Source organism: Lachnospira hominis (ex Hitch et al. 2025) (genome assembly GCF_040096395.1).
Taxonomy (GTDB): domain Bacteria; phylum Bacillota; class Clostridia; order Lachnospirales; family Lachnospiraceae; genus Lachnospira; species Lachnospira hominis.
The window spans coordinates 1-87,856 of the sequence record NZ_JBBMES010000013.1 but is presented as its reverse complement, the minus strand read 5'-3'; the positions used below and the strand labels follow the sequence as shown (position 1 = coordinate 87,856).

Below are 87,856 nucleotides of genomic sequence, written 5' to 3'. Positions count from 1 at the left end.
ACCAAGCAGGAAGTTAATGCCTCTAAACAGGAAGTTAATGCCGCCAAGCAGGAAGTGGATGCTGCTAAACAGGAAGTTAATGCCGCTAAACAGGAAGTGGATGCTGCTAAACAGGAAGCAACAGCTGCCAATGAAAGAGCTGAAAACGAATCTAAGGCCAGAATTGCAGCTGATGCCAAAGTTGCCGAGCTTCAAGCTCAAATCAAAGAGCTTAAAGAAAAGTATGAATTGACGAATTGAACATGTTCTGTCGTCAACATATAATATTTCATGAATTGTCATATAAGCAATAGCTATAGTCTGGCAATATACAATACCACCCCGGACATACCACAATGATATATCCGGGGTGTTGCAGTCCTTTTAATTTGGACTGCATTTCACATTATATTCTGATTATTTCCATACAATACCCAACTTTCCTTATACATCTAATCTGTAAATTCACCCCCGCTGCTTTTAATTTATTTCTCAGTGAACGCACATAAGTACAATTTCCCTTCCTTTATAAAATACTTTTCTTTGTGCATAATTGATTTCAAGTCCCTCAATTAAAATTCTTTTCATGTGGAAGCTCATATTTTTCAAATTCTGGATATTCCCGCAAAACCTCAATGATTTTTTCAAATATTTCTTCCTCATGCTACTCAAAATCAATCACCAACAGACGTCCGATAGAATTCACTTCCCCTCTGAATATAAAAAACGGAGACGAAATCTTTCAAATCTCGCCCCCGCTTTCATTCATGCATTAGTGCACATCTGATACGCTATTATTTATTTGTTCTTTTTCTTCTTGAAGCAAGTAATCCAAGAATCACTGCAAATGCTCCAACTAATGCGATGAGATAACCAAATACATTCGTTGTATCTCCGGTTTATACGGATTTTGTTGTCTTTACCGCATTGTTAGTTCCGGTTGCATCTTCTTTCTTCGCATCGTTGTAGGCAATTGCATAATCAGAGAATTTGTCAGTCTCAAATGTAAAAGTCTGTGTCTTCTCATCATACGTGCCTTCGATGATCTCAGCTTTTCCGTCATGGTATCTGATAATATAATAGGTACGCTTTACCTTGCTGTCTTTATTAATCAGATTTTCCGGAATCTGTACGAAAATCTTAACCTTATCGGCTGTGCTGTGAAGCTGTACACCATCATCGGTTACACCATTCACTGTCATATATTTATACAAGCTGATATCAATGTACTGACCAATTGTGCAGCCTGCCTTAGATGCGGTATCTGTCATTGCGGTCTTTGATTCATTAGATACTGTAGCAGAAGCATCTTTTACAGTTAATACAACATCTACACCTCATCAGTACGTCTAAATGTAATACCGTCATGTGTATAATCATGGAACGTAAAACTTGGTTCTGTGGCATTACCACCATTTCTCGCATTGACTCCGTCCTGACCATAGACTGTCAGTGTCCTTCCTTTCGGGATATAAATATATGCGGTTGCATTTTCCGCAATTTTAAGTCCATTATAATGTGATTTGTCCTCATTTAATGTCAAATCACTGTTCATATAATAGATACCATTACTTAACTGTGCCCCTACATCTGATGATGTCAGTTCATACATCTTAAGCCCTGTACTGCCTGCCAGTGATGACAGTGCTGTGGTGGTATCATTATAGGTTGTTGCCACCTGAACACTTGTCAAAGTGTTTGGAATAACACCAGATGTAAAAATCATTGCAGTTGATAATATACCTGCCAATGCTTTCTTCATATTCGTTTTGAATTTATTCAAACTCTGTCTCGCCGCATACAGTACATGTTCTTTCAAGATTCTGTTACTGCTGTATATTTTCCTATTGCTGCACCATCTTTAATTTTAAATTCTACTGTATACAATTCTCCGCTCTTTTTGTTCTCTTTTGCCATTGCAACTGCATAAGATACAAAATTTGTCATTTTTTCATTAGCATTTTTATCTCCCAATATAACTACATCTTCGATAAATACATCTTCCGATAATGTTATCTTTACTAATTCCAATACATCCGGATCATAATACATTCTGAATTCAAATCCCGATGTTCCCTGATTATTGTTATATGATACCATTACTTTTACTGTATCCCCTTCACAGCCCTGTGCTGAAGTTACAGTAAGCTCTCCTACGTTTGCATCGCCTGCAAATGCATTGCCTGCAAATGCATTGCCTATTGACACTATAACAGTTGTTGCAATAAGGCATAAGCTTAAAAATGCAGCTATAACAATTACTATATTCGTTGATTTAACCGTATCTGATGAATTTACCTCTATTAAAGAAACACTATTTTCTTCTGTACCGTTTATATCTTTACTGATACTCTCATGTTTGCCGCTATTGGAATTCATATCTTTTAAAGTTTCATTGTTTTTACTGTCCGATTTATCCATGCTGTCTGATTTATTTATACTGTCTGATTGACCTTTAACTCCAGCCTGTTCTTCCGGCGTATTCTGTAAATTCTGTTTATTTTGTATATTCTGTGCGTTCTTATCTGAAAACTGTACTTTTATGTCTGTATTGACATCTTCAAGATTAGAATCGCAAGTGTCAAACTCATCAATATAAACCGACTCATAAGTTAATTCTTTCTCATTCTCACGATTTATTTTAAATGTTATAGAAAACACAGTTCCCGCGTCTTTACAATCCTTTGCCTGTGCATATGCGTATCCCACAATTCCGGGATTTGATACCATCTCAAACTTTACATTAACAGTATCCCCTTCATGTTTTTTTGCTGTTCTTATTATATATTAAACAAAAACTAAAATGGTGTAATTCAACGTAGAACGCTGTTTTCACGACGCAGAATGTTTGTTTTTGCATAAAAAAAAGACAATTATCCTTTTTTATTGATAATTGTCTTTTTTTTATTTTTTTATTTATTTTTATAACTTATACCATCATTCTTCTTAAGCTGCTATATCCGTAACATCTCATGCTCATGAATTTCTCACTATATTTTTCAAAATTAGTATATGAATGTTCAAATTGTCTTGAATAAAGATGTGCAATATCAACCTGCTCGGTCTTTGAAAGTTTTTTGCCATTAACCGCCCACGCTGCAACATCAAGATGTCGTAATGCTGCATATCCGATTATCGCATTTTTTACTTTAAGCACAATATTAATATCATAAACTGCATCCAGAAAATACCGGTAAATATAGTACATAAGAAGCTGCCTGTACTCAAACTGTCTGTCATTATAATATTCCTCAAAATCAATTACATATTTTTCATATGATGAACCATCATGACAAGATTTCATAAACTTTTCCTGAATATCACAATACTTCAGCCAATCCGGGTTAATCACTTCCATTCCGTCAAACTTTTCAAAAAATCTGCCTATATCTTTAAAGCCTCTGAATGAATCATATGTTTTCTTTTTCTTTGCATCAGCTATAATCTTATCAAGTATTTTTTCATCTTTAAAAGATTTTACAACATTGGCAATCAAATCGTCCCTTTCATCATCCATATGCTTCTGTATGCGTATAGCATATTCAATAAGTATAAGACAGACTTCATCAGGTGTATATTTCTTATTCTGAATAATATCATATGCACATTTCCTTGCATTACGAAGCTGCATATACAAAAAACCATCTATATCATTATAACCTGTTAGCGGCTTACCGTCCTCTTCCTCGTCAAATGTCAGAACTTTATCATAATTAAACATTATCTCGCCAGCCGTCTTGCATGATGGTGCAATTCCTATCTCTTTCACACTTCCGTATTCATTAATAAATCGCGGAAATTCCGCACACGTATCACACAGCTTGTCTTCTCCCAATGCAATATACAAATCACACAGATTATTATCGTTAAGAAACGGACATCTTCCGTTTTGAAGTGTAAATGTGCAGCCTCCTTCTTTTTCGGGAACCATGACACTCTTTAACCTTTTGCCAAAATTTCCATCCACAGTCTTATAATATCTGTAGGATTTATCATCTACATCTACGTCCCATCCCGCACAACATGTATCGGTACACGCACCTGCAATGCACTTAAAATCTTTATAATAATGTGGTGTAACTATTTTCATACTTCTGCCTTTCATACATACCATTTATTTCATAAGATTACGATGCCTGACATCCAAATCTTAACTTGATTTACACTATGCAATAATGTTAATATGTTTAGAAGAATATCGCAATACAAAAGGAGGAGAAAATGCGAAAATATATGCTCGCAGCACTATGCTGCATAATGTCGCTTTTCATTCTTACCGGATGTAAATCATCTGTTCCGGAAAATACTGTTTTTTCCGTTGATGACTTATCCGGCAAGAAAATCGGTGTACAGCTTGGAACTACAGGCGACACATTAGTTTCTGACTATGAAGAAGATGGTTCCGGCACAGTAGTTGAACGTTATAATAAAGGTAACGATGCAATCCTTGCATTAAAACAGGGTAAAATCGATGCCGTTGTTATTGATGTCCAGCCTGCACAATCATTTGTCAAGACAAATTCTGAACTTATGATACTTGATGAAGAATTTGTTACAGAAGATTACGCCATGTGTATCTCAAAAAACAAGCCTGAGCTTAAAGCTTCCATTAACGAGGCATTAAATGTAATTAAAGCAAACGGCACTCTTGATAAAATCATTGACAATTATATCGGTGAAAATGCCGGAAAAACACCTTATATTTCACCTGACGGTGTAAAGCGTAACGGCACTCTCGTAATGGCTACAAATGCTTACTTTAAGCCATACGAATATTATGATAACGGTAAGATAGTCGGTATTGATGCCGATATGGCTCAGGCTGTCGCTGATTATCTTGGAATGAACTTAAAGATTGAAGATATGGAATTTGATTCAATCATTACCGCTGTCCAGTCAGGAAAAGCCGACTTCGGTGCTGCCGGAATGACCGTAACAGCCGAAAGACTTAAAAATATTGATTTCTCTGATACATATACAACTTCAAAACAGGTTGTAATCGTAAGAGATAATAATGCCATTAAGAATTCCGGCAATGTAGTTGAAAAATTCAAAAATGATTTCCTTACAGATAACAGATATCAGTTTGTGCTTACAGGTTTGAAAAATACTGTTTTAATTGCATTCTGTGCTGCTCTTATGGGTATCGTGATAGGTTTTGTAGTTGCTGTTATACGTTCAACACATGATAAGACAGGAACTCTTAAAATAGGTAATTTTATATGTAACCTCTATCTTACAATAATCCGTGGTACACCAACTATGGTTCAGCTCCTGATTATTTATTATGTAATATTTGGTTCAGTAAGTATTAACAAAATACTTGTGGCAATTCTTGCATTTGGTATTAACTCAGGTGCTTACGTTGCCGAAATTTTCCGTTCCGGAATTATGTCAATCGACAACGGACAGTTTGAGGCTGCAAGCAGCCTTGGTCTTTCATACAAAAAGACTTTTATATATGTAATACTTCCTCAGGCATTTAAAAATGTACTTCCTGCACTTGCCAATGAATTTATTGTTCTCTTAAAAGAGACTTCAATCAGTGGTTATATCGGTCTTACAGACCTTACGCGAGGCGGAGATATTATAAGAAGTATCACTTATGATGCAATGCTCCCACTTCTTGTTGTAGCATTAGTTTATCTTGTAATGGTTGTAATTCTTTCGGCACTGGTTAAAAAACTTGAAAGGAGATTAAGAAGCAATGAGCGATAATAACTCAAACGATAATATTATCTTAAAAGTTGAAGGCTTGAAAAAAGTTTTCGGCGACCATGTTGTACTTGAAAATATCAATACAACAGTAAAAAAGGGTGAAGTAATTGCAATTATCGGACCATCAGGCTGCGGTAAATCAACATTTTTACGTTCACTCAATCTCCTTGAAAAACCTACTGAAGGTCATATTTATTTTCACGGAACAGATATAACCGATAAAAATGTTAATATTAACAAACTTAGGGAAAAAATAGGAATGGTATTCCAGCATTTTAACCTTTTCCCTAATATGACAGTAAAGAAAAATATCATGCTTGCTCCTGTCCAGTTAAAACTTATGAACGAAGAAGAAGCTAATAAGAAAGCATTGGAACTTCTTGAACGTGTAGGGCTTTCCGACAAGGCTGACACTTATCCTAACATGCTCTCAGGCGGTCAGAAACAGCGTGTTGCCATTGCCCGTGCCATGGCTATGAATCCTGACGTTATGCTCTTTGACGAACCAACATCGGCACTTGATCCTGAGATGGTCGGCGAAGTTCTCGGAATTATCAAAGAGCTTGCAGAATCAGGCATGACAATGCTTATAGTTACACATGAGATGGGATTTGCAAAAGAAGTAGCTAACCGCTGTATGTTCTTTGCTGACACCAAAATCATGGAAGAAAATACTCCAAAAGAGCTTTTTGAAAATCCTCAGACACCAAGATTACAGGATTTCCTCTCAAAGGTACTTTAATTTTAACTGTCAGTACTAAACTTCAGGCATAAAAAAACTGCTGACCCGGATAAATAACGGTCAGCAGTTTTTTATGTTCAATTATTTACATTCAATTATTTAATATTCTTCTTCATAGCATCGAGTTCATCATCAATGCTCTTTGCATCATTCTTAAATTCATTGACGGACTTGTTGTTTTTCTTTGAATCGCCATTGTTTTTATTTGATGCAAACAACACTTTGGCAACAAATCCTGCCCCACCAAATATAAGAACAAGAATTAAAACCCACTCATATAAAGACATTGTTACAAGACGGATATCTGTATTAAGTATTACTGCTGCAAGTATAAGAATCACAGAAATAGCAGTAAATACTTTCGATGCAAACGAACTTGTCGCAAACATCCATATAATTCCGATAATAAGCGGAACTATCACAAGACCTGAACTGATACGGATTCCTGCTACTGAAAATCCGCCATAACCAAACCAGCTTGAATGTACAATCACTTTCTGTGAAAAAATAAATAATCCCACAGCAAGCATTACAATCCCTCCAACAAATTGTAACAATTCATTCTTTGTTTCCTTCAATTTTTCTACCCCTTTCAATTTTATTTAATCTATTGTATTATTTATACTAAGATTCCTAATAAATACCCTTCTGCGGCATCTACAACAAAACTTTTGACGGAGGATACCGACATTGAAAAATATAGTTAAAAATATCTACAACGATATAATGCACATCAAAACATTCATCATTATATTTATCATTGCATTTATCTCGTTAAATCTATTATTTCATAAAATATGCCTGATTTCAATAATAACCGGATTTCCATGCCCCGGATGTGGTATGACAAGAGCGTTTGTAAACCTTTTGACATTTCATTTCAAAGACGCATTTTACTGGAGTCCATCCATATTTTTATGGGTACCGCTGTTAATTTATGGTATTTTAAACAGATATATTTTCAAGTGCTCAAATAAAATTTTTACAATTCTTTTATGTATAACAGGAATTATTACTATTATTATTTATATTGTAAGAATGATTACACTTTATCCTGACAACGCACCAATGGTTTATTACGAAAATAATATTATGCACTTGCTTTCTTATGGTTTATCACATATAAAATAATACTTCCTGCTACTATAAATAAAGAAATAAACTGTGATGTTGAAAGATTACCAACTGTCCCCCTCACGTCATTTCGTAGAAATTCAACAAGAAATCTTCCTATTCCGTACAAAAACATATAAATGCATCCTATATCTCCTGAAACCATGCCAAATCCCGTTTTTGCCTTCAAACTGCTCTCTTTTGCTTTCTTGAATACAACATCTGCGTGTATAATGAGGATTATCGCTATCGCAAAGTCTCCTACTGCAGATATAAGCTGTGTCGGAATCAGTTTTATTCCTGCCGGTGCAAGACTGTCTTCAGGAAATACCACACCAAACACTGAATCTGTAGGTCTTCCGTAACAACACCCTGCAAGAAAACATCCAATTCTTCCAAAAGCCTGTGCAAGTGCCACTTCCGGCATAACAATATCAAAATAATCCAGGAATTTTAACTTCTTCACTTTGCAATAAAGCATGCAGCAAAGAACACCCGAAATAATTCCTCCATATACTACAAATCCTTCTGAACCGATTACGGCTAGCGGATTTTGCAAAAACTCTTTAAGACTTACAATTATATATAAAATCTTAGCTCCAAGGAATCCTCCGACAGCCGCTATAATCGCAAGATCTATTATCGCTTCTTCTTTCATTCCTTTCTTTTTTGCTCTATATTCTCCCAGAAATAAAGCAAGTATAAATCCAATTCCTATCATAAGCCCGTAGCCGTGAACACTAAATCTACCTATGTAAAATAAATCTTTTTTCATAAATCCTCCATGTGTGACTATATCTTTATTTTTATATAGCCCAGATATTTTATTACTTAAAAATTTTACCGCATTCCCAAATCAGTATATGCTTTCTGAATTCTTTCTCTTACTTCTCTAAAAAATCCATCTGCATCTGATGACATATACGGTGTGACAAAAAATGTTTTTAATGTATACATGCACAAAATTCTTAATTGCTGCTCGTCTAAATTCAATGCAGCACTCTTAATCTGCTTGAGATAAACATGCCATAAAATTATAAATTCCCTGTATGGCTCACCCTCATGCATATCAATCCATTTTTTTACTTTTATCTTAAACAGATTGTCCTTGTTGCACTGTCCTTTTTGAAGAATATATTTAAAATGCGTATCATCTTCCCAATATCTTCCAAGCGGAAACATCCTGCAGACCCCTGGTCTTGCATCATGTATTGCACATCTGTTGTCATTAAGCAGAAATCCACACGCATTAGTATCCGGGTTCATTCTCATATTCGGAAGCATAATCCCGTCAACAATATTTATCTCTATCTTATCATTAATAAGCTCGTTAAATGACTTTCCCGTCTTTTGTGTCAATCTGTATACATCATATGGGTCAAGCACTATTGAAGCTTCCATTCCCTTACAACATACCTGCCTGCACCCGGCACAATTGCCTGTATCTGCCTTTACACAGTCATTTTCCGAATAAAGTTTTCCGTCAGATATTTCTTCAAGACTTTCCTGTCTAATCATATTCTTTTACTCCGTTTCTTTTGCAGATATCGAAAAGACAGCATTTTGTGCAATGCGGCTTTGTTCTTGCCGTACAGACATCACGCCCGTGACAGACCAGCCTGTGGCACAAATCGCTTCCCTCTTCCGGCGGAACTATCTTCCATAATGCCATCTCAACTTTTTTTGGCTCTTTTTCGTCTTTTACAAGACCGATTCTGTTTGACAGCCTTATGCAATGTGTATCCGTTACTATAGCAGGCTTTCCAAACACATCTCCCATTATAAGATTGGCACTCTTTCTTCCTACCCCCGGCAGCTTTAAAAGTAAATCAAAATCATCCGGTACTCTGTCATTAAACTGTTCATGCAGCATTTTCATACATGCACTTATGTCTTTTGCTTTACTTTTGCCGAGCCCGCATGGATGAACTATTTTTTCAATATCATCAACATCTGCCCCGGCAAGTGCTGCCACTGACGGATATTTTTCAAATAATCCGGCAACAACCACGTTGACTCTCGCATCAGTACACTGTGCCGCAAGCCTTACACTTACAAGCAGCTTCCATGCTTCATCATAATCGAGTGTACAGCCTGCATCCGGATATTCTTTTTTTAGTCTATCTATAACTTCAAGTGCTAACTGTTTTTTAGTCATAACAAGTAATACTACTCCTTTATGCGATTACCGCTTTCCTGTCTTTTTAAGTTTATCACGCATATAGATAAAACTCAATAACAAAAGCTGGCAGGTTTTTGATACCTGTACACCGATATCAGAAACCTGCCAGACAATTAAGATAAATAAATTATTTATTCCATTCTATAACTTTTTCTTTAAGCCAGTTACACCATTCGTCTACTCCCTCACCGGTTTTTGCGGAAATAGGGAATATTTTAAGATTCGGATTGCGTTTGTACGCATACTCACGCACTTTTTCCATATCAAAATCAAAATAATCACAGACATCAATTTTGTTAATTATCATTGCATCGCAAATTGTAAACATAAGCGGATATTTAAGCGGCTTATCATCACCCTCAGGCACTGACAATATACATACATTCATTGATGCACCTGTGTCAAATTCAGCTGGACAGACAAGATTTCCTACATTTTCAAGGATTGCAAGGTCAAGGTCTTTTGTATCAAGTTCCTTAACGCCCTGTCTTGTCATATCGGCATCAAGATGACACATTCCGCCTGTATGAAGCTGTATTGACTTTGCATTGGTCTTTTCGGCTATTGTATATGCATCTACATCTGAATCTATATCAGCTTCCATAACTCCGATTTTTAAATCTTTTTCAAGACGGTTTATCGTCTGTACAAGCGTTGTTGTTTTTCCGCTTCCCGGTGCCGACATAAGATTTAAAAGAAATGTCTTTTCACTTTTTAACTCTTTTCTCAGCTTTTCAGCATCCGCATCATTATCTGCAAATACACTCTGCTTAACTTCAATAATCTTCATTTTGTCTGTCATTACATATTGCTCCTGTCTGCTGCTGCTTTATAATATCTGAAATCCGTAAAAATTTCACCCTTATACGGATTTGTCTTAGTCTTTACTGACTTATAAATGATGTATGCAAGTGCAATTACATTAACAATGAGTGCTGTAGCAGATACTATTGTCATTGCTGTAGGGTCAGCATTTACTGATGTTCCCGCTGCAATTCCGTTTAATGTTCCGTCAGCATACTGCTTTGTAAGTGTTGCCCATGGATAAATCTGTGTTCCGTCTGACATTGTTTCCTGGAAAAGAGGGAACACCTGTGCAAACATACACCATACACACAATGTGTTTGCCCTGTTCATAATCCAGCCACCCTTGTTCCAGCAAAGTGCTGCAATTGTAGGTGCAAGTAAAAGTGCTACACCACAGAACCATGAATGTGTTGGGAGACAGTTGTATGTATAAGCAAAATTCCATACATCGTAAACAAGGATATATACCCATATCATATCAGGCCATATCATATCTTTTTTATCTTTTGATGAATATACTGCCCACCAGCCAGTCATACAGAATATGTTAATCAGACCTGCAATACCATTCATTACATTGTGCCATCCACCATAAAGCCATACATCTTCTGATGAAAGCCACCATTTATACCATCCGTTGATTGCTGATTCAAAATCACTTGCAACAGCAATAAGAATATTAATTGCAACTATTACAAACGGATATGCCTTAAACCAATGTGTCTTACCGATTCCCCAGCCATACTTTATCATCATAAAACCAATACAACCTGCAAGTGATGCATAAAGCTTCATATAGTGGAACCAGCCGTTCATATAAACATGTGTCTGGTTTTCAACAGCCCATGTCTGTCCTGCTGCCGCACATGCTGCAATGACAATAAAATATATTGTAAGTACAACCGGTACAGCACCAAATATTATAAGGCCACCAAGCTTTGTACGTCTTGCAACCTCATTTAAAAGTATAAGTCCTACAAGGACTAAAATCATTGCTCCCCATTGATAGAGAGCATTTCCTCCGTAAACATGAAATAACATAGATTTCTCCTCCTTTGTTTATCAGCACGCTTCGATTTCTTTTATATTGCACTCATTTCCTACCGCAAGCCACGTATTATAACCTTTACAGTATGGACATTGTCTTCCATATTGCACTGTAGGATAAGTCTTTTCACAGTCATCGCAATACGTAACCGCCTCTATTTTTTCAATTATCAACTTTGAATCTTCAATAAGTTCATCTTTTTTACGGTAGTATTCCCAACAATCTGTGAGATAACTTTCCACTATGCCTGACACTTCTCCGATTTCAAGTGTGACACTGCCGATTTTACTTACATTTTCCTGCAATGCTACATGTTTTAATGTCTTGGCAACATGGACTATAATTCCCAATTCATGCATAAATTTCTCCAATCCGGCACGCTTATGCGTGGCATGCTATACTTGTGTGCACACAAATCCTGCTTGCTTATTTTTTATCTTTGTTAAACTTAATCTTGATTTCTCTCTTAATCATATAAGGAAGAATCTTTTTAAGTTTATCTTCTGATTTTGTCATTCGGCTTGCATCAGGCAGGTCTCTTGAAAGATGTATAGCATCAAATTCGCACTTTGTTGTACAAAGTCCGCATCCGATACATTTGTTAGGGTCTACAACTGTAGCACCACATCCAAGACATCTTGAAGCCTCTGTTTTAAGCTGTTCTTCTGTGAATATCTCACGTAAGTCCCTGTATGTTGATGCTGCATCGCCTGATTTTCTGCCCGGTCTTTGTCTCTTTGCATTATCATACTCTTCAATGTCAAGATTATTCTTATCAAGCTCAATGAAATGTCTTAAATCTCTTGCAAGTGTGAGACTATGACCCTTATGTACAAATCTGTGAATTGATACACAACCTTCTTTTCCGGCTGCAATTGCATCTATTGCAAATCTAGGTCCTGTATATACATCACCGCCGACAAAAATATCCGGTTCTGCCGTCTGATATGTAACAGGATCCGCTTTTGCAGTACCATTTTTATTAAGTTCAACTTTTGTTCCTGCTAAAAGATTTCCCCAGATAATCTGCTGTCCAATTGAAAGAAGAACATTATCGCACTCTATTGTAATAGTATCATTCTCGTCATATACAGGAGCAAATCTCTTTTCCTCATTAAATACTGAAGTACACTTTTTAAGAACAACTGCTTTGACTCTGCCATTTTCAGTGATAATCTCTTTTGGTCCCCAGCCGTTGTTAATGCTGATATTTTCTTCTAATGCCTCTTCAATCTCATCTTTTGCTGCCGGCATCTCATCACGGCTTTCAAGACAATACATAGAAACATCATCTGAACCTGCACGAAGTGCTGTTCTTGCAACATCCATCGCAACATTGCCGCCGCCGATAACAACTGTTTTGCCACTAAGCTTCATATGTTCCTCATCTTTATTTACTTTGTTAAGGAACTCTATTCCGCTCATGACGCCCTTTGCATCTTCTCCCGGAACTCCTGCCATTCTTCCGCCTCTCGCACCGATAGCTATATAGAATGCTTTGTATCCTTCATCACGAAGCTGCTGTATCGTCACATCACTTCCGACATCAATGCCAAATCTGAATTCAACACCCATAGTCTTAAGCACTTCTATCTCTGCCGCAATAACATCTTTTTCAAGCCTGAATGACGGAATACCATTAAGAAGCATTCCTCCGGCTTTGTCTTCACGCTCGAAAACTGTTACAGGATAGCCTTTACATCTTAAATAATATGCTGCTGACATACCGGCCGGTCCTGCACCAACTATGGCAATCTTTTCTTCAAACTGCTTGCCTTCATGATTTACAGTCTTAGGAATATATCTGTCTTTTTCATTAATCTCTTTTGCTGCAATGAACTTTTTAATCTCATCAATTGCGATAGGCTCATCAATCGTGCCTCTTGTACAGGCATCCTCACATCTTCTGTTACATATTGCACCACATACTGCCGGAAATGGATTTTCATTTTTGATAAGCTTCAACGCATCCATATATCTACCCTGCGATGCCATCTTTATGTAACCCTGTACAGGAAGATGTGCCGGACAGGCGGTCTTACAAGGTGCTGTACCTGTATCATAACAGTTAATCTTTGCATTATCCCTGTAATCAGGATCCCATTTTTCTTTGCTCCACTTAACTGCATCAGGAAGCTCCGCCTGCGGATATTTAACCGGACCATTCTTTGTACAAAGTTTCTGTCCGAGCTTTGCTGCTCCTGTAGGACAAAATTCAACGCATCGTCCGCATGCGACACACTTATCTGATTCTACACTCGCACGATATGCTGAACGCGAAAGGTTCGGTGTGTTAAACAATTGTGAAGTTCTAAGTGCGTTACAGACACCCGGTGCACAGTTACATATTGCAAATATCTTATCTTCACCATCAATGTTAGTAATCTGGTGTACAAAACCATTATCTTCGGCTCTTTGCAATATCTCAAGCACTTCATTGAGGTCTATATAACGTCCCTTTCCGGTCTCAACAAGATAATCAGCCATATCGCCTACACCGATACAAAGCTCACCCTCAATCTCACCGGTACCCTCACCGCGGACTCTCTGCTGTCTTCTGCACGAACATGCTCCGACTGCATATTTATTTTCATATTTCTTTAACCAGTATGAAATATGCTCAACACTTACTGACTGCTGTGTTGCCGGAATAGCCTGTTCAACAGGTATAACGTGCATACCGATTCCTGCACCGCCAAGCGGTACCATCGGTGTGATTTTTTCAAGCGGAAGTCTTGACATATTCTCAAAGAAATCTGCAAGTTCAGGATGTTCTTCAACCTGTTTTTCATTCATCATCATAAACTCAGCACAGCCCGGAACAAACATAGGAAGTATATACTGCTTTACATGATCTTTATTTTCCCAGTTATATTCTATAAGACCTATAACGCTCATTTCCTGTAAAAGTTCTTCTGTGCGTTCCAGACTTTTTCCGCACTTTTTGGCAATCTGTGGTGCCGTTGCAGGTACTCTTACTTTCATAGAAAGTGCAACTTCTGCCATCTCATCGGTTATAACACCGGCAAGGCCCCAGTATTCAGGGTCTTTTGTCGTAACCTTGACACCGATTCTGTCTGTAATCTTCTGACCCAGCTTCAGAATCAGTTCTCTTTCTTCTGCCATATTTATCCTCCGTTCAGATTGTTTTAACTATAGTACAATTATACTACCCGTTTGTTAAAAAAACAACAATTCACAAACAATTTGATTTACAAATTTAGTCTATTTGATTAACTTTTGTGCATATGCTATTATGATTAAATAAAATAAAGAAAGGACAGGATTAATCACCGTGACAATTGCAGACTACACTCTCGAATATATAAATGGCATTCCTTATCTTATGCCTTATGGACAATCTGTTGCAGATTTAAAAAAATGTGTGAAACTCAATGACACTGGCATTTTTATATGGAACAGCCTTTCCGATGGCTTTGGAAGAGATGAAATTTTATCTGAAATGTGTAAAAAATACAATGCCGTTACTCCCGATGATAAAACTATTCTTTCTGACGATCTTGATTCATTTTTAGACATACTTGCAGCCTACAGGGTTTTTGAACGTGAAAATGATATTATAACCCTGCCGGATAATTCTAAACCGCATCATTTAAGAATTAATACAATTTCTATATGCATCAATGCACCGGATGAATATGTTTCAGACAATTTTTCCATTTTCCGCTATGATGACAATGAAGATTTGTCATTTGATACATTTAAGGATACAGTGCATGACGATATTACAATTAATATAACGCATTTTATTCCGTTTTTTCATCGTGGAAAAAAACAGGTTTTAAGAACTGATGAACTCACTCTTCTTGAAGATGATTCATTTTACATATGCAGATATAACAAACCATACGGACTGATTGAATGGCATCTTTCAAAGGACGGACGTACATGTAATATGTACTGTAAACGCACATCTGATACAGATTCAGACAAACCGGACATAAGTGAAGAAATATTTTTTGCCATAAGAACAATCTTTCTTTATAATGCTTCTTTTAAGGGAATGTATGCCATACACTCGGCATCAGTCCTTTATAAAGATAAAGCATGGCTGTTTTCAGGTCATTCAGGTGCCGGGAAATCAACGCATACAAATATGTGGAAAGAACTTTTTAACACGCCTGTCATTAACGGTGACTTAAATCTTATAGATATAAATACCACAGATGGAATTCCTGTAGTTATAGGAATTCCGTGGTGCGGCACTTCCGGCATTTATACCAGCCGCAGTTACCCGCTTGGCGGAATAACTTTTATAAAAAAAGACATTACTGACCAAGTTAGGCGAATTGACGGTGACGACGCTGTTTTAAGTATTGCACAACGCATGATATCACCGTGCTGGAATACCGGACTGCTTGAAAATAATCTTGCAGCATCAGAAAAAATAGCTGCCGGAATTACAGTTTTCAGACTCTGCTGCACCAAAAATCCTTCATCCGCATTTTTAATGAAAGAAGAAATCGACAATGAATATCATTAAACATATTATAAGGCGAATTAAAGAAGGCATGTTAAAAGACATGCTCCGACAGACTGTATGGATTTACGGATATGCACGACATTACTGGAAATCTATGATTTTTTATACACTTTCGGGGCTTATCGGAACTGCTATCGGACTGTTATCAAGTATTATTTCCAAAGATTTAGTAGATATTATAACCGGCCACCAGACAGGTGAACTCTTAAAAACCTTCTGCATGATGATTGGTTTTACAATCGGAAGTCAGGCAATATCACAGTTTACTTCATACCTTTCATCAAAGATAAGCATACGTGTTGACAATGAAATAAAAGCCGATATCTACGAGAAAATGTTATCGACTGACTGGGAGGCAATAACACATTATCACACAGGTGACCTGCTTGTCAGATGGAGTTCGGATGCATCCAATATTTCCAACGGAATATTGAACTTTATCCCGAATCTTATAATTTATCTTTTCAAATTTATTATGGCTCTGGGCATTGTTATTTACCATGATGCAACATTTGCCATATTTGCATTAATCGGCATGCCTGTAAGTGTACTTATGTCAAGAAAACTCATGAACCGCATGGTCAATAATAATAAAAGAAGTGCCGCTCTGAATGCCGAAATGTCTGGCTTCAACCAGGAGTCACTCTCTAACATACAGACAATCAAGGCTTTTGACCTTATAAAATTGTATTGTGAAAGATTAAAAGATTTACAGACTAAATACCTGAAAATGAGACTTGAATTCAACCGCATGTCAGCTGTGACATCATTTATTATGGCTATTGTGGGAATGGCAGTATCTTACAGCTGTTACGGCTGGGGAATTTACCGTGTATGGAGCGGTGCTATAAGTTATGGTACTATGACGCTTTTCCTCTCACTTTCAGGTCAGCTTACAGGAACTTTAAACTCACTTATCTCACTTGTTCCTACAGCAATCAATCTTACTACCTCTGCAGGCCGTCTCATGGACATTCTTAACATGCCACGCGACGATTACTCGCAGACCGAAGAAGTTACACAGCTTTCCGATATGGGAAAAAAATATGGCATACGCCTTGAAATCAGCAATATGTCCTATAAATACAACTCAGGTACAGAAGTTTTTAAAAATGTCTCTTTTGAGGCTGCTCCACATGAAATTGTGGCACTTGTCGGTCCTTCCGGTGAGGGAAAAACCACTATGCTCCGCATTCTTCTCTCTCTTCTTCATCCATACGAAGGAACGTGCCTGCTAAAAAGCGGAGAAAATTACAATAACAGTCTTACACTTTCGCCTGCCGCAAGAGCATTATTTTCATATGTTCCACAGGGAAATACTATGTTTTCCGGCACAATTGCTGACAATATGAGAAGTGTAAAGCCGGATGCAGCAGATGCTGATATAATTGAAGCTTTAAAGCTTTCATGTGCATGGGAATTCGTTTCGGAACTTCCTGACACAATCAACAGTGAAATAAAAGAACGCGGCGGCGGATTTTCCGAAGGTCAGGCACAGCGTCTCTCAATTGCCCGTGCAATCCTTAGGAAATCGCCTATTCTCCTGCTTGATGAGGCCACTTCCGCACTCGATGTTACAACAGAAAGAAATGTTCTTAAAAATATTATGAAAGATGATTACCCTCGTACATGTATTGTAACAACTCATCGTCCTACTGTTCTTACCATGTGTGACCGTGTATATTCAATCCATGACATGCAATGTACTCTTCTTAATGATGATGAGATTGAGGAAATCACAAGAAATTTTTAAATGTGTTATGAGAATCACAAAAAACCGCATCATCGGCAAAATCGGTGATGCGGTTTTTATTATGTTATCTTAATTAATTATGCATTATCTGTCATATAAGCATATGTTACAGATAATCCTGCCTCTGATGTTACAATAACATCACCCATTCCGATGTTATCCTTTGGATTATTCCAATATGAAAATGCAATCTTAATCTCTGGACCCGATGTAAGTACAGGCGTACCATTAGAACTACTGTATTCTACAGGCTGGTTAAATCCAAGCGTTAAAAGCTGCTGGCTGCATGTATGACTTGTATCATGTCTTGCATTAACCTGAATTCTGTAATCGCCCCTGCCAAACTCTGGTCTCTGATGTATATTAGTTGTGACTGTATAACAACCACTCGCTGCATAAACCCCTTCAGCAACATCGTCACAACCTACAACTACAGGTTTCTTGTAATCGGTCATAAAAATCCACCTCCAAAAACTAATACCTTCAGTAACTATTATAGTATATCATATAATGAACATATGTCAATTTGCATATTTTTTTATTTTTTATTTAGTCATTCTTCTAAAATGTAATAATTTAACGCATTACTCTTGCATGAAATCCAAAAAAAGGATATATTTTAAATATCAATTTTTAAAGGAGTTTTATAATGGAACAAAGAGAATCCCTTGGCTCCCGCCTCGGTTTTATTCTGTTATCTGCCGGTTGTGCAATCGGCATCGGTAATGTATGGAAATTTCCATATATAACAGGACAATACGGTGGCGGAGCTTTTGTTGTTATCTATCTTATATTCCTTATTCTTATGGGTGCTCCCATTATGACTATGGAATTTGCTATCGGCCGTGCCAGCCGCAAAAGCCCTTTTCTTGACTGTAAAGTACTTGAAAAGCCGGGTACAAAATGGCACTATCATGGTTATCTTGCCATTGTCGGCAATTACCTTCTGATGATGTTTTATACGACCGTAACAGGCTGGATGCTTTACTATTTTTATAAAAGTCTCACAGGTCATTTTAATAATGCATCAGTTGAAACAGTAAGCACAACTTTTACAAATATGACAGCAAACCCATATATCCTTGTCGGATTTATGATAATTACAGTTGTTACCGGATTTATTGTATGCTCACTTGGTGTACAGAATGGTGTTGAAAAAATTACAAAGGTAATGATGCTTGCACTTCTTGCACTTATTATATTACTTGCAATTCACAGCATGCTTCTCAAAGGTGGTATTGAAGGACTTAAGTTTTATCTTGTTCCTGATTTTAACAAGGTTGCCGAAATCGGGCTGTTTAATGTTATTGTTGCTGCAATGAATCAGGCATTTTTTACATTAAGTCTCGGAATTGGTGCAATGTCAATCTTTGGAAGCTATATTGGAAAAGAGCAATCACTCTTTGGTGAATCAATAAGAGTTTGTATACTTGATACATTTGTTGCTATATTTGCCGGTCTCATAATTTTCCCAGCATGCTCTGCATTCGGTGTCAATGCTGACAGCGGTCCAAGTCTTATATTTGTGACACTGCCTAATATTTTCAGCAATATGGCAGGTGGACAGCTTTGGGGAAGTCTTTTCTTCCTCTTTATGTCATTTGCAGCATTTTCAACCGTAATTGCCGTATTTGAAGGTATTATTGCATGTTTCATGGATATGACAGGTGTTTCACGTAAAAAATCATGTTACATTAATATTATAATTATGATAATACTTTCACTTCCATGTGCGTTGGGCTTCAATATTTTATCAGGAGTTAATCCTCTCGGTGCCGGCTCAACAATCCTTGATCTTGAAGACTTCCTTGTAAGTGATTTAATACTCCCTATAGGTTCACTCATCTATCTTTTATTCTGTGTATGCAAAAATGGATGGGGCTGGGATAACTTTATCAAAGAAGCCAATACAGGAAAAGGCATTAAGTTAAGCAGTAAATTAAAAATATATCTTACATATGTACTTCCTCTTCTTATTATTTTCAAATTCATAATCGGATTAAAAGCCAGATTTTTTTAAATCTGTATTATTCTAAAAAATAATACAAAAGCAGCGGAATCCTGACACATTTCCAAGTGTTAAGTTCCCGCTGCTTTTTTGTTTTTCTTATTTCCATGGCCTGTTTTGTGATTTCTGTGGCTGCCATGAATTTCCGGCCGCCGTAGTCATAAGATTTGCCGTATATGCATCTTCAAGAGCATATCTTAAAGGATAAACTTCTTCTCCTCCGTCAACATATTTTTTCATTCCAGCCAGCACTCTCGCAGCCGCTGTTTCATCTTCACCAAGTCCGCATATACCAAAAGGCGGAATGTACAATTTTCTTCCCCGGAAACTTACTGCCAGTATTTCTCCTGTTTCCTCATCTTTATAAACATCCATTTTTTCTGATGCAGCAACATTATTATCTTTCAGGAAATATACCATATTATCTGTTATCTCGCCTCTTGTTCCACGAACATTTATAAATCTGTTTCTTATATCACTTCTGTACTGGTCTGACATAAAATCATAAAATGCTGTCTTTTCGTTGTCATATTCCATAATAAGGTGCTTTTCTTCTTTACTCACAACATCACCTTTTGTAAGAATTTCGTAACGTGTTTTTGTATCAGTGACTTTCATCTGATATGCTTTTCCTATAACATTTACATCATTTATTCCTGTATCAAGAAACTCACGTATTATGCTGACTGCATGATAATCATGCATACATGATATAGTCATTGAAACAGGTTCACCTATAAGACCGGATTTTACTATCTGTATTCTTGCATCATATGTCGGATAAAATGCATACTGTTCAGCAACCTGCAGCTTATTACACGTATAATTGTTGTTTTTTATATTTTCCCATACCTGAAAAAGTCTGCCGTTATCGAGCGAAACCGGGGTCTCTGAAAGAACCGGAATTCCGATATTCAGCCATTTTTCAACCGTATCACACATAAGTGTTTTCGTAACAGCTGATACAACAAAATCAGGCTTTGAATTTATCATATCTTCATCTTTACATGTCACAGGAAAATCGAATTTTTCTTTTACTCTGCATGCTGATTCCTCACTATGACAAAGAACCATACATATCTCAAACTGTTCAGGAAGTGCTTTTGCTATTCTGAAATACAAAGAAGCTCTGTAGCCTGAACCTAGCACACCAAATCTTATCATATTATGCCTCCTTATTTTCTTCTAATTCTGTGAAACTGCGGCTTAATGGTAATTTCCTGTATCACCGCACCGTCCCTGATATTTATTATATATTCAACCGTCTGTGCAACCTCTTGTGGCTCAAGATGTGCCGCCATATCCTCATCTTCTTTAAAATCCGCATTCCTGTATAAATCAGTGCTTGTCATATCAGGATGAACTGACACGACTTTCACTCCATATTTTCTTGCCTCATCAAACAGACTTCTCGAAAATGCCGTAAGCCCCGCCTTTGACGCACCATACGCACATCCATGCGGACTTGGCTGTAATGCTGTAACTGATGAAATATTAATTATAAATCCTTTACTTTTCTTTAACTGACGCAGCACAAGCTGCGAAAGAATCATCGGTGCTTCAAAATTAGTTCTTACAATTTCCTTTATCTTTGCCGCATTAAGTTCTTCATGTAAACCATAATAACCGACACCGGCATTATTTATAAGAATATACAATTCATTCTCTGACATGATTTTTTTTAAAATCTGCGTTATTTTTTCTGTATCTGTTATATCACATTCTATCATGTTAAATTGTTCTTCTTTATGTACTTTTGAAAAATCTCTCGCAATTCCAAAAACTTCATATCCGTTTTTTACAAGCATTCTGCTTATCGCAAGACCAATTCCTGATGATGCTCCGGTTACAACCGCCGCTTTTTTCATATTTTTGTTTCTCCAGTCACAATCTATAATTTTATTATTTTTCCTGCCGCTCCCATAAAAATATTTTATCTTTTTCAACGTATCTGCTTACCAGCGATACCATATAATCTTCCATATCTCTCATAATTTCATCCGGATAATGATAATATCCATTATCATTTTTATATGGGAACTGAACAGCTGCACTAAATGGTTCTTCTTTACGCATATTTTTCATGTACTCCGCAGAAATCCTAAATGTTCCGACACTTATATCAAGAAGTTTATTTAAGTCTATTCTGCCTGTTATTTTGTCAAACATATCTGTATAAACACTTTTCCAGTTTTTACAATATATCATTGGGTCAAATGCAATCCGCGTTTTTAACCCCTTATCCAATGCAAGTTCAATACAGCTGATTCTTGAATCAAGAAAGGCTGTTTTGTGCTCGAATTTGGAAATAATTTCATCAGGTGACATCGTAAATGCAAATATAATATTGTCTGATGGGGCAATTTCTTTTAAAAATTTTTCACATGAACTTTTTGTTCTTATCTCAATTTTTAAATCAGTATGTCTTTCTGCAAAATCCACCCATCTTTTTGTATATCCGAAAATATTTTCTACTGCAAGCAAATCTGTATCATATGATACGCAAAGATATACAGGATGTTTTTGCAGCAATTTATACACTTCATCAAAAATGTCGTCTAAATTGACAAACAGTACGACATTTCCTGATGGATACATGCCTTTAAGATAACAATACTCACAGTCAAACACACAATTCATCATACATGATGTATAATAAAAATGTTCATTCCCAAAGCTCTGGCATACAGGTGCACCGGCATATACAAGATTATTTTCTTTTTTTGCAATTATAAGATTCTGTGTCCTGTGCTGTAAAACCGATGACTGCCGGCTTCTGCAGAACACATCTTTGTAGTGGTCGATATATATAATGTGTGACTGTGGAAATTTATTCAGGATTCTTACTGTATCGGGCATATCCGCAACCGATTTTTCAACATATATATGCGAAAAAAAACTGTTATAATAATCTGCTTTTAAGTTGTTCAAATCTCTTTTTTCCTTCTCTCTTATCATTACACGGCATCATATTTTCTTCATACATCTTACACACAACACCATTAATATCTATATTTTCAATAAAGCAATATCTTATATACTGCCTTAATTCATATTCCATCGTTTTTGAACAGCACAAATCCCGGCAAAGCTTGTCTGCAAGCTGCTTTTCCTTTGCCGCCTTTTCATCACCGGCACATGAAATATCATTCAGAATATCACGAAGCCTGTTTATATATTCACCAATAATATTAATATGATTTTCCACAAGTGCAGTTATATAATCCGGCGTTATCCCCTCTGTATCACCATTATCAGAGAGAATTTTTACAAAACTCATCTCGTGCGGTGCAAAAAAGTACGCACCTGCCTGCCATACAAATGCTGCTTCCATATCGTATAATACTGTATCTGATGTATTCTGCGGATTTTTGTCGTTTTTATTTTCAAAAAGAACGGCAGATGTTATAATTTCCGCTTCTTTAAAAGGATTTTTATATATCATATCCGGATAAAATGTACGTTCTGATGATTCATCCGTAATTTTGCTGCATATGTATATTTCATCCGAAGCCGATGCTGATGCACAAGTTCCGATATTTACAAGAAAATTTTTGTCTGCTTTCAAATCAAGCTTTGCACATACACCCGCTACCGATGACGCAGCAGCAGCATTACCTGTCCCTGTAATAATTAACAATATTTCTTTTTCTTCATTTGCAAATACTGTAAACGGCATATATGACTCATCTTTTTTTAATCTGTATTTCTCAATCAGCGGTTTTGCCTCGCAGTAAATTGCCATTGCCAAAATTATCATTTTCTGCACTCCGGTCACATTCAATTTTTCATTATTATAGCAAATCTTCCCGTTTTTTTCCTGTTTTTTCTTTAATTTTAATAAATTAATTCACTGTTTAACTTTAAATTCCGTTCTTTATCATATATAATTTTATATAATAACGTATGCAATCTGCCCGCAGATACATATATCCACATAACTATGAGAAACACGCTCCGCGAGTTTCTCAAGTTATCGCGGCAGTCGCCAAGGTCTCGTGCAAGCACGGACTTTGGCTCGTTACACACGTATATAATATGCCACAAAAAATATCTATTGTGGCAGAATGGAGTATTTATGAAAAAATTAGGTTTCGGAACCATGAGACTCCCTCTTATTAATCCAGAGGATAAGACAAGCATTGACCAGAATTATTTTAATCAGCTTGCAGATAAATTTATTGAAAAAGGATTTAATTATTTTGATACAGCATATCCTTATCATGATGAAAAATCTGAAGGGGCAATTAAAAAAGCCCTGACCGAAAGGTATGACCGCAAAGATTACATACTTGCAGACAAGATGCCTACCATTCTTGTAAAATCCGGTGATGAATATCCTATGTACTTTAACAGACAGCTTGAAAGAACCGGTGCCGAATATTTTGACTATTATCTTATGCACAACATGGGAAAAGACAGATATGCAAAGACCACTGAATTCGGTGGATTTGAATTTGCCGAAGAGATGAAAAAAGAAGGAAAAATCAGAAAATTTGGATTTTCATTTCACGATGATGCTGAAACTCTTGACAGAATCCTTACAGAACACCCTGATGTCGATTTTGTACAGCTTCAGATTAATTATTTTGACTGGAATAACAAAATAATACAATCTCGTCTGTGCTACGAAACTGTCGTAAGACACGGCAAACCTATTATTGTAATGGAGCCTGTAAAGGGGGGTACTCTTGCAAATCTTCCAAAAGAAGCTGCTGATTTGTTAAGAGAATTCAATCCAGATGCTTCACCTGCATCATATGCTCTCCGGTTTGCGGCTTCACTTGATAATGTTTTTATGGTTTTAAGCGGCATGAATACAATGGAACAGGTACTTGATAACACTTCTGTTTTTGATAATCTCACACCGCTTAATGAAGATGAAAAAGAAATTCTTGAAAAAGTTATTAAAATAATTGAAAAATCGGTTGAAATTCCTTGTACATCATGTGGCTACTGTATGGAAGTCTGTCCGAAAAACATACCTATACCACAGCTTTTTGGTCTTTACAACAACTATAAAATTAACAATAATTTTTCAAACATGTACCACAACCGCATAATTTATAACCGCGGAAAATCTTCAGACTGTCTGAACTGCCACCGCTGCGAAAAGAACTGTCCGCAGCATATTGCAATTCCTGACAATCTCAAAAAGATTGCAGCCTTTGAAAAATAATATGTAAAAAATAATTAATTAATAAAAAGCAAAAACCGCCAGATCCGTTATTGCACGGATTCTGACGGTTTTATGTATACACTAAAATTGATTTTTAATTTTAATCAGCCCATCTCTCCACGAATGTCCCGTGTAGGCGGATCCATCGGATAATTACCTGTAAAGCAGGCATCACAGAATCCCGTTCCTCCACAAATCATCTCGCTTAATCTGTCAACTTCAAGATAACCGAGCGAATCTGCTCCTATTATTTTACAGATTTCATCTACTGTCTTTCCTGTAGCGATAAGCTGGTCTTCTGACGGAATATCCGTACCGAAATAACAAGGATGTTTAAACGGCGGTGAGCTTATACGCACATGAACTTCCTTTGCTCCGGAATTTTTAAGAAGGCTTACAATTCTTGCACTTGTTGTACCTCTTACGATTGAGTCATCAATCATAACAACTCTCTTTCCGGCAACTGCTTCTTTTAATACGTTAAGCTTAACTTTTACGCTTGATTCTCTCTGTGCCTGTTTCGGCTTGATGAAAGTTCTTCCGACATAGTTATTTTTTATAAATGCATTTCCGTAAGGAATACCTGATTCAAGTGAAAATCCAAGTGCCGCAGGATTTCCCGATTCAGGAACACCCACAACCAAATCTGCATCTACAGGATGAGTTTTTGCAAGAATACGTCCTGCGTTAATTCTTGATTCATATACACCCATTCCATCAATCTTACTATCAGGTCTTGCAAAATAAATATATTCAAATATACATCTTGCGTTATTTTTCTGACAAAGCGATGTATCAGATTCAATTCCTTTGCTTGTAATTGTTACAACTTCACCCGGAAGTACATCTCTTACAAATTCCGCACCTACAGTATCAAGAGCACATGTCTCTGATGATAAGAAATATGTATTATCTCTCTTACCAATGCAAAGCGGCTTAAATCCAAATGGGTCTCTTGCACCGATAAGCTTTCTCGGACTCATTACCACAAGCGAATAAGCACCTTTTATCTTTAACATTGCATTTTTAACTGCCTCTTCGACAGTTCCTACTTTGAGTCTTTCTCTCGCAATAAGGTATGCAATTACTTCTGAATCAATAGTTGTCTGAAAAATAGCACCTGTATATGACAATTCTTCACGCAGCTCTACTGCATTAAGAAGATTACCATTATGTGCCATACCGAGTGTTCCCTTGACATAATTAAGAACAAGAGGCTGTGCATTCTCACGGACACTGCTGCCAGCTGTCGAATAACGCACATGTCCAACACCGATATTTCCTTTTAATTTTTCAAGATTTTCCGGATTAAATACTTCATTTACAAGACCCATATCTTTGTAAGACATTACCTTGCCCTTAGGACCATTGGTATCACTTACGGCAATACCGCAGCTTTCCTGTCCTCTGTGTTGTAATGCAAAAAGACCATAGTATATTGTAGATGCAACGTCTTCTCCATCAAAATCATATGCACCGAATACTCCGCACTCCTCATGAAGCACGTCAAAATCAGCTGTATTCATAATATTATTGTTATCCATCAACTTCTCCATACTCTTATTTGTCTAAAATCATTTAGAAAATGGTGTGCCTGTTAAAAGTTCATATGCTTCTTTGTACTTGTCAACGGTCTTTGTTACAACCTCATCAGGAAGAAGTAAATCATTATCAGGATTTGCCTTTAACCAGTCTCTTACAAACTGTTTATCGAATGAAGGCTGTCCCTGACCAGGCTTATAGCCTTCCAATGGCCAGAATCTTGAACTGTCCGGTGTGAGCATCTCATCGCCGATTACCACATTGCCATCTTCATCAAGACCGAATTCAAACTTTGTATCAGCAATTATAATGCCTTTGCTGAGTGCATATTCTGCACATTTCTTATAAAGTGTGATTGTGCAGTCCTTTATTTTTGTAGCATAGTATTCGCCTTTTCCAGGAAATGCTTTTTCAAGAACTTCAATACTTCTCTCATATGAAATATTCTCGTCATGGTCGCCAACTTCAGCTTTTGTACTTGGTGTGTAGATTGGCTCAGGAAGCTTTTCAGACTCCTGTAATCCTTCAGGAAGCTTAATGCCACAGACTGTTCCGTTTTCTTTGTAGCTTGCCCAGCCGCTGCCTGTGATATAACCTCTTACGATACATTCAATAGGAAGCATCTTTAACTTCTTGCACTTCATGCTTCTGCCTTTATACTCATCCTTATGGAAGAATTCAGGCATATCATTAACATCTACAGAAATCATATGATTAGGAACTACGTCCTTTGTATAATCAAACCAGAACTTTGACATCTGAGTAAGAATAGCACCCTTATCAGTAATCTTGTTCTTCAGGATATTGTCAAATGCTGATATACGGTCTGTTGCAACCATTATCAAGCTGTCACCATTGTCATAAACTTCTCTTACTTTTCCTTCATAAAGTAATTTTAAGTTTTCCATTATAATCCTCCGTTTCTGTACATGTCTGTCCCAGCATAAGGACACATGCCATTATATTAATATTGGTTAAGCATGTCACTTTTTAAAGCAACACAGATAAATTATATAACAAAGAAATATCAAAATCAATAATCTGTGTGTTTTATGCAAAAATAATATTGATTTTACCTGCTTATTCCCACCTTATCAAGCCACTGCATAACATCACTCTCGCAACCGGCAAAATCTGCTTGATATATAGAAAATCCATCTGTCACCGTTGTTTTCAGCTCAAGATTTTTTATTTGTATTTTCAGTTTTGCCACCGCACGCAGTTAAATTAAATAATGTCATTACTTCCAATACGGCAGCAACTTTTGTATATACAGAACATCAATATATTTTCATTCTTTTTATATGATAACTATATTTTCCCCATTTATCACATTTTCTTTATTAGCTGCAAACACAGAATTTTTTATAGTAATATCGGAAATTGTATTTTCACGGCCACTTATCGGCTCGATTTTTACCGCTGTATCACAGCCGTTACATTCTATCTGCTCAATTAGGATATTTTTGAAATACGGCACATCGCTCTCATCAACCTGTGCAATCGTCTCATTTTTATCAAGTAAATTGAGCACATATCCCATCGTGAGGATTACAGCTTCGTTTTTTATGTCTATCATATTAATATTACGGATTGTAATGTCTTCTACAACACCGCCACGTCCCATTGCACTCTTTATGCGGATACCAACGTCTGTGCCTGCAAATGTACAGTTTTCGACGAGTATATTTTTTACATCACGCGACATCTCACTTCCGATTACGAATCCGCCATGGCCTTCATTTACTATGCAATCATGTATATAAAGATTTTCGCATGGGTCTTCAAATGTTCTCGCCTCAGCATTTTTTCCTGATTTTATGCAGATTGCATCATCACCTGTTTCAAATGTGCTGTTGTATATTTCAACATTGTGGCACGATTCAACGTCTATTCCATCACCATTTTGTGCATAATACGGATTGCTTACCGTAATGTCACGCACAGTAAGATTTTTACAGAATATCGGATGTATGTTCCATGCAGGAGAATTCATAAATGTTGCCTGTTCCAGAAGTACATTGCTGCAATTTTTAATTTCAACCATAACAGGTCTGTAAAAATCATAATAATCTGCCGCCTGTGGCAATATGTCATGTGTTTTTCCCTGAATATTTGCTTTGTTTCCAAGATATGCACTTTCTGACGGAAACCATATGCCACCCTCTTTTGTTTCAATAACATAATCGCTCTTTTTAAGGAGTGCATCCCACTGTCTTTCTGTAAGCTTGAACTGTTTTACAGGACGCCATAAATCGCCGCTTCCATCTATAACACCATATCCGCTTATTGCGATATTTTCAGCTCCGTCCGCTGAAATAGGTGAAACTGTTCTTATACATTCCTGACCTTCATAATTAGTAATAACTAACGGATAGTCTTTCTTATTTTTTGTGAATTTAAGAACTGCTCCACGTTCAAGATAAAGACGAACCCCGGATAAAAGCCTGATTGGTGATGTCATCCATACCCCCTGCGGAATTACTACCGTACCGCCGCCCTGTGACGACATACTTTTTATTGCCTCATTTATGACTCTTGCATTTATTCTTCCTGTATCGTCATCATATACATTTTTAACAGCACCATATGCTGTAATTGATGTCTTTCTATCAGGAAATTCAGGAACTGCCACTTTAAAATTTTCTTTTAACATAAATTTCTCCTTATAAAATTTTTCTCATCTAATTATTCTTGATTCTGTACTTACCGAATTTATTTTCTAACAAAGCCGGACTGCATAACCAGCCCGGCTTTTCATGATTTTATTATAAAAGCTCTTTTAAAATTTTATTTACAAGACCAGGATTTGCTTTTCCTTTCATTGCTTTCATCGTCTGCCCGACAAGGAAACCGATTGCTTTATCTTTACCATTTCTGTAATCTTCAACTGACTGCGGATTGTCTGCAATCACTTTTTCAACTACCGAACGAAGCTCGCCCTCATCGCTCACCTGTGCAAGACCTTTTTCTTTCACATAGGCTTCAGGGTCTACATCTTCGTCAAATATAACGGCAAATATGTCTTTTGCAACAGAACCGTTGATAGTACCTGCCTCTACAAGCTTGATAAGCTTTGCAAGATTTTCAGGTGAAAATGTAATATCTTCAGGCTCCATGTCCTTATCTTTAAGAATTCTCATTGTCTCGCCGAGAATCCAGTTAGAAACTTTCTTTGGCTGATTGCAAAGTGATGTTGTTGCCTCAAAAATATCAGCAAGTTTCTTGGAATCTGTAATAAGATTAATGTCATATTCAGGAATTCCATACTCTGTGGCATAACGTGCCATTTTTTCTGTCTTAAACTCAGGCTGACGGCTTCTGATTTCACCAAGCCACTCATCGCTTATGTTAAGCGGAACAAGGTCTGGGTCTGGGAAATATCTGTAATCCTGTGCATCTTCCTTTGAACGCATTGCATATGAATACGCCTTATTGTCGTCCCATCTTCTTGTTTCCTGAATAACGGCTTCTCCCGATTCAATCAAATCAATCTGTCTGTCACGCTCTGCTTCAATAGCTCTTGAAATAGCAGAAAATGAGTTAAGATTCTTTGTCTCTGTTCTTGTGCCGAATTCTGTACTTCCGACTTCCCTTACCGAAAGGTTTACATCGGCTCTCATTGAACCCTCCTGAAGTTTGCAATCAGATGCTCCGAGATACTGTATTATAAGTCTTAATTTTTCAAGATAAGCGATTACTTCCTCTGCACTTCTCATATCAGGCTCAGATACGATTTCGATGAGCGGAACGCCTGAACGGTTGTAATCAACATATGAAACATCTTCCCAGTCATCATGGACAAGTTTTCCGGCATCTTCTTCCATGTGGATTTCATGGATTCTTATTGCCTTCTCTGTTCCATCTTCAAGCTTAATATCAACATGTCCGTTACGGCATATCGGAAGATATAACTGTGAAATCTGATAATTCTGTGGGTTATCAGGATAAAAATAATTCTTTCTGTCAAATTTGCAGTGCTGTGTTATTGAACAATTTGTAGCAAGACCAACTGCTGCCGCATACTCCACAACCTGTTTGTTAAGGACAGGAAGCGAGCCCGGCATACCTGTGCAGACAGGGCATGTATGTGTATTAGGTGCACCGCCGAATGCTGTTGAACAGCCGCAGAAAATCTTTGTTTTGGTAGCCAGTTCTACATGAACTTCAAGGCCAATAACTGTTTCGTATTGTTTCGACATATTATTTTTTCCTCCTTACTCAAATTTACCGCGTGCCTGCTCATATGCGTAGGCAGTCTGAATTAATTTCTTTTCATTAAAGCAGTCACCGATAAGCTGGACACCTATAGGAAGACCGTTATCGTCTTTTCCGCACGGAACGCTTATGCCCGGAAGTCCTGCAAGATTTACGGAAATTGTATAAATATCACCAAGATACATCTTGATAGGGTCTGCAAGTGATGAACCGAGCTTAGGGGCTGTTGTAGGTGCAACAGGTCCGAGTATTACGTCATACTTTGCAAATGCCTCATCAAAAGCCTTCTTTATCATGGCTTTTACACGAAGTGCTTTAAGATAATAAGCATCGTAATAACCTGAACTTAATACGAATGAACCAAGCATGATTCTTCTCTTAACCTCAGGCCCGAATCCTTCTGAACGCGTCTTTTTATACATGCTGTGAAGTCCGTCATAATCTTTTGCTCGGAAACCGTATTTTACACCGTCGAATCTTTCAAGATTTGAACTTGCTTCTGCTGCTGCTATTGTATAATAAGTCGGAATAGCATACTCTACAAGACTCAAATCAAATTCTTCAACAATAGCACCTTTTGACTTTAAAACTTCCGCTGCCGAAAGAACCGCCTCTTTTACCTGCGGGTCAAGACCTTCTCCGAAATAATCTCTCGGAATACCGATTCTCATTCCAGCAACATCATCTACAAGTGCTGATGTAAAATCTGTATCTTTTCTTTCAACTGATGTTGAATCTTTCTTATCATGTGATGCGATTACTTCCATGATAGTTGCACAGTCCGTAACGTCTTTACAAAGAGGTCCAATCTGGTCAAGAGATGAACCGTATGCGATAAGTCCGTAACGTGAAACTGTTCCGTATGTCGGTTTCATGCCGACAACACCGCAGTATGATGCAGGCTGTCGTATAGAACCGCCTGTGTCAGAACCAAGTGCACAAAAGCACTCATTTGCTGCAACTGCCGCAGCCGAACCGCCTGAAGAACCGCCCGGTACATGCTCTGTGTTCCACGGATTCTTGGTCGGACCGTAAGCTGATGTCTCGGTTGTAGAACCCATGGCAAATTCGTCCATGTTTGTCTTTCCGATGACAACAGCTCCCGCTTCTTCTATTCTTTTTACAGCTTCGCTTGAAAACTGTGGTATAAAGTTTCCTAATATTTTTGATGAACATGTTGTAAGAACACCCTCTGTACACATGTTATCTTTTATTGCAATCGGCACACCTGCAAGAGGTCCTGTAAGTTCCCCTGCCTCAATCTTTTTCTGGGCTTCTTTTGCTGCCGAAAGTGCTGCTTCCCTGTCAAATGTAACATAACAGTTAAGCTCTTCTTCTTTGCTGTCAATGTTTGCAATAACAGCTTCCATTGCCTCTACCGCTGTGGTTTTTCCCGACTTAATCTGCCCGGCAAGTTCCACTGCTGTCAAATCCAACAATCCCATGGCCGCTCCTTTCTATTCAACAGTTTTTGGTACAACAAATGTCTTGTCTTTTCTTTCAGGTGCGTTGAAAAGTGTTTTTTCGCTTTCATCACCGTTAGTAACAACATCTTCACGCATTACATTTTCAATAGGAAATACGTGTGACATAGGCTCAACGCCTGTTGTATCAAGCTCATTAAGCTGGTCAATATAATCAAGCATGCTCGCCATATCTTTCTTAGCCTGTTCTTTTTCTTCGTCAGAAAGTTCAAGCTTGGCAAGGATACCTACATAATCAATCGTTGCGTCATCAATTACGTTTGCCATATAATCCTCCTTGTTTTGCGAAGCAAAATCCGAGCCCCTCACGGCGAGGAGAGGATTTGTCCTCCTTGTTTTGCGAAGCAAAATCCAATGTGCGGCACTGCCGCACATTGTTCTCATGCGTATTTTAATCACGGACTTTTATGTGAACTTCTCTAAGCTGCTGCTCTGTTACCTCATTAGGAGCACCACACATAAGATCCTGTGCAGTACCGCTCATTGGGAATGCGATAACTTCACGGATATTTTCCTCATTTGTAAGAAGCATAATCATTCTGTCGATACCAGGTGCCATACCTGCGTGTGGCGGTGCACCGAACTGGAATGCGTTATACAACGCTCCGAACTTCTCCTTTAATACTTCTTCATCATATCCTGCAATTTCAAATGCCTTAACCATTATCTGCATATCATGGTTTCTTACGGCACCTGAAGAAAGTTCTACACCGTTACAAACAATATCATACTGATAAGCAAGAATATCAAGCGGGTCTTTTGTATTTAATGCTTCAAGACCACCCTGTGGCATTGAGAAAGGATTATGTGTAAATCCAATCTTCTTTGTCTCCGGGTCTCTTTCAAACATTGGGAAATCGTTGACATAACAGAAACGGTAAGCATCTTTTTCAATAAGGTCGAGTCTTTCACCGAGTTCTGTTCTAATCTGTCCTGCATAATATGCAGCTCTGTCTTCTTTATCAGCCATGAAGAAAATTGTATCTCCTGCCTGAAGTCCTGCAAGTTCTCTGATTTCACCCTTTAACTCATCTGGAATAAACTTATCAATTGGTCCCTTATATGAAAGGTCATCTAATACTTCAAGATAACCGAGACCGCCCATTCCGAGACCTGTAGCAAACTTGAGGAGCTTTTCATGCTGTCCCTTTGAAAGCTTTGCATGAACATTGATAGCTCTTACAGTCTTATTCTGGAACGGCTTGAAAGTACATTTATTAAAAAATTCAGAAAGGTCTATAATTCTTAACGGATTTCTGAGGTCAGGCTTGTCTGAACCAAACTCAAGCATAGCCTGCTTGTAGCTTATGATTGGATAAGGAGCCTGTGTAACCTTGAATCCCTTTGGTGCAAATTTTTCAAATGTTTCTGAGAGAACTTCCTCACCTACACGGAAAACATCTTCCTGTGTTGCAAAGCTCATCTCAAAGTCAAGCTGATAGAATTCTCCCGGCGAACGGTCAGCTCTTGCATCTTCATCCCTGAAACATGGTGCAACCTGAAAATATTTATCAAAACCGGATACCATAAGAAGCTGCTTATACTGCTGTGGTGCCTGTGGAAGTGCATAGAATTTTCCCTTGTATTTTCTTGATGGAACGATATAATCTCTTGCACCTTCAGGAGAAGAGGCACAAAGAATAGGTGTCTGAATCTCCAAAAATCCCATATCTGTCATTTTCTGGCGAAGAAATGATATAACCTTTGAACGGAAAATAATATTATCTTTTACTTTCTGATTTCTAAGATCGAGATAACGATACTTGAGACGAACATCTTCTCTTACTTCTTTTGATGTCATAACCTCAAAAGGAAGTGTCTGATAAACCTGTCCAAGCATTGTAATCTTCTTAGCTTCAAGCTCAATTGTACCTGAAGGAATCTTAGGATTATAAGTTTCTTCATCCCTCTTTTCCATGATACCTTCTACACTGATACATTCCTCTTTTTTAATTCCTTTTAAAAGTTCTGCATCTCTTATAACTACCTGAAGCACACCATACATATCTCTTAAATCGATAAATGATACGCCGCCGTGGTCACGGATATTCTCTACCCAGCCCGCTACTCTTAAATTGCTGTCAATATCCTGTTCACTGACCTGATTTAATGTTCTGTCTCTGTAAATGTTTGACATCGTAATCTCCTTTCTTAACTACGCTCTTTTTGAAAAAGCCTTATGTGAGCCAAAATATATTTTAAATATTGCCACACATAAAAGCCCCGGAATACATTAACTGTATCCCGGGGCGAATAAACTTATTATCCGCGGTACCACCCGCATCAGATATGCACTTACAAAAATCACATATCTCTCATTAGCACTTAACGCGTGCAACGAAATAGCCTAGCCACCATATCTTACATATTATTGGTTCAGCTATCCAACTCCAGAGCGTTCCCTCAGCCAATTCCCTGTGGGTGCTCTCAGCCGGTGACACCACTTTCCTGTCAGGTTCCATGAAAAAGAGTCTCTTTCTCAGTCTTTAATATATTCTGTTAATGTCTTAACCAGCTGTCCGCCTGTCAAAGACACTCCGATATTGGTATCATAACATATGAAAATATTTAATTCAAGGATTATTTAAAAATTTTCACAAGCTTTCCGGTCCATCCCAATCATCAAAATAAGTTCTTTTTACACATAAATAATATTTTCCTTCTGTATTTTTATATATAACTATATAGCAATATGGTATTTTTCCGTAATCATTTATATCCTGAAACAGTGTCACACTATCTATATATCTTGGAGATGTCCAATAATACCCTATAAGTTCTGCATTATCCTCCAACATCCAGCTTTCAGGATATATTTTTTCTGAATCTATATTCTGTTTTTCTGCATGATTATCCGAAACTATAGTTGTATTCAATACAACTTCTCCCAATTTTCTTATTGGACGTCCCATTTCTTGAAAATATATATACTGCTGCTCTTTGGACCTTTCATGTGCATTTTCAAGCTTATCCATTAACTTATCTTTGTCTGCCTCGTTTAAACAAAACTTTCCTGTATAAGTATCTGTTTCACGGTCATAATCAAACTTCACTTTTTTACAGAATAACGGTATTGTAAAATCTTTTTCATACCACATAACCGTATCTTTTATTATGTATCTCGGACTTTGTTTGTATATATTCCGGCATATTATTATAAAAAACAAGCTTGATATTAATATAATGCCTATTTTTATTTTTGTTTTCACTTTATCACCTTTCATATTTTCTGCTAAAACATTGTTATCTCATATCAAGTCATTCCCAATTAGAAGGTTCTGCTCTTTTTATACAAAAATAATATTTTCCTTCTTTATCCATATATATAAGGACATAACTAATTGGTACGTTTTTTATATCGCTCTCATTAAATAATCTTGCATATCCATATTGTGGCATAATTGCATATAATAATATCAAATTTTCCTCATTTTCTATCAGCCAACTTTCCGGAAAAATTTTCTGAGAATCAATATCTATCTTTTTTACTTTTCCCATATCTGTTGTATACAACAGATTCCGAGAAACGTCAGTTGTATTTAATATTTTTTCACTTAATTCACGTATATCCTCCCCTTCGTACTCATTTTGTGCAAATAGTGAATCTCCGTACCTTGCACTCGCACTAATTAATTTCTTTTTAATTTTATCAACCTGTTTTTTAGTAATTAAAAATTTACCTGCGTACTCTCCAGTTTCATCATCATACTCAAACCTCACTTTTTTACAGAATAACGGTATTGTAAAATCTTTTTCATACCACATAACCGTATCTTTTATTATGTATCTCGGGCTTTGTTTGTATATATTCCTGCATATTATTATCATTAACATACTTAATACTAATATAATGCCTATTTTTATTTTTGTTTTCACTTTATCGCCTTTCATATTTTCTGCTAAAACATTGTTACCAAACATCTGGTCCGTCCCAGTCGGAATAATCTGTTCTTTTTATGCAAAAATAATACTTTCCGGTTTTATCTTTATATATAACTATGCAACACCTTGGCACCTTTCCATTAATCAAGTTACTATAATCGGATAAAACAGTTTCATCACAACTGTCTTTTATATATCTGGGTTCTGTTAAATAAATTGCTATTAACTCATCACAGTTTTCCAGCATCCATTCTTCCGGATATATTTTATCTATCTGTATATCGTCTCTCTTTTTTTCTTTTTTAAAATAATACTTATATAAAAGATTATATGATACCATCGTTGTATTAAGCGTTTTTTTATCCAAATCTCTTAAATTGCCTTTATATTTATCAATACTATTTGTTACATTTACGCTTCTTTCGTTAAATTCTTTTAAATTATCAAATAAGCTATCTTTTTGTTTTTCACTTATTGCAAACTTTCCTGTATAATTACCGCTCTTTTTATCATACTCAAACTTCACTTTTTTGCAGAATAACGGTATTGTAAAATCTTTTTCATACCACATAACCGTATCTTTTATTATGTATCTCGGGCTTTGTTTGTATATGTTCAAACACATTATTATAAAAAACAAACTTAATATAATGCCTATTTTTATTTTTATTTTTGTTTTTTTCATATTTCCACCTATTATCTAAACAGAAAACATATTTATTAATTGATATATTCTATATGAATTTCCACTTAATTTTGTATACGTTATACTTTTTTCATCCAGATCATATTTATAAAAATACCAACCATTTCCCACTGCCTCATATCTTACATATATTTCTGATTTTTCAGAAAAAAATTGGTCATTTGCATCATCTCTACTATTTAGTTTATAGTATTTTTTCACATTTACTTCCGCATCTCCTGCCAACACCTGTCCGCTTATTTTTTTTGCAAATGCAGATGCAATATTTTCTCCTGCATAATCCACATTTCCGACCGAACACTGCAAAAGTATAAGTCTTTGAACAGGCTTTCTTTCAAGCGAATTAATATCATCAATATTCATTCTCAGACTATAACCTTTCCCGGGGCCATTTGATATTTCTGTCGGCGTTCCATGCATGTTCATCATAACCGCATATACGCAACATGCACTCTCATTAAATTTGCCTACATTTTCCCATGCTTCTCTAAACTTTTCTTCATTGTTTGTTTCAAACTTAACAACTGCATATATTTTATTTTTATAATTATAAGGATTACTCTCATCCTCTTTTATAGTTATTAAATCAGCCACATCACTTTCTGACTGTTCTTTTCTGTCCTCAATATAAAAATAATATGCAATATTTTTATACTCTTTACCTCTTATGTGCAAACATTTATCGTACTCATCTTTACACACGCTGCATATCTTCATCTGTGTTACACTACACTCTTGTCCGCCATAATGCTGTCCTTCCCAATGTCCACATGCACTTGGATCATTGTAATCTTTTCCACACAAATTACAGATTTTTATTATATTGGTTTCACATACCGTCCCTCCATAACGGTGTCCTGCTTCATGAGGACATGCTCCATTTGCATCATAATAATCATTATTACAAATTTTACACCTTACAATAGTCCTACATTCTGTTCCACCATAAAATTCACCTACATCATGTGAACATCTATCACTTCCCATCATATACCCGCATATATTACATATCTCAACCTGATCAAGTTCACAATACCCCTCATCATACCACGATCCCTCATTATGCGGACATTCACCGCCCCAGTAATTCTCATTACAAATACTACACACATATATTGTATATGGTGAACATTCCATTTGATTATAATATCTTCCTTTTACATGAGTACATCCGCTATTCTTATCAAACATATCTTTTCCGCATATATTACACCACTCATATGTATCACAAATCTCACCCCCATATTCCCAGCCTTCAACATGTTCACAATAACGTATGTCTTCACCACATATATTACAATACTTTATCTCTTCCGGACTACACACATTATAGTTATAAGTAACACCTTTCACATGTGTACACTGTCCTCCATCATATCTATGACCGCATATATTGCATATCTCTATTTCACTTACAACACATTCCACCTGTTCCAATCCTGCATATGCTTTACTTGTGTTTTTAAACATGCACATAAGAAAAACAAAGCACACAATCATCATTTGAAATAACAATTTAATTTTTTTCATAATCCTCCTCTTTTGTCTTATTTACTCATCAGGCATAATTAAAAATAAAAAAACAGTTACGCCTGCACTTTTGTTAATAAAACACATATTTTTGTATTTATACAAGTACAAGTGTAACTGATTAATATTTTCGTGTCAATCACTTTTATATTTTAAATATGCCTACTTTTTAAATTTCAACGCCACCGTCGTTATAAATGCCTGTATCGGAACCGTCAGTATCACGCCGATTGTACCGCAGAGTCCGCAGACTATTTCTGTTATTATGGAATTGTAACCCATAATCTGAAGGTAAGGCATCTCATAAGAATATATCGTAAGAAGTGTTCCCGTTGCCGAACCCGTGTATGCAAGAATGAGCGTATTTGACATGGTTCCCATCATATCGTGTCCGACGTGCATACCTGACATAAACAGCTCTTTTGCTTTCAAATCAGGTGCCTTTTCGTGAATCTCGGTTATAGCGGCAACTATAGATACGCTTACGTCCATCACCGCACCGAGTGACGATATTAATATTCCCGCATACAAAATATCCGAAACATGCAGTTTTGAACTGTTGGCTATATATATCATTGATTCCGCATCAGACATGTTATATCCGTTGAGATTTGAAAGGCTGCCCGCAATCATTGCAAGGCCTCCCGACAAAACTATGCCTACTGTTGTTCCGATTATTGCACAGACCGTCTTTGAAGAAACTCCGTTTAATATATATATCGACGCCGCAAGAATCACAACCGATGTGAGAAGTGCCGCAAATATCCCGTTCAGACCGATATAAAGAAGCGGAACATACATACATATTACACATATAAATGTAAATATCAGTGCGTAGAGTGCCGCTGCTCCTTTTTTGCCTCCGACAAGCACAAGACAAAGCGAAAACAGCCCAAGCAGAACATATACCATCATTGTCCTGTCATAATTGTACACAGAACCCGTAATCACACCATCTATATCTTTTACTACCGCAATAACCTTTGTTCCTGTCGTGCAGAATGCACCTCTTTGAAATGAATTTGAGTTATCAAGTTCACAATTCTGCCCCTTATACTGACCGCCGGTAATCTTTGCGGATACTTTCTGTGCACCGCCGAATGGCTGTCCGTCCGAATTATCTTCTATAATTTGTGTGACCTTTGCTTTTACATATACAACATTATTATTTGCTTTGATATGAGTTCTCTTAATTTGACAACTTCCGATGATAATCCCCGCAAGAATCACCATCGGAAGAAGTACACGGAGAACTCTTTTATATAAATTTCTCCTGTTATCCATTAAATTATGCCTCTTTTTTCTTTATAACGGTAACTGCCCCGATACCTGCCGCTGACAGTCCAAGAAGCACAAACAGCCATATCTTTGCCCTGTCACCTGTTTCAATCGAACCAATAAGCTTATCAGAATTTGTATTTTCCTGATTATCTGAATCGCTGCCGCCCGTATTGACACTTTCATTTTTCTTTGCTGTCGTAAATTCATATACACCGCTCTTTTCAATATCCGACGCTGTATTGGTTACAACCGCATACCACGCATAATCTGTATTTTCTTTAAGATTTGTCAATTCAAGTACAGCTTTTCCTGTTGCACCGTCTGCTTCCGCATTTACGTTTCCAAGCTTCTCATTTGTATACACGTAAGCTGAAAAGCTCTTTTCAAGAATTGTCTGCTCTTTCGTATTGAAATTAACGTCGAGAACCATCTGGTCAACGCCCGTTGCCGATGCACCTTCTACATTTAACGTGTGAAGTTCTGTATCATAATAGTTAAAATCGTCCATGCAAGGAGAATATGAATTCATATAAATCTTGTTATTATCAAGGTCAAAATATAGGAACTTAATATATTCGTTACCGCCTTCAAATCCTGACTGATAATCGGTACAAATCTGATATACTGTTCTGTCATTCCTGCCGTCGCCGTCATCATCAAACATTACAGTCTCATACGATGAGCCGTGATAATGACCGTTTAATACCGCAAATACATTAGGATTCTTTTCAACAACATATTTCTGTACAAGCTGTCCATAATAATCAAGATAAGTTCCGCCGCTCTGCTTTACATTTGTGTATGTATGGAAGCAAAGGATTGCCTTTCTGTCACTGTACTGTGAAAGGACCTGATTCATCCAGTCAATTTCGTCCTGATAAATATTCCAGCTCATGTATACAATGATAAAATCCTGTCCGCCCTCACTTATCAAATCATAATGGCCTTTATTGTTCTGATATGTTCCACTATATGTAGGCTGTGTCTTAAATCTGTTTTCTCCGAAATATTTGTAATAATTTTCATAATCTGCAAGACCTGCCGCAACATCGTGATTTCCGCCAAGAACGCCGTAAGGCATGCCTGCTTTGTCAAGAATACCCATTGCTTCGTCTGCATTTTCCCACTCATATGTCATATCGACATCATCTACAATATCGCCTGTATGAATAACATATTTAATTTTACGTTCATCCGCATTATTTACAATCCAGTTATTAATATTAGTAAAATGATGCTGCCATTCCTCCGCATAATACTGTGTATCCGTCTCCCACGCGAAACAGAAATCGTAATCGTCCGGAACATTTGTACCGTCCCAGTCTGCATTATTATTTACTTTTTTATCAGTAACTGTATCAAGTTCCGGAAGTGATGAATCAGCAGTACACTGGACAATAATCGTCGCATTTCCGTCTTTTACATGATTTGCAGCTGTAAATCCGGCTTCTTTTATTGTTCCGTTTTCATCTGCTTTTGCGATTTCATCCCACTTATTTGAAGCAGTATTTAAAACGTACATTGTACTTGCATGCGTATCGTTACTGTTTGAATCTTCACCGTCCCAGTTTGCGGCAATAATTTCATCATCTTTTACATCAGGTACATTTACCGTGTACTGTATATACGGAAGAATACCTTCTGATGTATCTGTTTTTATACTGTCGGCTTTTATCCTTTCAGCCCTGTAAAATGTTGCCGTTGTATCTGACTTGACATTTTCAAGGTTAAGATAAAGAGAAGCACTGTTATCCGTAATATCCGATGTTAAACCGTCCTTAATTGTTACCTTTGCACTGTCTGCCATAAATACCGCTGTCTTTGTTGTCTCATTTCCTGCAGCATCTTTTGCAAATGCTGTAATTGTATGCTGTCCGTCGCCCAAAGCAAAAGAGGTTGTTTCATATGTACCATTAATCTGCTCGCCGTCAAGAGCCACAACGAATTCTTCCAGTGTATTTGTTTCTGTAACTTTAGGACTGAGTGTAATATTTCCACCCAAAATGTCACCATCTTTTACACCAAGCTCAATCTCAGGAGCTTTGTTATCCACAATAAAAGTAACTTCTTTTGTATTTATGCCGTCAGTTACCTTTAAAGTATGTTCACCTTCTGAAAGCTTTGTTGTATCCACCTGTGTACCAACTGCAGTAACTTCTGTAGCCGGAACTGTAAAACTCACATCCATATATGGGCACATACCGGCTGAATCACCAATATAATGAACTGTACCATATGATGTGTTAAGATTTGTCTTTGCACTTGTAGCTGCATCATCCGGTCCGATTGACACCGGATAATAAACATTTCCATTTATAAGTTTTAATGCAAGATTTTTAACTGTAAAATCTTCTCTGTTCGCATCCGGCATAAGATATTCGTCAACTGTCGTGCCATATGTACCAGCCCAAAAACGAAGCGTTACATCATATGATGAATTTTCCTCATTATAAGTAAAATATCTGTTATCAATATTAAGTGCCTGACCATCAAGTATTTGGTACTGCCACTTTCCTATTGAAGCAATTGTTTCATTATATGTTGTTGTAACAGCATTTCTGAAATAGCTGTCCCTGCCGTCAGCATGGAATGTAAAATACGCTCCGTCTTCAAGCATTGGCGTTGTTGTGCGTTCAATATCATCAATATATATTTTTGATGATAAATTATTGCCTCCGTCATTAGCTGTCATTGTTACGATTCCACTGACTTCCTCTTTATCACCTATATTTGTTCTGATTCCGTCAGTTTCATTTAATTTGTTAATTTCCACCTTGTAAATATTACTTAATGTGCTGCGGTATCTGTTATCCGCACTCACGTAAAATTCAACATAATCATGTGAAAATAATTCATCCGCAGGAATCAATACTTCATAAAGATTAGGAACTCTCCTGTTTACTTCTGTTGTTTTATTCCAGCTTCCTGTTCCGTCAAATCTGTAATATGTACTGATACCTGTTCTTGCAAGATTTCCTGTCTGCTCAAAATGGAAATCAACTCTTAACTCATCACCCTGCATAATAGATTTTGGAACAGTATCATTAAGCTGTAAAGTCAATGCTGAACCATCATCTTTTGCATATGTATACTGTTCTGTGCTTGCAGTTCCCATTGAAGTTGCTGCATTTGCTGTTTTAAGAAGCATTTCAGGTCCTTCTGGATTTACCATAAGTTCAGCCGATTTGTTATCCTTGCAGTCAGAATTACCAACATAGCAGTAATTTGACACAAGTTTTCTTGTTCCGTCAGAATTTTTCTTATAAATCTCAACTGCACGGTCTGTATTGTTCATACCATTCTGACCCGTAACAATGTACACTGGAACATCTTCACTTATTTTATAAGCATCACGGAATTCTTTCTCTGTAGGAAAACTTGTATAATTTTTCAGAAAATTAATTCTGTAAAACCATATTACCGCTGTTTTTCCTGCCGGAATAACGCAGTTATCAGATGAACCTATACCCGACTCTGTATTTTCATCATAACAGCTTACATCAAGAATTTTTCTGCTGCCCTCTTTAACTTCATATCCAAACTGATATTCGTTATTCAAATCAACATCATGGTCTGTTGTATTGACAACTTCGACACATTCCATCAAATCATCACTGATTCCATATACACTGCTTCTGTTTATATCATTCGGTCTTACTTCCGTAATAAACACACCGTTGGCAATCTGTGAATCAGGAACTTTAGCCTTTACAAGACCATTAAGTTGTCCTGAGTATACATATCCCGGTGAAGGCTCACACATATCGCGGTATACTTCCATTTCATTTCCAATATCGGGAATTGAAAGCTCAACCGAAAATCCGTCCGTTGTATTAACCTTATCCGTAGCCGTAAATGTTGAAACCACATTATTGCCGGCTTTTGTTTTTAATGAAAATGTTGATGTAACGCCCCAGTTCACACCACTTGTAACTTTAAGAACAACTGCATCGTCAGGAATTCTCATCTCTTCCCTGAATTCTGTTTCTGTAGGAATCGTAGTTGTGACATCACTTCTATAATTCCACAGTACAACCTTCTCTTCCGGCTGTATTACAACATCAGCATTATCATCCATTGTTGTAACTTCTTGAACTGTATCGTTATATATAAACTCATATGTATCGTTAAAATTAACAGGATTTTCATATGTACTTGTAATCTCGACAAATTCCATCAAATCGGTTGTACTTTTATATAACCTGATACTTTCGTAACCACTTTTTTCTCTTGAATTATTCTTCACACTCCGGTCTACGTCATTCTGATAAATCTCCGTAAGCCAAAGTCCCTCTTTGTTAAAACTCTCATTTACCGAAACATCTGCACCGCCTGTCTCGCTCGCAATAAGCGGTGAAATATTACCTAAGATACTGCCTGCTATCATAACAGCAGCCACAGTTCCCGCTACAATCCGTTTTTTTCTCCTTTTCATGACGTTCTCCTTATTAGTATAATTGCTCAAACATTTGAAAACGTCATAATTATAGTAATGTCATGTAAAATCCAATATCACAATTTGAAGAAATTTATGTAAAACTTTGTAAAATTTTTCAAAATATAATACTAGATTATCACTGCTTATTTTCTTCTTTTAATTCTTTCTCCTTAAACTCCCACTCTCTTAATGTATAATCCCAATCTCTATATGCCCATCTTTTTATGCATATATAATATTTGTCATCTAGATTTTTATATATAAGTATAAAATTCTTTGGCACAATATCTATATCTTCCCCGTCTTCAAAATCTTCTGCAAACAACTTGGTTCCTGTCACATAATATCCTATAATTTTCCCATTTTTATCCATCATGTTTTTTTCCCCCTGTTCCCAGACATCACATGCAAAACTGCTAATTGCACTATCATAACTATAAAGCCTTGTAAGATTATATACTTTCGTTGTCTTTTCTAATTGTTCTCTTTCTTCATCACCGCCGCCTTTGCTGTTTTCAACCGCCGTTAAATATCTTTGTCTGTCACTATTTAACTGATTCACCATATTGGCAGCCTCTTTTTTGCTTATTTCAAATTTAGCTTCATATACGTCAGCATATTTTTTATATTTAACTTCAATTTTTTTACGCTGAAATAATATTTTTTTACAAGATTCCGGCATTGTAAAATCTTTTTCATATGGCATAACTGTATTCTTTATAACTACGCACGGAGATTGTGCATAGCACAATATTCCTGCAACTAATACCATGTATCCCATTATTGCTATTATTAATTTTTTCTTCATATGATTTGCCCTCAACACATTTCTTTTTACCACTCTTGTGGTTTAAACCAGTCTCTTCGTACACATCTGCATATACGGAAATAATATTTGTTATTTGTGTCTTTATAAACAATCATATTACAATACGGTATAGATCTATCAATCATATTTCCATCATAAAATAATGATCTTGGCGGATGAGTTCCATCATCACAATTAACATCCCAAATCGGTGACACTACATAATAAAATCCTAATACTTCAATATTTTCACTCAAATTCCACACATCACTAATTACAATATTTTTTTCAAGACTTGAATCCGTTAGTTTTTCAACGTCAGTAGTATTCTCTTTTATTTCAATTTCTTTATATGTCAATTCAGAACACGACTGCTTTTTTGACATTTCATACCTTTCAACTGCATTATCTAACTGCATAACAATTTTTTCTGCCTGTTTTTTGCTTACTTCAAATTGACCATCATATAATCCAATATCATACAACTGTTTGAATTTTACCGTCTTACAAAATACTGGTATTGTAAAATCTTTTTCATACCACATTGCTGTATTTTTTATTACTGTTCTCGGACAATATATGTATGTTAATATTCCTGCTACCAGCAGCACATACGCCGCTATCGCTAATGTTAATTTTTTCTTCATTTGATTCTCCTAATATTTATGCACCCAATTACAAAAACCCCTATTCTTTGCTGATACTACTCTGATTTGTAACTATCAAACACATCTGCACAAGTGCATGTATTTTCATAACAGCATAGCAAAAAACAGCTATCCCTGTACTGTTTGTGCATAAATAACATATTTTTGTATTTATACAGGTATAAGTATAGCTGTTTTTTATTTTTCTGTCTACAATTTTTATATTAATTGTTAAATATTTTTTCTGAGAGTTCAATTACAATTTTCTCATCTTCGCCGCACGAAGAAGATGCTTTGCAAGAACCGATGTTGTCACTGAACCTACTCCGCCGGGAACAGGCGTAATAACCGATGTCTTTTCTGACACGCTGTCAAAATCGACATCACCGCACAGATTTCCGCTTTCGTCCACATTGATTCCGACGTCAATTACAACCGCATTATCAGCGACATAATCAGGCTTTATCATCTTTGCAGAACCCGCCGCCGCAACAAGCACTTCTGCATTACGGCATGTTTCTGCCATATCTTTTGTCTTAGTGTGGCATACAGTAACAGTCGCATTTTTTTTCATAAGCATCATTGCAACAGGTTTTCCGATTACAAGGCTTCTGCCGACTACCGTAACTCTCTTTCCTGTCAGGTCAATCCCGGCATAATCAAGCATTTCAATTACAGCTTCCGCCGTACACGGTGCAAAACCGTTTACATCGCCTGCGTATACTTTTGCAAGATTAATCGGAGAAATTCCGTCAAGGTCTTTTACCGGGTTGATTCTTTCTTCTATTGCTTTTTCATTGATATGCTTAGGAAGCGGTCTTAAAAGAAGGATTCCGTCTATATTGTCATCTTTATTAATCTTGTCAAATTCTTTCTGGAATTCCTCATCTGTTATATCCTGAGGAAATACATATGATGTGCAGTCAAATCCGACCTTATCCATCTTTTTTGTCGCACCGCGTTCATACGAACAATCGTCGGGACGCTCCCCCACACGGATAATCGCAAGATGCGGCTTGATACCAGCCTCCTGTGATTCTTTTATAAGTTCTTCATTAATAGCCTGTGCAACAGGCAACCCCTTTAAAATTTCCATTTTCATACTCCCTTGTACTTTTATGCTCAACCTATGCCAAAAAATCCCGTACATTTATGCCAATATTATTGTTATTTACCTTACCTTGTCCATTACAGTCTCATAAATGCTGTCCGCAAGCTCATTTCCCTGTACCAGCATTTCATCAGCACGCATATTCATATCATCTGCAACAACCATATTTTTCATAAGCTTTGTATTAATAAATACGTTAAGAGACGCACCGTTTAAAGCAGCTTTTGCCATCTGTATGCCTACACCGACATCACTTATTGCAAGTGTACTTCCTATAACAGAAAGTCTTTCAAGAATTTTCATTGATTCAAGAATTTTCTCCATTAATTCAAGAGGTGTTTCACTTGCTGCCACAAGACACTTTTCAAGAACTTCTTCTCTGTGTGCTTTCTCTTCTTCTGTATCTTTTGGAAGTCCGTATGCTTTTGACAATGGTTCAAATGCAACTGCATCTTTTTGCATATAATCGGCAAGTTCATCTGTGAGCTTCCCTGCTTTTTCGATTATCTGCTCAATTTCTTCCTGATACTCGGCATATTTTTTCTTGCCTGTTGTAAGATTGGCAACCATTGATCCAAGCGACATGCCGACTGCCGCAACATATGCACTCGCACCTCCGCCGCCGGGAACAGGTGCCGAACTTGATAATGTTTTTAAAAATGTATCCATACTCTGCTGTGTCATAATAATACGCCAATCCTTTCTTTATTTACATCTACTCATCAATCTCTCCCGTGCAGATTGTCACTGCCGGACCTTCAAGATATACTGTGTTATTTTCTCTGTCCCAGTTAATTTTCAAATCGCCACCGAGAAGGTGAAGTGTCGCTTCGTCATCGCACATTCCATTTAAAACGGTTGCTACAAGACTTGCACATGCTCCCGTGCCGCATGCAAGTGTCTCTCCTGAGCCACGCTCCCATACACGCATGTTAAGATTCTTTCTGTCAACTACCTGAATAAATTCAGTATTTACCTGCTCTGGAAATGCTTCATGCTTTTCAAAACCCGGTCCGATTTTTTCAAGTTCAAACTTCTTTATATCTATATCGTTGTCAAGATAAACTATCGCATGCGGATTCCCCATTGAAACACATGTCACATTGTATGACTTTCCATCAACAACAAGAAGCTGATTAATAACTGCAGTCTCTCCGTCTGCCGGCTTCAAAACAGCTGTATTTACAGGTACTTTTTCTGCCTCAAGAATAGGTGCTCCCATATCAACTTTTACAGATTCAACCTTTCCGTCATCCCCAAGCTTTAATTCAAGAGTCTTTACACCTGACAGTGTATCAACTTTTACTGTAGTTTTATCGGTAAGCTTATTGTCATATACATATTTTCCGACGCAGCGTATTCCGTTACCGCACATCTTTCCCTGCGAACCGTCCGCATTGTACATTTCCATGAAAAAATCAGCCTTGTCTGATGATTTTATAAGAATCATTCCGTCAGAACCAATTCCGAAATGTCTTTCACTTACCTTAATTGCCGTCTTTGACGGATTTTTTAACAACTTCTTGGTGCAGTCAACATAAATGTAATCGTTTCCCGCTCCCTGCATCTTTGTAAACTTCATAAATTTTTAGCCTCCTTGTTTTGCGAAGCAAAATGCGACTGCCCTTGCAGGAGCAGAGGATTTAGCCACCATCATATATGCTTATCACCATCTGTGCAGATTCTACCATAGTATTTCCGCTGTCCATGCTGCACTTCTGTATGTATCTGAATGCTTCCGGCTCTGACATGTTATTTCGTTCCATCAATATCGCCTTTGCATCATCTATTATTTTTTGTTCCTGCGGGCTTCTCCTTCTTGGCTGGCTGCGAAGCTTTCTTCTTCTCCTGACCTGTGCCTGAAGCATCATCTCTATTGTGGAACATAAATCATTTACTTTTATAGGCATTGCAGCACAGACAATATCATTATCCTGACAATCTCCCCAGAGGTTTCTCGATGCCACAAGAAGCATCTCAAAACTTTTTGGTTTATATTCGTTTAATTCCGTGTAAATCATGTTGTCCGACAGCTTATAACCACAGATAATAATTCCATCTGAAAGATTATCTGCCTGATTGATAACCTGTGCCCCCGTTATACACGGAATTGCAACTTCATATCCTTTTCGTACCAGAAGATTGCGGACTGCTTTCGCCTCCTCAATCTTTGGAAATGCCACAATTAAAGTTGACATTAATTACATTTCCTCCAAATTAGAATTTCGCAAGATATTCGTCAATTTCCCACTGGGAAACTCTTGTACGGTAATCTTCCCATTCTTTTAACTTGGCTTCGGTATATTTTTCTACTATATGATCACCTAAAACATCACATACAAACTTATCATTTTTCATACACTGGACTGCTTCATAAAGATTTTCAGGAAGTGTCGCAATACCGGATGCTGCTCTCTCTTCATCTGTCATCTCAAATATATTGCAGTCAACACTTGCAGGAACCTTTAACTTTCTCTTAATTCCATCAAGCCCTGCTGCAAGGCAGAGTGCAAGCACAAGATATGGATTAGCCGATGGATCAGGATTTCTAAGTTCAACCCTTGTTCCATTTCCTCTTGATGCCGGAATTCTTATAAGCGGACTTCTGTTTGTTGCAGACCATGCAATGTATACAGGGGCTTCATATCCCGGAACAAGTCTCTTGTAAGAGTTTACAAGTGGATTAGTTACTGCTGCCATTCCCTTTGCATGCTCTAAAATACCGGCAATAAAGTGGTACGCATCTTCTGAAAGTCCCAATTTATCTGAATCGTCAGCAAAAATATTCTTTCCGGCCATTGTGGCAAGAGACATATTAACATGCATACCGGAACCATTAATTCCATACTTCGGCTTTGGCATGAATGTGGCATAAAGACCGTGGCGTTTTGCTATAGTCTTTACTGTAAGCTTAAATGTCATTATATTATCTGCTGTGATTAAAGCTTCATCATATTTAAAATCAATCTCATGCTGTGCAGGTGCTACTTCATGATGTGATGCCTCAATCTCAAATCCCATATCTTCAAGTGTAAGAACCATATCACGTCTTACATTTTCACCTAAGTCTGTAGGGCCAAGGTCAAAATATCCCGCTCTTTCATGTGAAAGTGTCGTCGGCTGTCCATTATCATCAGTATGGAAAAGGAAAAATTCACATTCCGGTCCAACCTCAAATAGATAGCCCATATCAGCAGCTTCTTTTATGACTTTTTTCAAAACATTTCTTGAATCACCCATAAATGGTTTTCCGTCGGGTGTGTATACATCGCATATAAGTCTTGCAACTTTTCCCTGCTGCGGTCTCCATGGAAATATCTCGAATGTATCATAATCTGGGTAAAGATACATATCTGATTCTTCTATTCGTACAAAGCCTTCTACAGATGAACCATCAAACATGCATTTGTTATCAAGAGCCTTTGCTAACTGGCTTGATGTTATTGCAACATTTTTTAATACACCAAATATGTCAGTAAACTGAAGACGGATAAATTCAACATCATCTTCCTCTACCATTCTAAAAATATCTTCCTTAGAGTATCTTCCCATAATCTGCCTCATTTCTTCCGCAAAATGTGCGGCGTGGTATATTTTTATATAATTTAATCTTTTATATAATACAACACTTTTAATTCGTTAGTAAATACTATCTAACTTAATTTTATTTATTACTTGAACTAACGTCCACATTTTAGTAATATATCTGATGTAAATTAATTTTTATGAAAGGGTTTTAAAATGGATAAGCAAAAGAAAAGATACAAGCTTAAAAAGAAGAAACGTCAGGTTAATTACGTACCTGCCCTGATTGCACTTGTTCTTATTCTATGTGTAAGTATCGGCGTAGTTGTATCCGCCGTTTCACATTCTAAGAAAAATAAATCAGATATTGCCTCTTCGGACAATGCTTCAGGCAATATAGAAATGACAACTGTACCGGAAACTACAACAAGTGAGCCGGAAGTTGAAATTAATGTGTGTATGATTGGCGATATGCTCATACACGAAGGTGTATACAAAACCGGTCTTGAAAGTGATGGAAGTTATAATTTCGACCACCTCTTTGCAAATATTTTGCCTGATCTGGCAGCTTCTGATATGAATATTGTAAATCAGGAAACTATTCTTGGCGGTACTGAAATGGGTCTCGGCGGATATCCTGCATTTAACAGTCCACAAGAAATCGGTGACGCTGAAGTCAAAGCAGGATTTAACATAATTCTCCATGCAACAAACCACACACTCGACCGTGGTCTTTCAGGCGTCAACAATACTATTGAATTCTGGAAAACCAAACATCCGGATACAACATATCTCGGAATCCACGACAGTGAAGAAGATGCCAAAAATATTTATGTATACGAAAAACAGGGCTTTAAGGTTGCTGTTCTTAACTATACATACGGAACTAACGGAATTGCAATTCCTTCATCAGCACCTTACTGTGTTGACACATTTGATGATGAGGCAAAGGTAAGAGATGATATCCGCAGGGCCCACAAGCTTGCTGACATGGTTATTGTATGCCCTCACTGGGGTACAGAATATGTATATGAATCAACTTCTTATCAGGATCAGTGGACTAATGTTTTCCTTGAAGAAGGCGTTGATGTCGTACTCGGAACACATCCTCATGTAATTGAACCTGTAAAAGAATTCACAAGAGAATCTGATGGTCACAAAATGGTTGTCTACTATTCTCTCGGCAACTTTGTTTCAAATCAGGATGAAATACCACGTATGATTGGCGGTATGGCAAAACTCACTCTCTACAAGAAAGGTGATAATGCTTCTATCAAATCTTATGAATTTGAGCCTGTCGTAACGCATAAACGCTACGGCTACAAAGAAATCACTACATATAAGCTTTCTGATTACACACCTGAGCTTGCAAGCCAGAACAAGATTCTTTCAGACCCTACATGCTGTTATACAGGTTACTTCGGATGTATATGCGGTGCTACATTATTTGATTATCCTACACACGGTCCAAGAAATTTCTCAGTTGACTACTGTAAGCAATTCTGTAAGGCTGTTTTAGGCGATATTTATAAAGACGAATAAACAAAACAGTTTGGACAATTTCGTAATGGTCATATGAATACACAACCCCCGATGCCATAAATACTGAGGTGTCACAAAAATTATACTTTTGTGTACATCCCACCGGCAACGGGGGTTTTCTGTATCTTTTATACCATATTTTTATTCTACATTCTTCAATGCTTCATCCATTGGAATTTTTCTTATTTTCTTATATTGCAATGCACCTATTATGGAATATGCTGCAACACCTATCACAAACATTTCCACAAGGACATACGACGGTGCTTTATATGCAAGCCATCCCGGGTATGTCCCCATAATTGCTCTCCACAGAAATCCTATTGTAAAATCGGACAGTGGAACACTTATAACAAGTGAAATAAATACGACTATCGCCGTAGCTGCAACATACAGCCTCATTATCTCATTTCCTTTATAACCGAGAATCTTGACTATCGAAATTGCATTGGAATTCTTCTCAAGAATAATCTTTGAAAGAAGATAAACCATAAGCATATAAAGTGCTACGGCAAATACAAGCCATATATAAAACATTCTTCCCATTGAATCTGTAAGCTGGTCGGCAACTATTGTCATATCATTTTGTGTAAGCTTCGTAGCAACATATTTTTCATCAATATCAAGTTCGTTGTCAGTAAAATATCCCGAATAATACGTATCCTGTTTATCAAAATCATCACGGAATCTGTCTATGTCCATAAATACCGCCAGACTTGACGGATAGACATAGCTTCCGGCAATTTTATAAGTATATTCTTTATCCTCATATTTTTCTTTTAAAGTTATTGTATCACCATTTTTAAGCCTGTATTTATCAAGGACTCCGTCAGAAACATATATTTCATTATCTTTTAATCCCGAAAAATCAATATCAAAATACTGCGAGTCTTCATTTAATCCATATACCGTAAATTCATCATTCAGGCCATTGTCTCTTTGCATTTCAAGCTTTGTTATGGCATATTTTTCCGCTTCATTATCTTTAATTTCCACAGGCATTTTTAAAATATACTGATATTTGCAAGGCATATTATCAATAATTGTCTTTTTATAGTCATTAAGAACCGGCTGCATAACAAGTCCGAACAGCAGCATTATGCTTGAAAATGCAATTCCTATAAGCATTATTATGTAACTCGAAATATTCTGGAAAATTATTCTTGTCCTGAAACGTGTAAAAAATTTCCATTCAGGAAGCTTAACAGCCTTTCTGTTTTTGCGTTTTTTCAAATCACGCCTTATAAACTTCAGAGGTGACAATTTCAGCATTTTTGTGAGCATGAAAAGATTAATCACAAACATAAGCACACAAGGAATAATTGTTGTCATAACAAATGCATAAGGCGACCATATTGTCGTGTATACAGTAAGGCTGTAACTGTTATAGTAAATGGCAGCAACTATATCTTTAAATATCGTATATCCAAGTATATTGCCGATAATCGCACCGATAAACATAATTATCATCGGCAGTTCCATATAATGTATAACAAGCTCTTTACGTGTATATCCCGATGCACGGAGCGTACCGATAACCGTAGATTCTTTCTCAATTGTACTTATTGATGTAACCGCAAAAATAAATGCCATGATAATTATTACAATATATAAAAGCACCATTACCATTGCTGTATCCGAGCCCATATCGTCACCCGCAAAATGAATTGCCTGATTATCAGGCTCCGGTACAAAATCAGTCATCAATGCATTTTTTGCAAGGAATGTTTTAATATCGTCTGATTTATCTTTTTTCTCTTTATCTGTCAGCGATGTGTTGTCATATTTCCATGCATAACAGTATTTTAAATTATTATCGCTTATTCTGTTAAATGCTTCCGGTGTCACAACAGCAACTGTAAAATTTTGTGCATCAAACATTAAATCCGTATTGCTTCTGAATAATGCACTGTAGTCAGATAAGGCAACCAGCCCTGTAATCTCATATTCTTTTTTATCAAGAGTTACTTTATCGCCCACTTTTAAATCTGCACTGTCAGCAAATTTTCTGTCTATTGCAATCTCTCCGTCTTTTTCGGGAATTCTTCCTTTGTGTACGCTCACACCATCTATATCTTCACGATTTTTATAAATTCTGTAAGTGTGCTCTCCCTCTTCTTCCTCTTTGTAAAAAAGACTATAAACAGTTATGTCCTCTTCATCTTCAAGTTTGTTTTGCAATGTTCTGGTAATCTCATCATTTAAAATAAAATGCCCATCTTCGATATTATATTCTTCAAAACTATCATTGTATGTCTTTACCATACTTTTTCCGGCGACGAGAAATCCCGACACCAGACCAATCGTAAGTGTCATAAATAAAAATATCACAAGATATTTTCCAAATTCGTCTTTAAGCTCTCTTGGGAGTCTTTTTCTAAGCGGATTTTTCATATTTAACCTCTACTTTCCATTTACCATTCAAGCTGCTCGGCCGGAATTTTATTTTCATTATCATATTCTTTTCTTATTCTTCCATCATGCAGATGAACTACTTTATCCGCCATATTTTTTATCGCATCATTGTGAGTTACTATAATTATTGTATTGCCATACTGTTTATTTACTTTTTCAATAAGTTGTAAAATTTCTTTTGATGTATTGTAATCCAATGCTCCTGTCGGCTCATCACAAATTAAAATATCCGGATTTTTTACGATAGCTCTTCCTATTGCCGTTCTTTGCTGCTGTCCTCCGGATAATTGGTTAGGCAGCTTATCTTTATGTTCCCACAATCCCAGCGTGTTAAGAAGCTCATTCAAATCAAGCGGACTGTCGCTAAGATACGCACCGACCTCAATATTTTCTTTTACCGTAAGATTAGGAATGAGGTTATACATCTGAAAAACGTATCCGAGATGCTTTCTTCTGTATAACGAAAGCTGTTTTTCTTTCATGTCTTCAAGCTTTGCACCGTCAATTATTATATTGCCGCCGTCAGCCTCATCAATTCCGCCTATAATATTAAGAAGCGTTGATTTTCCCGAACCAGATGGACCCAGAAGCACACATATTTTTCCTTTTTCAACCCCGGTTGTCACATCCTTGAGGACATGATTCCTGTTTTCCCCCTCACCGTAATACTTGTTAATCTTTTCAATCTCTAAAAACATAAATCCTCCTATCTTGTTTTGCGAAGCAAAAACACTCTGAAATTTTATATTTATAACTAATGTTAGTTTTTACTAACCCGTGTTTAAAAATTTAGTCTGTAATCATTCACGTTATATGCCATATGACATTTTTATGCGATACAACTTACCTACCGCGAATGTATTACAGACTTAAAATCCCGTCAGATTAACTTTTCGAGACTCTTTAAACTTATTGCTATTGTTGATGTATTATGTAACAGTGCTGATGTTGTAGGTGGAATTATACCCGCAACACCAAGTACAATAAGGGTTGAATTGATACCCATAATCATTCTGTAATTCTTATGGATACGTTTCATAAGTGCATTGCTTATATGTTTTAATGCAACCAGTTCATAGAGGTCATTTCCCTCAACTGTGACATCTGCAATTTCTCTTGCAAGCTCTGCTCCGTCACTTATTGCTATTCCTACATCTGATGCAGAAAGTGCCGGTGAATCGTTAATTCCGTCTCCAACCATGATTACTTTGTGTCCAAGCGATTTTTCTTTTTCAACAAATTTTGCCTTATCTTCCGGCAGAACTTCTGAATAATACTCATCAACACCTATTTTTGCAGCAACAGCTTTTGCTGTACGCTCACTGTCACCTGTCATCATTACAGCTTTCTTTATTCCCGCTTCTTTAAGCTTCTTTATAATATCTGCTGCTTCTTCTCTTATAGGATCCTCTATACAGATTACTGCCGCAAGTTCATTTTCGATTGCCATATACAATCTTGAATATTCATCCGGCAGGCCATCAAATAATTCCTTCTTATCATCAGGTATAATGCATTTTTCATCTTCAAATACAAAGTGATAACTTCCGATTATTACTTTTCTGCCTTCTATCTGTGATGAAATACCATGTGCAACTATGTATTCTACTTTTGAATGCATTTCCTCATGCACAAGATTCTTATTCCTGGCAGCTCCCACAACAGCCTTAGCCATTGAATGAGGAAAATGTTCTTCAAGACATGCTGCAATTCTTAAAAGCTCATCTTCTCCAAGTCCATTAAATGAAACAACCTGTTTAACTGTAGGTTCTGCCTTAGTAAGTGTGCCGGTCTTATCAAATACTATTGTATCTGCCTCAGCAATGGCTTCCATATACTTTCCGCCTTTTACAGTTGCACTATATGTTCCTGCCTCATTAATAGCACTTAACACTGACAAAGGCATTGAAAGCTTTAATGCACATGAATAATCAACCATGAGTATTGATAACGCCTTTGTCACATTTCTTGTAAATAAATATGTGAGTGCAGTTCCTGCAAGTGAATAAGGTACGAGCTGATCTGCAAGATGTGATGCTTTGCTCTCAACTGATGATTTGAGCTTTTCTGATTCTTCTATCATATGAACAATATTCTCATACTTACTTCCACCATTAGTAGAACGTACTGAAATTGTAATCTCGCCCTCTTCAACTACTGTTCCGGCATATACAATCGCAGATTCACCTTTTCTTACTGGCATTGATTCACCTGTCATTGAAGCCTGATTTACCATTGCTTCCCCGGAAACTACTTCGCCATCAAAAGGAATTACATTGCCGACTCTTATTCTTACATTATCACCTGCCTCAATTTCATCTGATGGAACAAGTATTTCCTGTCCGTCTTTTACAAGCCATACCTTTCCTATATTAAGGGACATGCTTCTGGCAAGGTCGTCTACGGATTTCTTATGTGTCCACTCTTCAAGAATTTCACCTATGCCAAGCAGAAACATTATTGAGCCTGCTGTTGCTGTATCATTTCTTAAAATAGAAACTCCAATTGCTGTCGCATCAAGAACCGGAACCTCAATCTTTCCTTTTGCAAGAGTTCTTATCCCCTCCCAGATATACTTGAACGACCTTACTATTGTAATGCCTGCCCTTATAGGAAGTGGTACGAAAAGCTTATTGCCAACTCTCAAAACAACCCTGTTTATAAGCTTTTCCTTGTAATAATTATTAAGTTCCCTGCCTGAATTATCAAGATATGTCTGTGGAACATCCACATTTTTATAATTAAACTGCTGTAACAGTTTAATCACATGTGACCTGCTGCCGCTGTAACAGATAACTACATCATTAACTCTTTCATTAACTTTAACTTTTGTGACACATTTCTGTCCATCAAAGTAATATTGCAAAATGTCTGCCTCACGGCAAGTCATCTCATTCTGCTTTACCCTGACACGCATTCTTCCTCTAATCTCATCTTTAATAACAAATTTCATAAGATTGTGCCTCTGTATATTTCTAAATTATGTAATACTATTTATACAATAATTATTGTTCACTGCATCCACAGCCACATTCAGATTCTTCTGACTTAGCTTCCTCTAACTCTACATCCTCTGTAGCAGATTCATCCTCGTACTCAGCTGCAGCTGCCTTACGGTCATCATTAATCTGAACTGCTCCTGCATAAATGTCCTCGCAATTATCCTGTACATTTGCTGCAATCTTCATAATACAATCTTTCATTCTAAGGACAGCTGCTGTGCATCCTGTATATACTTTCTTGGCATCTTTACTTGAAAGAAGTTTGATTCCTGCTGTTCCAAATAAAACGCCTGCCGCAAAAAGTCCTGTTTTCTTTCCGTCAAATTTTACTGCCATAATTATTTCCTCCTTGTGTTTACGGGGTAATTAATTTCCTGTTTTTCCCGTATTTTTAACGAAATATATCTCGTTCAATTTAGTTTACACCTGAAAAAAATCAGCCGCAACAAAAATATCCTTATTGATATTTCTTTATCAACAAGGATTGTTTCATCAATTTTTATTATATATAATCATTTTTTTATATAGAAAATCATATTATGTTTAAACAACATATTTTAGTTATAATTCCACAATCTATGCATGGAGGTAAACATGAAAAAATCTATATTTCAATCAATTATCCTGCTCGCACTTATAATGGTGCTTGCCTGCTTATTCTATCTTACCCCCGATAAAAAAAGCAAAAATTCCCATCCCGTATCATCAGGAAGTGTCTCTTACATAAAACCCGGAAGCGGAATAGGCGGTGGCGACATTAACGGAAATGCTGTCGCCGGCAAAAAATCACTTCCTATTTACTGTGTAAAACATGATGACAGTGAAAAATGCATTTCTATATCATTTGACGCCGCCTGGGGTGCCGACGATACAATAGAAATTCTTAACACTCTCGATAAATATAATGTAAAAGCAACATTTTTCATGACCGGCGGCTGGGTTGACTCTTATCCAGACATGGTAAAAGAAATCTGCTCACGAGGCCATGACCTCGGAAACCACAGCCATAATCACAAACAGATGAGCAAGCTTTCCGCCTCTGAACAAAAAGACGAAATAATGTATGTAACAGACAAAGTCAAAGAACTTACAGGATATGATGTATTTCTTTTCCGTCCTCCATACGGTGACTATAATTCAACGTTGATTAACACTGTATATGGATGTAACCATTACCCTATACAATGGAACGTTGACAGCCTTGATTGGCGTGATTATGGAGTTGAAAACATAATAAAAACCGTCACCAATCACAAAGCTCTCGGTAACGGTTCTATAATTCTTATGCATAACGGTGCAAAATATACTGCCAAAGCTCTCGGCACCGTAATTGAAACACTCCAGTCACAAGGATACACCTTCATTCCAATATCAGAAATGATAATACGTGATAATTTTCACATGGATGGAACCGGAAGACAGATTGCAGATTAACCACGCTTTTTCATCCCGACATTCACAGCTGCCATAACGAGCATGCCAACTGCATTAAATGCAAGCACAAGTATTGCTGCTGTCATTCCTATTCTGTCTGCAAGAAAACCAACTATCTGCGGCGTAACTATTCCACCAAGTGCTGCTATGGCAAGAAAAAGTGACATTCCTGCCGTAGAACCTTTGATAATACTGCCGACACTTGATACTGTTGTCGGATATATTCCGGCAAAGAAAAATCCAAGTCCCGCAATTGCCACAGTTATGACCGGAAGGCTGTGCGTCGCTGTAAGCAAAAAGAAAAATATTGTTGTAGCAACGCAATATGCCAGAATAAGTTTATTTTTATCAACTTTTGATGATAATTTTGCCGTGAGCAGTCTTCCAAGCATTACCATAACCCATGTAACTGATACAAGATTAGTCGCATATGCACTGCTCATTATGTTCATACTCTTAAAATATGTTACAAACCAGCCATTTACACAGTTTTCAAGCCCAAGATATAAGAAAAGCAGTAATCCACAGACATAAAATACAGGACTCTTGTAAAATGGCTGTGCCATGCTGCCCTCATTCTTACCCTTCTTAGACTCAACAGGCCAGTTGTAATCTATTTCCATCCATACATATAAGATAACAGACAGTGCTGAACCGGCAATTATAGTATAAGCCGGTGCACGCCATCCAAATCCGTTTCCTATATAAAGCGATGTTATAAATGGTGCAAGAAATGCTCCCGCTGCAAATGTCATATGTAAAAGGTTAAGTGCAGTCGGCTTGCCATTTGAATTATCATTGACAACAGCATTATTGATAATGCTGACAGAACCTCGTCCGATTCCGACAAGAACAAACGCTGCATATATTACCGGCACCGGTGGAAGAAGTGTTATAAAAAAAAGCATTACCGGTATTAATGCAGAAAATATTATTATAGTTGCTTTTCTTCCTATCTTTGATGCCATCGGCGGATTCACAAAGCTTGCAATAAGATTACCTATTGCAAATGCAGATAAAAATCCACCGGCAACACTGTAATTAATTCCTGCTTCTTCTATAATATAAGGAAGAATTGCACCAACTAAAAGTACCATCGCACCATTTACAAAAAATGAAAAATAGCACGGAAAAAACAATCTGAATTTTGATTTCATTTTTACCTCCAAAAATATGCATACAAAATGGCACGAAGCTAACGATTAACTTCGTGCCATTTATGCGGATGACAGGAATTGAACCTGCACGTCTGTTGACAATAGAACCTAAATCTATCGCGTCTGCCAGTTCCGCCACATCCGCAAGCGATATCTATATTATCACAAACAGATTTAAACTGTCAAGTTCATCCATTCAATCACTTTATTTGTACGCATTTCCCATTTATGATTTTCTGCACATATCTTATATGCATTTTCTGCAATATGTTCTAATTCATCGTGATTCGTCAGCAGCCTTTTAATTTTATCAGCCGCGGCATCAATATTTTCAAGATTATAAAAAATAATATTCTCTCCATCAATAAAATTATCTTTCAGATATCCGCTTGTATCCGTAACACAGACGGCACCGTTTAACATTGAATTAAACACTCTGTCGTGTGCTCCCTGTTTAAACCACGGCATTACATTTACTGATATTTTTGAGCGGCTTATCATATCAAGACATTCCTGTGACGAAACATTTCCGGCAGTAATAATATTTTCCGGGTGACGACATTCAAGCATATCCCAGCCGGCACCAAATGTATGAACCTTTATTCCACTGTCCGCAAGCCTTGCAATCACTTCTGCCCTGAAATAAAATCTTACAGACAAATCAACAAACATCAGGTTAGGCATTATCTGTTTTAACTCATCGTCCGTAAATTGAATACCCTGATTCTTTAGTTCTTCTTCGGCTGCATCTTCAACAATCATTTCAGGGTTTTCTATAAGCTTTCTTACAAGTCCTCTGTAGAATTCCTGATAATCACTGTCAAGATGTGCTATAAACCTGTCAAAAGAATTTACAGGTGTATAATTTCCCGTAAATATAACATCAATGTCACGCTTATCTACTGGCAGAAATTTATCTGAAAGAATATCTCTTTTTTCATTAAGTTCAGTTCCGCCAAGCACAAGAAATCCGTCATCAGGTGCAAGCTGCACATCAGGAAAAAACCTTTTCATATATCTTATATGGTTCTTGTCAATGCTTATCTGCATATAATTTTCCGGACGCAGCGGCAGATATTTATGATAATACAGCGGATGGTCAACAACCATGTTATAAACGGGAATTTTCGTTTCATTCCAGAAGCTTCCGCCTTCAAATGATTCGTCATAAAGCCCGTCTTCGCCTGCAATACCATTAAAATTAAATGTGAACGCCATGAATTTTTTTGATTTATCAGCCTTATAAAAATCACAGAGCTGTTTTGCTGACAATCCGCTTAATACAAGGTCAAACCAATATATTTCATATCCGTGTTTTTGAAATGTTTTTGACATCTCAATACTGAAATATTCCTGTGTCTCCACTCCGCCCTTAAATAAAATGACGACTTTATCCATTTTAACAGTTCCTTATTGCCTCAAATATATTATCGAGTGCGGAAACGTCAAGATCTTCTGCAAATCCGCCATCCACTTTTGATGCTGCCTCAGGATTTATCGGAAGCTTAGCAACCGCCTTAATATCATGTTGTGCAGCAATCTCATCAATATGGCTCTTTCCAAAGATTTCATGTTTCTTACCGCAGTCCGGACATTCAAAGTAAGACATATTTTCAACAATTCCAAGTACAGGAATATCCATCATATTTGCCATATTAACCGCCTTTTCCACTATCATTGAAACAAGCTCCTGCGGAGATGTAACAACAACAATTCCTGCAACAGGAAGTGACTGGAATACCGTAAGCGGAACATCACCTGTTCCCGGCGGACAGTCAACAAACATACAGTCAATATCTCCCCATTTTACATTTTCCCAGAATTCCTTTACTGCACTGGCTATTACTGGTCCTCTCCATATAACAGGATCTGTCTCGTTATCCATTAAAAGATTCATAGACATTACCTTGATTCCGCCCTTCGTAACTTCAGGATAAATAACTGTTCCTTCTTCATCACACTTTGCCTTCTCTTTAAGTCCGAATGACTTAGGAATTGATGGACCTGTTATATCGGCATCCATGATAGCAGTTTTCAGACCGTTTTTTGCCGAATTAACAGCAAGAAGCGATGTTACCATAGATTTGCCGACACCGCCTTTTCCGCTCACAACCGCAATTACTTTCTTTACTCCCGCATAGTTATCTTTATTTTTTTGCTCCTCTACTCTTTCGGCACAGTTAGAGCCGCAGCTTGAACAATCATGTGTACATTCTTCACTCATTATATATACTCCTTTTCCCTTCTCCCAAATGTTGGATGTTTCTCCCAATTATAATATATTTTGGGAGAAAATCAAACTAATCGGGAGAAAAATAATTTACATAAAAATAATTTATTATATTATTCTAACCACTTGTACCGTTTTAATTAACGGTATCAACCATAAAAAGCTGCACCTTAACGGTTTTTACCCGTCAAAGTACAGCTCTTTTCATTACACAGATTATTTCTATGGCATATTTAATCAAATCTGTATATTTTTTACATTTAACTTACATCGATAAAATCATTTTTTACCTGCAAATACAGGTGTTGAAAGGTATCTATCTCCTGAATCAGGAAGCAAAACTACAATTGTCTTTCCTTTGTTTTCAGGTCTTTTTGCAAGAATGTCAGCAGCCTTTAATGCAGCTCCCGAACTTATACCTACAAGTATACCCTCTGAAAATGCAATGTTTCTCATTTCTTCAAAGGCATCATTATCTTCAATTTTTATAATCTCATCATATACCGATGTATCAAGAGTTTTGGGAATGAATCCGGCTCCGATTCCCTGAATTTTATGAGGACCGGCTTTGCCTTCTGAAAGTACAGGGCTTGTAGCTGGCTCTACGGCTACAATTTTTACATCAGGCTTCACACTCTTTAAATATTCACCTACACCTGATATTGTTCCGCCGGTACCTACTCCGGCAACAAATATATCAACCTTGCCTTCTGTCTGTTTCCAGATTTCAGGACCTGTTGTCTTGATATGTGCCTTTGGATTTGCCATGTTATCAAACTGTGCAAGAATAACTGAACCCGGAATCTGCTCATGAAGTTCCTCAGCTTTTTCAATTGCACCCTTCATGCCCTTAAATCCATCAGTAAGTACAATTTCAGCACCGTATGCTTTTAAAATATTGCGTCTTTCTATTGTCATAGTCTCAGGAAGAGTAAGTATAGCCTTATATCCTTTTATAGCCGCAACTGATGCAATTCCAATACCTGTATTTCCTGAAGTCGGCTCTATAATTGTAGCTCCCGGCTTTAAAAGCCCTTTTTCCTCGGCATCTTCAATCATTGATAAAGCCACTCTGTCTTTTACAGAACCTGTAGGATTAAAATATTCAAGTTTTGCTATTACATTTACATCACTAATTCCAGACTTCTTCATATATCTGTGAAGAAATAAAAGTGGTGTATTTCCTATTAAATCCGTTGCACTATGATACATATTCTCCATTTTCTTACTCTTTCTCCATTTCTTAAATGTTTCTGAGATATTCCATAACTGAATATATCGCATTGGCACCGTCTGCCGCAGCAGTTACAACCTGTCTTAACTGCTTTGTGCGGACATCACCGGCTGCAAACAGGCCATTTACTGTCGTCTTTGTATCTTCCGATGCCTTTACATAATTGCTCTCGTCGAGCACGCCGAACTCTTTTAACAGTTCTGTCTGGGGAATCATTCCGACTGCTGCAAAAAGTCCGCTTATATTAAGCTTTGTTTTATTGTCAAGAATTATACCGTCAATTTTTTTATCTCCGGTGATTTCCTCAACTCTGACATTCACTATAATTTCTACATTTTCTTTTTGTTTTAACTTCTCAAGTGTCGAAGCAGAACCTCTGAAAAATTCACGTCTGTGGACAAGGTATACCTTTTCACATATGTCAGAAAGATACATTGCATCATCAAGTGCAGTATCACCGCCGCCGATTACTGCAACTCTCTTTCCTTTATAGAAAGCACCATCACATACAGCACAAAATGACAATCCTCTGCCATAATATTTTTCTTCACCCGGTACGCCAAGTGGTCTGTTTTTACAGCCTGTGGCATATATAACCGCTTTACTTTCAAGCGTTATATCTTCATCACAGCCTATTATCCATATCCCGTCTTTTTGCCCTAAAGACAAAACCTGTGCTTCCGTGAATTCGACGCCGAGACTTTCTGCATGCTCACGGAACTTTTCACCGAGGCTGTAACCGTCGATTCCCGGAATTCCCGGATAATTGTCAACTCTGCTGCTCTCTGCTATCTGACCTGTTCCAAGATATTCTTTTTCCACAACTGCAACATTAAGATTAGCTCTTTTGGCATAGATTGCTGCGGTAATACCCGCAGGACCGCTTCCTATAATAACAACATCTAACATATAACTAATTCTTCCTTTGTCGATACATCGCCCTCAATGTGAAATGAATTAAGCACCGGCTTTTCCGGCTCCATTAATGAAAGAATCATATAACTTGCCTTGCTGTCATATGCAAGACGTTTATCTTCTTCTGAAGGTCTTGAAGGTGATTCCGGATGTGAATGCCAGTTGCCAAGCGGAACAAGACCATTTGCCCTCATATCCTTGACTGCTGCAAGCTGCTCTTTCGGGTCGAGTGAAAAATGCTCATTTGAATGGTCAATATTTGTAAGAATATATACTTTTTTTATTTCTTTATCATCGCCATTCTTAACGCCTGCAATAAGTCCGCATGCCTCTTCCGGAACGCATGACTTTGCATGTTCTAAGATAAGCTCATAATCTTTTTTTATCATCGAAATCATAATCTGCTCCTTTATTGAACATTATTTTTTCAATAGTTCATTGCACTTTATTTATCAGTACATTCTACCTGTTCGTAGTCGATAAGTTCTGTTATTGTAGGATGACTTCCGCATACTGCACAACCATCTGTATTTGATGGAAGTTTAATCTTGTGGAATTCCTGATTAATTGCATCGTATGTGAGAAGGTAACCTGTAAGAAGCTTGCCTACACCTGTTATGTATTTGATAGCTTCCATAGCCTGAAGACTTCCGATTACGCCTCCCATGGCACCGATTACACCAGCCTGCTTACATGTAGGAACTGCATCCTTTGGTGGTGGATTCTTGAATACACATCTGTAGCATGGTCCTTCTCCCGGAACATAAGTCATGAGCTGACCCTTGAATCTGATAATTCCGGCATGTGAAAATGGCTTCTTAGCCATAACACAGGCATCATTAATAAGGAATTTTGCAGGGAAATTATCTGTTCCGTCAATTATGAAATCATAATCCTTGATTATGTCCATGATATTTTCACTTGTAAGGAATTCTCTGTATGTATTAACTGTAACATCAGGATTCATGGCATTGATTGTCTCTTTTGCAGACTTAACCTTTGCCTTGCCGATATCAGCTGTCTGATGAATAATCTGTCTCTGAAGATTGCTTAAATCTACATCATCGGCATCAACAATTCCTATTGTACCTACACCTGCTGCTGCAAGATACATTGCTGCCGGTGCTCCGAGTCCGCCGGCACCTACGATAAGTACCTTCGCATTAAGAAGCTTTTTCTGGCCTTTGGCACCTACTTCTTTTAAAATGATATGTCTTGAATAACGTTCAATCTGTTCATCAGTCAATGCCATAGCTTCCACCTCCCATGAAGTAAAGGAATTCTACATTATCGCCATCCTTTAATACTGTGCTGTCCTTTGCTGCACTTTCAACAAATTCTTCATTAATTGAAACTGTTACATACTCCGGTGTCTCAACATTTTCCATTTCGATAAGTTCCGGTAATGTAAGTCCGTCTTTTACTTCTTTTTCTGCTCCTGATACTGTAATCTTCATATTTTCCTCATTTCCGCCTGCCGGCTTTTTATTTTATTTATTTGAGATTTTCCTCAATCCATTCTACAAGCTGTGGTTTTCTTACAGCTCCGCACTGTCTTGCCTTCTCGCTTCCTTTGTCAAACAAAAGTAGTGTTGGCACAGACTGTACATCGTAACTTTCTGCAAGCTCTGTATCAAAATTAATATTAACCTTGTATACTGCAAGTTTTCCTTCCATATCATCTTCTACATCACCGATAACAGGTGTCATCTTTTTGCATGGAACACAGCTGTCTGAATAAAAATCAACCAGAACGGGAATATCGCTTTTTAATACCTTGCCTTCAAATTCATCCTTATTAACTCTTGCTGCCATATATACCTCAATTCCTACGTGATTCCGTATTTATTCTTCTACCTTTTTAACAATAAGGCTATATGTACCGTCTTCATTATTAACAAGTTTAAGTATCTGATGTCCTTCTTCTTTAATGCTTCTTGGTACATTCTGGACAGGTTCTCCGTCGTTCATTCTTATCGCAATAACTTCGCCGTCGTCAAGCTCATCAATAGCAACTTTTGCCTTTACAAATGTAAGTGGGCAAACTTTATCAGTTATATCAACTGTATCATCAATCTTAATTCCTTCAATTTCCATTCTCAACCTCATTCCTGGCCCTTATAAGCCGCCTGTATTTCTTTTCTGAATTCATCTTCCCCAACTCTCTGAAGAAGAAGTCTGAATCTCTCGCCCGGATTAGCATTCTTTTCAAAAAAGCCAATCGCTGCATCTGTTACTCTGAATAATGTATCTTCATCTGTTATAAGAGGAAGAATTGTCTCGCCCTTGTAAATATGATTGCCGAAAAGACCTCCGAATGAAACAATATATCCACTCTTGCCTTCCCATGCATCTGTCGGACATGATTTTACGCATCTGCCACAGTTATTACACTTTGAATAATCAACAGTAACCTCTGTGCCTGTGCACTTGATTGCACCTGTACGGCATGCCTTTTCACATACACCGCAGTTGATACATTTATCCTTTACCCATGTAACTTCCATGCCGCCTTTGATACCTATATCATTTTCCTCTGCTTTAAGGCAGTTATTCTGACATCCTGTAACACCAAATTTGAATTTATGCGGAAGTTCTCTTCCAAAATAATGTTCGTCAAGCTTCTTTGCAAGTGAATATGTATCTATACATCCGCTAGGACAAATCTCAGAACCCTGACAGGCTGTAACTGTACGAACTCTTGGTCCGCACACACCCGGATTAACTCCGCCTTTTGCAAGCTCTGCCCTTACGGTCTCGACATCTTCAAAATTAATGAATGGAATTTCAACTCCCTGTCTTGATGTCATATGAACATAACCTTTTCCATATTTCTCAGCAACCTCAGCAACTGCCTTGATATTTTCTGCTGTAAGATTACCACCTACAACCTGAATTCTTAATGAAAAATAACCTTTCTGCTTCTGTCTCATGAAGCCGCCTTTTTTTAATGATGCATAATCAATATTTGCCATTATTATTTTCTCCTTTTAGCTTATTAGTAAACATCCTTAACAGACTCTATAGCTTGTTTGAAATCATCTATTAAATCTTCAATGTCTTCAATTCCGACGCTTATTCTTATCAAATCGTCAAATACACCGGCTGTTTCTTTTTCTTCCTGTGTACTATGGACATTAAGTGTTGATTCAGGGTGAATAACAAGTGTTTTTGTATCACCTATGTTTGATACTATAAGTGGAAGCTTTAATGCATCAATTATTCCGAATGCTCTCTTCTTGTTTCCTGTTCTTATTGTTATTATTCCACCGAATTTATCGCCAAACTGCTCTGTTGCTATATTATGCCATTTGCTGCCTGCAAGTCCCGGATAATTCACTTCAATATCACTATATTCCGTAGCAAAAAATTGTGCAAGTGTTTTAGCATTATCACAGACACGCTCCATTCTAAGTCCGAGTGTTTCCATTCCTATGCTGTTATAAAAAGCATTCTGTGGCGAGAGACAGGCTCCCGTATTTCTGAACAACCCGTTTCTTAACTTCGCTGTATAAGCAAATGGTCCAAATTTCTTAAAATCTTTCATGCCCGGATACTTTTCTGTATCCCACTTAAATTTACCGCCATCGGTTATAACTCCCGAAATTGCACTGCTGTTCGCATTGATATACTTTGATGTAGAATTGACAACTATGTCTGCACCAAGGCTTAACGGCTTTACAAGATAAGCTGTCGCAACTGTATTATCCATAATGAGCGGAATATCAAAGCTGTGTGCAAGTTCTGCAAGTTTCTTTATATCGGTAACATCAAGTCTCGGATTGCCTATTGTCTCAGCAAAATAAAGTCTTGTATGTTCATTGGTTGCAGCCCTGAATTCCTCAAGATTGTTATTCTCAACATATCTTGTCTTAATTCCGAAGCTTTCCAGATCCCTGAATAAATCAATGCTGCCGCCGTAAAGACTTGCACTTGATACAATCTCATCACCGGCACAGAGTATATTGCAGAAAGCGTTATACAATGCAGCCATTCCTGAGGCACAAGCAACACTTGCAGTGCCTCCCTCAAGTGCTGTCATTCGTTTTTCAAAAGCATCAATAGTCGGATTGCTTATTCTTGTATAAGAAAATCCCGGTGCTCTGTTATTAAATATTTTTTCTAATTCCTCAGCCGATTCATGCTCAAATGCACTTGACTGGTAAACAGGTGTAAGAGTTGCACCCGTGGCTTTATCGCCTCTAAAATCTCCATGTAATAACGCTGTGTTAAATTTCATATGTGACCTCTTTTTATATTAATCCTATCAACTTAATATGATATTATCATACACTTATTTTGGCAAATGTCAACCATAAATTCATATAAATCTTATTAATTTAGTATGATATTGTTTTTTTTCAGTGTTTCTGCTACAATAACGACATTGGACACCTGCCAGTCCACTCATAAATTTTACGTATTAAGGGATAATTTTATATGACTAAAAAGAAAAAGATAAGTATATTTATTTTACTTGCAGTAATACTTGTTTTTATGATGTTTTTAAGTATTCTGTCGGGAAGTGTATATATAAAACCACACGATATTTTTAATGTATTAACAGGAAACGATTCTTCCTCAGTAAATGCACTTCTTATATTTAATATCAGGCTGCCGCGTATGATTGCCGGTGTTTTCGCAGGAATGGGACTAGCCTGTGCGGGCGTGATTCTACAAAGTGTTATGAATAATTCGCTTGCAAGCCCGAATACAATCGGCGTCAATTCGGGTGCAGGATTTGCCGTAATGCTCGCACTCTTTATTTATAACGGAAGCTCATCACACTCCGCTGTTTTTGCATTTGCGGGAGCTTTAATTACGACATTTCTTGTATTTGGAATCGCATATCTTGGCGACAATTCAAGAACAACAATAATTCTTGCCGGAATAACTATTTCCTCTTTGTTGAGTGCCGGAATCAACACAATAAAATTAATAGACAGCGACATAACAATCAATATAACAACTTTTATGATAGGAACACTCAACGGAATCACTTCAAAGGCAATCATTATTCCGTGTATCGGAATTGCCGCCGCTGTTCTTGTTTCAATATGTTTTTCACGCCACTTAAACATACTTAATCTCGGCGATGACATAGCACGTTCACTCGGATTAAATGTCGGTGTGACACGCCTTATTCTTATGACTCTTTCAAGCATTATGGCTGGCTGTGTTGTAAGCTATGCCGGACTTTTAAGCTTTGTTGGTCTTATCGTGCCTCATATTGGAAGAAAACTTTTCGGAAACGACGCACGCATATTGCTGCCGTGTTCTGCACTTCTCGGTGCGATATTCGTAATCTCATGCGACCTGCTCGGCAAAATAATCGCAGCTCCGTATGAACTCCCGGCAGGCATTATCATGTCATTTGTCGGCGGACCGTTTTTCTTATATCTTTTACTTAAAAAGAAAGGAGGACGAAGAGTTAATGCTTAGTTTTAAAAATGTAAATGTATCTTATCACAGCGATACAATATTAAAAAACATTTCACTTGATGTACCATCAGGCCGTATAACAACTATCATAGGTCCTAACGGCTGTGGAAAAACAACACTGATATCAAGCCTTAATAAAACCGCTGATTTGACAGACGGTTCAATCGTACTTGAAGGCACCGACCTTTCAAAAATAAGTTCAAAAGAACGTGCAAAACTGATTGCATTTCTTCCGCAGATACGCCAGGTAATCCCTGCAATTCCTGTAAAAGTGCTTGTAGAACACGGAAGGTTTCCACATCTTGGATTTTCACGCCGCAAGACAAAAGAAGACACAGACATTGTAAATAAAGCGATGGATTTTACAGGTGTCACAAAATATTCCGATATGTATGTAAACACTCTTTCAGGCGGTGTAAGACAGCGCGTGTTTTTTGCCATGATACTCGCACAGGACTGCGATACAATTATTCTTGATGAACCTACAACCTACCTTGACATTGAAGGCCAGCGTAACTTTTACAACATGATTCTGTCTTTAAAAAAACGGGGAAAGACTGTGCTTCTGGTTTTGCACGATATATCAAAAGCACTTGAAATATCAGATAAAATCGTAGTTATGAACAATTCAGAAATCGTCTTTGACGGCACACCCGCAGACTGCATCGAAAGCCATATTATCGAAGACGTTTTTTCGGCATCATGCCGCCGTCTTAAAGATGAAAAAGGTGAATATTTCCTGTTTGAATAATCCCTTACGGGCACTTCTTCCCTCATAAAATTATCGTGGCTGCCACACCGGATTGGTGTGGCAGCCACGCATTTGCCTTAATTCCAGATTTCGTCCTTAAATACAATCTTTCTGTATGTCTCGAATGTAATCCATTTATTAAAGAATTCACTGCTTATATTACCATTCTGTGCATTAAGCTCAGAAAGAAAAGCTTTCAAATCTTTCTCATCCGCAATCTTAACAGCAAAACCGCGTCCGTTGATTACAGGAACATCTGAATATCCGTACTCGTCAAGGCTTCCGATTCCGACAACCATACGGTCGCGAACCTTAACTGCAACTTTATCACGAAGAACCACAATATCAAAATCATCAGGATAACTGTAACTTTCACCATTTACAGGAATCTCGTCACCGACTGTATATGTCTTTCCTGAAGGCCTTACCTTGTTAATTGTCATACTGTCGAGATTATAATAGAACTCCTCAAAAATATCACCGTTTGCCTTATATGAACCATATACAAACGCAGCCTTTAAATCCTTGCTGTCATCAACCTTTGATGTCTCTACAACACCGCACGCAGATGTCATGTTTGTAATTCTGTCGATAAGAATAAGCTCGCCGAGTGTCTTATGTTTCTTGAACTCATCAATAACAATTTCTTCCTGAAGTGCAATATCACATACGGCAATCTCATTTTTCTTCAATACATTAGCAGCAATATACTCACCTGTATTAACATCAATCTTATACTGTATATTTTTAAGGATGGCTGGCATCTGCTTTGTTCCGAGTTTTACAATATAATCAGTTCCCGGCGTAAGCTCGTTATCGTCCATCCACAGAATTGTTGCAGTAAATGACTTGCTTATAGGAAGATTGTTTCCTGCCGCAAGAACACAGCCTCTTGAAACATCAACTTCCTTATCAAGCTGGATTGTAACAGGCTGACCCATAAATGCACTCTGTGAATCCTTGTCACCGACAAGAATACTCTTAACATGTGCATGTTCTTTGCTTGGAAGTGTTACAATGTCATCACCGACTTTGATTTCACCTGATTCAATCTGACCCTGGAATCCTCTGTATGTATGGTCAGGACGGCATACTCGCTGTACAGGCATATAGAAGCCCTCTTCCTGCTTCTTTTCAGTAACATCTACATTTTCAAGATATGTAAGAAGTGCTTCACCCTTATACCAAGGAATATTGTCTGATTTCTTAGTTACATTATCGCCCTCTGTAGCTGATACAGGAATAATGTATACACTCTCAAGCGAAAGTTCTTTTGAAAGCTCATCTATCTGTGATTTAATCTCATTAAATCTGTTCTCGTCATAACCGACTAAGTCCATTTTATTTACTGCAAATACAAAATACTTAATTCCCATAAGTGCACAGATTCTTGCATGTCTTCTTGTCTGGACAAGAACACCCTGCTTTGCATCGATAAGAATTACGGCAAGGTCTGCAAATGAAGCACCGACCGCCATGTTTCTTGTATATTCCTCATGTCCCGGCGTATCGGCAACGATAAAGCTTCTGTTATCTGTTGTAAAATATCTGTATGCAACATCAATAGTAATTCCCTGTTCTCTTTCTGCCATAAGACCGTCAAGAAGAAGTGAATAATCAATAGCACCGCCGCGGCTTCCGACTTTACTGTCAAGTTCAAGTGCCTTTTCCTGGTCGGCATATAAAAGTTTTGAATCATATAAAATATGACCTATAAGAGTTGATTTTCCGTCATCAACGCTTCCGCATGTAATAAATTTTAATAAACTTCTCATCCTAGAAATAACCCTCCCTTTTTCTTCTTTCCATGCTTCCTGCCGCCTCGTTATCAATAACTCGGGTTGTTCTCTCGGAAGATACGGCTGAAAGTGTCTCATCAATAATTTCATCAAGTGTCTTTGCTGTAGATTCTACACCGCCTGTAAGAGGATAGCATCCAAGTGTACGGAATCTTACGCTCTTCATCTCTACCTTCTCGTCCGGTCTTAATTTCATTCTGTCATCATCAACCATGATAATATTGCCGTCACGGTATACAACAGGTCTTACATCTGCAAAATAAAGAGGTACAATCTCAATCTTTTCTCTCTTTATATACTGCCATATATCTGCCTCTGTCCAGTTTGAAATAGGGAAAACTCTTATGCTCTCGCCCTTGTGGATTTTTGAGTTATATAACTTCCACATTTCAGGACGCTGGTTCTTCGGATCCCATGCATGGTTTTCATTTCTGAATGAAAAAATTCTTTCCTTTGCTCTTGATTTTTCCTCATCTCTTCTACCACCGCCGAAAGCCGCTGTAAAACCGTATTTGTTTAACGCCTGCTTTAAAGCCTGTGTCTTCATGATATCTGTATATGCAGAACCGTGGTCAAATGGGTTGATTCCCTGCTTTACGCCATCTTCATTGATATATTCAAGCATTTCTATGCCAAGCTTTTTAGCCTGCTCATCCCTGAACTTAATCATTTCTTTGAATTTCCATGTTGTATTTACATGTAAAAATGGAAATGGTGGTTTTTCCGGATAAAATGCCTTCATTGCAAGATGAAGCATTACCGAGCTGTCCTTTCCTATTGAGTAAAGCATTACCGGCTTTTCACACTCAGCTGCAACTTCACGGATTATGTAAATTGCTTCTGCTTCAAGTGCATCAAGATGTGATAATTTTTCCATTACATTTTTCCTCCATTCACTTAATATTTGTTAGATTCTTTTTTATCTATAATTATTGTTTCTATGCTTCCGTCTGTTTTGCGGATATTCCAGTCAAGAAAATGGTCTCTTGACTTTACTGTCATACGGCTTCCCATTCCACCTATGTCAGCTCCGAGATAAAGTCCTATGGCATCAAACTGACACTCTTTTATACATGAACAACATCCCCAGCAGTCCTTAGGATACTTAATAAATGCTTTTCCGTCCTCATCTTTTTTGATAAGGCTTCCAGGACAGACCTGCGTACATTTGCCGCATTTTCTGCATTTTTCTTTATCAATTATTATGCTCATAGCTCTCACCCCTTCCCACAAGCTGTCTTGTGATTATCTTTATTTCTCCGTCAACTTTCTTTGAATTGACGTATTTGAGCCATTCATCACTCTTTTCAGGGTAATCAAGATTCTCATCAAAACTGTGCCAGCGTGTCTCTTTTCTCGCTTTAAGATGCTCTATAAGTGTAAGGCATACTGTAAGTCTTTCCTTTAACTCATATGCAAACATAAGCTCATGGCAGTCATCAGCACTGACATTTTCAGCAAGTTCCTGCAATTTCTTTATCTTTTCTTTTGCAAGTTCAAGCTGTTTTTCATTGAACTGATAATGGCTTCCGATACCTCCTGCATAAGCATCCATAACCTTCTGCATGGCATCTTCAAGCTGTTCTGTCGTGTATACACAATCTTTATTATTTAAAATTCTGTTATACTCGTTTACTTTTTCATCAAAAGCTTTATCAATGCCAGATTCATTTACAGGAGCATCTGTTTCCTCATCTAGTTCCTTACACATTGTATTAGCAGCAATCTCACCTTCGACCATTGCACCTGTAACATATTTCTGAGGACATCCGCCTGCCACATCACCTGCCGCAAAAAGATTATGAATAGTAGTTCTTCTTTCTGTATCAACCCAGTAACCGCTTGCTGTATGTCCACCAACTACATAAGGTTCCGTTCCTTCTATCTCTACATTCTGCTCACTCGGATTCTTTCCAGACTCAATCCACTTTAATGTCTGGCTCGGTGCCATATTAAGATATGCTTTCTTTAATGACTCATCCTGTGCATCACTGATACCTTCAGTTCTAAGGTAACATGGTCCTCTTCCCTCAATATTTTCCATGACAGTTCCGTATACTCTCTGTGAAGTTGTAAGACCATATTTTGTCTCGTATATCTCGCCCTTTGAATTAACCTGCTTTGCACCGACACCCTGTGCTATCGTTCCTGTCGGAGCTATCGTATCTTTACATCTGAGTGCTATAAAACGCATTTCAAATGTTGTCATCTCAGCTCCCGCATTTATTCCCATTGCGTATCCCGCTCCCGTATTAAATGGCGGATACCACATTTTGTGTCTTGAAAATCCCGGATTGTTTGGTCTGTAAAGACCTGCCGCACCGCCTGTCGCACAGAGAACTTTCTTAGCCTTTATAAGATATGCCGTTCCACATTTTTCTCCGTTTTCTTCCGTTTCATCTATACTGAATCCGTATGCTCCACAGATTGTATTATTTTCAACATAAAAATCCGTAATATTAACTCTGTTAATAATCTTGCAATTTGGAAGTGCTTTTACCGCATCTGCAAGAATCGGCTTGATATTCTCGCCGTTAATTTTTATGTTTCTGTTGCCTCTTGCTACATATTTACCGTTCTCGTCCTTTAAAATGACCAGTCCAAGTTTTTCCATTTTTTCCGTGACATGGTTAAGTCCCTCAGACATTGTAAGAAGCAAATCTTCTCTTACAATTCCGTCTGCGTCTTTCTTTGCGTAATCAACATAATCTTCAGGCTTTCTGCCCTCAACGATGTATGCGTTGATTGCATTTACTCCAGCTGCAAGACAGCCGCTTCTTTTTATATTGGCTTTCTCTGCAATAATCACCGAATATCCCGATTTTTCTGCAATCATCAACGCAGCATAACAGCCTGCTGTTCCGCCGCCAATGATAAGTATGTCTGTATTAAGTGTCTCTCTTTTTTTAATCTGCATAACACATTTCTCCAATCCCTAGATATAGAATACGTCATCTTCCTGCATTTCTTTATTTTCACACAAATATGCTTTCGTGTCGTCCATTACATAGATTCTGTATATTAAAAGATTAACTTTTTCGCCAATCTCAAGTGAATCCTTCTCAAGCGACCACTCGCCTGTAATTTTTATTCCATGGACATCAATCGTAACGTCAAGCCTGTTACCTCTAAAAACTACGTCCTCGACAATTCCTGTCTCTGCCGCACTCATGTATCTGTCGAGCTTTCCAAACTTTGAAATTTTGACAAATTCAGGTCTTATAACCGCCTTGTCTGCTCCCTCTATCTTGTCAAAGCCGTTCAATGTATCATAATTATGTACTTCTGACGGCCTTCCGATAAATTGTGCAACAAATGGTGTATCAGGTGATTTGTAAATCTGTGACGGCGTTCCCATCTGCTCAATTTTACCGTGGTTCGTAATGATAATCTCATCGGCAACCTCAACGGCTTCGTCCTGGTCATGCGTTACAAATATACTCGTAATCCCAAGCTGTGTAACCATACTTCTAAGCCACAGTCTCAACTCAGAACGAACCTTTGCATCAATGGCGGCAAATGGTTCATCAAGCAGAAGCACCTGTGGATTCGGAGCTAATGCTCTTGCAAAAGCAACTCTTTGTCTCTGTCCGCCTGAAAGCTGGTTCGGATACCTTTTTTCCATTCCCGAAAGCCCTGTTATCTCAAGAAGTTTCATAACACGTTCTTTTATTTCGGCTTTCGGAACCTTCTGTAATTCAAGTCCAAATGCCACATTATCGTATACCGTCATATATCTGAATAATGCGTAACTTTGAAATACAAAGCCGATTCCTCTCTTTGATGCAGGAATATCATTAACACGTTTTCCGTCTATAAAAATATCTCCCGCATTAGGAGTCTCAAGCCCTGCAATCATTCTAAGAAGCGTTGTCTTTCCGCTTCCCGATGGTCCGAGAAGTGCGACAAGCTTACCTTTTTCAATTCCGAAACTCACATTGTCAGAAGCCCTGAAATCGCCATATTGTTTATAAATATTTTTCATTTCAACATACATATTTCACACCACTCTCAAGAAGCTGCCTGCTCCTGACCTTTCTTTTTCGCCCTGTATTCAAGTATATTTCTAAGCACAAGCACAACAACCGCAATAATAACAAGTATTGAAGATGCTGCAAATGCCGCCGTAATCGAACTTTCCGTTCCAGACATATACAATGCGTCTATTTCAAGAGGAAGTGTAAATGTCTCGCCTCTCGTCTTTGATAATGCATTTACCGCACCAAACTCGCCGAGTGCTCTCGATGTACAAAGAATAATTCCATATATTAAAGCCCATTTTATCTGAGGAAACGTAATCTTAAAAAAGATTTTAAATCCGCCCGCTCCCATAAGAGCCGCCGCTTCCTCCTCGTCTTTTCCCTGTGCATTAAGCACCGGAATAATCTCTCTTGATACAAACGGAAATGTTACAAATATTGTCGCAAGCACAACTCCGGGAATTGCAAATGCGATTCTTACATTCGCTCCGAATACCGAATTAAACCATCTTATAACAGGATAAAACCAGCCGAGACGCCCGAATGTCATAAGAAACGCAAGTCCAACGATAACGGGTGATATTGAGAACGGAATATCAATAAGTGTCGCAAGCACCTGTTTTCCCTTAAATGAAAACTTTGTCGTAACCCATGCCGCACACAATCCAAAAAATGTATTGATAACAACCGCAATAACAGTTGCAAACAAAGTAACCTTCAAAGCACTGATAACATATTTTGACGATACCGATTTAAAATAAAATCCAAGTCCCTGCTTGAGCGAGCTGGATACAATACAAAACAGCGGCATCACAAGCATAAAAAATACAAATAAAACGCTTATTGTTATAAGAACATATTTAGTTATCTTTTTTCTTTTTTCAAATTTTTCCTGTTCATTCATAACTTTTCCCTTCCTGTTTTTATCATCCGCCATTTTAACATTGTATGATTATATATTATTGGTTCTTTTTGCCTGCTTCATCTGGATAACATTTATCGCAAATAAAAGCAGAAATGATATTACAAGCATCACAAGTGCTATAGCTGTTGCCGACGCATAATCAATATAACTTAACTTCTGCATTATTACATACGATACAACCTGTGTATGCTCTTTGGCACTGTTGCCCGAAATGTAAATAACGCTTCCATACTCACCGATTCCCCTTGCAAATGCAAGCCCAAAACCTGTAAGTATCGCAGGTCTCAATTCGGGAAGTATTACCTTAAAAAATGTCTTTGACGGCGACGCACCAAGTATGTAAGCTGCTTCCTCATACTGTCCGTCAAGTTTTTCAAGCACCGGCTGCACATTTCTTACTACAAACGGAATTCCGATAAATATAAGTGCAACTATAATTCCAAGATGTGTGTAACTTACCTTAATTCCTATTGCGGCAAGCGGTTTTCCAAGTATTCCCGTATCCGAATACATCTTTGAGAGCGTTATGCCCGCAACTGCTGTCGGAAGTGCAAAAGGAAGCTCTATAAATCCGTCAAGAATACGCTTTCCCGGAAAGTCATATTTTACAAGTGTCCATGCAAGAATTACTCCAAATATTACATTTATCACCGCCGCTATAAAAGAACAGACAATACTCGTCGTAAATGCGTAAACTACATTCTGCTTTGTAATCAGTTTTATAAATTCCGACGGTGGCAGTTTCAGCGAATATACCATAACCGATGCAAGCGGAATCAATACAATAAGTGAAAGCATCGTCACCGTAATTCCCATTGTAAGCTTAAAGCCCGGAATCACTCTGGTTTTCTTTGCTTTTTTAAATTTTACGGTTTCTTCCATACTTATTTTTCCTTTCCGCTTTTATTTCTGTGTATATATAAATATAATTTCCGCACAACTTCATACCCTATATAAATACAACTTCGTATCTGCACTTAGTTACACAGCTTGTCAAACAATGCACCGTCATCAAAATACTGTTTATACGCATTGTCCCAGCCGCCGAAATCATTAATTGTTGTACATTTTACATTCAGATTAAATTTATCCGAATATTCATTAAGGATTTTTTCATCACTTGGGCGATATCCGTAATCAGCCACAAGTCTCTGGGCATTTTCCAAATACAGATAAGAAAGATATTCTCCTGCTGCCTGCCCTGATTTATTAACTTTTACATTATCATCAACAACCGCCACGCTCGGCTGTGCAAGAATACTTACTGACGGCGTTACAATCTCATATTGTCCCGGATAATTGGCGACTGTCATCATTGCTTCATTTTCCCATGCAATAAGAACATCGCCTTTCTGATTCTCAACGAATGTTGTCGCTGAACCTCTCGCTCCCGAATCAAGAACTGATACATTAGCATACAATTTTTTGATAAATTCATTCTGCTTATCTGTATCCGTATATTTCTCCCTGGCATAACTTAATGCCGCAAGAAAATTCCAACATGCACCGCCGCTGCTTTTCGGGTCCGGCGTTATAACTTCAACACCGTCTTTAATCAAATCATCCCAGTCTTTTATATTTTTCTCATTTCCTTTTCTTACAAGAAAGACCATTGTTGACGTGTATGGTGCGGAATCATTGTCATATTCCTGCTTCCAGCCGCTGTCAACAAGTCCGGTTTTTTCAATAAGCGAAATATCATGTTCAAGTGCAAGTGTGACAACATCTGCATTACAGCCTTCAACAACTGACCTTGCCTGACTTCCGGAACCGGCATGTGACTGTATTACATTCACCGGCTCACCATATTTTTCTTCATAATAGCTTTTGAAAATCTCATTATAGCTTTCATAGAATTCCCTTGTGGCATCATATGAAACATTGGTGATTGTCATTATATTCGATTTTTCACGGCCGCATCCTGCAAGCCCTGTAAAAACACATGCAGCTAACAAAACTGCCTGCATTTTATATATTTTTTTCATATGTTTCACCACCCATTCCTACAGCTTAAAATTCAAATAATGATGTCGATAAATATCGTTCTCCTGTATCCGGAAGTAGAACAACTATATTCTTTCCTGCATTTTCAGGCTTTCGTGCCTCCTTTAATGCTGCACAAAGAACCGCTCCTGATGATATTCCAACTAGCAGTCCCTCTGATTTTGCAACCTGTCTCGTCGTCTCAAAAGCCTCATCATTTTCTATTGTTATAATCTCATCAACAATTCCGGTATCCATAACCTCAGGTATAAAACCTGCTCCGATTCCCTGAATCTTATGCGGTCCGGCACTTCCACCAGAAAGCACCGGTGAACCAGAAGGCTCCACGGCAACTATTTTTGCATTAATTCCAGCTTCTTTAAGACCTTTTGCTGCTCCCGTTATAGTTCCTCCTGTTCCAACTGATGCAATGAATATATCAACCTTTCCGTCTGTCGCTTCTGCGATTTCCTTTGCTGTTGTAACCCTGTGAATCTCAGGATTGGAAGGATTGTCAAACTGCTGTGGAATAAATGCGTTGCCGTATTCTTCCTTTAACTGTTCAGCCTTTGCTATTGCACCTTTCATTCCGAGTCTTCCCTGTGTGAGAACAACTTCTGCTCCAAGTGCCGTTACAATCTTTCTTCTCTCTACACTCATAGTGTCAGGCATAGTAAGAATAAGCTTTAATTTCTTTGCGGCACACACACCAGCAAGTCCTATTCCCGTATTGCCGCTTGTAGGCTCTATAATAACCGTATCTTTATTAATCTTTCCCTGTTTGATTCCGTCTTCAATCATCGCATATGCAACTCTGTCTTTCACGCTGCCAAGCGGATTGAAATATTCAAGCTTCGCTATTATGTTTGCATTAACATTATTGTCCTCCTGAAAGTTACATAACTGCAACATCGGAGTACGCCCAATAAGCTCTGTTATCTGTTTTGCTATCTCTGCCATAATAACCCTCTTTTCTTTTTAAGTTCTACAACTTTTATTATAATACACTACTATTCATATCGTTTCAATAGGATTTAAGAATTTATTTAAAATTTTTTCCAATTCTTCATCATCCGGAATGTTTCTCCGGCTGTATGTAAGCTCTGCCATATATGAAAGAAAACGTGCCCTTAGTACATCATTGCTTATCTTTTGTTTAGCGTAAGGACGCAATTTTTCAAGGTAATCAAGTATTTCTTCTATATTGTCAGGCAGAATATTGTCAATTTCTCCGGCAAGAAGTGTTGTGATTCTTGGGCTTGCACCACTTGACGATATTCCTATTTCCAGCTTTCCGCGGCTTACAACCGACGGGAATATAAAATCACATTTATCTTTTACATCAACTACATTAATAAATATTCCTTTATCGTTACAAAGACTTGTTATATGCTCATCAAGTTCTTCATCACCTGCCGCTGCAATAACAAAACGCACACCTTCTACGTCGCTGTCCTCAAACTCTCTTTCTTCCCACTCAACACCTTTAATATTTTTAATTCTCTCATCAACTTTTTTGGCAACAACCTTTATCTTAGGTCCATAATCCAGTATTCTCTTCACCTTGTGAAGTGCAACCTTTCCGCCGCCAACAATAAGTACCGAAACATCCTTTAATTCTACATAAAATGGAAAATATGCCATAATTGTCCATCCTCCTCTAATACAAAATATCCGCAAGTCTCTGATAAGCCTCACCCCAACGCTCATTAGGCTTAAAATTGTAAAGACTCTTATCAAGCACATAATATCTGTTATTTTTTACTGCTGTGAGACTTTTCCATACAGGATTGCTCTTTAAAAGTGTGTCAACATTCTTTAATGCCGCCTCAGTATTAGTTCCCTGAATTGTCACAAAAATAAAATCGGGGTCTTCCTTTACAATAGCCTCGAGACTCAGGTCATCAAGCAAAGAACTGTCGCTGTCAGCAATATTTACACATCCCAAATCTTTTAAAATCTCGCCGCTTACAATTCCATCGCTGCCCTTCGCCTTGACATTTTTGGAAGCTGCACGAAGAAGCAATATCTTAGGATTGCTGCCGTCAATCTGTTTTTTTGCATTTTCAACTTCTGTCCGCACAGAAACACCATTTTTTTCATATAAATCCTTGCGTCCCGTTATATCTGTGCATATATCAAGCATTGCTATATAGTCTTCATAATTATTAACATCAAAATATGCAACTGTAATTCCTGCATTTTCCAATGTTGCAAGCATTTCGACATCAGGCTTTGTATTGGCACTGGCAATAACAAAATCAGGCTGTGAAGCTATAAGAAGCTCTACATTCGGTTCAAGTATCGCCCCAAGCTTGACAACAGAATCGTCGAGTCCCAAATCAAGGCTGTCCCACGCATCATTAACCGAAGCCACAAGTTTTCCGCCAGCAAGAAGCCACACATCAGAAAAACTTCCGAGAAGTGATGCTGTTCTATCTGCCGATTTTACGGTAACACTTCTGCCCAGTGCATCTGTAAATGTAACACCGTCCTGCACATCAGCATTGGCATTATCAGAATTTTTCACTCCGCATCCTGCAAGTGCAAATATTGAAATTAATGTTGTAATAATTAGTACGTCTGCAATTAATTTTTTAACTGTCTTCTTCATATTCTACCTTTCCTACCGTATTACTATGTTTTATTTTTCATAGCGTACTATAATTTCATATAAAATGCAACAAAAATATGCTACAATTGTTTGAGGTTTATTATTGAAAATATGTAAACGGAGGATAATTATGTATTCAAATTATTTTACTGAAATAATACCCTATGCCGGATATGATATAAAACAGATTGCATGGCACGAATGTATGGCATGCGGCAACGGACACATAGGCGTTCTCACATCTGGTGCCCCAAAAAACGACAGCTTTATTTTTCAGAATACTGAATTTGTAATGCCATCAGACGAGCCAAGATGTGTTCCCGCAGAAGTAACAGAACAGCTTGACGAAGCAAGACAATCTGTAATAAATATGGACGACACATGGAATATACATAACAGAAAAAGAACCAATATGTACTGTTATCATCCGGGACACCAGTTAAGAATATCTTTAAAAAATGCCTCAGATATTACAGACTTTGTACGTTCTACAGATTATGAAACATCTGAGCTGGTTTCATCGTATAACATGTCAGAATACAATACGTATGCAAATCATATAAAAAAACGTACCTTCACATCATCTGTTGACGATGTAATAATCACAGAAATATCAGGTAACAGTTTCACTGTTGACATATCAATTGATGATTTTGAATCAATGCACAAATTTGGCAGACAAAAAAGCGGTGACGCACCCGAATTAAATATGAAATATACGCGGTTTGCAACTGATGGATTAATCGGCTTTTGTGCATTGTATCCGCAATACGAAGAAAGTGAATTAAAAAATGGAGGATTTGCAGGCGTAACACGCATTATCCCTTATGACGGAACAACTTCCCTATCTTTTACGGACACTGATATGCGTGCAAAATCATGCCTTGACCCCAAAAATCCCATCATAACATTTTCAGGCAAAAAACTTGTTCTTATAACATACCTTGACTGGACTTATAAACAGCCTGATAAAATAACCGCAGATTTTTTCACAATTCCACTTGTCTCACAGTGTATAAATAAAATTAACAAAACATTAATAAAATACGCTGACGCAAGTTCTTTATTTTCATATGAAGCTGTATTAAAGCCTCATATAGAAAAATACAGCAGTATTTTTAACCATGTCAGCCTGAAACTTAACAACGCCGATAAAGCTCTCAGCAACGAAGAATTATTACAAAAGCAGAAAAAAACTGATTACATACTGCCTGAACTTCTGAAACGTGTATACAACCATGGCAGATATGCAATGTATTCCTGTGCCGGACATACTGCACCTCGTCTTTCGGGGCTTTGGACAGGCGAATGGAATATGCTGTGGAGAAGTGCCTACACAATGGACGCCAATGTAAATATTCAGGTATCAGGCATGAACACATGCGGAATGTGTGATGCAGGCAAAGGTTACATCTGGTTTGTGTTAAAACAGATTCCCGACTGGGAAATCAATGCCAAAGCCGTTTACGGCATGAAAAACGCTGTCCTCACCCCCGTAAATACCGACGGTCACCGTGCAATGATGGTTGAATATGACATCAATTATCCATTTCAGTACTGGAATGCTGGCGCAAGCTGGATGATTATTCCGATTTATGAATTCATGCAAGTCTATGGCAACGTCACAATCACAACACACGATGAAAATATAATACGTATATATAATAAAAACATTTTCCGCATTAAAGAAGACATTCTTCTTCCTTTACTTGCAAAAACATTCAACTTCTGGGAACAGCTTTGTACTCCCGAATATTTTACAGATTCAAACGGAAATGCCCGCTTTGTAAAGGGAAAAACATCCTTGGAACCAGATGAAAAATACCTTATAATCCCATCGTTTTCACCCGAAAACAAACCGCTCGGTTATAAAAGTGCAATCACTGCCAATGCGGCTATGGATATAGCTGCTGCCGTTGATTCTCTTAATATGTACAAAAATATACTCTCAGACATAAAGCCTAATGGTTATCAGAAAACCCTTGAAAAAATCACACATCTGATATCGTGCCTGCCTGTATATATGTTTGATAAAAGCGGTGCAATAAAAGAATGGTCCATGAACGAATACAAAGAAAATAATGCCCACCGCCACATAAGCCATCTTTATTGTGCATGGCCATCATCAGAAACACAGCACAATCACGCACTTGCATCCGCATGCCGTCAGGCAATAATTAACCGTAACCGCGAAAACACAGGAAAAGACGACACCGCATCACACGGCTGGATTCACAAAGCTCTCGTAGAAGCCCGCCTCAAAAACCCGGAAGCTGTATATAATACGCTTTTGCTGCTTTTTAAAAGCGACATATTTTACAACACATTTTTTACAGACCATAATACAGACCGCTCAAAAGGCGTATTCTGCACAGACACTCTTCTCGGAATAGTCGGCATCATAAACGAAATGCTGGTGTACTCTGACGAATGTACGGTCGAACTGCTCCCTGCATTAAACACAGGTCTTATTAACGGCGAAATATGCGGTATTCTCACAAAATGCGGCATAAAAATAAACCGCCTGTCATGGGATAATAACAAGCGGTCTGTATACATAGATATATCTGCATTACGTGATACATCATTCAATCTTATATATGATAATGAATCAATACACCTTGATATGAAATCTGGCGAACAGACATTACATAAATTCCTTCATTGATGTATACACATGGAAACCTTTATCAGTCAGATACTTTTCAACTTCAAAGCTGTCTTCTGTTCTGAATACAATAACAGGCTCCTGGTTATGGCTTACAAATGTAAAAATGCAGTCCAGATTAGTACGTGCATTTTTAAGTTCCTTTAAAAAATCAGACATATTTGTAAATCTTTCCTGGAGTCTGACTGCTATTACGAATCTTTCAAGTACAGTATATCCCTTTGAAGAAAGCACATCATTACATCTGTCAGGGTCGTCCACTATCATATGAAACACACCAAAATCCGTAGCATCATATGTTGACAGTCCATAACATTCAATATTATTTTCCTTTAAAATTTCAACAACATTAAATAAGTTACCCGGATTGTTGGAAACAAGTACCGATAATTGCTTAATCACAGATTAGCCCTCCTTTAATTTTAAATACAATTATTGTATTGTACCACCTCTGTATGACATAAGCAATGTTTTAATTATTTTATTCTCTCAAGCACACCCAAATCCATCTCACACACTGTATCGCAAAGCACCTCTATATCCTCCGCACTGTGATTCGCCATAATTATCGTCCTGCCCTCATCTGCAAGTTTTTTAAACAACTCTCTCATCTCTGCAACACCATGTTTATCAAGACCGTTCATAGGTTCGTCAAGCAGAAGCAGCTCGGGATTTTCCATAAGTGCCTGTGCAAGACCGAGACGCTGTCTCATTCCAAGCGAATATCTTCCGACATGTTTTTTACTGTCTGGGTCAAGCCCAACCATTTTAATCGCATCACGAATCTGCTCTTTTCCAATCTTCCTGTTTATGCCTGCAAGAAATCTCAGATTATTATATCCGCTGTAATTATATAAAAATCCCGGTGTCTCAATAATCGCACCGATATTGTCAGGCACATCAATATCCTTGCCAATCTGTTTTCCGTTTACAATTATTTTTCCCTCTGTAACCGGGACAAAGCCGCATATACACTTCATAAGCACTGTTTTTCCTGAACCGTTTCTTCCGATAAGTCCATGTATCTTTCCCTTTTCGAATGATACATTTATATCATTAAGCACCGTCGCCTGTCCGAAACGCTTAGTAACATGTTCAACTGTAATTATATTTTCCATATATCTGCCCCTTTACACCTCGTCTGATGAATTAATACTTGTTTTTCTTCCTGCCGCAACTGCGATTACGCTGAGAACCACTATCATAACTATATATAGTGTCAGCACATATACAATTCCGGGATATTCCGTCATTCCGCCAATATCAATATTATTAAGTGAATTCCAGCTCATTGGCGATACTCTTGTAATCATTGACTTTCCGTCAGCGACCGCCGTAAATATAATAAAAAATGACGCCACACATACACCTATAAATTTCGTTCCCGTTATTATATTAAACACATAAATAATCAATCCTGTAAGGACAAAACTAAGCCACATCAAAAGTGCCGAAAAAAACATTGCCTGAACCGGCGTAAAATACTTTATAACAATTCCAAGCACTTTAACAGTATCCGTAGCATGCCCAAGCACAGTCTGAACCGTGCTTGTTCCTGCAAGTCCAAGCACATTCCCCCATGTATTATCCCACTTGATATGTCCGATATTTAATACAATTGTTGACATCATAAGAACAAACATATAAAAAAACGAACCTGCAAATATGTATAAAACCTGCCCGATTCCCCATGTCGTCCTGTCAGTCCTTAACATAACATACATCTGATTGGAATCGACAAAAGGTGCATCACAAAAAATAAACACAAGCGGTATCATAAATTCAATCTTCATATATCTGAAAATAAACAAAAACGGAAATATCCACGGACTCATAGGTTCACCGACATAACTGCATATGTCCCATAGTCCTCTTGTATACAGATGAACCGACAATATTGAAAGAATTATAAGCATCCATATCCGTCGGTTGCCGCCCCATTTACGTACATTCTGCCAGCATATTCTTAACGCTTTCATCAATATCTCACCTGCCCCGTAACAGCATCTATAACCATAACTTTGGCACTTTCATTATATTCCTTATCACCGGTAACCATCTTCTTCGTTATATCAAAATCACACACCCAGCATGGTATTATCATCATCTTTTTCTCCTGCTGGCTGTAATACGATATATAACCTAATTCAATCGAAGTCATATTACCTTCTTCTGTAAGTCCGATTGTGTAATAATTACTTTCCTTTATCCTCTTTAATACATCATCCACGCTTTTTAGCGGCTCTGTAATCTCCTCCCTGCTTTCGATATTATATATTCTATAACAGTTAATCCAATATACTTCATCTCTTCCAACTACAAATTCTAATCTTGTCCCGTTAACATCGCCTGATGTCAGATGCTTATACATATTTGTAAGATATGCACCATCAAGCTCAAGTTGATATGATATAAAATATGCCTCATCATCCCTAGTCCATACAACCGGCTCTCCGCCTTCTCTATAACGTCTTGCTTCCTTACTCGGATAATATATCTGAGCATCTTCACCTATTTCATTCATTCTGGCTGTCGCATTCTCTGCATCTATCGCAACTGTCTTGTATAGCTTTGCATTTAGTCCTAATATGTCCAGTATTTTTTCAGTAACCTTCAAAGCATCATTTAAAGGAAATCCATCAAGTTCCGTAAGCGGAAAGACTTCATCCATATTCTTTATAAATCCGTCACTTCTCTGACCATGAACATAATTACTGTAACTTTTCTTTTTTGCTTTTAATGTTGTATATGTTATTCCTTCTCTATTGGACAAAAAACTTTTATCTTCTGTCTCTTCTTCATAATTAAGATACTCTTTTAACCTATTAGTTCTGTCCTCATCGATACCATTCAGTTGTGCAGTATATTTATACCACTTTGATGGATTTGATATACTTAATGTTGCATCTGCCGATGTTACTCCGTTAAGTTTTCCTGTAATCTTTGTCATATCTTCGCTTATGCTTACTTCCTCTGTTGCTTCCTGAGTACCGTTGTTCTGTCTCTCCCAACTGTAGCTTTTTCCGTCAGGATATAAAGAACAGCCGCTTACCGTAAGCATAACCGCCGCTGCTGCCGCTGCACCGATTCTTTTAAAATTATATTTTTTCATAAACCCCTTTAACTCCCTTCTTGATTTTATCTAGATTCCTTCTTTTTTCATTCTTCTGTCCATACACCAATAACATAATAATCCAAGAATAATAATATACCCTGTTATCGTCATCAGCCCGAACAAACGGTCAAGTTTAAAATTACGCACATACAAATAATTGCTAACCATCAGTCTGTCCAGCACCAAATACTTTGGAAAAAGCTCTTCAAACGTCTCTGCAACAGAATATATAAGCAACGGTGAGGCAATTGCCACGAATCTGTTCGGTATAATTATTGATATAAGAAGTCCCCCCATAACATATACCGCAAATGCTGCTCCGACAGTAATTATCCTTATTGATGTATTAATAAACGGATTCATCGCCGCCGCATCAAAATATGTTGTACCATAATAATACCAAAGATATTTTGCATATATATATCCTTTATCAGCAATCATTTCG

At 37.5% G+C, this 87,856-nt stretch carries 82 protein-coding genes, 1 tRNA gene and 1 pseudogene; 13 read left to right on the top strand and 71 right to left on the bottom strand.

The features are described 5' to 3' along the window. The coding region (locus WMO38_RS11230; protein ID WP_349162750.1) for a hypothetical protein at positions 1 to 240 on the top strand (240 nt) is incomplete at its 5' end. Between the two features lie 533 nt (positions 241 to 773). Here WMO38_RS11230 and WMO38_RS15215 read toward each other — a convergent pair. The 5 genes and pseudogenes from WMO38_RS15215 to fliB form a co-directional block, all read right to left on the bottom strand. Continuing rightward, positions 774 to 866, bottom strand: a pseudogene (locus WMO38_RS15215) (hypothetical protein); the annotation flags it as partial. Between the two features lie 12 nt (positions 867 to 878). After that, entirely contained in the window at positions 879 to 1,250 is a 372-nt protein-coding gene (locus tag WMO38_RS11225; RefSeq protein ID WP_349162748.1) for a hypothetical protein, read from the bottom strand. A gap of 59 nt (positions 1,251 to 1,309) precedes the next feature. Beyond that, positions 1,310 to 1,762, bottom strand: a complete 453-nt coding sequence (locus WMO38_RS11220; protein ID WP_349162746.1) for a hypothetical protein — start codon at positions 1,760 to 1,762, stop codon at positions 1,310 to 1,312. A 32-nt stretch (positions 1,763 to 1,794) separates the two neighbouring features. After that, entirely contained in the window at positions 1,795 to 2,709 is a 915-nt protein-coding gene (locus WMO38_RS11215; protein WP_349162744.1) for a cohesin domain-containing protein, read from the bottom strand. Positions 2,710 to 2,908: 199 nt separating this feature from the next. Beyond that, positions 2,909 to 4,069 carry a flagellin lysine-N-methylase gene (gene fliB / locus WMO38_RS11210; RefSeq protein ID WP_349162742.1) on the bottom strand — a complete coding sequence of 387 codons (1,161 nt, stop codon included), beginning with the start codon at positions 4,067 to 4,069 and terminating at the stop codon, positions 2,909 to 2,911. A gap of 131 nt (positions 4,070 to 4,200) precedes the next feature. Between fliB and WMO38_RS11205 the strand changes: the two genes are divergently transcribed. Continuing rightward, entirely contained in the window at positions 4,201 to 5,697 is a 1,497-nt protein-coding gene (locus tag WMO38_RS11205; protein WP_349162740.1) for an ABC transporter permease subunit, read from the top strand. Next, a complete protein-coding gene (locus WMO38_RS11200; RefSeq protein ID WP_349162738.1) occupies positions 5,687 to 6,439 on the top strand; it encodes an amino acid ABC transporter ATP-binding protein in 753 nt (250 codons plus the stop codon). Before WMO38_RS11205 ends, WMO38_RS11200 begins: the two co-directional genes overlap by 11 nt. Before the next feature lie 95 nt (positions 6,440 to 6,534). Here WMO38_RS11200 and WMO38_RS11195 read toward each other — a convergent pair whose 3' ends face one another. Continuing rightward, the gene (locus tag WMO38_RS11195) at positions 6,535 to 7,017 is read right to left on the bottom strand and encodes a hypothetical protein (RefSeq protein WP_186836416.1); all 483 of its coding nucleotides are present in this window, start codon (positions 7,015 to 7,017) and stop codon (positions 6,535 to 6,537) included. A 148-nt stretch (positions 7,018 to 7,165) separates the two neighbouring features. On the opposite strand from WMO38_RS11195, the gene WMO38_RS15210 reads away from it, so the two are divergent. Next, positions 7,166 to 7,570, top strand: coding sequence for a DUF2752 domain-containing protein (locus WMO38_RS15210; RefSeq protein ID WP_353964016.1), 405 nt, complete (start codon positions 7,166 to 7,168; stop codon positions 7,568 to 7,570). On the opposite strand, the gene WMO38_RS11190 is transcribed toward WMO38_RS15210, so the two are convergent. From WMO38_RS11190 to WMO38_RS11160, 7 genes are all read right to left on the bottom strand, one after another. Next, entirely contained in the window at positions 7,530 to 8,327 is a 798-nt protein-coding gene (locus WMO38_RS11190; RefSeq protein ID WP_349162736.1) for a prolipoprotein diacylglyceryl transferase, read from the bottom strand. The two genes, WMO38_RS15210 and WMO38_RS11190, sit on opposite strands and share 41 nt — an antisense overlap. Positions 8,328 to 8,392: 65 nt before the next feature. Next, positions 8,393 to 9,070, bottom strand: a complete 678-nt coding sequence (locus WMO38_RS11185) for a YkgJ family cysteine cluster protein (protein ID WP_349162735.1) — start codon at positions 9,068 to 9,070, stop codon at positions 8,393 to 8,395. Beyond that, positions 9,063 to 9,710: an endonuclease III domain-containing protein gene (locus tag WMO38_RS11180; protein WP_021867054.1), complete on the bottom strand. Its 648-nt coding sequence runs from the start codon at positions 9,708 to 9,710 to the stop codon at positions 9,063 to 9,065. The genes WMO38_RS11185 and WMO38_RS11180 overlap by 8 nt, the downstream gene beginning before the upstream one ends. 151 nt (positions 9,711 to 9,861) lie before the next feature. Next, a complete protein-coding gene (gene hypB / locus WMO38_RS11175) occupies positions 9,862 to 10,536 on the bottom strand; it encodes a hydrogenase nickel incorporation protein HypB (RefSeq protein ID WP_349162734.1) in 675 nt (224 codons plus the stop codon). Then, positions 10,536 to 11,582, bottom strand: a complete 1,047-nt coding sequence (locus tag WMO38_RS11170) for a DUF5692 family protein (RefSeq protein ID WP_021867056.1) — start codon at positions 11,580 to 11,582, stop codon at positions 10,536 to 10,538. Before WMO38_RS11170 ends, hypB begins: the two co-directional genes overlap by 1 nt. Positions 11,583 to 11,603: 21 nt before the next feature. Next, positions 11,604 to 11,948 (bottom strand): hydrogenase maturation nickel metallochaperone HypA, encoded by a 345-nt coding sequence (locus tag WMO38_RS11165; RefSeq protein WP_021867057.1) that lies wholly within the window; start codon positions 11,946 to 11,948, stop codon positions 11,604 to 11,606. A 67-nt stretch (positions 11,949 to 12,015) separates the two neighbouring features. Then, complete coding sequence (locus WMO38_RS11160) at positions 12,016 to 14,715, bottom strand: FAD-dependent oxidoreductase (RefSeq protein ID WP_349162732.1); 2,700 nt, start codon at positions 14,713 to 14,715, stop codon at positions 12,016 to 12,018. Positions 14,716 to 14,884: 169 nt separating this feature from the next. Here WMO38_RS11160 and WMO38_RS11155 point away from each other — a divergent pair, with 169 nt between their 5' ends. Both WMO38_RS11155 and WMO38_RS11150 read left to right on the top strand, forming a co-directional pair. Next, entirely contained in the window at positions 14,885 to 16,093 is a 1,209-nt protein-coding gene (locus WMO38_RS11155; protein ID WP_349162731.1) for a PqqD family protein, read from the top strand. Continuing rightward, the gene (locus WMO38_RS11150; protein WP_349162730.1) at positions 16,080 to 17,846 is read left to right on the top strand and encodes an ABC transporter ATP-binding protein; all 1,767 of its coding nucleotides are present in this window, start codon (positions 16,080 to 16,082) and stop codon (positions 17,844 to 17,846) included. Before WMO38_RS11155 ends, WMO38_RS11150 begins: the two co-directional genes overlap by 14 nt. A gap of 77 nt (positions 17,847 to 17,923) precedes the next feature. Here WMO38_RS11150 and WMO38_RS11145 read toward each other — a convergent pair whose 3' ends face one another. Beyond that, positions 17,924 to 18,301: a hypothetical protein gene (locus WMO38_RS11145; protein WP_021867061.1), complete on the bottom strand. Its 378-nt coding sequence runs from the start codon at positions 18,299 to 18,301 to the stop codon at positions 17,924 to 17,926. Between the two features lie 194 nt (positions 18,302 to 18,495). Here WMO38_RS11145 and WMO38_RS11140 point away from each other — a divergent pair, with 194 nt between their 5' ends. Beyond that, positions 18,496 to 19,866 (top strand): sodium-dependent transporter, encoded by a 1,371-nt coding sequence (locus WMO38_RS11140; protein WP_349162729.1) that lies wholly within the window; start codon positions 18,496 to 18,498, stop codon positions 19,864 to 19,866. Between the two features lie 87 nt (positions 19,867 to 19,953). Here the strand turns inward: WMO38_RS11140 and WMO38_RS11135 are convergent, their stop codons facing one another. From WMO38_RS11135 to WMO38_RS11120, 4 genes are read right to left on the bottom strand one after another with little or no spacing between them, the layout of a single operon-like run. After that, on the bottom strand, positions 19,954 to 21,018 hold the full coding sequence (locus WMO38_RS11135) for a Gfo/Idh/MocA family oxidoreductase (RefSeq protein WP_349162728.1): 1,065 nt from the start codon (positions 21,016 to 21,018) through the stop codon (positions 19,954 to 19,956). Positions 21,019 to 21,029: 11 nt separating this feature from the next. Further along, on the bottom strand, positions 21,030 to 21,722 hold the full coding sequence (locus WMO38_RS11130; RefSeq protein WP_349162727.1) for an SDR family NAD(P)-dependent oxidoreductase: 693 nt from the start codon (positions 21,720 to 21,722) through the stop codon (positions 21,030 to 21,032). Between the two features lie 34 nt (positions 21,723 to 21,756). After that, a complete protein-coding gene (locus WMO38_RS11125; RefSeq protein ID WP_349162726.1) occupies positions 21,757 to 22,785 on the bottom strand; it encodes an SPL family radical SAM protein in 1,029 nt (342 codons plus the stop codon). Beyond that, positions 22,757 to 23,614, bottom strand: coding sequence for a hypothetical protein (locus WMO38_RS11120; RefSeq protein WP_349162724.1), 858 nt, complete (start codon positions 23,612 to 23,614; stop codon positions 22,757 to 22,759). The genes WMO38_RS11125 and WMO38_RS11120 overlap by 29 nt, the downstream gene beginning before the upstream one ends. Positions 23,615 to 23,932: 318 nt before the next feature. Here WMO38_RS11120 and WMO38_RS11115 point away from each other — a divergent pair, with 318 nt between their 5' ends. Beyond that, positions 23,933 to 25,033: an aldo/keto reductase gene (locus tag WMO38_RS11115; RefSeq protein WP_349162722.1), complete on the top strand. Its 1,101-nt coding sequence runs from the start codon at positions 23,933 to 23,935 to the stop codon at positions 25,031 to 25,033. Between the two features lie 104 nt (positions 25,034 to 25,137). On the opposite strand, the gene purF is transcribed toward WMO38_RS11115, so the two are convergent. From purF to glnA, 20 genes are all read right to left on the bottom strand, one after another. Further along, positions 25,138 to 26,577 carry an amidophosphoribosyltransferase gene (gene purF, locus WMO38_RS11110; protein WP_349162720.1) on the bottom strand — a complete coding sequence of 480 codons (1,440 nt, stop codon included), beginning with the start codon at positions 26,575 to 26,577 and terminating at the stop codon, positions 25,138 to 25,140. A 30-nt stretch (positions 26,578 to 26,607) separates the two neighbouring features. Continuing rightward, positions 26,608 to 27,483 (bottom strand): phosphoribosylaminoimidazolesuccinocarboxamide synthase, encoded by an 876-nt coding sequence (locus WMO38_RS11105; RefSeq protein WP_021867069.1) that lies wholly within the window; start codon positions 27,481 to 27,483, stop codon positions 26,608 to 26,610. Between the two features lie 392 nt (positions 27,484 to 27,875). Next, a complete protein-coding gene (locus WMO38_RS11100; protein ID WP_349162718.1) occupies positions 27,876 to 29,231 on the bottom strand; it encodes a glycoside hydrolase family 28 protein in 1,356 nt (451 codons plus the stop codon). A gap of 112 nt (positions 29,232 to 29,343) precedes the next feature. Continuing rightward, entirely contained in the window at positions 29,344 to 30,777 is a 1,434-nt protein-coding gene (gene gatB, locus WMO38_RS11095; RefSeq protein ID WP_349162717.1) for an Asp-tRNA(Asn)/Glu-tRNA(Gln) amidotransferase subunit GatB, read from the bottom strand. 15 nt (positions 30,778 to 30,792) lie between these two features. After that, complete coding sequence (gene gatA, locus WMO38_RS11090) at positions 30,793 to 32,238, bottom strand: Asp-tRNA(Asn)/Glu-tRNA(Gln) amidotransferase subunit GatA (protein ID WP_186836398.1); 1,446 nt, start codon at positions 32,236 to 32,238, stop codon at positions 30,793 to 30,795. A gap of 12 nt (positions 32,239 to 32,250) precedes the next feature. Next, complete coding sequence (gene gatC / locus WMO38_RS11085) at positions 32,251 to 32,544, bottom strand: Asp-tRNA(Asn)/Glu-tRNA(Gln) amidotransferase subunit GatC (protein WP_021867073.1); 294 nt, start codon at positions 32,542 to 32,544, stop codon at positions 32,251 to 32,253. 124 nt (positions 32,545 to 32,668) lie between these two features. Then, complete coding sequence (aspS, locus tag WMO38_RS11080; RefSeq protein ID WP_349162716.1) at positions 32,669 to 34,414, bottom strand: aspartate--tRNA ligase; 1,746 nt, start codon at positions 34,412 to 34,414, stop codon at positions 32,669 to 32,671. Positions 34,415 to 34,871: 457 nt separating this feature from the next. Continuing rightward, complete coding sequence (locus WMO38_RS11075; RefSeq protein WP_349162715.1) at positions 34,872 to 35,501, bottom strand: hypothetical protein; 630 nt, start codon at positions 35,499 to 35,501, stop codon at positions 34,872 to 34,874. A gap of 34 nt (positions 35,502 to 35,535) precedes the next feature. Further along, positions 35,536 to 36,198 carry a hypothetical protein gene (locus WMO38_RS11070; protein WP_349162713.1) on the bottom strand — a complete coding sequence of 221 codons (663 nt, stop codon included), beginning with the start codon at positions 36,196 to 36,198 and terminating at the stop codon, positions 35,536 to 35,538. Then, on the bottom strand, positions 36,188 to 36,844 hold the full coding sequence (locus WMO38_RS11065; protein WP_349162712.1) for a hypothetical protein: 657 nt from the start codon (positions 36,842 to 36,844) through the stop codon (positions 36,188 to 36,190). Before WMO38_RS11065 ends, WMO38_RS11070 begins: the two co-directional genes overlap by 11 nt. Positions 36,845 to 36,859: 15 nt before the next feature. Beyond that, on the bottom strand, positions 36,860 to 38,395 hold the full coding sequence (locus WMO38_RS11060) for a hypothetical protein (protein WP_349162711.1): 1,536 nt from the start codon (positions 38,393 to 38,395) through the stop codon (positions 36,860 to 36,862). A 162-nt stretch (positions 38,396 to 38,557) separates the two neighbouring features. After that, positions 38,558 to 39,679, bottom strand: a complete 1,122-nt coding sequence (locus tag WMO38_RS11055; RefSeq protein WP_349162709.1) for a YibE/F family protein — start codon at positions 39,677 to 39,679, stop codon at positions 38,558 to 38,560. 4 nt (positions 39,680 to 39,683) lie between these two features. After that, positions 39,684 to 44,111: a metallophosphoesterase gene (locus WMO38_RS11050; RefSeq protein ID WP_349162708.1), complete on the bottom strand. Its 4,428-nt coding sequence runs from the start codon at positions 44,109 to 44,111 to the stop codon at positions 39,684 to 39,686. Positions 44,112 to 44,250: 139 nt separating this feature from the next. Further along, positions 44,251 to 44,922: a hypothetical protein gene (locus tag WMO38_RS11045; protein WP_349162707.1), complete on the bottom strand. Its 672-nt coding sequence runs from the start codon at positions 44,920 to 44,922 to the stop codon at positions 44,251 to 44,253. A 26-nt stretch (positions 44,923 to 44,948) separates the two neighbouring features. Continuing rightward, on the bottom strand, positions 44,949 to 45,569 hold the full coding sequence (locus WMO38_RS11040; protein ID WP_349162706.1) for a hypothetical protein: 621 nt from the start codon (positions 45,567 to 45,569) through the stop codon (positions 44,949 to 44,951). 256 nt (positions 45,570 to 45,825) lie between these two features. Then, entirely contained in the window at positions 45,826 to 46,665 is an 840-nt protein-coding gene (locus WMO38_RS11035; RefSeq protein ID WP_349162704.1) for a bifunctional 5,10-methylenetetrahydrofolate dehydrogenase/5,10-methenyltetrahydrofolate cyclohydrolase, read from the bottom strand. 75 nt (positions 46,666 to 46,740) lie between these two features. Then, a complete protein-coding gene (locus WMO38_RS11030; RefSeq protein ID WP_021867080.1) occupies positions 46,741 to 47,364 on the bottom strand; it encodes a cyclodeaminase/cyclohydrolase family protein in 624 nt (207 codons plus the stop codon). 31 nt (positions 47,365 to 47,395) lie between these two features. Next, complete coding sequence (gene dapF / locus WMO38_RS11025) at positions 47,396 to 48,262, bottom strand: diaminopimelate epimerase (protein WP_349162703.1); 867 nt, start codon at positions 48,260 to 48,262, stop codon at positions 47,396 to 47,398. 61 nt (positions 48,263 to 48,323) lie between these two features. Beyond that, positions 48,324 to 48,878, bottom strand: a complete 555-nt coding sequence (locus WMO38_RS11020) for an ANTAR domain-containing response regulator (protein ID WP_186836383.1) — start codon at positions 48,876 to 48,878, stop codon at positions 48,324 to 48,326. 19 nt (positions 48,879 to 48,897) lie between these two features. Next, a complete protein-coding gene (gene glnA / locus WMO38_RS11015) occupies positions 48,898 to 50,232 on the bottom strand; it encodes a type I glutamate--ammonia ligase (RefSeq protein WP_021867083.1) in 1,335 nt (444 codons plus the stop codon). A 189-nt stretch (positions 50,233 to 50,421) separates the two neighbouring features. Between glnA and WMO38_RS11010 the strand changes: the two genes are divergently transcribed. Then, a complete protein-coding gene (locus WMO38_RS11010; RefSeq protein ID WP_349162702.1) occupies positions 50,422 to 51,747 on the top strand; it encodes a CapA family protein in 1,326 nt (441 codons plus the stop codon). A 141-nt stretch (positions 51,748 to 51,888) separates the two neighbouring features. On the opposite strand, the gene WMO38_RS11005 is transcribed toward WMO38_RS11010, so the two are convergent. The 4 genes from WMO38_RS11005 to WMO38_RS10990 all read right to left on the bottom strand — a co-directional run bounded on the left by WMO38_RS11005 (position 51,889) and on the right by WMO38_RS10990 (position 57,500). Next, the gene (locus WMO38_RS11005; RefSeq protein ID WP_349162701.1) at positions 51,889 to 54,141 is read right to left on the bottom strand and encodes an ABC transporter permease; all 2,253 of its coding nucleotides are present in this window, start codon (positions 54,139 to 54,141) and stop codon (positions 51,889 to 51,891) included. A 20-nt stretch (positions 54,142 to 54,161) separates the two neighbouring features. Beyond that, positions 54,162 to 54,860, bottom strand: coding sequence for an ABC transporter ATP-binding protein (locus WMO38_RS11000; protein ID WP_021867086.1), 699 nt, complete (start codon positions 54,858 to 54,860; stop codon positions 54,162 to 54,164). Between the two features lie 182 nt (positions 54,861 to 55,042). Next, entirely contained in the window at positions 55,043 to 57,115 is a 2,073-nt protein-coding gene (locus tag WMO38_RS10995; protein ID WP_349162699.1) for a heavy metal translocating P-type ATPase, read from the bottom strand. A 52-nt stretch (positions 57,116 to 57,167) separates the two neighbouring features. Further along, positions 57,168 to 57,500: a DUF6110 family protein gene (locus tag WMO38_RS10990; RefSeq protein WP_021867088.1), complete on the bottom strand. Its 333-nt coding sequence runs from the start codon at positions 57,498 to 57,500 to the stop codon at positions 57,168 to 57,170. 258 nt (positions 57,501 to 57,758) lie between these two features. Between WMO38_RS10990 and WMO38_RS10985 the strand changes: the two genes are divergently transcribed. Continuing rightward, on the top strand, positions 57,759 to 58,598 hold the full coding sequence (locus WMO38_RS10985; protein WP_021867089.1) for a polysaccharide deacetylase family protein: 840 nt from the start codon (positions 57,759 to 57,761) through the stop codon (positions 58,596 to 58,598). On the opposite strand, the gene WMO38_RS10980 is transcribed toward WMO38_RS10985, so the two are convergent. The 13 genes from WMO38_RS10980 to WMO38_RS10920 form a co-directional block, all read right to left on the bottom strand. Then, on the bottom strand, positions 58,595 to 59,755 hold the full coding sequence (locus WMO38_RS10980) for an MFS transporter (protein WP_349162698.1): 1,161 nt from the start codon (positions 59,753 to 59,755) through the stop codon (positions 58,595 to 58,597). The genes WMO38_RS10985 and WMO38_RS10980 overlap by 4 nt on opposite strands. A gap of 63 nt (positions 59,756 to 59,818) precedes the next feature. Next, positions 59,819 to 59,900, bottom strand: a tRNA-Leu gene (locus WMO38_RS10975). A gap of 29 nt (positions 59,901 to 59,929) precedes the next feature. After that, on the bottom strand, positions 59,930 to 61,153 hold the full coding sequence (locus WMO38_RS10970; RefSeq protein WP_349162697.1) for a glycosyltransferase family protein: 1,224 nt from the start codon (positions 61,151 to 61,153) through the stop codon (positions 59,930 to 59,932). A 1-nt stretch (position 61,154) separates the two neighbouring features. Further along, positions 61,155 to 61,979, bottom strand: coding sequence for a P-loop NTPase (locus WMO38_RS10965; protein ID WP_349162696.1), 825 nt, complete (start codon positions 61,977 to 61,979; stop codon positions 61,155 to 61,157). A gap of 285 nt (positions 61,980 to 62,264) precedes the next feature. Then, positions 62,265 to 63,206, bottom strand: a complete 942-nt coding sequence (cysK, locus tag WMO38_RS10960) for a cysteine synthase A (RefSeq protein WP_349162695.1) — start codon at positions 63,204 to 63,206, stop codon at positions 62,265 to 62,267. 22 nt (positions 63,207 to 63,228) lie between these two features. After that, positions 63,229 to 64,128 carry an NAD(P)/FAD-dependent oxidoreductase gene (locus tag WMO38_RS10955; protein ID WP_353964014.1) on the bottom strand — a complete coding sequence of 300 codons (900 nt, stop codon included), beginning with the start codon at positions 64,126 to 64,128 and terminating at the stop codon, positions 63,229 to 63,231. After that, on the bottom strand, positions 64,122 to 64,532 hold the full coding sequence (locus WMO38_RS10950; protein WP_349162693.1) for a M67 family metallopeptidase: 411 nt from the start codon (positions 64,530 to 64,532) through the stop codon (positions 64,122 to 64,124). The genes WMO38_RS10955 and WMO38_RS10950 overlap by 7 nt, the downstream gene beginning before the upstream one ends. 47 nt (positions 64,533 to 64,579) lie before the next feature. Continuing rightward, a complete protein-coding gene (gene thiF, locus WMO38_RS10945; RefSeq protein ID WP_349162692.1) occupies positions 64,580 to 65,386 on the bottom strand; it encodes a thiazole biosynthesis adenylyltransferase ThiF in 807 nt (268 codons plus the stop codon). Then, entirely contained in the window at positions 65,373 to 65,591 is a 219-nt protein-coding gene (thiS, locus tag WMO38_RS10940; RefSeq protein WP_349162691.1) for a sulfur carrier protein ThiS, read from the bottom strand. Before thiS ends, thiF begins: the two co-directional genes overlap by 14 nt. A 37-nt stretch (positions 65,592 to 65,628) precedes the next feature. Continuing rightward, entirely contained in the window at positions 65,629 to 65,949 is a 321-nt protein-coding gene (gene trxA / locus WMO38_RS10935; RefSeq protein ID WP_349162690.1) for a thioredoxin, read from the bottom strand. Positions 65,950 to 65,979: 30 nt separating this feature from the next. After that, positions 65,980 to 66,231, bottom strand: a complete 252-nt coding sequence (locus WMO38_RS10930; RefSeq protein WP_349162689.1) for a sulfurtransferase TusA family protein — start codon at positions 66,229 to 66,231, stop codon at positions 65,980 to 65,982. An 8-nt stretch (positions 66,232 to 66,239) separates the two neighbouring features. Further along, positions 66,240 to 67,109, bottom strand: coding sequence for a ferredoxin-like domain-containing protein (locus WMO38_RS10925; protein ID WP_021867100.1), 870 nt, complete (start codon positions 67,107 to 67,109; stop codon positions 66,240 to 66,242). A 23-nt stretch (positions 67,110 to 67,132) separates the two neighbouring features. Next, positions 67,133 to 68,374 carry an O-acetylhomoserine aminocarboxypropyltransferase/cysteine synthase family protein gene (locus tag WMO38_RS10920; RefSeq protein WP_349162687.1) on the bottom strand — a complete coding sequence of 414 codons (1,242 nt, stop codon included), beginning with the start codon at positions 68,372 to 68,374 and terminating at the stop codon, positions 67,133 to 67,135. A 200-nt stretch (positions 68,375 to 68,574) separates the two neighbouring features. Between WMO38_RS10920 and WMO38_RS10915 the strand changes: the two genes are divergently transcribed. Beyond that, positions 68,575 to 69,576, top strand: a complete 1,002-nt coding sequence (locus WMO38_RS10915) for a FecCD family ABC transporter permease (protein ID WP_349162686.1) — start codon at positions 68,575 to 68,577, stop codon at positions 69,574 to 69,576. Further along, on the top strand, positions 69,569 to 70,327 hold the full coding sequence (locus WMO38_RS10910; RefSeq protein ID WP_349162685.1) for an ABC transporter ATP-binding protein: 759 nt from the start codon (positions 69,569 to 69,571) through the stop codon (positions 70,325 to 70,327). The genes WMO38_RS10915 and WMO38_RS10910 overlap by 8 nt, the downstream gene beginning before the upstream one ends. A gap of 77 nt (positions 70,328 to 70,404) precedes the next feature. On the opposite strand, the gene WMO38_RS10905 is transcribed toward WMO38_RS10910, so the two are convergent. The 11 genes from WMO38_RS10905 to WMO38_RS10855 all read right to left on the bottom strand — a co-directional run bounded on the left by WMO38_RS10905 (position 70,405) and on the right by WMO38_RS10855 (position 81,628). After that, positions 70,405 to 72,102, bottom strand: a complete 1,698-nt coding sequence (locus WMO38_RS10905) for a sulfate adenylyltransferase subunit 1 (RefSeq protein ID WP_186836365.1) — start codon at positions 72,100 to 72,102, stop codon at positions 70,405 to 70,407. A gap of 1 nt (position 72,103) precedes the next feature. Further along, on the bottom strand, positions 72,104 to 73,003 hold the full coding sequence (cysD, locus tag WMO38_RS10900; RefSeq protein ID WP_021867105.1) for a sulfate adenylyltransferase subunit CysD: 900 nt from the start codon (positions 73,001 to 73,003) through the stop codon (positions 72,104 to 72,106). A 20-nt stretch (positions 73,004 to 73,023) separates the two neighbouring features. After that, positions 73,024 to 73,338, bottom strand: a complete 315-nt coding sequence (locus tag WMO38_RS10895; RefSeq protein WP_349162683.1) for a 4Fe-4S dicluster domain-containing protein — start codon at positions 73,336 to 73,338, stop codon at positions 73,024 to 73,026. Continuing rightward, positions 73,322 to 75,043: an adenylyl-sulfate reductase subunit alpha gene (locus WMO38_RS10890; protein WP_349162681.1), complete on the bottom strand. Its 1,722-nt coding sequence runs from the start codon at positions 75,041 to 75,043 to the stop codon at positions 73,322 to 73,324. The genes WMO38_RS10895 and WMO38_RS10890 overlap by 17 nt, the downstream gene beginning before the upstream one ends. Positions 75,044 to 75,061: 18 nt before the next feature. Continuing rightward, positions 75,062 to 76,123, bottom strand: coding sequence for an ABC transporter ATP-binding protein (locus WMO38_RS10885; protein ID WP_021867108.1), 1,062 nt, complete (start codon positions 76,121 to 76,123; stop codon positions 75,062 to 75,064). Positions 76,124 to 76,137: 14 nt separating this feature from the next. After that, positions 76,138 to 77,010: a sulfate ABC transporter permease gene (locus WMO38_RS10880; protein WP_349162680.1), complete on the bottom strand. Its 873-nt coding sequence runs from the start codon at positions 77,008 to 77,010 to the stop codon at positions 76,138 to 76,140. 48 nt (positions 77,011 to 77,058) lie between these two features. After that, positions 77,059 to 77,913 carry a sulfate ABC transporter permease subunit CysT gene (gene cysT, locus WMO38_RS10875; RefSeq protein ID WP_349162679.1) on the bottom strand — a complete coding sequence of 285 codons (855 nt, stop codon included), beginning with the start codon at positions 77,911 to 77,913 and terminating at the stop codon, positions 77,059 to 77,061. A gap of 95 nt (positions 77,914 to 78,008) precedes the next feature. Beyond that, a complete protein-coding gene (locus tag WMO38_RS10870; RefSeq protein ID WP_349162677.1) occupies positions 78,009 to 79,016 on the bottom strand; it encodes a sulfate ABC transporter substrate-binding protein in 1,008 nt (335 codons plus the stop codon). 25 nt (positions 79,017 to 79,041) lie between these two features. Beyond that, entirely contained in the window at positions 79,042 to 79,974 is a 933-nt protein-coding gene (cysK, locus tag WMO38_RS10865) for a cysteine synthase A (RefSeq protein WP_349162676.1), read from the bottom strand. A gap of 54 nt (positions 79,975 to 80,028) precedes the next feature. Next, positions 80,029 to 80,658, bottom strand: a complete 630-nt coding sequence (locus tag WMO38_RS10860; RefSeq protein ID WP_021867113.1) for a precorrin-2 dehydrogenase/sirohydrochlorin ferrochelatase family protein — start codon at positions 80,656 to 80,658, stop codon at positions 80,029 to 80,031. A 16-nt stretch (positions 80,659 to 80,674) separates the two neighbouring features. After that, positions 80,675 to 81,628 carry an ABC transporter substrate-binding protein gene (locus WMO38_RS10855; RefSeq protein WP_349162675.1) on the bottom strand — a complete coding sequence of 318 codons (954 nt, stop codon included), beginning with the start codon at positions 81,626 to 81,628 and terminating at the stop codon, positions 80,675 to 80,677. A gap of 130 nt (positions 81,629 to 81,758) precedes the next feature. On the opposite strand from WMO38_RS10855, the gene WMO38_RS10850 reads away from it, so the two are divergent. Beyond that, positions 81,759 to 84,296 carry a glycosyl hydrolase family 95 catalytic domain-containing protein gene (locus tag WMO38_RS10850; protein ID WP_349162674.1) on the top strand — a complete coding sequence of 846 codons (2,538 nt, stop codon included), beginning with the start codon at positions 81,759 to 81,761 and terminating at the stop codon, positions 84,294 to 84,296. Here WMO38_RS10850 and WMO38_RS10845 read toward each other — a convergent pair. The 5 genes from WMO38_RS10845 to WMO38_RS10825 form a co-directional block, all read right to left on the bottom strand. Next, on the bottom strand, positions 84,276 to 84,698 hold the full coding sequence (locus tag WMO38_RS10845; RefSeq protein ID WP_021867116.1) for an ACT domain-containing protein: 423 nt from the start codon (positions 84,696 to 84,698) through the stop codon (positions 84,276 to 84,278). The genes WMO38_RS10850 and WMO38_RS10845 overlap by 21 nt on opposite strands. 74 nt (positions 84,699 to 84,772) lie before the next feature. Further along, positions 84,773 to 85,414: an ABC transporter ATP-binding protein gene (locus WMO38_RS10840; protein WP_021867117.1), complete on the bottom strand. Its 642-nt coding sequence runs from the start codon at positions 85,412 to 85,414 to the stop codon at positions 84,773 to 84,775. Positions 85,415 to 85,426: 12 nt separating this feature from the next. Beyond that, positions 85,427 to 86,275 carry a hypothetical protein gene (locus WMO38_RS10835; protein ID WP_021867118.1) on the bottom strand — a complete coding sequence of 283 codons (849 nt, stop codon included), beginning with the start codon at positions 86,273 to 86,275 and terminating at the stop codon, positions 85,427 to 85,429. Further along, positions 86,275 to 87,408 (bottom strand): hypothetical protein, encoded by a 1,134-nt coding sequence (locus WMO38_RS10830; protein WP_349162673.1) that lies wholly within the window; start codon positions 87,406 to 87,408, stop codon positions 86,275 to 86,277. Before WMO38_RS10830 ends, WMO38_RS10835 begins: the two co-directional genes overlap by 1 nt. 30 nt (positions 87,409 to 87,438) lie before the next feature. Continuing rightward, positions 87,439 to 87,856 (bottom strand): hypothetical protein (locus tag WMO38_RS10825; RefSeq protein WP_349162672.1); only part of this gene is annotated, 418 nt, incomplete at its 5' end.

Excerpts from the sequence above, each read along its gene's own strand:
- WMO38_RS11225 (WP_349162748.1), bottom strand. The coding sequence starts at position 1,250 with ATGACAGATACCGCATCTAAGGCAGGCTGCACAATTGGTCAGTACATT.
- WMO38_RS11215 (WP_349162744.1), bottom strand. The coding sequence starts at position 2,709 with ATGGTATCAAATCCCGGAATTGTGGGATACGCATATGCACAGGCAAAG.
- fliB (WP_349162742.1), bottom strand. The coding sequence starts at position 4,069 with ATGAAAATAGTTACACCACATTATTATAAAGATTTTAAGTGCATTGCA.
- WMO38_RS11205 (WP_349162740.1), top strand. The coding sequence starts at position 4,201 with ATGCGAAAATATATGCTCGCAGCACTATGCTGCATAATGTCGCTTTTC.
- WMO38_RS11200 (WP_349162738.1), top strand. The coding sequence starts at position 5,687 with ATGAGCGATAATAACTCAAACGATAATATTATCTTAAAAGTTGAAGGC.
- WMO38_RS15210 (WP_353964016.1), top strand. The coding sequence starts at position 7,166 with ATGCACATCAAAACATTCATCATTATATTTATCATTGCATTTATCTCG.
- WMO38_RS11190 (WP_349162736.1), bottom strand. The coding sequence starts at position 8,327 with ATGAAAAAAGATTTATTTTACATAGGTAGATTTAGTGTTCACGGCTAC.
- WMO38_RS11185 (WP_349162735.1), bottom strand. The coding sequence starts at position 9,070 with ATGATTAGACAGGAAAGTCTTGAAGAAATATCTGACGGAAAACTTTAT.
- WMO38_RS11180 (WP_021867054.1), bottom strand. The coding sequence starts at position 9,710 with ATGACTAAAAAACAGTTAGCACTTGAAGTTATAGATAGACTAAAAAAA.
- hypB (WP_349162734.1), bottom strand. The coding sequence starts at position 10,536 with ATGACAGACAAAATGAAGATTATTGAAGTTAAGCAGAGTGTATTTGCA.
- WMO38_RS11170 (WP_021867056.1), bottom strand. The coding sequence starts at position 11,582 with ATGTTATTTCATGTTTACGGAGGAAATGCTCTCTATCAATGGGGAGCA.
- WMO38_RS11165 (WP_021867057.1), bottom strand. The coding sequence starts at position 11,948 with ATGCATGAATTGGGAATTATAGTCCATGTTGCCAAGACATTAAAACAT.
- WMO38_RS11160 (WP_349162732.1), bottom strand. The coding sequence starts at position 14,715 with ATGGCAGAAGAAAGAGAACTGATTCTGAAGCTGGGTCAGAAGATTACA.
- WMO38_RS11150 (WP_349162730.1), top strand. The coding sequence starts at position 16,080 with ATGAATATCATTAAACATATTATAAGGCGAATTAAAGAAGGCATGTTA.
- WMO38_RS11145 (WP_021867061.1), bottom strand. The coding sequence starts at position 18,301 with ATGACCGATTACAAGAAACCTGTAGTTGTAGGTTGTGACGATGTTGCT.
- WMO38_RS11140 (WP_349162729.1), top strand. The coding sequence starts at position 18,496 with ATGGAACAAAGAGAATCCCTTGGCTCCCGCCTCGGTTTTATTCTGTTA.
- WMO38_RS11135 (WP_349162728.1), bottom strand. The coding sequence starts at position 21,018 with ATGATAAGATTTGGTGTGCTAGGTTCAGGCTACAGAGCTTCTTTGTAT.
- WMO38_RS11130 (WP_349162727.1), bottom strand. The coding sequence starts at position 21,722 with ATGAAAAAAGCGGCGGTTGTAACCGGAGCATCATCAGGAATTGGTCTT.
- WMO38_RS11120 (WP_349162724.1), bottom strand. The coding sequence starts at position 23,614 with ATGATAATTTTGGCAATGGCAATTTACTGCGAGGCAAAACCGCTGATT.
- WMO38_RS11115 (WP_349162722.1), top strand. The coding sequence starts at position 23,933 with ATGAAAAAATTAGGTTTCGGAACCATGAGACTCCCTCTTATTAATCCA.
- purF (WP_349162720.1), bottom strand. The coding sequence starts at position 26,577 with ATGGATAACAATAATATTATGAATACAGCTGATTTTGACGTGCTTCAT.
- WMO38_RS11105 (WP_021867069.1), bottom strand. The coding sequence starts at position 27,483 with ATGGAAAACTTAAAATTACTTTATGAAGGAAAAGTAAGAGAAGTTTAT.
- WMO38_RS11100 (WP_349162718.1), bottom strand. The coding sequence starts at position 29,231 with ATGTTAAAAGAAAATTTTAAAGTGGCAGTTCCTGAATTTCCTGATAGA.
- gatB (WP_349162717.1), bottom strand. The coding sequence starts at position 30,777 with ATGTCGAAACAATACGAAACAGTTATTGGCCTTGAAGTTCATGTAGAA.
- gatA (WP_186836398.1), bottom strand. The coding sequence starts at position 32,238 with ATGGGATTGTTGGATTTGACAGCAGTGGAACTTGCCGGGCAGATTAAG.
- gatC (WP_021867073.1), bottom strand. The coding sequence starts at position 32,544 with ATGGCAAACGTAATTGATGACGCAACGATTGATTATGTAGGTATCCTT.
- aspS (WP_349162716.1), bottom strand. The coding sequence starts at position 34,414 with ATGTCAAACATTTACAGAGACAGAACATTAAATCAGGTCAGTGAACAG.
- WMO38_RS11075 (WP_349162715.1), bottom strand. The coding sequence starts at position 35,501 with ATGAAAGGTGATAAAGTGAAAACAAAAATAAAAATAGGCATTATATTA.
- WMO38_RS11070 (WP_349162713.1), bottom strand. The coding sequence starts at position 36,198 with ATGTTTGGTAACAATGTTTTAGCAGAAAATATGAAAGGCGATAAAGTG.
- WMO38_RS11065 (WP_349162712.1), bottom strand. The coding sequence starts at position 36,844 with ATGAAAAAAACAAAAATAAAAATAAAAATAGGCATTATATTAAGTTTG.
- WMO38_RS11060 (WP_349162711.1), bottom strand. The coding sequence starts at position 38,395 with ATGAAAAAAATTAAATTGTTATTTCAAATGATGATTGTGTGCTTTGTT.
- WMO38_RS11055 (WP_349162709.1), bottom strand. The coding sequence starts at position 39,679 with ATGGATAACAGGAGAAATTTATATAAAAGAGTTCTCCGTGTACTTCTT.
- WMO38_RS11050 (WP_349162708.1), bottom strand. The coding sequence starts at position 44,111 with ATGAAAAGGAGAAAAAAACGGATTGTAGCGGGAACTGTGGCTGCTGTT.
- WMO38_RS11045 (WP_349162707.1), bottom strand. The coding sequence starts at position 44,922 with ATGAAGAAAAAATTAATAATAGCAATAATGGGATACATGGTATTAGTT.
- WMO38_RS11040 (WP_349162706.1), bottom strand. The coding sequence starts at position 45,569 with ATGAAGAAAAAATTAACATTAGCGATAGCGGCGTATGTGCTGCTGGTA.
- WMO38_RS11035 (WP_349162704.1), bottom strand. The coding sequence starts at position 46,665 with ATGGAAATTTTAAAGGGGTTGCCTGTTGCACAGGCTATTAATGAAGAA.
- WMO38_RS11030 (WP_021867080.1), bottom strand. The coding sequence starts at position 47,364 with ATGACACAGCAGAGTATGGATACATTTTTAAAAACATTATCAAGTTCG.
- dapF (WP_349162703.1), bottom strand. The coding sequence starts at position 48,262 with ATGAAGTTTACAAAGATGCAGGGAGCGGGAAACGATTACATTTATGTT.
- WMO38_RS11020 (WP_186836383.1), bottom strand. The coding sequence starts at position 48,878 with ATGTCAACTTTAATTGTGGCATTTCCAAAGATTGAGGAGGCGAAAGCA.
- glnA (WP_021867083.1), bottom strand. The coding sequence starts at position 50,232 with ATGGGAAGATACTCTAAGGAAGATATTTTTAGAATGGTAGAGGAAGAT.
- WMO38_RS11010 (WP_349162702.1), top strand. The coding sequence starts at position 50,422 with ATGGATAAGCAAAAGAAAAGATACAAGCTTAAAAAGAAGAAACGTCAG.
- WMO38_RS11005 (WP_349162701.1), bottom strand. The coding sequence starts at position 54,141 with ATGAAAAATCCGCTTAGAAAAAGACTCCCAAGAGAGCTTAAAGACGAA.
- WMO38_RS11000 (WP_021867086.1), bottom strand. The coding sequence starts at position 54,860 with ATGTTTTTAGAGATTGAAAAGATTAACAAGTATTACGGTGAGGGGGAA.
- WMO38_RS10995 (WP_349162699.1), bottom strand. The coding sequence starts at position 57,115 with ATGAAATTTGTTATTAAAGATGAGATTAGAGGAAGAATGCGTGTCAGG.
- WMO38_RS10990 (WP_021867088.1), bottom strand. The coding sequence starts at position 57,500 with ATGGCAGTAAAATTTGACGGAAAGAAAACAGGACTTTTTGCGGCAGGC.
- WMO38_RS10985 (WP_021867089.1), top strand. The coding sequence starts at position 57,759 with ATGAAAAAATCTATATTTCAATCAATTATCCTGCTCGCACTTATAATG.
- WMO38_RS10980 (WP_349162698.1), bottom strand. The coding sequence starts at position 59,755 with ATGAAATCAAAATTCAGATTGTTTTTTCCGTGCTATTTTTCATTTTTT.
- WMO38_RS10970 (WP_349162697.1), bottom strand. The coding sequence starts at position 61,153 with ATGGATAAAGTCGTCATTTTATTTAAGGGCGGAGTGGAGACACAGGAA.
- WMO38_RS10965 (WP_349162696.1), bottom strand. The coding sequence starts at position 61,979 with ATGAGTGAAGAATGTACACATGATTGTTCAAGCTGCGGCTCTAACTGT.
- cysK (WP_349162695.1), bottom strand. The coding sequence starts at position 63,206 with ATGGAGAATATGTATCATAGTGCAACGGATTTAATAGGAAATACACCA.
- WMO38_RS10955 (WP_353964014.1), bottom strand. The coding sequence starts at position 64,128 with ATGTTAGATGTTGTTATTATAGGAAGCGGTCCTGCGGGTATTACCGCA.
- WMO38_RS10950 (WP_349162693.1), bottom strand. The coding sequence starts at position 64,532 with ATGATTTCGATGATAAAAAAAGATTATGAGCTTATCTTAGAACATGCA.
- thiF (WP_349162692.1), bottom strand. The coding sequence starts at position 65,386 with ATGGCATTGACTGATGAACAGATTGAACGTTATTCAAGACATATCATT.
- thiS (WP_349162691.1), bottom strand. The coding sequence starts at position 65,591 with ATGAAGATTACAGTATCAGGAGCAGAAAAAGAAGTAAAAGACGGACTT.
- trxA (WP_349162690.1), bottom strand. The coding sequence starts at position 65,949 with ATGGCAGCAAGAGTTAATAAGGATGAATTTGAAGGCAAGGTATTAAAA.
- WMO38_RS10930 (WP_349162689.1), bottom strand. The coding sequence starts at position 66,231 with ATGGAAATTGAAGGAATTAAGATTGATGATACAGTTGATATAACTGAT.
- WMO38_RS10925 (WP_021867100.1), bottom strand. The coding sequence starts at position 67,109 with ATGGCAAATATTGATTATGCATCATTAAAAAAAGGCGGCTTCATGAGA.
- WMO38_RS10920 (WP_349162687.1), bottom strand. The coding sequence starts at position 68,374 with ATGAAATTTAACACAGCGTTATTACATGGAGATTTTAGAGGCGATAAA.
- WMO38_RS10915 (WP_349162686.1), top strand. The coding sequence starts at position 68,575 with ATGACTAAAAAGAAAAAGATAAGTATATTTATTTTACTTGCAGTAATA.
- WMO38_RS10910 (WP_349162685.1), top strand. The coding sequence starts at position 69,569 with ATGCTTAGTTTTAAAAATGTAAATGTATCTTATCACAGCGATACAATA.
- WMO38_RS10905 (WP_186836365.1), bottom strand. The coding sequence starts at position 72,102 with ATGAGAAGTTTATTAAAATTTATTACATGCGGAAGCGTTGATGACGGA.
- cysD (WP_021867105.1), bottom strand. The coding sequence starts at position 73,003 with ATGGAAAAATTATCACATCTTGATGCACTTGAAGCAGAAGCAATTTAC.
- WMO38_RS10895 (WP_349162683.1), bottom strand. The coding sequence starts at position 73,338 with ATGAGCATAATAATTGATAAAGAAAAATGCAGAAAATGCGGCAAATGT.
- WMO38_RS10890 (WP_349162681.1), bottom strand. The coding sequence starts at position 75,043 with ATGCAGATTAAAAAAAGAGAGACACTTAATACAGACATACTTATCATT.
- WMO38_RS10885 (WP_021867108.1), bottom strand. The coding sequence starts at position 76,123 with ATGTATGTTGAAATGAAAAATATTTATAAACAATATGGCGATTTCAGG.
- WMO38_RS10880 (WP_349162680.1), bottom strand. The coding sequence starts at position 77,010 with ATGAATGAACAGGAAAAATTTGAAAAAAGAAAAAAGATAACTAAATAT.
- cysT (WP_349162679.1), bottom strand. The coding sequence starts at position 77,913 with ATGGAAGAAACCGTAAAATTTAAAAAAGCAAAGAAAACCAGAGTGATT.
- WMO38_RS10870 (WP_349162677.1), bottom strand. The coding sequence starts at position 79,016 with ATGAAAAAAATATATAAAATGCAGGCAGTTTTGTTAGCTGCATGTGTT.
- cysK (WP_349162676.1), bottom strand. The coding sequence starts at position 79,974 with ATGGCAGAGATAGCAAAACAGATAACAGAGCTTATTGGGCGTACTCCG.
- WMO38_RS10860 (WP_021867113.1), bottom strand. The coding sequence starts at position 80,658 with ATGGCATATTTTCCATTTTATGTAGAATTAAAGGATGTTTCGGTACTT.
- WMO38_RS10855 (WP_349162675.1), bottom strand. The coding sequence starts at position 81,628 with ATGAAGAAGACAGTTAAAAAATTAATTGCAGACGTACTAATTATTACA.
- WMO38_RS10850 (WP_349162674.1), top strand. The coding sequence starts at position 81,759 with ATGTATTCAAATTATTTTACTGAAATAATACCCTATGCCGGATATGAT.
- WMO38_RS10840 (WP_021867117.1), bottom strand. The coding sequence starts at position 85,414 with ATGGAAAATATAATTACAGTTGAACATGTTACTAAGCGTTTCGGACAG.
- WMO38_RS10835 (WP_021867118.1), bottom strand. The coding sequence starts at position 86,275 with ATGAAAGCGTTAAGAATATGCTGGCAGAATGTACGTAAATGGGGCGGC.
- WMO38_RS10830 (WP_349162673.1), bottom strand. The coding sequence starts at position 87,408 with ATGAAAAAATATAATTTTAAAAGAATCGGTGCAGCGGCAGCAGCGGCG.